General features: G+C 38.4%; 115 protein-coding genes, 1 other RNA gene, 1 pseudogene and 2 riboswitches (1 of these 119 cut by a window edge). Of the genes and pseudogenes, 91 read left to right on the top strand and 26 right to left on the bottom strand.

Translation table 11 applies throughout. The features are described from left to right. Positions 1-121 precede the first annotated feature (121 nt). From LJC66_RS06535 to pyc, 3 genes are all read left to right on the top strand, one after another. Positions 122-388: an Fpa/YlaN family protein gene (locus LJC66_RS06535; RefSeq protein ID WP_370506486.1), complete on the top strand. Its 267-nt coding sequence runs from the start codon at positions 122-124 to the stop codon at positions 386-388. 143 nt (positions 389-531) lie between these two features. Next, positions 532-1,722 (top strand): FtsW/RodA/SpoVE family cell cycle protein, encoded by a 1,191-nt coding sequence (locus LJC66_RS06540; protein ID WP_014460986.1) that lies wholly within the window; start codon positions 532-534, stop codon positions 1,720-1,722. A gap of 134 nt (positions 1,723-1,856) precedes the next feature. Next, entirely contained in the window at positions 1,857-5,306 is a 3,450-nt protein-coding gene (pyc, locus tag LJC66_RS06545; RefSeq protein ID WP_230932079.1) for a pyruvate carboxylase, read from the top strand. 39 nt (positions 5,307-5,345) lie between these two features. Here the strand turns inward: pyc and LJC66_RS06550 are convergent, their stop codons facing one another. After that, the gene (locus tag LJC66_RS06550; RefSeq protein ID WP_230932080.1) at positions 5,346-6,248 is read right to left on the bottom strand and encodes a COX15/CtaA family protein; all 903 of its coding nucleotides are present in this window, start codon (positions 6,246-6,248) and stop codon (positions 5,346-5,348) included. A 504-nt stretch (positions 6,249-6,752) separates the two neighbouring features. On the opposite strand from LJC66_RS06550, the gene cyoE reads away from it, so the two are divergent. The 6 genes from cyoE to ctaG all read left to right on the top strand — a co-directional run bounded on the left by cyoE (position 6,753) and on the right by ctaG (position 12,737). After that, positions 6,753-7,691: a heme o synthase gene (gene cyoE, locus LJC66_RS06555; RefSeq protein ID WP_230932081.1), complete on the top strand. Its 939-nt coding sequence runs from the start codon at positions 6,753-6,755 to the stop codon at positions 7,689-7,691. A gap of 137 nt (positions 7,692-7,828) precedes the next feature. Beyond that, positions 7,829-8,884 carry a cytochrome c oxidase subunit II gene (gene coxB / locus LJC66_RS06560; RefSeq protein ID WP_013056079.1) on the top strand — a complete coding sequence of 352 codons (1,056 nt, stop codon included), beginning with the start codon at positions 7,829-7,831 and terminating at the stop codon, positions 8,882-8,884. A gap of 34 nt (positions 8,885-8,918) precedes the next feature. Beyond that, positions 8,919-10,784, top strand: coding sequence for a cytochrome c oxidase subunit I (gene ctaD / locus LJC66_RS06565; RefSeq protein WP_045293824.1), 1,866 nt, complete (start codon positions 8,919-8,921; stop codon positions 10,782-10,784). Then, positions 10,784-11,404 (top strand): cytochrome c oxidase subunit III, encoded by a 621-nt coding sequence (gene ctaE, locus LJC66_RS06570; protein ID WP_013056081.1) that lies wholly within the window; start codon positions 10,784-10,786, stop codon positions 11,402-11,404. Before ctaD ends, ctaE begins: the two co-directional genes overlap by 1 nt. A 4-nt stretch (positions 11,405-11,408) precedes the next feature. Beyond that, positions 11,409-11,741 carry a cytochrome c oxidase subunit IVB gene (ctaF, locus tag LJC66_RS06575; protein ID WP_013082313.1) on the top strand — a complete coding sequence of 111 codons (333 nt, stop codon included), beginning with the start codon at positions 11,409-11,411 and terminating at the stop codon, positions 11,739-11,741. A 57-nt stretch (positions 11,742-11,798) separates the two neighbouring features. Continuing rightward, positions 11,799-12,737: a cytochrome c oxidase assembly factor CtaG gene (gene ctaG / locus LJC66_RS06580; RefSeq protein ID WP_230932082.1), complete on the top strand. Its 939-nt coding sequence runs from the start codon at positions 11,799-11,801 to the stop codon at positions 12,735-12,737. Between the two features lie 36 nt (positions 12,738-12,773). On the opposite strand, the gene LJC66_RS06585 is transcribed toward ctaG, so the two are convergent. Further along, positions 12,774-13,133: a YugN family protein gene (locus LJC66_RS06585; protein ID WP_230932083.1), complete on the bottom strand. Its 360-nt coding sequence runs from the start codon at positions 13,131-13,133 to the stop codon at positions 12,774-12,776. 185 nt (positions 13,134-13,318) lie between these two features. Here LJC66_RS06585 and LJC66_RS06590 point away from each other — a divergent pair, with 185 nt between their 5' ends. From LJC66_RS06590 to LJC66_RS06605, 4 genes are all read left to right on the top strand, one after another. Then, positions 13,319-13,738: a CBS domain-containing protein gene (locus LJC66_RS06590; protein WP_230932084.1), complete on the top strand. Its 420-nt coding sequence runs from the start codon at positions 13,319-13,321 to the stop codon at positions 13,736-13,738. Positions 13,739-13,928: 190 nt separating this feature from the next. Next, complete coding sequence (locus LJC66_RS06595) at positions 13,929-14,945, top strand: CAP domain-containing protein (RefSeq protein WP_230932085.1); 1,017 nt, start codon at positions 13,929-13,931, stop codon at positions 14,943-14,945. Between the two features lie 84 nt (positions 14,946-15,029). After that, positions 15,030-15,806: a sporulation protein YpjB gene (locus LJC66_RS06600; RefSeq protein WP_050690679.1), complete on the top strand. Its 777-nt coding sequence runs from the start codon at positions 15,030-15,032 to the stop codon at positions 15,804-15,806. 64 nt (positions 15,807-15,870) lie between these two features. After that, complete coding sequence (locus LJC66_RS06605) at positions 15,871-16,548, top strand: zinc metallopeptidase (RefSeq protein ID WP_013056088.1); 678 nt, start codon at positions 15,871-15,873, stop codon at positions 16,546-16,548. 29 nt (positions 16,549-16,577) lie between these two features. On the opposite strand, the gene LJC66_RS06610 is transcribed toward LJC66_RS06605, so the two are convergent. Further along, complete coding sequence (locus LJC66_RS06610) at positions 16,578-17,444, bottom strand: YitT family protein (protein ID WP_013056089.1); 867 nt, start codon at positions 17,442-17,444, stop codon at positions 16,578-16,580. A gap of 312 nt (positions 17,445-17,756) precedes the next feature. Between LJC66_RS06610 and LJC66_RS06615 the strand changes: the two genes are divergently transcribed. The 19 genes from LJC66_RS06615 (at position 17,757) to LJC66_RS06705 (ending at position 35,550) form a co-directional block, all read left to right on the top strand. Further along, positions 17,757-18,086, top strand: coding sequence for a nucleotide pyrophosphohydrolase (locus LJC66_RS06615; protein WP_013056090.1), 330 nt, complete (start codon positions 17,757-17,759; stop codon positions 18,084-18,086). Between the two features lie 13 nt (positions 18,087-18,099). Beyond that, positions 18,100-18,900, top strand: a complete 801-nt coding sequence (dapB, locus tag LJC66_RS06620) for a 4-hydroxy-tetrahydrodipicolinate reductase (protein WP_050690680.1) — start codon at positions 18,100-18,102, stop codon at positions 18,898-18,900. A 12-nt stretch (positions 18,901-18,912) separates the two neighbouring features. Then, positions 18,913-19,311, top strand: a complete 399-nt coding sequence (mgsA, locus tag LJC66_RS06625) for a methylglyoxal synthase (RefSeq protein ID WP_013056092.1) — start codon at positions 18,913-18,915, stop codon at positions 19,309-19,311. Positions 19,312-19,321: 10 nt separating this feature from the next. Continuing rightward, the gene (gene bshB1 / locus LJC66_RS06630) at positions 19,322-20,032 is read left to right on the top strand and encodes a bacillithiol biosynthesis deacetylase BshB1 (protein ID WP_230932086.1); all 711 of its coding nucleotides are present in this window, start codon (positions 19,322-19,324) and stop codon (positions 20,030-20,032) included. After that, entirely contained in the window at positions 20,033-21,160 is a 1,128-nt protein-coding gene (gene bshA, locus LJC66_RS06635; RefSeq protein ID WP_028407960.1) for an N-acetyl-alpha-D-glucosaminyl L-malate synthase BshA, read from the top strand. Between the two features lie 15 nt (positions 21,161-21,175). After that, a complete protein-coding gene (locus tag LJC66_RS06640; RefSeq protein WP_028407961.1) occupies positions 21,176-22,369 on the top strand; it encodes a CCA tRNA nucleotidyltransferase in 1,194 nt (397 codons plus the stop codon). After that, complete coding sequence (locus tag LJC66_RS06645) at positions 22,354-23,343, top strand: biotin--[acetyl-CoA-carboxylase] ligase (RefSeq protein ID WP_082178525.1); 990 nt, start codon at positions 22,354-22,356, stop codon at positions 23,341-23,343. The genes LJC66_RS06640 and LJC66_RS06645 overlap by 16 nt, the downstream gene beginning before the upstream one ends. Positions 23,344-23,614: 271 nt before the next feature. Next, positions 23,615-24,448 (top strand): 3-methyl-2-oxobutanoate hydroxymethyltransferase, encoded by an 834-nt coding sequence (gene panB / locus LJC66_RS06650; protein WP_230932087.1) that lies wholly within the window; start codon positions 23,615-23,617, stop codon positions 24,446-24,448. Position 24,449: 1 nt separating this feature from the next. Continuing rightward, complete coding sequence (panC, locus tag LJC66_RS06655) at positions 24,450-25,307, top strand: pantoate--beta-alanine ligase (protein ID WP_195695014.1); 858 nt, start codon at positions 24,450-24,452, stop codon at positions 25,305-25,307. Next, entirely contained in the window at positions 25,308-25,691 is a 384-nt protein-coding gene (gene panD, locus LJC66_RS06660) for an aspartate 1-decarboxylase (protein WP_050690683.1), read from the top strand. Between the two features lie 202 nt (positions 25,692-25,893). Next, positions 25,894-28,695, top strand: a complete 2,802-nt coding sequence (dinG, locus tag LJC66_RS06665) for an ATP-dependent DNA helicase DinG (protein WP_230932088.1) — start codon at positions 25,894-25,896, stop codon at positions 28,693-28,695. Positions 28,696-28,784: 89 nt separating this feature from the next. Continuing rightward, positions 28,785-29,582 (top strand): ComEC/Rec2 family competence protein, encoded by a 798-nt coding sequence (locus LJC66_RS06670; protein WP_195695013.1) that lies wholly within the window; start codon positions 28,785-28,787, stop codon positions 29,580-29,582. Between the two features lie 188 nt (positions 29,583-29,770). Next, positions 29,771-29,941, top strand: a complete 171-nt coding sequence (locus LJC66_RS06675; protein WP_013056102.1) for a YpmA family protein — start codon at positions 29,771-29,773, stop codon at positions 29,939-29,941. Between the two features lie 11 nt (positions 29,942-29,952). Continuing rightward, positions 29,953-30,441 (top strand): cell wall elongation regulator TseB-like domain-containing protein, encoded by a 489-nt coding sequence (locus tag LJC66_RS06680; protein ID WP_050690686.1) that lies wholly within the window; start codon positions 29,953-29,955, stop codon positions 30,439-30,441. 133 nt (positions 30,442-30,574) lie between these two features. Continuing rightward, the gene (locus LJC66_RS06685) at positions 30,575-31,759 is read left to right on the top strand and encodes a pyridoxal phosphate-dependent aminotransferase (RefSeq protein WP_013082327.1); all 1,185 of its coding nucleotides are present in this window, start codon (positions 30,575-30,577) and stop codon (positions 31,757-31,759) included. Positions 31,760-31,916: 157 nt separating this feature from the next. Then, positions 31,917-33,209, top strand: a complete 1,293-nt coding sequence (asnS, locus tag LJC66_RS06690) for an asparagine--tRNA ligase (protein WP_028407969.1) — start codon at positions 31,917-31,919, stop codon at positions 33,207-33,209. A 334-nt stretch (positions 33,210-33,543) separates the two neighbouring features. Beyond that, positions 33,544-34,251: a DnaD domain-containing protein gene (locus LJC66_RS06695; RefSeq protein WP_028407970.1), complete on the top strand. Its 708-nt coding sequence runs from the start codon at positions 33,544-33,546 to the stop codon at positions 34,249-34,251. Between the two features lie 140 nt (positions 34,252-34,391). After that, positions 34,392-35,063, top strand: coding sequence for an endonuclease III (gene nth / locus LJC66_RS06700; RefSeq protein WP_230932089.1), 672 nt, complete (start codon positions 34,392-34,394; stop codon positions 35,061-35,063). Continuing rightward, positions 35,050-35,550 carry a YpoC family protein gene (locus LJC66_RS06705; RefSeq protein ID WP_230932090.1) on the top strand — a complete coding sequence of 167 codons (501 nt, stop codon included), beginning with the start codon at positions 35,050-35,052 and terminating at the stop codon, positions 35,548-35,550. The genes nth and LJC66_RS06705 overlap by 14 nt, the downstream gene beginning before the upstream one ends. A 35-nt stretch (positions 35,551-35,585) precedes the next feature. On the opposite strand, the gene LJC66_RS06710 is transcribed toward LJC66_RS06705, so the two are convergent. Beyond that, positions 35,586-38,414 carry a PBP1A family penicillin-binding protein gene (locus LJC66_RS06710; protein WP_230932091.1) on the bottom strand — a complete coding sequence of 943 codons (2,829 nt, stop codon included), beginning with the start codon at positions 38,412-38,414 and terminating at the stop codon, positions 35,586-35,588. Between the two features lie 63 nt (positions 38,415-38,477). Beyond that, entirely contained in the window at positions 38,478-39,077 is a 600-nt protein-coding gene (gene recU, locus LJC66_RS06715; RefSeq protein ID WP_014460963.1) for a Holliday junction resolvase RecU, read from the bottom strand. 73 nt (positions 39,078-39,150) lie between these two features. On the opposite strand from recU, the gene LJC66_RS06720 reads away from it, so the two are divergent. Continuing rightward, positions 39,151-40,146 carry a DUF2515 family protein gene (locus LJC66_RS06720; protein ID WP_230932092.1) on the top strand — a complete coding sequence of 332 codons (996 nt, stop codon included), beginning with the start codon at positions 39,151-39,153 and terminating at the stop codon, positions 40,144-40,146. Between the two features lie 11 nt (positions 40,147-40,157). On the opposite strand, the gene LJC66_RS28015 is transcribed toward LJC66_RS06720, so the two are convergent. Further along, the gene (locus tag LJC66_RS28015; protein WP_016763465.1) at positions 40,158-40,259 is read right to left on the bottom strand and encodes a hypothetical protein; all 102 of its coding nucleotides are present in this window, start codon (positions 40,257-40,259) and stop codon (positions 40,158-40,160) included. 227 nt (positions 40,260-40,486) lie between these two features. On the opposite strand from LJC66_RS28015, the gene LJC66_RS06725 reads away from it, so the two are divergent. After that, positions 40,487-40,741 (top strand): hypothetical protein, encoded by a 255-nt coding sequence (locus LJC66_RS06725; protein ID WP_050690691.1) that lies wholly within the window; start codon positions 40,487-40,489, stop codon positions 40,739-40,741. 45 nt (positions 40,742-40,786) lie between these two features. Then, positions 40,787-41,137: a YppE family protein gene (locus tag LJC66_RS06730; protein WP_013056113.1), complete on the top strand. Its 351-nt coding sequence runs from the start codon at positions 40,787-40,789 to the stop codon at positions 41,135-41,137. 390 nt (positions 41,138-41,527) lie between these two features. Here the strand turns inward: LJC66_RS06730 and LJC66_RS06735 are convergent, their stop codons facing one another. Both LJC66_RS06735 and LJC66_RS06740 read right to left on the bottom strand, forming a co-directional pair. Continuing rightward, complete coding sequence (locus LJC66_RS06735; protein WP_013056114.1) at positions 41,528-41,698, bottom strand: hypothetical protein; 171 nt, start codon at positions 41,696-41,698, stop codon at positions 41,528-41,530. A 125-nt stretch (positions 41,699-41,823) separates the two neighbouring features. Next, the gene (locus tag LJC66_RS06740) at positions 41,824-42,018 is read right to left on the bottom strand and encodes a YppF family protein (protein ID WP_013056115.1); all 195 of its coding nucleotides are present in this window, start codon (positions 42,016-42,018) and stop codon (positions 41,824-41,826) included. A gap of 229 nt (positions 42,019-42,247) precedes the next feature. On the opposite strand from LJC66_RS06740, the gene LJC66_RS06745 reads away from it, so the two are divergent. Next, positions 42,248-42,661 carry a YppG family protein gene (locus tag LJC66_RS06745; RefSeq protein ID WP_013056116.1) on the top strand — a complete coding sequence of 138 codons (414 nt, stop codon included), beginning with the start codon at positions 42,248-42,250 and terminating at the stop codon, positions 42,659-42,661. A 31-nt stretch (positions 42,662-42,692) separates the two neighbouring features. Here the strand turns inward: LJC66_RS06745 and LJC66_RS06750 are convergent, their stop codons facing one another. Both LJC66_RS06750 and LJC66_RS06755 read right to left on the bottom strand, forming a co-directional pair. Next, positions 42,693-42,839: a hypothetical protein gene (locus LJC66_RS06750; protein ID WP_195695005.1), complete on the bottom strand. Its 147-nt coding sequence runs from the start codon at positions 42,837-42,839 to the stop codon at positions 42,693-42,695. Between the two features lie 145 nt (positions 42,840-42,984). Continuing rightward, on the bottom strand, positions 42,985-43,461 hold the full coding sequence (locus LJC66_RS06755) for a CotG/ExsB N-terminal domain-containing protein (RefSeq protein ID WP_230932093.1): 477 nt from the start codon (positions 43,459-43,461) through the stop codon (positions 42,985-42,987). A 171-nt stretch (positions 43,462-43,632) separates the two neighbouring features. Here LJC66_RS06755 and LJC66_RS06760 point away from each other — a divergent pair, with 171 nt between their 5' ends. The 5 genes from LJC66_RS06760 to LJC66_RS06780 all read left to right on the top strand — a co-directional run bounded on the left by LJC66_RS06760 (position 43,633) and on the right by LJC66_RS06780 (position 49,374). Beyond that, a complete protein-coding gene (locus LJC66_RS06760) occupies positions 43,633-44,718 on the top strand; it encodes a CotH kinase family protein (protein WP_195695003.1) in 1,086 nt (361 codons plus the stop codon). 229 nt (positions 44,719-44,947) lie between these two features. Then, on the top strand, positions 44,948-45,976 hold the full coding sequence (locus LJC66_RS06765) for a spore coat protein (RefSeq protein ID WP_407819228.1): 1,029 nt from the start codon (positions 44,948-44,950) through the stop codon (positions 45,974-45,976). Positions 45,977-46,045: 69 nt separating this feature from the next. Next, the gene (locus tag LJC66_RS06770) at positions 46,046-46,708 is read left to right on the top strand and encodes a hypothetical protein (protein ID WP_028407978.1); all 663 of its coding nucleotides are present in this window, start codon (positions 46,046-46,048) and stop codon (positions 46,706-46,708) included. Positions 46,709-46,874: 166 nt separating this feature from the next. Beyond that, positions 46,875-46,992: riboswitch (SAM riboswitch) on the top strand. A 71-nt stretch (positions 46,993-47,063) separates the two neighbouring features. Further along, positions 47,064-48,209: a trans-sulfuration enzyme family protein gene (locus LJC66_RS06775; protein ID WP_230932095.1), complete on the top strand. Its 1,146-nt coding sequence runs from the start codon at positions 47,064-47,066 to the stop codon at positions 48,207-48,209. Then, positions 48,193-49,374, top strand: coding sequence for a trans-sulfuration enzyme family protein (locus LJC66_RS06780; RefSeq protein WP_014460952.1), 1,182 nt, complete (start codon positions 48,193-48,195; stop codon positions 49,372-49,374). Before LJC66_RS06775 ends, LJC66_RS06780 begins: the two co-directional genes overlap by 17 nt. A gap of 324 nt (positions 49,375-49,698) precedes the next feature. Here the strand turns inward: LJC66_RS06780 and LJC66_RS06785 are convergent, their stop codons facing one another. From LJC66_RS06785 to LJC66_RS06800, 4 genes are all read right to left on the bottom strand, one after another. Further along, positions 49,699-49,965 carry a hypothetical protein gene (locus LJC66_RS06785; protein ID WP_230932096.1) on the bottom strand — a complete coding sequence of 89 codons (267 nt, stop codon included), beginning with the start codon at positions 49,963-49,965 and terminating at the stop codon, positions 49,699-49,701. A gap of 62 nt (positions 49,966-50,027) precedes the next feature. Continuing rightward, on the bottom strand, positions 50,028-50,687 hold the full coding sequence (locus LJC66_RS06790) for an SIMPL domain-containing protein (protein ID WP_230932097.1): 660 nt from the start codon (positions 50,685-50,687) through the stop codon (positions 50,028-50,030). A 228-nt stretch (positions 50,688-50,915) separates the two neighbouring features. Continuing rightward, positions 50,916-52,394, bottom strand: coding sequence for a sodium/proline symporter PutP (gene putP, locus LJC66_RS06795; RefSeq protein ID WP_230932098.1), 1,479 nt, complete (start codon positions 52,392-52,394; stop codon positions 50,916-50,918). Positions 52,395-52,686: 292 nt separating this feature from the next. After that, the gene (locus LJC66_RS06800; protein WP_016763474.1) at positions 52,687-53,232 is read right to left on the bottom strand and encodes a YhcN/YlaJ family sporulation lipoprotein; all 546 of its coding nucleotides are present in this window, start codon (positions 53,230-53,232) and stop codon (positions 52,687-52,689) included. A 111-nt stretch (positions 53,233-53,343) separates the two neighbouring features. On the opposite strand from LJC66_RS06800, the gene LJC66_RS06805 reads away from it, so the two are divergent. The 3 genes from LJC66_RS06805 (at position 53,344) to LJC66_RS06815 (ending at position 54,283) form a co-directional block, all read left to right on the top strand. Then, entirely contained in the window at positions 53,344-53,511 is a 168-nt protein-coding gene (locus LJC66_RS06805; protein ID WP_013056129.1) for a hypothetical protein, read from the top strand. A 287-nt stretch (positions 53,512-53,798) separates the two neighbouring features. Continuing rightward, complete coding sequence (locus LJC66_RS06810; protein WP_013056130.1) at positions 53,799-54,002, top strand: cold-shock protein; 204 nt, start codon at positions 53,799-53,801, stop codon at positions 54,000-54,002. 104 nt (positions 54,003-54,106) lie between these two features. Next, positions 54,107-54,283, top strand: a complete 177-nt coding sequence (locus tag LJC66_RS06815) for a hypothetical protein (protein ID WP_165575379.1) — start codon at positions 54,107-54,109, stop codon at positions 54,281-54,283. 215 nt (positions 54,284-54,498) lie between these two features. On the opposite strand, the gene LJC66_RS06820 is transcribed toward LJC66_RS06815, so the two are convergent. The 3 genes from LJC66_RS06820 to LJC66_RS06830 all read right to left on the bottom strand — a co-directional run bounded on the left by LJC66_RS06820 (position 54,499) and on the right by LJC66_RS06830 (position 56,886). Next, entirely contained in the window at positions 54,499-54,810 is a 312-nt protein-coding gene (locus LJC66_RS06820) for a DUF6509 family protein (RefSeq protein WP_050691214.1), read from the bottom strand. 160 nt (positions 54,811-54,970) lie between these two features. Next, positions 54,971-56,485 (bottom strand): sensor domain-containing diguanylate cyclase, encoded by a 1,515-nt coding sequence (locus LJC66_RS06825; RefSeq protein ID WP_230932099.1) that lies wholly within the window; start codon positions 56,483-56,485, stop codon positions 54,971-54,973. 149 nt (positions 56,486-56,634) lie between these two features. Next, complete coding sequence (locus LJC66_RS06830) at positions 56,635-56,886, bottom strand: hypothetical protein (protein ID WP_013056134.1); 252 nt, start codon at positions 56,884-56,886, stop codon at positions 56,635-56,637. Between the two features lie 121 nt (positions 56,887-57,007). On the opposite strand from LJC66_RS06830, the gene LJC66_RS06835 reads away from it, so the two are divergent. The 13 genes from LJC66_RS06835 (at position 57,008) to LJC66_RS06895 (ending at position 69,784) form a co-directional block, all read left to right on the top strand. Then, on the top strand, positions 57,008-59,278 hold the full coding sequence (locus LJC66_RS06835; protein WP_285852691.1) for a DEAD/DEAH box helicase: 2,271 nt from the start codon (positions 57,008-57,010) through the stop codon (positions 59,276-59,278). 4 nt (positions 59,279-59,282) lie between these two features. Then, complete coding sequence (locus tag LJC66_RS06840) at positions 59,283-60,533, top strand: ribonuclease H-like domain-containing protein (RefSeq protein ID WP_230932101.1); 1,251 nt, start codon at positions 59,283-59,285, stop codon at positions 60,531-60,533. Positions 60,534-60,879: 346 nt separating this feature from the next. Beyond that, positions 60,880-61,344, top strand: a complete 465-nt coding sequence (locus tag LJC66_RS06845; RefSeq protein WP_176583848.1) for a spore coat protein — start codon at positions 60,880-60,882, stop codon at positions 61,342-61,344. Between the two features lie 63 nt (positions 61,345-61,407). Further along, complete coding sequence (locus tag LJC66_RS06850) at positions 61,408-61,959, top strand: SLOG family protein (protein ID WP_025749350.1); 552 nt, start codon at positions 61,408-61,410, stop codon at positions 61,957-61,959. Positions 61,960-62,063: 104 nt separating this feature from the next. Beyond that, a complete protein-coding gene (gpsB, locus tag LJC66_RS06855) occupies positions 62,064-62,396 on the top strand; it encodes a cell division regulator GpsB (RefSeq protein WP_013056140.1) in 333 nt (110 codons plus the stop codon). A 63-nt stretch (positions 62,397-62,459) separates the two neighbouring features. Continuing rightward, positions 62,460-62,848, top strand: an RNA gene (gene rnpB, locus LJC66_RS06860) — RNase P RNA component class B. Positions 62,849-63,095: 247 nt separating this feature from the next. Then, positions 63,096-63,440, top strand: a complete 345-nt coding sequence (locus LJC66_RS06865) for a lmo0954 family membrane protein (protein WP_230932102.1) — start codon at positions 63,096-63,098, stop codon at positions 63,438-63,440. A gap of 36 nt (positions 63,441-63,476) precedes the next feature. Then, on the top strand, positions 63,477-64,103 hold the full coding sequence (locus tag LJC66_RS06870) for a PspA/IM30 family protein (RefSeq protein WP_013056142.1): 627 nt from the start codon (positions 63,477-63,479) through the stop codon (positions 64,101-64,103). 135 nt (positions 64,104-64,238) lie between these two features. Next, on the top strand, positions 64,239-64,967 hold the full coding sequence (gene liaF / locus LJC66_RS06875; protein ID WP_195694992.1) for a cell wall-active antibiotics response protein LiaF: 729 nt from the start codon (positions 64,239-64,241) through the stop codon (positions 64,965-64,967). After that, the gene (locus LJC66_RS06880) at positions 64,964-66,010 is read left to right on the top strand and encodes a sensor histidine kinase (RefSeq protein ID WP_230932103.1); all 1,047 of its coding nucleotides are present in this window, start codon (positions 64,964-64,966) and stop codon (positions 66,008-66,010) included. The genes liaF and LJC66_RS06880 overlap by 4 nt, the downstream gene beginning before the upstream one ends. Next, positions 66,003-66,629, top strand: a complete 627-nt coding sequence (locus LJC66_RS06885) for a response regulator (RefSeq protein ID WP_013082360.1) — start codon at positions 66,003-66,005, stop codon at positions 66,627-66,629. The genes LJC66_RS06880 and LJC66_RS06885 overlap by 8 nt, the downstream gene beginning before the upstream one ends. A gap of 132 nt (positions 66,630-66,761) precedes the next feature. After that, positions 66,762-68,429, top strand: coding sequence for a glycoside hydrolase family 13 protein (locus LJC66_RS06890; RefSeq protein ID WP_230932104.1), 1,668 nt, complete (start codon positions 66,762-66,764; stop codon positions 68,427-68,429). A gap of 209 nt (positions 68,430-68,638) precedes the next feature. Continuing rightward, a complete protein-coding gene (locus tag LJC66_RS06895; RefSeq protein ID WP_014460934.1) occupies positions 68,639-69,784 on the top strand; it encodes a THUMP domain-containing class I SAM-dependent RNA methyltransferase in 1,146 nt (381 codons plus the stop codon). Positions 69,785-69,825: 41 nt separating this feature from the next. Here the strand turns inward: LJC66_RS06895 and LJC66_RS27670 are convergent, their stop codons facing one another. Then, positions 69,826-69,954, bottom strand: coding sequence for a hypothetical protein (locus tag LJC66_RS27670; protein WP_013056148.1), 129 nt, complete (start codon positions 69,952-69,954; stop codon positions 69,826-69,828). A 159-nt stretch (positions 69,955-70,113) separates the two neighbouring features. On the opposite strand from LJC66_RS27670, the gene LJC66_RS06900 reads away from it, so the two are divergent. Next, on the top strand, positions 70,114-70,608 hold the full coding sequence (locus LJC66_RS06900) for a hypothetical protein (protein ID WP_230932105.1): 495 nt from the start codon (positions 70,114-70,116) through the stop codon (positions 70,606-70,608). 34 nt (positions 70,609-70,642) lie between these two features. On the opposite strand, the gene LJC66_RS06905 is transcribed toward LJC66_RS06900, so the two are convergent. From LJC66_RS06905 to LJC66_RS06920, 4 genes are read right to left on the bottom strand one after another with little or no spacing between them, the layout of a single operon-like run. Then, positions 70,643-71,455, bottom strand: coding sequence for a carbohydrate ABC transporter permease (locus tag LJC66_RS06905; protein WP_013056150.1), 813 nt, complete (start codon positions 71,453-71,455; stop codon positions 70,643-70,645). Positions 71,456-71,469: 14 nt separating this feature from the next. Continuing rightward, a complete protein-coding gene (locus tag LJC66_RS06910; RefSeq protein ID WP_230932106.1) occupies positions 71,470-72,423 on the bottom strand; it encodes a carbohydrate ABC transporter permease in 954 nt (317 codons plus the stop codon). Continuing rightward, positions 72,407-73,654, bottom strand: coding sequence for an ABC transporter substrate-binding protein (locus LJC66_RS06915; RefSeq protein WP_230932107.1), 1,248 nt, complete (start codon positions 73,652-73,654; stop codon positions 72,407-72,409). The genes LJC66_RS06910 and LJC66_RS06915 overlap by 17 nt, the downstream gene beginning before the upstream one ends. 36 nt (positions 73,655-73,690) lie before the next feature. Then, on the bottom strand, positions 73,691-74,782 hold the full coding sequence (locus LJC66_RS06920; protein ID WP_230932108.1) for an ABC transporter ATP-binding protein: 1,092 nt from the start codon (positions 74,780-74,782) through the stop codon (positions 73,691-73,693). Between the two features lie 332 nt (positions 74,783-75,114). Between LJC66_RS06920 and LJC66_RS06925 the strand changes: the two genes are divergently transcribed. The 5 genes from LJC66_RS06925 to LJC66_RS06945 all read left to right on the top strand — a co-directional run bounded on the left by LJC66_RS06925 (position 75,115) and on the right by LJC66_RS06945 (position 81,306). Next, positions 75,115-75,294 (top strand): hypothetical protein, encoded by a 180-nt coding sequence (locus LJC66_RS06925; RefSeq protein ID WP_013056154.1) that lies wholly within the window; start codon positions 75,115-75,117, stop codon positions 75,292-75,294. Positions 75,295-75,518: 224 nt separating this feature from the next. Then, positions 75,519-77,456 (top strand): ATP-dependent DNA helicase, encoded by a 1,938-nt coding sequence (locus tag LJC66_RS06930; RefSeq protein WP_013056155.1) that lies wholly within the window; start codon positions 75,519-75,521, stop codon positions 77,454-77,456. Between the two features lie 124 nt (positions 77,457-77,580). After that, positions 77,581-79,098: a carboxypeptidase M32 gene (locus LJC66_RS06935; protein ID WP_230932109.1), complete on the top strand. Its 1,518-nt coding sequence runs from the start codon at positions 77,581-77,583 to the stop codon at positions 79,096-79,098. Between the two features lie 97 nt (positions 79,099-79,195). Next, positions 79,196-79,297, top strand: a riboswitch (purine riboswitch). Positions 79,298-79,400: 103 nt separating this feature from the next. After that, complete coding sequence (locus tag LJC66_RS06940) at positions 79,401-79,994, top strand: xanthine phosphoribosyltransferase (RefSeq protein WP_230932110.1); 594 nt, start codon at positions 79,401-79,403, stop codon at positions 79,992-79,994. Between the two features lies 1 nt (position 79,995). After that, positions 79,996-81,306, top strand: coding sequence for a nucleobase:cation symporter-2 family protein (locus tag LJC66_RS06945; RefSeq protein WP_050691213.1), 1,311 nt, complete (start codon positions 79,996-79,998; stop codon positions 81,304-81,306). A gap of 107 nt (positions 81,307-81,413) precedes the next feature. On the opposite strand, the gene LJC66_RS06950 is transcribed toward LJC66_RS06945, so the two are convergent. After that, a complete protein-coding gene (locus LJC66_RS06950; RefSeq protein WP_050690760.1) occupies positions 81,414-82,274 on the bottom strand; it encodes a LysR family transcriptional regulator in 861 nt (286 codons plus the stop codon). Positions 82,275-82,404: 130 nt separating this feature from the next. Between LJC66_RS06950 and LJC66_RS06955 the strand changes: the two genes are divergently transcribed. The 10 genes and pseudogenes from LJC66_RS06955 (at position 82,405) to LJC66_RS07000 (ending at position 93,020) form a co-directional block, all read left to right on the top strand. Then, positions 82,405-83,829 carry an NAD-dependent succinate-semialdehyde dehydrogenase gene (locus LJC66_RS06955; protein WP_195697101.1) on the top strand — a complete coding sequence of 475 codons (1,425 nt, stop codon included), beginning with the start codon at positions 82,405-82,407 and terminating at the stop codon, positions 83,827-83,829. A 391-nt stretch (positions 83,830-84,220) separates the two neighbouring features. Next, positions 84,221-84,763, top strand: coding sequence for a GNAT family N-acetyltransferase (locus LJC66_RS06960; RefSeq protein ID WP_013056162.1), 543 nt, complete (start codon positions 84,221-84,223; stop codon positions 84,761-84,763). 224 nt (positions 84,764-84,987) lie between these two features. After that, entirely contained in the window at positions 84,988-86,073 is a 1,086-nt protein-coding gene (locus tag LJC66_RS06965) for a type III polyketide synthase (RefSeq protein WP_098248333.1), read from the top strand. Between the two features lie 5 nt (positions 86,074-86,078). Next, positions 86,079-86,636, top strand: coding sequence for an isoprenylcysteine carboxyl methyltransferase family protein (locus LJC66_RS06970; protein WP_013082378.1), 558 nt, complete (start codon positions 86,079-86,081; stop codon positions 86,634-86,636). Between the two features lie 384 nt (positions 86,637-87,020). Then, positions 87,021-90,638, top strand: a complete 3,618-nt coding sequence (locus tag LJC66_RS06975) for a dynamin family protein (protein ID WP_230932111.1) — start codon at positions 87,021-87,023, stop codon at positions 90,636-90,638. A gap of 5 nt (positions 90,639-90,643) precedes the next feature. Beyond that, entirely contained in the window at positions 90,644-91,417 is a 774-nt protein-coding gene (locus tag LJC66_RS06980) for a nucleotidyltransferase domain-containing protein (RefSeq protein WP_230932112.1), read from the top strand. Next, positions 91,414-91,671, top strand: a complete 258-nt coding sequence (locus LJC66_RS06985) for a DUF2533 family protein (RefSeq protein ID WP_050690753.1) — start codon at positions 91,414-91,416, stop codon at positions 91,669-91,671. The genes LJC66_RS06980 and LJC66_RS06985 overlap by 4 nt, the downstream gene beginning before the upstream one ends. Before the next feature lie 105 nt (positions 91,672-91,776). Then, complete coding sequence (locus tag LJC66_RS06990) at positions 91,777-92,091, top strand: hypothetical protein (protein WP_013056168.1); 315 nt, start codon at positions 91,777-91,779, stop codon at positions 92,089-92,091. A gap of 130 nt (positions 92,092-92,221) precedes the next feature. After that, positions 92,222-92,683: a divergent PAP2 family protein gene (locus LJC66_RS06995; RefSeq protein ID WP_013056169.1), complete on the top strand. Its 462-nt coding sequence runs from the start codon at positions 92,222-92,224 to the stop codon at positions 92,681-92,683. Between the two features lie 61 nt (positions 92,684-92,744). After that, positions 92,745-93,020: pseudogene (locus tag LJC66_RS07000) on the top strand (DUF6123 family protein). A gap of 6 nt (positions 93,021-93,026) precedes the next feature. Here the strand turns inward: LJC66_RS07000 and LJC66_RS07005 are convergent. Beyond that, positions 93,027-93,425, bottom strand: a complete 399-nt coding sequence (locus LJC66_RS07005; RefSeq protein ID WP_230932173.1) for a reverse transcriptase-like protein — start codon at positions 93,423-93,425, stop codon at positions 93,027-93,029. A 219-nt stretch (positions 93,426-93,644) separates the two neighbouring features. Between LJC66_RS07005 and LJC66_RS07010 the strand changes: the two genes are divergently transcribed. From LJC66_RS07010 to LJC66_RS07020, 3 genes are read left to right on the top strand one after another with little or no spacing between them, the layout of a single operon-like run. Beyond that, complete coding sequence (locus LJC66_RS07010; protein ID WP_016763503.1) at positions 93,645-94,298, top strand: ribonuclease H family protein; 654 nt, start codon at positions 93,645-93,647, stop codon at positions 94,296-94,298. 29 nt (positions 94,299-94,327) lie between these two features. Further along, positions 94,328-94,510, top strand: a complete 183-nt coding sequence (locus tag LJC66_RS07015; RefSeq protein WP_013056173.1) for a zinc-finger domain-containing protein — start codon at positions 94,328-94,330, stop codon at positions 94,508-94,510. Between the two features lie 56 nt (positions 94,511-94,566). After that, entirely contained in the window at positions 94,567-94,839 is a 273-nt protein-coding gene (locus LJC66_RS07020) for a DUF2564 family protein (RefSeq protein ID WP_013056174.1), read from the top strand. A gap of 59 nt (positions 94,840-94,898) precedes the next feature. Here the strand turns inward: LJC66_RS07020 and cspD are convergent, their stop codons facing one another. Then, positions 94,899-95,102, bottom strand: a complete 204-nt coding sequence (cspD, locus tag LJC66_RS07025) for a cold-shock protein CspD (RefSeq protein ID WP_013056175.1) — start codon at positions 95,100-95,102, stop codon at positions 94,899-94,901. Positions 95,103-95,379: 277 nt separating this feature from the next. Here cspD and LJC66_RS07030 point away from each other — a divergent pair, with 277 nt between their 5' ends. From LJC66_RS07030 to LJC66_RS07040, 3 genes are all read left to right on the top strand, one after another. Then, positions 95,380-95,667 (top strand): hypothetical protein, encoded by a 288-nt coding sequence (locus LJC66_RS07030; RefSeq protein WP_013056176.1) that lies wholly within the window; start codon positions 95,380-95,382, stop codon positions 95,665-95,667. A 302-nt stretch (positions 95,668-95,969) separates the two neighbouring features. Beyond that, positions 95,970-97,211: a bacillibactin exporter BcbE gene (bcbE, locus tag LJC66_RS07035; protein ID WP_230932113.1), complete on the top strand. Its 1,242-nt coding sequence runs from the start codon at positions 95,970-95,972 to the stop codon at positions 97,209-97,211. Between the two features lie 167 nt (positions 97,212-97,378). Further along, on the top strand, positions 97,379-101,584 hold the full coding sequence (locus tag LJC66_RS07040; RefSeq protein ID WP_230932114.1) for a tetratricopeptide repeat protein: 4,206 nt from the start codon (positions 97,379-97,381) through the stop codon (positions 101,582-101,584). 30 nt (positions 101,585-101,614) lie between these two features. On the opposite strand, the gene LJC66_RS07045 is transcribed toward LJC66_RS07040, so the two are convergent. Further along, positions 101,615-102,910, bottom strand: a complete 1,296-nt coding sequence (locus LJC66_RS07045; protein ID WP_230932115.1) for a purine/pyrimidine permease — start codon at positions 102,908-102,910, stop codon at positions 101,615-101,617. A gap of 252 nt (positions 102,911-103,162) precedes the next feature. Between LJC66_RS07045 and LJC66_RS07050 the strand changes: the two genes are divergently transcribed. The 12 genes from LJC66_RS07050 to LJC66_RS07105 all read left to right on the top strand — a co-directional run. Beyond that, complete coding sequence (locus tag LJC66_RS07050; RefSeq protein ID WP_230932116.1) at positions 103,163-103,987, top strand: M55 family metallopeptidase; 825 nt, start codon at positions 103,163-103,165, stop codon at positions 103,985-103,987. A gap of 14 nt (positions 103,988-104,001) precedes the next feature. After that, positions 104,002-104,931, top strand: a complete 930-nt coding sequence (locus LJC66_RS07055; RefSeq protein ID WP_013056182.1) for an ABC transporter permease — start codon at positions 104,002-104,004, stop codon at positions 104,929-104,931. Next, complete coding sequence (locus tag LJC66_RS07060; protein WP_170959573.1) at positions 104,915-105,871, top strand: ABC transporter permease; 957 nt, start codon at positions 104,915-104,917, stop codon at positions 105,869-105,871. Before LJC66_RS07055 ends, LJC66_RS07060 begins: the two co-directional genes overlap by 17 nt. Before the next feature lie 4 nt (positions 105,872-105,875). Beyond that, positions 105,876-106,874 carry an ABC transporter ATP-binding protein gene (locus tag LJC66_RS07065; RefSeq protein ID WP_153253500.1) on the top strand — a complete coding sequence of 333 codons (999 nt, stop codon included), beginning with the start codon at positions 105,876-105,878 and terminating at the stop codon, positions 106,872-106,874. Positions 106,875-106,897: 23 nt separating this feature from the next. Further along, positions 106,898-108,541, top strand: coding sequence for a peptide ABC transporter substrate-binding protein (locus tag LJC66_RS07070; RefSeq protein ID WP_230932174.1), 1,644 nt, complete (start codon positions 106,898-106,900; stop codon positions 108,539-108,541). 88 nt (positions 108,542-108,629) lie between these two features. Next, positions 108,630-109,574 carry a S66 peptidase family protein gene (locus LJC66_RS07075; protein WP_230932117.1) on the top strand — a complete coding sequence of 315 codons (945 nt, stop codon included), beginning with the start codon at positions 108,630-108,632 and terminating at the stop codon, positions 109,572-109,574. A 31-nt stretch (positions 109,575-109,605) separates the two neighbouring features. Then, positions 109,606-110,511, top strand: a complete 906-nt coding sequence (locus tag LJC66_RS07080) for a C40 family peptidase (protein WP_230932175.1) — start codon at positions 109,606-109,608, stop codon at positions 110,509-110,511. A gap of 12 nt (positions 110,512-110,523) precedes the next feature. Next, positions 110,524-111,531 (top strand): ABC transporter ATP-binding protein, encoded by a 1,008-nt coding sequence (locus tag LJC66_RS07085; RefSeq protein WP_102813280.1) that lies wholly within the window; start codon positions 110,524-110,526, stop codon positions 111,529-111,531. Positions 111,532-111,545: 14 nt separating this feature from the next. After that, on the top strand, positions 111,546-112,307 hold the full coding sequence (locus tag LJC66_RS07090) for a serine hydrolase (protein WP_230932118.1): 762 nt from the start codon (positions 111,546-111,548) through the stop codon (positions 112,305-112,307). A 341-nt stretch (positions 112,308-112,648) separates the two neighbouring features. Beyond that, positions 112,649-113,200, top strand: coding sequence for a hypothetical protein (locus LJC66_RS07095; RefSeq protein ID WP_013056190.1), 552 nt, complete (start codon positions 112,649-112,651; stop codon positions 113,198-113,200). 109 nt (positions 113,201-113,309) lie between these two features. Then, positions 113,310-113,837 carry a GNAT family N-acetyltransferase gene (locus LJC66_RS07100; protein ID WP_230932176.1) on the top strand — a complete coding sequence of 176 codons (528 nt, stop codon included), beginning with the start codon at positions 113,310-113,312 and terminating at the stop codon, positions 113,835-113,837. 86 nt (positions 113,838-113,923) lie between these two features. Next, positions 113,924-115,343, top strand: partial view of a bifunctional diguanylate cyclase/phosphodiesterase gene (locus LJC66_RS07105; protein ID WP_230932119.1) — the 5' portion only. It continues 1,349 nt past the right edge of the window; the window shows 1,420 of its 2,769 coding nt (coding positions 1-1,420); it begins with the start codon at positions 113,924-113,926; its stop codon lies off the right edge, out of view.

Genomic DNA, 115,343 nt, shown 5'->3' on the forward strand with positions numbered 1-115,343 from the left:
AAAAGACGGCCAGCCTCACGGACATGTTTATCCTTGCTTTTTTGGAGCATAGCCTTTAAAATTGAGAGATAGATTAGGTAATCGCTCGCGAACGGAGGGATTGAGTTTGACGCCTGAGACAATGATAGATCATCGTGAAAAAGCGTATGCGTTGTTAAAAGCTGATGCAGATAAGATTTTGCAATTAATTCAAGTTCAAATGGATAACTTAACAATGCCACAATGTCCTCTTTATGAAGAGGTTTTAGATACACAAATGTTTGGTTTATCAAGAGAAATTGATTTTGCAGTTCGTCTTGGTTTAATTGATGAACGTGTTGGAAAAACATTGCTAGACCGCCTCGAGCGTGAACTTTCTGCACTGCATGAAGCGTTTACAAAAAAATAAAAATCACGCGATCGAAACTCAAACTATATACAAACGTAGTTTGAGTTTTTTATTACAGGTGGTTGAAATTTCCTGATTTACTCAAATTTGTACATAAAAGATGAAACGAAACAGAAACACGTCATTTTTAAAGGAAGAGGGTTATGGTAAAAAAAATATTTAGGCATTTTGACTATTCGATTGTAATTCCAGTGCTGCTTCTTTGTGCGGTTGGACTAGTTATGGTTTACAGTTCAAGTATGATTGTAAGTATTACAAGATATCATACGTCAAGCGATTTCTTTTACAACAGACAAAAAATGTGGCTTGCTTTTACGCTTGTATTGTTCATTTTAACAATGCTAACACCTTACAAGCTGTATCCTAAAATACTGCCTTATGCGATTCTAGGCATTTTTGTACTGCTTTTGCTTGTGTTTGTAATGGGTCATACGAGTAACAATGCGCAAAGTTGGCTGCAGCTTGGCGGGGCAAACATGCAGCCGGCTGAGTATGCCAAGCTTGTTGTCATTTTATACTTATCGTATGTTTTGTCTAAAAGGCAAGAGTATATTGACAACATCAAAAAAGCTTTTTTTGGACCTATGGGTCTTGTATTTTTAATATTAGGCTTTGTAGCTATTCAGCCTGACCTTGGAACGGGATCAATTATTTTTGCTATTGCCGTGACAATTATGCTATGTTCGGGAATCTCTAAAAAAACCTTTTTCCGCATGCTAGCACTAGGTATCATTTTGCTTACGGTAATTATTACAATTGGTTTTTTTACAGGTCAGTTTACTGCCAATCGAATTGGCCGTTTTACCGGTGCATCAGATCCGTTTGCCAATGCTCAAGGAACTGGTTATCAGCTGGTTAATTCATATTTAGCAATAGGTACAGGAGGCTTAAAAGGCCTTGGTTTAGGAGAAAGTGTACAAAAGTATGGTTATCTTCCGGAGCCCCATACCGATTTCATTATGGCTATTATTGCAGAAGAATTAGGGTTCTTTGGAGTTATGCTCGTGCTGGGTCTTTTAGGCTTCTTAATTTTCAGGATTTTAATGCTGGCTAAAAAATCTCAGGATCCGTTTGCTAGCATGATTTGTATTGGAGTAGCCAGTATGATAGGTATTCAAACAGGCATTAACCTTGGAGGGCTTACGGGACTCATTCCGATTACCGGCGTCACGCTTCCGTTTATCAGTTACGGAGGGTCTTCGCTGCTAACGCTGATGGTATCTATGGGAATTATTGTAAATATTTCGTTTTTCGTAAATTATCAAAATAAAAAACAGAAAAATACGGAAAATATTGTGCTACATCCGAACAATACATCAACAACAAGCGATTGATTTTCGTGAAAAAAATTGTGTAAAAAAAGCAAAAATTTATTGGAGTTTTATCATTTTCCATTGATTTTTGCTTTTCTTTTATCTAATTTTGCTATATATTGAAGTTTATACGAAATTGAGAGGAGATTAGCAACATGAGTTTTGTAACTAAAAAAATCAAAAAAGTATTAGTAGCAAACCGAGGAGAAATTGCGATTCGTGTATTTCGAGCATGTACTGAACTGAATATTCGGACTGTTGCAATTTATTCTAAGGAAGACGCAGGTTCTTATCACCGTTACAAAGCGGATGAAGCCTATTTAGTAGGAGCGGAGAAAAAACCGATTGATGCTTATTTGGATATAGAAGGCATCATCGACATTGCTAAGTCTCATGATGTAGATGCTATTCACCCTGGCTATGGTTTTTTGTCAGAAAATATCCAATTTGCGAAACGTTGCGAAGAAGAAGGCATTATTTTTATTGGCCCAAAATCCAAGCATCTTGATATGTTTGGCGATAAAGTAAAAGCACGTCACCAGGCTATTCATGCAGATATTCCCGTTATTCCTGGTACGGATGGTCCTATTGATTCAATTGACGAAGCAAAAGAATTTGCTAATCAGCATGGATATCCTCTAATGATCAAAGCGGCTTTGGGCGGAGGCGGTCGAGGCATGCGTATCGTTCGCGATGCAGACAGCCTGAATGAAGCTTATGACCGTGCCAAATCAGAAGCAAAAGCGGCTTTTGGTAATGATGAAGTGTATGTCGAGAAATTAGTTGAAAATCCAAAACATATTGAAGTGCAAATTTTAGGTGATGAACAAGGAAATGTTGTGCATCTTTATGAGCGCGACTGTTCTGTGCAGCGTCGTCACCAAAAAGTAGTAGAAGTAGCACCAAGTGTTTCTATAGATGAAGACTTACGTCTCCGCATTTGTGAAGCAGCTGTGCAGCTGATGGAAAAAGTGCAGTACATAAATGCTGGTACAGTAGAATTTTTAGTATCAGGAAATGATTTTTATTTTATTGAAGTAAATCCACGTGTTCAAGTAGAGCACACAATTACTGAAATGATTACAGGTATTGATATCGTTCAATCGCAAATTTTAATTGCAGACGGCTATGCACTTCACAGCAAGGAAGTATCCATTCCTGCACAAGATCAAATTCACGTACATGGATATGCGATTCAATCTCGTGTAACGACAGAAGATCCGTTAAACAATTTTATGCCGGATACGGGTAAGATTATGGCTTATCGTTCTGGTGGCGGTTTTGGCGTACGCTTAGATACGGGAAACAGCTTCCAAGGTGCTGTAATTACGCCTTATTATGATTCACTGTTAGTAAAAGTAACAACATGGGCATTAACATTCGATCAAGCCGCATCAAAAATGGTACGGAACTTAAAAGAATTTCGTATTCGAGGAATTAAAACAAATATTCCGTTTCTTGAAAATGTAGTGAAGCATGATAAGTTCTTAACAGGTGCTTATGATACATCATTTATTGACACAACGCCTGAACTTTTTGTTTTTCCGAAGCGAAAAGACCGCGGAACTAAAATGCTTACATACATTGGGAATGTTACGGTAAACGGATTCCCAGGTGTATCGGAAAAGAAAAAGCCGATCTTTACGAAACCGCGCGTTCCTAGTGTGGATATAAGCAAACCAATTCAAAACGGAACAAAGCAGATTTTAGATGAAAAAGGCGCTGAAGGGCTAGTAAATTGGGTGAAAGAACGCAAGGAAGTGCTATTAACGGATACAACCTTCCGTGATGGCCATCAGTCTCTTTTAGCAACGCGTATCCGTACAAACGACTTAAAACAAGTAGCTAACCCAACTGCACGCTTGCTTCCAGATTTATTTTCTATGGAAATGTGGGGGGGAGCAACGTTTGATGTCGCTTATCGATTCTTAAAAGAAGATCCGTGGGATCGCTTGCTTACTTTACGTCAACAAGCGCCAAACGTTCTTTTCCAAATGCTTCTTCGCGCGTCAAATGCGGTTGGATATAAAAACTATCCTGATAATGTAATTAAGGAATTTGTTGAAAAATCAGCTTATGCAGGTATTGATGTTTTCCGTATCTTTGACAGCTTAAACTGGGTGCAAGGAATGACTCTTGCAATTGACTCTGTTCGTCAAACAGGAAAGATTGCAGAAGCAGCGATGTGTTATACAGGTGATATTTTAGATCCGACGCGCCGTAAGTATGATTTGGATTACTACAAGAACTTAGCAAAAGAGCTTGAGCAGTCTGGAGCACATATCCTAGGCATTAAAGATATGGCGGGTCTTTTAAAACCACAGGCAGCTTATGATTTAGTATCGGCTCTAAAAGAAACGGTTGATATTCCAATCCACCTTCATACGCATGATACAAGCGGAAACGGTGTATACACGTATGCAAAAGCAATTGAAGCAGGCGTAGACATTGTAGACGTAGCCGTAAGCTCAATGGCAGGCTTAACGTCTCAGCCAAGTGCTAACTCTCTTTATTACGCATTAGAAGGTGCGGACCGCAGACCAAATCTGGATATTAAAAATCTAGAACAGCTTTCGTACTATTGGGAAGACGTGCGAAAATATTACCAAGACTTCGAAAGCGGCATGAACGCTCCTCATACGGAAGTGTACGAGCATGAAATGCCAGGCGGTCAATATAGCAACTTACAGCAACAAGCAAAAGCAGTTGGTTTAGGAAACCGCTGGGATGAAGTAAAAGATATGTATTCACGCGTGAATTTGTTATTTGGTGATATTGTAAAAGTTACGCCATCATCAAAAGTAGTTGGAGATATGGCATTGTTTATGGTCCAAAACAACTTGACAGAAGAAACGCTGTTTGAGCGCGGTGAAACGCTTGACTTCCCGGATTCAGTTATTGAATTGTTTGAAGGGTATTTAGGACAGCCTCACGGGGGATTCCCTAAAGAGCTTCAGCGCATCATTCTAAAAGGCAGAAAACCTATTACAGTTCGTCCTGGAGAACTGTTAGAAGATGTGGATTTTGATGCAGTGAAAGAAAAGCTGTTTAAAGACTTAAATCGTCAAGTAACGAGTTTTGATGCCATTGCTTATGCGCTGTATCCAAAAGTATTTATGGATTATCACAAAGCAGTCGAACAATACGGGGACATTTCTGTTCTTGATACTCCGACTTTCCTATACGGCATGCGTTTAGGAGAAGAGGTTGAAATTGAGATTGAAAAAGGAAAAACCTTAATTGTCCGCCTTGTATCCATTGGAGAACCGCAGGCAGACGGTACGCGAGCGGTATACTTTGAATTGAACGGTCAGCCTCGTGAAGTCGTGATTAAAGACGAAAGTGTCAAAACAACCGTTACGGCAAAACAAAAAGCCGACCAAGCAAATCCAGCCCACATCGGCGCTTCAATGCCTGGAACCGTTATTCGAGTAGTAGTAGAAAAGGGCGATAAAGTCTCAAAAGGTGATCACTTAATGATCACAGAAGCAATGAAAATGGAAACAACCGTGCAAGCACCATTTGACGGCGTGATTAAACAAGTACACGTGTCGAATGGAGATGGCATCCAGCCGGGAGATCTATTAATTGAATTAGAAAGCTAATTAAAAAAGGTACGAGCTCTGAGCTCGTACCTTTTTTGATCAATTATGTGTATGACGCGTTGCAATTAAGGTTAAGTAGCTTAATACACCGAATAGGAAAGAGATAATTAAAGAATGAGCAAGCGCGAGCTCTAGCTGCAGACGTGTGACAACAACAAGCATACCGGAAACCGCCTGAAAAATAACTAGAATGAGAGCGGCTAACCATCCGTAAAAAATATTTTTTTGATGGCGATAATATTTAACTGCATGGATAAAGGCAGCTAATATCCATACAAACGTTAAAACAGCAGCGAATCGATGTCCCATTTGAATCCACTGATTCAAATCAACAGGTAGCCAACCGTTTCCGTTTGAACAAAATGGAACGTCTGGACAAGCCAAGCTAGCTTCTTTATGGCGAACAAGCGCGCCCGTGTACACAACAGCATACGTGTATAAGATAACCCCGTAAATGTGTTTTTTCATTTTAGAGCCTAGCTGTATATTAGTTGAGTCGAGCTTTTGATCCACTTCAAAGATAATAAGTGTTAACAGCAGCACAGAAGCAAACGAAATAAGGGAAATACCAAAATGAAGAGCAAGCACTGCGTCTGATTGCCCCCACATAACAGCAGCAGCCCCAATTAATGCTTGCAGTACTAGGAAGAAAAAAGAGATAAACGCTAAAGGTCTAACTTCTTTTATATGTCCTAGTGAAATCCATGCCCATATGCATAAAGCGAGCACAAGAAAGCCCGACACGCCAGAAACTAAGCGGTGGCTTAATTCAACAACGGTTTCAAATGTTAAAGGGTCAGGAATGAGCTGTCCATTACACAGAGGCCAAGAATCTCCGCACCCGTCTGCTGAACCAGTTTTCGTGACAAGGGCACCGCCAAGCAGAATAAGTAACATGGCCATGCTCGTCACAACGGATAAAAACTTTAATCCAAGTCGCACAATAATCACCATCCTAAAAGCAAAGTAAGTAATATAACGAGCTAAACAATTTATCCTAATCTTTTTGTATATTAAACATAAATTTCATTTATTCTCCATAAACTTGATTGAATTTGTTATAATGGTAGAAAGTGTAAGGTTTGTTCATAAGTTTGACTCTGCAGATATGTAAAAGGTACCGTATAGAAAACTATTTTACTTGCACAAATATCTTTTAACAAGTCACAGGGACATGCATTTAGCTCATGACAAAAAAAATCCATATTTTTTTCATGAATTCTTCACAAAGTGACGGCAAAATATGGTTTAATAAACATGAGAAATAGATATTTCTCTACTATTTTATCGTTTACATGTGAAGCTTTTAAGTAGCTTTGGTGAGAGAAATATGACTTCTTTGTGAACAAAGAGGAGATTTTTGTAAAAATATGTTGAAAACGCCTTCATTTATAGACTCTTTATTTACTAGATAAAAGTCTGTGGATGAGTAAAGGAGGAAGCGCCATGGAAGATTCAAAAATGGTGGAAGATTCAACGCTTTCTGCATCGCCTAACACAGCTTATGTAAGCGAAAATAGTTCCGTTTGGTCAGATTTTTTAGCTACGATTAAAATTGGAATAGTCAACTCAAATTTCATCACCACCTTTACTGGTTTTTGGCTAGCTCTTTTCTTCAACGAACAACACTTCTTAGAAAACCTGGATAAAGCATTTTTTACTTTAATAGGTTCTTCACTTATCATCGCCGGTTCATGCAGTTTGAACAATTACATAGATCGTGACATTGACCCTCTAATGGAACGAACAAAGGGACGACCTACAGTGACAGGGAGTTTTGCACCTTTGACGGTCCTTGGGATTGGAATCGGTTTTACGTTAACCGGCTTGCTTATGCTACTAGTTGTTTCTTCCGTAGCCGCTCTCATCGGATTAGCAGGAATACTTACATATGTAGTTCTTTACACCATGTGGTCCAAAAGACTATACACAATTAATACAGTAATCGGAAGTATATCAGGCGCTGTTCCGCCTTTAATTGGATGGGCCGCTATCGATCCCAATTTACATGTAGTAGCTTGGGTATTATTTCTAATCATGTTTATTTGGCAGCCGCCTCATTTTCTAGCTCTTGCTATGCGAAGATGTGAAGAATACCGGGCAGCGGGAATCCCTATGTTGCCTGTTGTACACGGGTTTGAGCTGACAAAACGACAGATTCTCATTTGGATTGCTTGTTTGTTGCCATTACCTCTTTATTTATACGAATTAGGCACTCCATTTCTAATTTTGGCCACTGTTTTAAACATAGGATGGCTATTTTTAGGATTTGCTCAATACAATAAACAAGAAGACACAAAGTGGGCTAGCATGATGTTTGTCTACTCACTAAACTATTTAACTATTTTATTTGTCTCAATGATTGTCGCAACGCTTTTTGCCTAGATAAAATCTTTCACTGAATGCGACACTGCACAAGGGGGATTTCTTCTACATGTAGAATTCATTATAGAAGGAATAAGTTTTATGCTCAAGAGGGCATAGATGAAATCACGTCAATGAAAGAGAGGTTGGGGAATGGTATGAAAAAATGGCGATTGAACTTTCGTGTTTTGTCGTTATTTACGCTGCTTGCATTCGTGTTATCGGCCTGTGGAAAACCGTTTTTGTCAACACTTAAGCCTGCAGGTGAGGTAGCTGAAGAACAATATTCGCTTATGCTGCTTAGTACAGCCATCATGGTTTTAGTTATTATTGTTGTCACCATTATCTTTATATTTGTTATTCTGCGCTTTCGTCGTCGCAAAGGCGAAGAAAATGTGATTCCAAAGCAAGTAGAGGGGAGCAGAAAGTTAGAAATTATATGGACAGTGATTCCTATCTTGCTGCTGATTATTTTGACTGTTCCAACGGTCATCTCCACATTTAAGCTAGCGGATGTAAAAGGAATGAAGGACAAAGATGCTGTCGTAGTAAATGTGCGCGCTAACTTGTACTGGTGGGAATTTGAGTATCCTAATCAAAAAATTATTACATCGCAAGATCTAGTTGTTCCAACGGATAAAAAAGTCTACTTTAATATTAAAGCTTCTGACGTCAAGCACTCATTCTGGATTCCTTCAGTTGGAGGAAAGCTCGATGCTAACACAGAAAATGATAATAAATTCTGGCTAGTGTTCGATTCTAAAAAATCGAAGGAAGCTAACGGGGTTTTCTACGGAAAATGTGCTGAGCTTTGCGGTCCATCTCATTCTCTTATGGACTTTAAAGTACGGGCTGTATCAAGCGGTGAATTTGATACGTGGGCAAAAGATTTGAAAAAAGCAAAGCCTGATGTAGAAACAGCATCCGCAAAAGCTGGTCAAGAGGTCTTTAATGAAAGCTGTATCGGATGTCATGCTGTTGACGTTAAAGATAATCGTCCAGAGCAAGCCCGTCAAGCACCAAACTTAGCCGGTTTTTCTGAACGTGAGCGTGTAGCTGGGGTGCTTCCTCACAACAAGGAAAATATCAAAAAATGGTTAAAAGACCCTGAAAAAGTTAAGCCGGGTAATAAGATGAGTGGTACATATCCTGACTTAACAGATGAACAAGTGAATGAGCTAGCAGACTATTTAATGAGTTTAAAAGAAAAATAAACGTCCAGTCGTTTTTAAAAGGGGAGGTTTAGCGATGAGTACACTCAGTCAAAAGAAGGGTGTAGGTGGAACAATTTGGGACTTTATGACAACCGTTGACCATAAGAAAATCGCCATTCTTTATTTAATTGCCGGCGGTATCTTTTTTCTAGTCGGAGGAGTGGAAGCGCTATTTATACGTATTCAGCTGGCTATACCAAGCAATGACTTTGTCAGTGCAGGAACGTATAACGAAATTTTAACAATGCATGGAACAACAATGATTTTCTTAGCCGCAATGCCGCTTCTTTTTGCCATGATGAATGCAGTTGTTCCGCTGCAAATTGGAGCTCGAGATGTAGCATTTCCGTTTTTAAATTTGTTAGGTTTTTGGTTGTTTGCCTTTGGGGGACTCTTTTTAAATCTAAGCTGGTTTTTAGGAGGAGCACCTGATGCAGGTTGGACATCATATGCTTCGCTGTCTATTGCATCACCTGGTCACGGAATTGATTTTTATGCGATAGGTTTGCAGATTTCCGGAGCCGGGACATTGATTTCAGGTATCAACTTTCTCGTAACAATCATTAACATGAGGGCGCCAGGTATGACTTATATGCGTATGCCGCTGTTTACGTGGACGACGTTTGTTGCATCAGCTCTTATTTTGTTTGCGTTTCCAGCACTAACGGTTGGATTGTTTTTAATGATTTTTGACCGCTTATTCGGGGGAAACTTTTTTGACGCCACAATGGGTGGGAACACCATTATCTGGGAACATCTTTTCTGGATATTCGGTCATCCGGAAGTATATATTTTGATTCTTCCAGCGTTTGGTGTTTTCTCTGAAATTTTACCTACTTTTTCAAGAAAGAGATTATTCGGGTACTCGTCGATGGTTTTTGCTACCGTATTAATCGGATTTTTAGGGTTCATGGTGTGGGCTCACCACATGTTCACAACCGGACTTGGTCCAATTGCAAATGCCATTTTTGCTGTCGCTACGATGGCTATCGCCGTTCCAACTGGAATTAAAATTTTCAACTGGCTGTTTACGCTTTGGGGAGGAAGTATTGAGTTTACTTCTCCAATGCTGTATGCTGTCGCCTTTATTCCATCATTTGTTATCGGGGGAGTAACAGGAGTTATGGCAGCTGTAGCACCTGCAGATTATCAATTTCAAGATTCTTATTTTATCGTTGCTCACTTCCATTACGTTATCGTAGGCGGTGTCGTATACGCTATATTAGCAGGTGTCACATACTGGTGGCCAAAAATGTTTGGGAAGATGTTAGATGAAAAGTTAAGCAAAGCAACGTTCTGGCTCTTTTTGATTGGTTTCCATTTAACGTTCTTTATTCAGCATTTCTTAGGCCTAATGGGGATGCCTCGCCGCGTATGGACGTTCTTACCTAATCAAGGTCTCGACCTTGGGAATGCAATCAGTTCATCAGGAGCTGCTTTCATGGCGGTTGCTACGCTCATTTTACTGGTTAATATTATAAAAACAACTGCCAAAGGACAAAGGGTAGGAGGAGACCCTTGGGGAGACGGACGTACATTAGAATGGGCTATTTCATCTCCGCCTCCAGAGTATAACTTTAAACAAACGCCGCTTGTACGGGGGTTAGATGCATATTGGATTGAAAAAATGGCAGGAAATAAAGAAATGACGCCAGCCGAACCCCTTGGTGATATTCATATGCCAAACTCGTCGTTTATTCCATTTATGATATCGCTTGGAATGTTTATTGCAGGGATTGGCTTTTTGTATCGAAATGATCATGCATGGGGAGATGTTGTAGGGATTATCGGAATGATCGTCATGTTTTTATCAATGTTCTTCCGTTCATGGATTGATGATCACGGCTTCCATATTCACAAAGAAGACTTAGTTGATGATGACAAGGAGGCGAAGATGTAATGGAGACTGAACAAAAGCTAACTGCTGAAACTTTCCCTGCTTCGCCTGAAAAAGCAACGCTTGAAGGGAAAAATAAATTTACTGGCTTTTGGCTCTTTTTAGGCGGAGAGACGGTTTTGTTTGCTTCACTTTTTGCTACTTATTTAGCTTTGCGTAATTCAACGATGTCAGGACCTAAGCCAGAAGAATTGTTTGATATTAAGCTTGTTTTTGCAGCCACCATGATTTTATTAACAAGTTCACTAACAAGCGTATATGCTATGTATCATATGAAAAATTTTGAATTTAAAAAGATGCAGCTATGGTTAGGCGTTACGTGGCTTTTAGGTTTAGCGTTTTTAGGGCTAGAAATTTATGAGTTCAGGCATTATGTTCATGAAGGACATACGTTTACAAGCAGCGCATTCGGTTCTTCTTTCTACGCGCTGGTTGGGACACACGGAGCTCACGTAACGTTCGGATTGCTTTGGATTGGTTCTTTGATGATTCGAAATGCGAAGCGAGGGTTAAACTTATATAACGCTCCTAAATATTATGTCGCAAGTTTATACTGGCACTTTATCGATGTTGTGTGGGTCTTTATTTTCACGGTTGTATATTTAATGGGAATGGTGGGATAAGCTGATGACGACAAATCAATCAAACTCAGATAACCCAAGGCTCAATTTAGATTATCGTAAAAAAAGAAACGCAGAAGATATGAAGATGCAAGTTATCTCTTTTGGGATGATGTTGTTTCTAACGCTAATTGCTTTTTTTGCGGTTTATCAAGAGTTTAGCGGATGGTACATTATGCCGGTGATTGTGCTCTTGGCCGTTGTTCAAGTCATCTTTCAACTTTATTATTTCATGCATATGAACCACAAAGGACATACCATACCAGCATTTTTCTTGTATTCAGGCGTATTGGTAGCTCTTTTAACCATTTTAGCTTTTGTAACCATTATTTGGTGGTAAAGAAAAGGGCTGGCATGCGCCAGTCCTTTTCATCATCTGTAGAAGGAGGAATAGACGTTGATTAACAATTTGCAGATGTTTGGTTTTGAAGCACTTTGGAGTCCTTACTATTTTTTAACCATTTGTCTGGTAACCGTCTTATATTTTTTTATTGTTGGTAGATGGAGAGGGAATTTTACAGGAGCGGTGGCCGTAAACAGAAAAACAAAATCGTATTTTGTTATTAGCATGGTTCTTTTATATATATGTAAAGGAGGACCTGTAGATTTACTGGGGCATTTTATGTTTAGTGCTCATATGACGCAAATGGCAATCGTTTACTTGGTGATTCCTCCGCTTTTTATTTTAGGAATTCCGCCGTGGTTAGCTCGTTCTGTTATTTATGTAAGAGGGGTTAAACCTATTTTTAAATTCTTTACAAAGCCCTTAATTGCGCTACTGTTATTCAATGGGTTATTTTCTTTGTATCATATTCCGCTGCTTTTTGATGTTATTAAAACGGATATGATGCTCCACGGAATTGTGAGTGTTGTATTATTTATCGCTGCATTTTGCATGTGGTGGCCACTCGTTAATCAGCTAGAAGAAGAACAAACGCTAAGTTCTCTAAAAAAGCTTGGCTACATTTTTGCAGATGGCGTACTCCTTACTCCAGCGTGCGCGTTAATTATTTTTGCAAATCATTCTTTATATGCGACGTATACAGACTCAAGCGCTTGGGTACAAGCTCTTTCCCTTTGTGTACCGCCTTCTATGATTGCCAGTTTAGGACAGCTTGCTCCCGAGATGTTTAATACGCTGCCGCCCGTGGAAGATCAGCAGCTAGGCGGCGTTATTATGAAGATCATTCAAGAAATTGTATATGGAACGGTTTTAGGCTTTATTTTTTTTCAGTGGGCTCGAAAAGAACGAGAGAAAGATACGTACATGCCCGATTTTACCGAGCCTCAAGATATAAAACCAAAGGAATTTCCGTCTACTCCTCCTTTGAATTAAAAAAAGCGCAGTCTAATTACTGCGCTTTTTCTAATTCTATAGCTGAACGGTTTCAAGCTGTGATTTGATTTGTGTTAATATCTTTTCACACTGTTCTACAAGGGATGGCGGAAAATATTCGCCGTCTCCATATTCTAAACCGTGAGGATAATAATGTTTGCCTAGTAGAGGTGTCATAAGATGAATAACAGCATGCCTGCCCCCTACGTCGCCTGAAATAGCATGTCCTTGGACTCGCAAATAGAAGGTATCTCGCTGAAACTCGAATTTTCGATCGTACGTGACGCGTTCATAATCCCATTGTCCGGCGCGGACCAGACCAAATTGATGCATAATCTCATCTAATAAATCTAAATCAACCTTTAATGAATCAAATTTTGCATATTCAAATTTCATATGAACTCCCTCCCAAAACAGATATACCCCAATTAAATCATAAGCCGAATGGATAAAACTTGCAATATCTAATAAGGAAAAATGTAAACGTTATCTATTTTTATTTAAACGTTTTAAATACGAAAGTTTACTAAAAAGTTGGTCACACTATAAAACGAGCACACGATGTAAAGGAGGATAAAACAATGAAAACTGTACAAGAGGTAATGACAGCTGATACGGAAACATGCACCACGCTTGATAACGTATATGAAGTAGCAGTGAAAATGAAGGAATGGAATGTAGGAGCAATTCCAATTGTCGATAGAGATCAGCTAGTAGGAATGATTACAGATCGAGACTTAGTTATAAAAGGCATTGCAGAAAAGAAGCCGAATTCAAGTAAAGTAACGGATGTTATGAGTGAAGAGCTTATAACTATTACAGCGGAAGCCTCTGTAGAAGAAGCTTCTAAGCTTATGGCTCAACATCAAATCCGTCGTCTTCCCGTTGTGGACAATCAAAAGCTAGTAGGGATTGTATCGCTAGGTGATTTATCAACGTTTCGCTATGCAAATGAACGTGCAGGAGAAGCGCTCTCAGACATTTCACAACAAACGCATTAAAAAGTGAAAGCCAACTGTTTGCAGTATATTCGTAAATAGTTGGCTTTTTCTTTTGTTTCCTCCATACCGATAGCTATTTTTTTTTGAATGCATGTATAATAGAGATAAAAATAAGTTAAACAGGTAAAGAAAACAGGTGTAAGGAGAGGAAGAAAAGCTGAAAAAAGTTATTTTTATTCTCGTATTAATAGTGGCATTTGTATACGCTGAGGATTATTTACCTCAGCTAGAAAAATATCTAACGGGTCAAAATATTGAGCAAAACCAAACGGATTCCAAAAGTCAGCCCACACAAGAAGTGGCTTCTTATGAAAAACAAAGTGAAAATATGATGAGACTCATTGGAGATCATTCAGAACAGTTAATTGGAATGCTTGGAGAGCCGGATCGTATTGATTCTTCTGCATATGGCTATGACTGGTGGATTTACAAAAAGAATCGTCAAACGTATGTGCAGGTAGGAGTAGAAAATAATCAAGTCGTATCTGTATACGTCATTGGCTCAAAAACAAATACAGATCCTTTTGAGATTGGTGAGAAGCGAGAGGAAGTAGAAAAAAGAGTTTCACTTTCATCCGAACTCACGCTTCAAAAAGACGGAAATGAATACCGATTTCGTCTGAGTGAAGAGGATATGAAAATGCGTCCCATTATTAAATATGGAGATGTATACGTCCAACTATATTTTGATCAGTTCCTTAATACAATCTCAAGTATTCGAATTATGGACATGGACACGCTATTAAAACAGCGTCCGTACGAAATTGTTTATCGCGGCGAGCTTCCCACAGCTCCGTCATTGACATCGGAGGAGTGGAAAAGTGTCCAAGAAGGAGAAGAGCAGCAAATTATCGATATTACAAATGTAATTCGAGACCGGTTTCAGCTGTCACCTTTAGCTTGGGACGAAGCCACTGCCGGAGTAGCTTATTTACACAGCAAAGAAATGAGCGACTTAAACTATTTCTCTCACGTTTCACCAGCACAAGGTGATTTAGGCAACCGTCTGCAAAAAGGTGATGTAGTATACCGTATCGCGGGCGAAAATATTGCCTCGAATTATCAGGATGGAATCGCTGCGGTTGAAGGGTGGCTTAATAGTGAGGGACATCGTAAGGCTTTACTCAATAAAGAGTTTACGCGTCTTGGTGTAGGTGTATATGAAAAATATTATACGCAAAACTTTATCACTCCGATGAATGAATAGTAAGTTTAAAACTTCCTTTTGAAAATAGGTCTACTCTTGTCCTCTTTCTCATAAGTTTTAGTAGAGGTTAGAGGAGGGACGAGAATGAAAGGAAGAATAGTAGGAATATTGCTCGTACTTTTCTTTGCATATACGACTACTGTACATGCAGCTGAAGGGCAGTGGGAAAAGCTTGATAACTTATCTGATCAAACGCTATCGCTTGTAGAGCAAAAGGAGTATAAAGCAGCCCAACATTTGTTCAGAAACTTTTCGAATGAATTTACCAGTCTCAATACAGCTTCTTTGGGCGTATCGGCCGAAGATATACGTATTTTAACTCTTTGTTATGAACAGGTAGAAAGGTCTCTTTTATCTTCTGATTCCAGTGATGAAGAACGTCTTCAAAAAGCTACTCAATTTCGATTATTAGTCGATGCGCTTCACAGCAAGCATCAGCCTATGTGGACTGAGCTCGAAGGCAGTATGCTAGCAACATTTAAAGAGATGCGAAATGAAGCGGTAAAAGGAGAACAAGCGGCTTACGAAGCGCAGCTTAAGCAATTTTTGAAGGAGTATGATATGATCTTACCGAGCGCGCAGGTAGACGTGTCGTCTCCCTACGTACAGCGTGTGAGCGCGGATGTTCACTTTTTACAAACTGAAGGAACGCTAAGTGAAATTAACGATAAGCAGTTTAACCAAATGGAACAAAACTTGAAAGATTTTTTTGAACAAGTAAAGGAAAATCGCACAGACCCGTCTTTTATTTGGGTTACAATTACCACCGGAAGTATTATTATTGCTACACTTTTTTATGTAGGAGCGCGAAAATACTTCGCTGACCAGAAAAGAAAGTCAGCTAGAGGGCGTAATGATTGACGTAAAAGCGCAGAATTGTCTAAAATAAAAGAGTAGTCAAACACATAATGAAAGGTGTGGGTAAATGAGCTTTTTGATTTATTTTCTCATTATTATCCTTGTGCCAATTTGGGCACAGTTTAAGGTGAGAAGTGCTTACAAAAAATATTCACAAGTAAGCAACTCATCAGGAATGACAGGCGCAGAAGTAGCAAGAAAAATTTTGGATGAGAACGGGTTGTACAACGTTCACGTAGAGCCTGTAGGCGGATTTTTATCAGATCACTATGATCCTCGTTCAAAAGTCATTCGTTTGTCAGAAGACAACTATTACGGAACCTCTGTCGCAGGCGCTGCCGTTGCGGCTCACGAAGTGGGACACGCGATTCAAGACAAAGAAAACTATTCGTTTTTACGTCTTCGCCACTCGCTTGTGCCGGTGGCAAGCCTTGGATCAAACGCTTCTTGGATTTTAATTATGATTGGAATTATCGCGTCGATTAAGCCGTTGCTATTGTTAGGTATTATCTTCATGGCAGCAGCGGTCGTATTCCAAGTTGTAACACTGCCTGTTGAATTTAACGCTTCAAGCCGAGCAATGACGCAAATCGTCTCAGTCGGAGCAATTCGAAATGATGAAGAGCGCGAGACGCGCAAAGTGCTTAACGCAGCGGCTTTAACATACGTAGCAGCCGCCGCAGTAGCAGTTCTTGAATTGGTTCGTTTAATCATGATTTATACAGGAATGAATAACGACGACTAATAAAAAAATACCGCATTAGCGGTATTTTTTTATCTTTCAAGCGGTTTTTTATTTTCATCAAGGGTAAAGCCTTCGCCTAAGACATCATGAACATCCGTAACTGCAACGAATGCGTGTGGATCTACAGAAGTAATAACTTGCTTTAAACGGAAAATTTCATTTTTACTAACCACGCAGTATAGCACGTTAGTATCTTGCTTAGAAAAAGAACCTTGGCCTTTTAAAATCGTCACGCCTCGATCCATTTCTTTCATAATTTTATCCGATATGGCTTCGTTATGATTTGAAATGATCGTTGCTCCTTTAGCGGCATACGCGCCGTCTTGCATAAAGTCAATAACCCGTGCAGCGACAAAGACTGCAACAAGTGTGTACATAGCTTCTCGGTAGGATAAATAAATGAGAGACGCACTAATCACAATAAAGTCAAAAAGAAACATCGTTTTCCCCATATTCCACCCGATATATTTTTGAACAACACGTGCGATGATATCGACTCCTCCAGTTGTTCCTCCAAACCTGAAAATAATGCCAAGGCCCACTCCAATAAAAACACCGGCAAAAAGAGCTGCTAGAGTCATATCATGACGCAGGGGCATATTCACCGGGAAGCGCTGGAATATCCATAAAAATAGCGATAAGCTGACGACTCCGAGCATGGTATAAATAAAGGCTGTTCTCCCTAATAGTTTCCACCCTACAAAAAACAAAGGAATATTTAACACTAAGTTAGAATAAGAGGGATCAATGTTAAATAAGAAAAATAAAAGCAGGGTAATGCCTGTGAATCCACCTTCAGCTAAATTGTTTTGCATGTTAAAATTAACAAGTCCAAACGCAAATATGGCAGCACCAAGCAGTATAAAAATAATATTTTTAAATCTGAGACCTTTCATACTTACAAACCTCCTATGACCGTTTTTGCACTACCTTATCATAAAGGAATATATTTCATTTCGTAAATAACTATCGAAAAGATTTTTGAAAATAGTAAAAAGTGATGATGTTTCTTCTAGTGCTATGTATTAGTAGTATCCTCAATTCGTAAAATATAGACAGATTTTTGAGAATTAAGGGAAACGTGAGGAATATTGTGAAAGAGCATCTGACAAAGGCTTGGTAAGAAGAAGTAATTACACTAAATAATTTGAAGTAAAGATGTTATAATAGTAAGCTGAGTGTACTTCTAAAAGAGGTGAAATAAAAAGATGTCAAAAAAAACGATGGAGCAAATGCAGCAAGAAGTTGATGCATATATTAGCCAATTTAAAGAAGGATATTTTAGTCCTCTTGCTATGCTTGCGCGAATGTCGGAAGAAGTGGGCGAATTATCGCGCGAAATTAACCACTATTATGGTGAAAAGCCGAAGAAAACGACTGAAGCAGAACGTACGGTCGAAGAAGAAATGGGCGACATTTTATTTGTATTAATTTGCTTTGCAAATTCATTAAATATCGATTTACAAGAAGCGCATGATCGCGTTATGAATAAATTTAATACGCGTGACAAAGATCGCTGGACGAAAAAAGAAGACTAAGGAGAGAAAAAGAATGGACAAAATTCGAATTGTACTTGCAGGACCAAGAGGTCGTATGGGAAAAGAAGCTGTATTATTAATAGAAGAAACAGAGCATTTTGAATTAGTAGCAGCGGTAGATCGTATCAATGAAGGAAAATACATAAGTGATATTGAAGGAATGCCAAATGTACAAGCGCCAATCTACACGGATATTGAAAAATGTTTTGAAGACGTTAAGGCAGATGTTTTAGTTGATTTGACAACACCTGAAATTGGGCGCGCTCATACTAAAACAGCCCTAACATATGGAGTAAGACCTGTTGTAGGAACAACTGGCTTTTCAGAAGAAGATTTAAAAGAATTAAAGCAGCTTGCTGAAGAGAAGGAACTTGGCTGTATCATTGCACCTAATTTTGCGATTGGCGCTATTTTAATGATGAAGTTTTCACAAATGGCAGCTAAATACTTTGATGATGTTGAAATTATTGAAATGCATCACGATCAAAAGTTAGATGCACCATCAGGAACAGGCTTAAAAACAGCGGAGCTTATCAGTGAAGTTCGTGAAGCAAAAAAACAAGGTCATCCTGAGGAAAAAGAATTGCTAGAGGGCGCACGCGGTGCAGATTATGAAGGAATCCGCCTACATAGCGTACGTTTGCCGGGACTGATTGCTCACCAAGAAGTGATGTTCGGAGGATTTGGACAAACATTAAAAATCCGTCATGATTCATACAACCGTGCTTCTTTTATGTCAGGTGTGAAGCTAGCTGTTGACACAGTTATGAACGTAGACACACTTGTATATGGGTTAGAAAATATTATTGACTAAGGAGCGAGAAAAATGAAAATCGCCTTAATTGCACATGATAAAAAGAAAAATGATATGGTACAATTCACAACAGCCTATCAAGCGATTTTACAGGAACATTCGCTGTTCGCAACAGGAACAACAGGAACGCGTATTTCAGAAGCAACAGGTTTGAAGGTTCACCGCTTTCAATCAGGACCCCTTGGGGGAGATCAGGAGATAGGAGCTTTAATTGCTCAAAATGAAATGGATATGGTTATTTTTTTCCGCGATCCGTTAACAGCTCAGCCTCATGAACCTGATATTTCAGCTCTGATGCGTCTCTGTGACGTCTATGCGGTTCCTCTTGCAACGAATATGGGAACAGCAGAGATTTTAATTCATGGACTTGAACGAGGCGATTTGCATTGGCGTTCAATTATAAAAAAATAGGGTGAAGATAATGAAAGAAACAATAGATATCCTTGCCTTTGGTGCTCATGCCGATGATGTAGAAATCGGCATGGGTGGAACCATTGCAAGAATGAGTGAACAAGGTTTGAAGGTAGTTATTTGCGATTTGACGCAAGCTGAACTTTCTTCAAATGGAACGGTTGAAATTCGAAAACAAGAAGCGTCCAAAGCTGCTGGTGTCTTAGGTGTTCATGAGCGAATTCATCTGCATTTGCCAGACAGAGGTTTGGTTTTAAAGGCAGAGTATATAGCTGAAATTGCATCAGTCATTCGCACGTATCAACCAAGGATTATATTTGCTCCTTACTTTGAAGATCGTCATCCTGATCATGGAAATTGTGCAAAGCTTGTAGAAGAGGCCATGTTTTCCGCTGGCGTTAAAAATTATATCGATTATAAAAAGCAAAAAGCTCATCGTACGGAGTCTCTTTATTTCTATATGATAAATGGATTTCATAAGCCAGATTTTATCGTAGATGTATCAAGCACGTTTCAAAAGAAAGTAGCTAGTCTAGAGGCTTATGAAAGTCAATTTATAAAAACAGCAGATACGTTTGATACGCCGCTGGTAAACGGATATATTGAAACGGTAGAGAGCAGAGAGCGATTATTTGGCAAAGAAGTCGGGGTAGCATACGGTGAAGGTTTTTTATCTAAAAAACCGATTTTGATGTACGACGATTTAGTAGGTGGAAAATAAATGAAGTTAAAAATTGGTATTACATGTTATGCTTCGGTTGGAGGTTCAGGAGTGGTAGCAACGGAGCTAGGGAAGCTGCTGGCTGAAAAGGGGCACGAAATTCATTTTATTTCCTCTAGCATGCCTTTTAGATTGACGAAAGTATATCCAAATATTTATTTTCACGAAGTAGATGTAAATCAGTACTCCGTCTTTAAATACCCTCCGTATGATCTTGCTTTATCCAGTAAAATGGCTGAAGTGGCTAAAAGAGAAAAGCTTGACATTATTCATACGCACTATGCGATCCCCCATGCCGTTTGCGGGATTTTAGCTAAACAAATGGTGGAGCACGAAGTGAAAATTGTGACGACTCTTCATGGGACAGATATTACGGTTCTAGGAGAGGATCCATCGTTAAAAGATTTAATTAAATTTGGAATTGAGAAATCAGATGCAGTGACGGCTGTATCTCAGTCACTTGTTGATCAAACTCACCATTTAATTAGTCCAGATAAAGAAATTGAAACGATGTATAATTTTATTGATGAACGAGTTTATCATAAAAAAGAAGTTCAGTATTTAAAAGCAGAGTATGGCATATTAGAAAATGAAAAAGTCGTTATTCATATTTCAAACTTTCGTCAAGTCAAACGAGTTACAGATATAGTCAAAACATTTGCTATTATTAATAAAAAGCTTCAGTCTAAGCTGCTGCTTGTAGGAGACGGCCCTGAAATGACGGTTGTGTCTCAATTAGTAAGAGAGCTAAATCTTCAAGATTCTGTGTTATTTCTTGGGAAACAAGAAAATGTAGCAGAATTATATTCGATTAGCGATTTAAAATTGTTATTATCTGAAAAAGAAAGCTTTGGGCTTGTACTTTTAGAAGCTATGGCTTGTGGTGTTCCATGCATCGGAACAAATACAGGCGGAATTCCTGAAGTAATTGAACACGAAAAAACAGGATATATTTGCGAAGTGGGAGACGTCGAAGAGGCAGCGAGCAAAGCAATTCAGCTACTTGAAAATGAACAGCTGCATCACCAAATGAGGGAAGCGTCTCTAAGCGCAGTTAATCATAAATTTCATTCAACAGAGATTGTGAGTCAATATGAAAAACTTTATTATAAATTGGTACAGGGTTGAAGAATGGAGGACGTTATGAAAGAACCGTTCATTCATCCGCTTTATATTATTGAAAAACTGGAGACAGCCGGTTACGAAGCGTATTTTGTTGGAGGAGCGGTCCGGGATCTCATTTTAAATCGGACGATTGGAGATATTGATATCGCTACGTCAGCTAGGCCTGAACAAGTGATGGAACTCTTTCCTAAGACGATTCATGTAGGAATCGAGCATGGTACGGTTGTCGTTGTCCATGAGAACGAGACCTATGAGGTAACCACTTTTCGCTCTGAGGGAGAATATGATGATTTTCGTCGTCCCTCGTCCGTTACGTTTATTTCGTCTCTTATAGAAGATTTGCAGCGTCGCGATTTTACAATCAATGCAATGGCTATGAATGCAAAAGGAGAAATCATTGATCCATTTAATGGAAGAGAAGATTTACGAAACCAGTTAATTCGCACTGTCGGAAATGCTAAAGAACGCTTTCATGAAGATGCTCTTCGTATGATGAGAGCCGTTCGCTTTGTCAGTCAGCTGGCTTTTTCGCTGTCTGATCAAACTAAAAGAGCCATTCAGCAATACGGTGAACTGCTGAGGCATGTTTCTATTGAACGCATTACAGTTGAATTCGAAAAAATGCTGAGCGGAAAGCGTCCGTCTTTAGCATTAGCACTTGTAGCAGATACGGAGCTGTATCGCTACTTGCCCCAATTGAATGTAGATCCGCAAAAATTCCGATCTGTTTGTGCACATGATTGGATGATGCTTCAGCGAGTATCGGAGTCATGGACACTTCTGGTACATCTACTCGACATTCAAGACAAGCAGGCATTTTTTAAAAGCTGGAAATTATCTAATAAGCAAATTAAAGATATTCAGCTTCAGTCTATTGGTCTTCGAGACGTTTTGGAAAATGGATGGTCAAAACGCATCATGTATACAATTGGAGAGCAGGCCAGCGTAAGCGTGAATCGTATTTTACAACTTCTTCGAAGCAATGAGCATATGAATGAACATGAGCTTCTTTACATCTATAGCGAGCTGCCTATTCATTCTTTAAAAGATTTAGATATAAATGGTCAAGATCTTTTAGTGTGGACAGGTAAAAAGGGTGGTCCATGGGTGTCTCAACTGTTAAAAGAAATTGAGGAGAAAGTTCTATACAATGAGTTAATGAACACGAAATCTTCAATAAGAAAGTGGGTGCAGTCTTGCAGTCAGATATAAGAAGAACGCTGCTCGAAATGTTTACGAACGCAGATGGGGACTATGTGTCCGGCCAAAAGATCAGCGATTTATTAGGCTGTTCAAGAACAGCTGTATGGAAGCATATCGAAGAGCTGCGAAAAGACGGCTATGAACTTGAAGCTGTTCGTAAAAAAGGCTATCGCATTGTTGAGAAGCCGAACAAAGTAAGCAGCAACGAGCTTTTATTAGGGCTCCAAACAACAAAAATCGGTCAGTATATTCATTATGAGGAAAGCGTACATTCTACTCAAAAAATTGCTCATCGAATTGCTCAAGAAGGAGCAAAAGAAGGAACGGTTGTAGTTGCTGAAGAGCAAACGGCAGGGAGAGGAAGACTTGATAGAGCGTGGTATTCCCCAAAATATACTGGTGCCTGGATGAGTATTATACTGCGTCCTTCTATCCCTCCGCAGCAGGCTCCTCAGCTGACTCTACTATCAGCAGTGGCTGTTGTACAGGCCATTCAAGAAGTGACGAACCTTTCTCCAGACATTAAATGGCCTAATGATGTTTTATTAAATGGGAAGAAGCTAGTTGGGATTTTAACAGAAATGCAGGCTGATTTTGACCGGATTCATTCGGTCATCATTGGAATTGGCATCAATGTGAATCAGCAGGAAACGGATTTTAATGAACAAATCAAACACATTGCCACATCTTTACGTATTGAAAAAGGTGAAGAAATTAATCGTGCAGCTTTGATGCAAGCGTTTTTCTTAAAGTTAGAAACCCTTTACGAAGAATACCTAAAAAATGGCTTTGGCTTAATTAAAGTTCTTTGGGAAACGTATGCGATCAGTATTGGCAAGCGAATTATAGCACGCACGATGACAGCCAACATTGAAGGCTTTGCAAAAGGTATAACAGATGAAGGCGTTCTATTGATTGAAGATGATGAAGGAGTTATACACCGAATTCATTCTGCAGATATTGAGCTCTCTGCTAAAAAATAGTAGAAAAATAAAGAAATTTTTATTATAATACGAGTATCAAGGTAGTATCGCAAGAACTTCACTTGATACTCGTTTTTTATTTTTAATACGACAATAAATCTGCCTTGATCCATTAAGGACTAGGACAGAGGGATGACGCGTAGGTAAGCACATTAGGTAAAGTGTGCTTTTTATAGATGAAGTCTGTCAAAGTCCTTCTTCCTTTTATAGGTAGAAGGACTTTTTGTGTGCAGACGTGCGCTCATCTCCTCTGAGAAGGAGGAGAAAGTTAGTGAAAACAAAATTAGATTTTTTACGTATGAAACAGAACAATGAACCAATTGTAATGCTGACTGCGTACGATTATCCGTCAGCTAAGTACGCTGAGGAAGCAGGCGTAGACATGATTTTAGTAGGCGATTCTCTAGGAATGGTCGTTTTAGGATATGACTCTACGATTCCTGTAACGGTAGATGATATGATTCATCATACAAAAGCGGTTAAAAGAGGAGCTGCTGATACATTTATCGTCACTGACATGCCATTTATGTCCTATCACGTGTCGAAAGAAGACACGATGAAAAATGCTGCTCGTATTATGCAGGAAAGCGGAGCTCATGCTTTAAAAGTAGAAGGTGCAAAGGATGTTCTTTATACAATTTCAGAATTGACGCAAGCTGGTATTCCGGTTGTTGCACATCTCGGGTTAACACCTCAGTCTGTCGGTGTCCTGGGCGGTTATAAAGTGCAGGGAAAAGAAGCAAAAGAAGCCAAACAGCTAATCCAAGACGCGATCAAGTGTGAGCAAGCGGGAGCTATTGCTGTTGTATTAGAATGTGTTCCTAAACAAGTAGCAAAACAAGTAGCTGAACGCTTGAGCATTCCAACAATCGGAATTGGAGCAGGAGCTGATACGGATGGTCAAGTACTTGTATACCACGATGTATTAACGTACGGAGTAGAGCGTGTGCCAAAATTCGTTCAGTCATTTGCGAAAATAAATGAGCCTATTTTACAGGGGATTTCTCAGTATGTAAGTGAAGTGAAAAAAAGAGAGTTTCCGAAAGAAGCCCATACTTTTTCAATGAAAGAAGAGCAGTTAACGGCGCTGTACGGAGGAAAATAAGATGAAAGTCATTACAGCAATTAAAGACATGCAGCAGGAGATGAAAAAAGAAAAGCAGCTTGGACGTTCAATTGGATTTGTCCCCACGATGGGCTATTTGCATGAAGGCCACGCTACTTTGCTTGGAGCGGCTCGCACAGAAAATGAAGTAGTGGTGCTAAGTATTTTTGTGAACCCGACTCAATTTGGACCGAATGAAGATTTTGATACGTATCCAAGAGATTTTGACCGCGATGAGCGCGTGGCAAAAGAAGCTAACGTCGACTATTTATTTTATCCTTCAGTAGAGGAAATGTATAAGTCAAGCCGTTCAGTTGCTATAACCGTGACCGATCGTGTAGACGTATTGTGTGGACAGAAGCGCCCCGGTCATTTTGACGGAGTAGCCACGGTGCTAACAAAGCTTTTTCACATTGTAACACCGGATCGTGCATACTTTGGTAAAAAAGATGCACAGCAAGTTGCTGTGGTAGATGGCTTAATTGAAGACTTTAATTTTCCTGTGGAGCTTAGAGCAGTAGATACGGTGAGAGAAGCAGATGGATTAGCTAAAAGTTCTCGCAACGTATATTTAACAGATAAAGAAAGAGAAGAGGCACCTGTTTTATTTAAGAGTTTACAAAGCGCTCTGCAGCTTCTTGAAAGCGGAGAGAAGCAAGTAGAAATCCTTAAAGAGACCATTCGAAAAGAAATTGAGCAATATACGAGCGGTAAAGTGGATTATATCGAAATTTATACGTATCCAGAGCTAAAAACGATTAAGCAAACCGCTGGAAAAATCATTATTGCTTTAGCTGTTCAATTCTCTAAAGCCCGTTTAATTGATAATGTAATTGTAGACGTACAGGGGGATAACTAAATGTTTCGCACGATGATGAATGCTAAAATACACAGAGCTCATGTAACTGAAGCCAACTTAAATTATGTTGGCAGTATCACCATTGATGAAGATATCATCGACGCAGTAGGAATCGCAGCAAACGAAAAAGTCCAAATTGTAAACAATAATAACGGAGCTCGCTTGGAAACGTACGTGATTCCCGGCGAACGCGGGAGCGGCGTAGTTTGTTTAAATGGAGCTGCTGCAAGACTCGTGCAGCCTGGAGATATTATCATCATTATCTCTTATGCGTTCGTAGCCAATGAAGAAGTAGCTCACCATCATCCAACTGTAGCGATTATGAATGAGCAGAATAAAATCCAACAATTGCTTAAACAAGAACCAGCTGGTACAATTCTATAAGAACAGTCCCCCTTTATGAGGGGGATTTTTATTTGAATACATACGCTAGTAAGTGAACGGTATAAACCTCTATACACACTAAAGTAAAACTTCTATGTATGAAAGCCTCTCTGTTTTTCACGAGAAGGAGTTGCGCTTTTAAAGCATATAGAGCAGGCTTTCACTTTATACTATAAAAAGACAGACTTGCGAGGTGTTGACCGTGAATAAACGCTTTGTTGTGGTAGATCTTGAAACGACGGGACATTCTCCAAAACAAGGAGATAAAATGATTCAATTTGCTGCTGTCATAGTAGAAGACGGCAAAATTGTTGAACGTTTTTCTAGTTTTTTAAATCCTGGTATGGATATTCCGCCTTTTATTACACAACTAACTAACATTCAAAATGATATGGTGAAAGATGCGCCTTTATTTGAAGAAATTTCACCTAAAATTATAGAATTACTAGATGATGCTTATTTTGTTGCACATAATGTGGCATTTGATTTAACTTTTTTACAAGAAGAACTCTATCAGTGCGGAGAGGAGACGCTTTATAATTCAACCGTAGATACCGTCGAACTGGCCCGGATTCTGCTGCCTACAGTTGATGGGTACAAACTTAGCCAATTAGCTGAGTATTTACATATTGAACATGAAAACCCTCATCAAGCAGATAGTGATGCAGAAGTAACGGCACGTATTTTACTGTTACTAATTGAAAAATTAAAGAAGCTGCCTCTAACAACCTTGAAGCAGCTGTATGCGCTAAGCTTGCACTTTAAAAGTGAAATTGGAGAACTGATTCAACAAGTTATAGATGATAAAAGCTATGCCGAGGATGATTCTTATGAATTTATACATGGCATTGCGCTACACAAATATCAGCCGCATTCAGCTAATGAAAAGCAGCACTCTCATACTTATGAAATATTTGAAACTGAAAAGCAAAAGCTGTTCCATCAGGCTCTGCCATTGTTTGAAGAACGAAAAGGGCAGTGGGAGATGATGAACTTTGTACAAGAGTGCTTTGCAGGTAATGAGCATGCTTTAATTGAAGCCGGGACCGGTATTGGGAAAACCTACGCTTACTTAGTCCCCGCCGTGTTTTATGCTTCTGTTCATCATCGCCCAGTTATTATCTCAACTAACACGGTAACGCTTCAGCAGCAAATCATCGAAAAAGATGTGCCTATTCTAGAAAAGATTGTTCCGTTTCCTGTTACAGCAGCTGTTTTAAAAGGAAGAGAACACTACATTAGTATAAGAAAATTTATTCAGCTCTTAAAAGAGCGCAATAATAATTACGATGCGATCCTAACAAAAGCGAAGCTGCTTATCTGGCTGACGGAAACGGAAACGGGCGACAGCGATGAAATAAACTTGCCTTCTGGCGGCAAACTTTTTTGGGAACAGCTAAATGAAAGCAATCCGTCTCCAAGTGACTTTAAGCATCCTTGGAAACTTTATTCTTTTTATGAACGAGCGCAGAACAGAGCGCAAAATGCCCACATAGTAGTGACAAATCATCGCTTGCTGTTGATGGATGTGATGAGTAATCATGAGCTGCTGCCTGAGTATGAACAGATTATTATTGACGAGGCACATCACTTAGAAGACATTGCCGGAGAAGAGCTGGGGGAGCGCTTAGATTATTTTGCGGTTCATGCGCTATTAAACCGAATCGGAACCATTCAAGACAAAGGGCTGTTAAAAAAAGTTCATCATACCTTTGTAAAATATAGCATCGAGCTTAACACTGAACTGCTTCAAAACCTGTTTGTGCAGCTTCATTCTGAGTGCGATGACTTATTTCGTTTGATTCATTCTTTTGTCCAAAAAAGAATCGGCAATCAGCAGGGCGAGATTGGAAGAAGCAGCTATCGATATAAAGTGGAAAAAGAGCATGGGCATTACTGGACGGCTATTCAAGAAGCAGCGTCGCGCATTCGTTTTTTAATTCACGATCTTTTTACATGGAATGATGGGGCAAGACATTCCTTTGACGAACTATATGACAAAGTCACAAAAAATGAACAGTCGTCTCTTCATGAATTTCAAACGGCTGTTAAAGGATTTGAACACATATCTCAGCAAATAGAAAAGCTTCTGTTCAAACAGCAGAGTCATCACGTAACGTGGTTTGAGATTGAACCAAAAGGAGCAGCGAATGCTACGTATATCTATAGTCAGCCTACTTCCATTGCCGATACGCTGGCTGATGAATTTTTCGCTAAGAAACAAAGCGTTATTTTAACATCGGCTACATTGACGGTAAATGGAACATTTGATTATTTAATTCAAGAGCTAGGGTTATATGACTTTCAGCCTGCTCAACTCATTCTCCCTTCCGAGTTTGATTATGAGAAGCAAGCTAAAGTCTATATTCCTCAAGATATGCCTGCTGTTAACGAAGTATCATTATATGAGTATAGCGCTATGATGGCAGAAAGTATTCTTGACGTAGCTAAAGTAACAAATGGTCGTATGCTGGTGCTTTTTACTTCCTATGACATGTTGAAAGCTACGTATGGTTATTTAAAAGAGTTAAACGATCTTGAAGAGTTTGTACTGCTCGGTCAAGGAGTCACAACTAGAAATCGTAATAGACTGCTAAAAGACTTCAGCCAGTTTGAGCATTCTATTCTTTTAGGTACAAACAGCCTGTGGGAAGGAATTGATCTGCCAGGAGATTTATTATCATGTCTCGTAATTGTCAGACTTCCTTTTTCATCGCCTAATCAACCTCTGCTGACAGCTAAATTTGAGCAGATGAAAAAAGAAGGAAAAAGTCCTTTTATGAATTATTCACTTCCTCAGGCCGTTATCCGTTTTAAACAAGGATTTGGACGGTTGATTCGTTCCAAAAGTGACCGAGGAGCTATATTTATTTTTGATAATCGTATTACGCGAACAGCATATGGATACCATTTTCTTCATTCACTTCCAAAAGTCCAGGTTGTGCAAAAAACGTTTTCGAATATCTTACTGGACTACAAAGAATGGTGGAATGAAAAGACTTGAGCATACGCTTAAGTCTTTTTTTTATGCATATAGTTTCTTCACTTGAGAGACGATAGTAATATACTATGATAAGCAAATGAGGACAGTGTATGTTTAAAATATTGCTAAGTGCTGTACTGTTTTTTAGTTTGATGAACTGTTCGGTTTCAGCAGCCGTCATTAAAAACGTAGATTTTGGTTTGCAAGCTGATGAAGTAGTGATTACCTTTCTACCTCTTTCAGCTGGAGAAGCGAGTCTGATTCAAGATGGAAGCGGTGAGACCATTTTGATAAATACCGGCGATACATCTTCCTATCCCGAGCTAAAAAAGTGGTTGAAGCGATATAAAGTGAAAAAAATTAACCAATTAGTGATTACAAAACAGCAAAAGTACTATGATTCAAATGTTCAGCGAGCTGTGAATGATTATCATATAGAGCGTATTATTGTCCCGGCTCAGTACCAGGCGGAATTTCAAACAGAGAAGTGGAAAGAAAATGATTTATTTCAGTTAACAGATAATATACACGTTGATGTCTTGCATGCATCGAAGCAAAAAACAGCGGCTATGGATCTATTATTTACGATCGGAGAACATCGGATTCTATATGCAATGAGCAGCTCAGATGAAGTAGAAGAAAAGTTTTTACGCATTCCTCTTACCCATGTAGATGTATTAAAAATTCCTAATTTTGGAGAGGGAACGTTTTTTTCGAATGCATTTTTGAAGCAATTAGATACACAGCTTGCCGTTATGTTTACGAAACCAGGCCGTTCCTATTCCCCTCGACTGCTTTCAAATTTAACAGCTGAATGGATTGAATTATATGACGTAAGAGAGGGGAGCGCTTACTCTATTAAAATGTCGCTAAAATCCTATGATGTGATGAAATTTTCTGCAAAATAAACAAATTTCCTTTTGCAAAAAGAGGTAAATTCCTTATAATATTATATATGTTTACTTATTTATTCGGTTTTTACGCAAAACGTACAGACGGGATTGATGAGTGAAAAAGATGACGATGGTTTTTGATACCTGTTATAATACGGATATCGTCATTTTTGCGTCGTGATAGACGAGCTAGGAGGTTTACAATGGAAAGTAGGATTGAAGTATTATCAACTGTCCGCGTGGAAAATTCCTCGGATTTATATAAAATTGTTGATAGTTTGAATCGCACGTTGAAAAAGCAAGATTTGATGTTCGGATTAGCGCTAGATGAAGAAGATCAAAGCAAAGCTGTATTTACAATTTATCGTACATAAGTAGGGATTTTATGAAAAAGTTAATTATTGTAGCGGTAGCTGCTGTGCTTTTAATTATCGGGGGCATTTCTTTTAGCATTTATCACTCGTCCGTGAAGGATGTGCAGTCTGCTGAGGAAAAAGCAGCATCTCAAGCAAAAAAAGAATTTAATTTGAAATCTGTCACAAGCACCCAGCCATATTTCGGCAATCATGCATTTTATGTAGTAGAAGGTACAAACCGAAGCAATCAAAAGGTAATTGCTTGGATGCCTAAAAGCAAAAAACAAACAGCAGTTTTAAAGAAAGCAAGCAGCGGGATCACAAAAGAAAAAGCCATTTCCATTGTGAAAAATGATAAAAACCCGCAGGAAATTAAGTCGGTGCGCCTAGGCATTGAAAAGAAAAAGCCGCTGTGGGAAGTAACATATGTGGAGAAAGATAAGAAACATTTAACATACTATTATCTTGATTTCTCTAGCGGTGAATTTATAAAACGATACAGCTTATCTCAATCATAAATCGTTTATACCATATGAAATGCCATATGTGTCATAATATAAGATTTCAGCGCTTTATGAAAATGAAGCCAATTTTTTATCTATAATCAGCCCGCGGGCTGATTATAGCTTTAGTTCATAGGGGGAGATTTTAGTGAAGTTAGCAAAACGTGTATCAGCATTAACGCCATCATCAACATTAGCGATTACAGCAAAAGCGAAAGAATTGAAAGCGGCTGGTCATGATGTGATTGGACTTGGAGCAGGGGAACCTGATTTTAATACGCCGCAGCACATTTTAGAAGCGGCTGTCACAGCAATGAATGATGGTCAGACAAAATATACGCCAGCAGGCGGCCTTGCACCATTAAAAGAAGCGGTAATTGAAAAATTCAAACGCGACCAAGGCCTGACGTATTCACCTTCTGAAATTATTGTTTGTACAGGTGCTAAGCACGCACTGTATACGTTATTTCAAGTTCTGTTAGACGAAGGTGACGAAGTGATTATCCCAACTCCTTACTGGGTAAGTTATCCTGAGCAAGTAAAGTTAGCAGAAGGTACACCAGTATTCGTTGAAGGTTCTGAAAATAACGAATTTAAAATCACACCTGAACAATTAGAAGCGGCTATTACTGCTAAAACCAAAGCTGTTATTATCAATTCACCAAGCAACCCAACAGGTATGATTTACACAAGAGAAGAGCTTCAAGCTTTAGGAGAAGTTTGCTTGAAGCACGATATTTTTATCGTATCAGATGAAATTTATGAAAAGCTTGTATACGGTCAAAATGAACATGTATCGATTGCACAGCTTTCACCAGCGTTAAAAGAAAAAACAATTATCATTAACGGTGTTTCTAAGTCACATTCCATGACGGGCTGGCGCATTGGATATGCAGCTGGTGATGCTACAGTTATTAAAGCGATGACAAACCTAGCGAGTCACAGCACGTCAAATCCAACATCTATTGCTCAATATGCAACAATTGCTGCTTATAACGGCACTCAAGAGCCGGTGGAAATGATGCGACAAGCTTTTGAAGAGCGTCTAAACGTGATTCATGAAAAGCTGATTAACATTCCAGGGTTCTCATGCTTAAAGCCACAGGGTGCTTTCTACTTATTCCCTAACGCAATTGAAGCTGCAAAGTTAACGGGCTTTGATACAGTTGATGCTTGGGTAGAAGCTATTTTAGAAGAAGAGAAGGTAGCCCTAGTTCCTGGATCAGGATTCGGTTCACCTGAAAACGTACGTCTTTCTTATGCTACATCACTAGATTTGCTAGAAAAGGCATTAGAACGAATTCAATCATTCATGACTCGTCACATGAAATAAAAAAGTAACAATAGATAGAAACAAAAGAGCTTTTTAGCACAAATCACACGTGTTAGAAGGCTCTTTTTGTTTGTTACTTGTTATTATGTTTGTCGAAATGTATAATAGGATGGCATACATAATTACGAAATGTAAGTTTTTTGGAGGGATATTAATCGTGAAAATTACGATTTCAGAAGCAAGCAAGCATGTAGGAAAAGAAGTAACAATTGGTGCTTGGTTAGCGAATAAACGTTCAAGTGGTAAAATTGCCTTTTTACAGCTGCGCGATGGATCAGGATTCATGCAAGGGGTAGTTGTAAAAGCTGAAGTAGAAGAAGAAACTTTTAAATTAGCTAAATCTATGACGCAAGAATCATCACTATATGTAACAGGTGTAGTACGTGAAGATGAGCGCTCACCGTTTGGCTATGAGTTAACAGTTACAAGCCTTGAAGTTATTCATGAAGCTGTTGATTATCCAATTACGCCAAAAGAACATGGAACAGAGTTCTTAATGGATAACCGTCATTTATGGCTGCGTTCTAAACGTCAGCATGCTGTTATGAAGGTTCGTAACGAAATTATTCGTGCAACGTATGAATTCTTTAACGAAAACGGGTTTACAAAAGTAGATCCGCCAATCCTAACAGGAAGTGCTCCTGAAGGAACAACAGAATTATTCCACACGAAATATTTTGACGAGGATGCATATCTTTCTCAAAGTGGACAGCTCTATATGGAAGCAGCGGCAATGGCGCTTGGAAAAGTATTTTCATTCGGTCCAACGTTCCGTGCTGAAAAATCTAAAACACGCCGTCATTTAATTGAGTTTTGGATGATTGAACCAGAGATGGCTTTCTACCAATTCGAAGATAACTTGAAAGTACAGGAAGAGTATGTGTCTCATGTCGTACAATCTGTTTTAACAAACTGTAAGTTAGAGTTAAATGTACTAGGCCGTGATACATCTAAGTTAGAACAAATTAAAGCGCCATTCCCTCGTATTTCGTACGATGACGCTCTTAAATTCTTACATGAAAAAGGATTTACAGACATTCAGTGGGGAGATGACTTTGGAGCACCGCATGAAACGGCTATCGCAGAAAGCTATGACAAGCCGGTATTCATTACACACTATCCAACGTCATTAAAACCATTTTATATGCAGCCAGATCCAACAAATGAAGACGTAGTATTATGTGCAGACTTAATCGCACCAGAAGGCTACGGAGAAATCATTGGAGGCTCTGAACGTATTCATGATCAAGAGCTTTTAGCTCAGCGTGTAGAAGAGCATAAATTAGATACTGAAACGTATAAGTGGTATTTAGAGCTTCGTAAGTATGGCTCAGTTCCACATTCAGGATTTGGTTTAGGCCTTGAGCGTACGGTAGCATGGATTAGCGGCGTAGAACACGTTCGTGAAACGATTCCATTCCCACGCTTATTAAACCGTTTATACCCGTAAGGAAGTGAAAAAAGTATTCTGACTCTTGTAGTCAGGATACTTTTTTAGCTTTTTTATGAATCATAAAAAGAAAAGATAAACGAGGCTTTTACTTATATCATAAGGAAACAAAGGCAAACATAGAAAAGAGTCTAACTTAAAAGGGAGTTGCAATTCTCGAAAAAATAAGTTAGTGTAATATTCTTGGAAGGAAGTCATCGTTCGTATATATTTTATATGTGCAGAGCAATGGTACGGTTTCAGCGGAAAGTTTTACATAGAAGCTTTTTAGCTTCGAATAATTATTACTTTGACTATAAACTTCATGATATACTAACTACTGAGGTGTTCGGATATGAAAAAAGAAACGTTAATTGAATGGTTTGAACAAGGCACAGTTTCAATTCCGAAGCTGCTGTTTAATCACTATAGCGATTTGGGAATGAACGAAACGGAATTCATGACGTTAATGCATATTTATGTTTCCATTGAAGGCGGTGAAGGTTTCCCGACACCTAACGAATTGGCGGCAAAAATGAGTATTTCAAGTGCTGTCTGCATGGATACGCTGCGAGCATTAATTCAGCGCGGCTTTTTATCTATTGAGCAAGATCAACAGCAAAACGCCCTTATTTGTGAACGTTATTCATTAAAACCGCTTTGGGAAAAGCTTATTCATCATATGATGCAAGAAACAAGAGAAGTAGAAAAAAACGAAGAAGAACAAGAAGAGCTTAATTTATATACAATGTTTGAAAAAGAGTTCGGCAGAGCATTGTCTCCGTTTGAATGCGAAACGCTAGCGATGTGGATTGATCAAGATCATCATGATCCCATTATTATTAAAGCGGCACTAAGAGAGTCGGTGATGTCTGGAAAATTAAACTTCCGGTATATTGATCGTATTTTATTTGAATGGAAGAAAAATGGTATTCGGACCATTGATCAAGCCCGCAAGCATAGCCAAAAATTTCGTCAAAATCAACAGCCCAAAAAACTATCTTCTGTTAACCCTTCTCAGTCTACATCAGCCATTCCTTTTTTTAATTGGCTAGAGCAATGACAGGATAAAAAGCTGCTTCAAGATCCAAGTAATTGAATCTTGAAGCAGCTTTTTTAAAAGAATACGGACAAGAGTAGCATTTGACAGGAACCCTATTGTAAAATAGGAGGGAACTACCTGTAAGAAGAAGGAGAACTAGTATGTTAACGTTAAAACAAATCAGACAGTGTCTAGATGCTATGGCGGAAATGTTTCCTGACGCTCACTGTGAGTTAAATCATCGGAATCCCTTTGATTTAGTCATTGCTGTAGCGCTATCTGCTCAGTGCACAGATGCTTTAGTCAACCGCGTAACAGCGGAGTTATTCAAGAAATATCAAACGCCTGAAGACTATTTAGCCGTTTCGTTAGAAGAGCTGCAGCAAGATATTAGATCAATCGGCTTATATAGAAATAAAGCTAAAAATATTCAAAAGCTCTGCCGCATGCTCATTGATGAATACGGAGGAGAAGTTCCAACAGATCGTGATGAGCTGACCAATCTTCCAGGAGTAGGGCGTAAGACGGCTAATGTTGTTGTATCCGTAGCTTTTGGAGTACCGTCAATAGCAGTGGATACGCATGTAGAACGTGTAAGTAAACGCCTTGGGATTTGCAGGTGGAAAGATTCCGTTTTGGAAGTAGAAAAAACGCTGATGAGGAAAATTCCGAAAGATGAATGGTCCGTTACGCATCATCGACTTATCTTTTTTGGACGCTATCACTGTAAAGCACAGTCTCCTCAATGTCATGTCTGCCCGCTTCTTGATCTCTGCCGAGAAGGAAAGAAACGAATGAAAGGAAAAGAGAAGAAGACAGATGTTACCGATTGAAGTGCCGTCACATTTCATATGCGAACCATTCTATTCAAAAGAAGATCGGGTTCTTGAAGTAGATAAAAAAAATGGAAGAAATTATTTTGCTTATGATATTTTATACGATGTACATAAAGAAACGAAAACACCTTGGAGGGATGTTCAAAAGAACATACGGCCATTTTTTGAAAAGTGGGAAACTCAAAGGGAAGAACTGTATACGCTTTTTTCTCAGCGAAAAGCAAAAGAAGCAGCCCCTTGTATGAAACAAGCTGCTGCTATGTATATTAGTTTACTGTTTTGGATTAATGGACAGCCCGTTCGGCGTTTAAATCGGCTGCAAGAAGACATAGCGGACCTAACCTATAAGCCTATTAACTGTGCTGAGAGACTTATGTTTTTGCTGCAGCGAGTTTCTTCTTATCAAGCGTATATTCAGCTGACAGAATTATTTAATGAGCTGCGTAAGCAGTATGCAAAAATGCTTATTCTTCACAAGCAATAAAGCCCCTACACGTGTAGGGGCTTTTTACTGCTACGTTAATTTTCAGTTGTTGGCTCTTGCTGCGGTGTAGCAGGTGTTGACGGTGTCGATGGTGTAGCAGGAGTTTGTGGTGTTTGACTTCCTGAGTCACTTCCACCGTTGTCTGCTGGAGGAGGAGTTGTGCCTCCGTTATTATTGTTGTTGTTGTTGCCGCTATTACCATCGTTAGCATTGCCGCTATCATTATTGTTATTATCGGTATTCCCGCTATTGTTACCGCCGCTATTGCTGCCATTATTGCTGTTTTGGTTATCATCCGGCTGAGTAGATGAATCGTCACCTTGATCAGAGCCGTTGTTTTGATCAGTATTGCTATTGTCTTCATTTTGATTATCGTCCGTTGTTCCGTCATCTTCAGGCTTAGTAGAATCATCTTCGGTAGCTTGATTTGATGAATCAGGGACTTTTACAGAAGAACTAGCGCTTTCGCCCGTATTTGTTGTTACGGTGAAACTATACGTTGCGCCTGGTGCTGGGTTGGAAATTGTTTTTCCACCGGCTCCTGCGCCAGATGCGAGTTGTTCAGAACCGTTAGGAGATGACATTGTGACTGTAAAGGTCGTATCACTGGCTGCGTTTGACGCTGACCAGTTAACTGAAATTGCTCCTCCGCTATACGAAGCAGTAATTTTTGGCTTCACATCTTTATTGTCTTTTTTCTCTTTTTTGTCCTCTTTTTTATCTTCTTTCTTTTCTTCTTTTTCTTTCTTCACAAACGTTTGAGATACTTTTGTCGGTGCAGTACCGCGCACAAAGTATTCTTTAGTAATTAAGCTCGAAGGAGTAGAGCCGCTTGGGCGTTTTAAGTCTTTGCCCGTTGGCTTTTCCACGGAACGTTCAACTACGCTGTCCGGCTGCTTGAAACTTCCTTTAGGTTTGCCTTCAGAAATATGAGTAATAACATGCTTAAAGATATTTTTTGCCATGCCTGTTTCATTAGGACTTAAAATATAGCCGTCTTTAGCAGTTTCATAGCCTGTCCATACCGAAATCGTATAGTTTGGCGTAAACCCATTAAACCAAACGTCTTTTTCACCAGCGTCTGGAATGTTGTATCGTTGCTTTTCTGCAGCACTAAAGTTCGAAGTTCCCGTTTTACCCGCAATTTCTAATCCTGGTGTACGAACAGCACGAGCTGTACCATAGGATTCGTTTACAACAGATTTCATCATGTCCGTCATCATAAATGCCGTGTAATCTTGCATTGCGCGTTTTGATTTTGGCGTTAAATCAATTTCTGTTCCATCTGGGAATTTTACCTTTGTCACTGTATGCGGTGCATTGTACATACCTTCATTTGCAAAAGCACTATAGGCTCCAGCCATTTGTAGAGGTGTAACACCTGTACGGAAGCCTCCGATAGAATAAGCCTCAGAGTAAGCTTCGCCGTCTTCTTTATCTAATTTTAGCCCAAGGCCCGTAGCAAACTCTTTAGCTTTGTCTGCACCGGTTGCTTGAAACGCTTTTAAAGCAGGGATGTTCAGTGAGCGTCCTAAAGCTTCACGCGCTGAAACCCATCCTTTATAATTGCGTCCAAAGTTTCGGATTGGCGTGCCGTCTGAATAATGATATTCTTCATCTTTTATCGGTTGTCCAGTGGACCACTTTAAGTTTTCAATCGCTGGACCGTAATCTAAGATCGGCTTAATTGTTGAGCCTGGCTGACGTCTCATATTTGTTGCAAAGTTTAAGCCGCCTGATACGCGATTACGTCCGCCCCCAATTGCTTGAATACCGCCTGTTTCATTATCTACAACGACAAGACCTGCTTGGAATTTATCGTTCGGGAAGTTGACTACTTTGTTATTCATCACATCATCCACATAGTCCTGAGCATTAGTGTCAAGCGTTGTATAAATTTCTAAACCCGCAGAAAATGGATCCGCGTCTGTTTTCTTTTTTACTTCTTCGATTACTTGGTCAATAAATACATCGTACTTAGATGTTGATTCAGTTTGTTTAGCTAAGTGAGCCTGTACATCTACTTGTTTTGCTTTGTCGGCCTCGGCTTGTGTAATGAAGCCGTTTTTAGCCATTAAGTTTAATACTGTGTTACGGCGTTTAGTAGCATTCTCTGGGTTTGTAACTGGGTTATAAGTAGTTGGCGCTTTTGGTAAGCCTGCCAACATAGCAGCTTCATCGAGAGTTAAATCTTTTACGCTTTTAACTCCGTAAAATTTCTCAGCTGCTCGTTCAATACCGTATACTTCACCTGATGCGAAATATATTTTGTTTAAATACATTTCAAGAATTTGTTGCTTCGAATATTTACGCTCAAGCTGGTAAGCTAACCACATTTCTTGTACTTTACGTTTAACCGTCTTCTTTGGTGATAAGAACGAATTCTTTACCACTTGCTGAGTAATCGTACTACCGCCCTCAGCACCGAAACCGTTTTTAAAGTTCGCCATTAATGCTCCGCCAATTCGGTAAAAGTCGACGCCGTGATGTTTATAAAAACGAACGTCTTCCGTAGCGATAAATGCGTTTTTGACGACTTGGGGGATTTCATCGTATTGCACATATGTACGTTTTTGAGCTCCAATTTCTTTTACAACTGTCTTTCCATCGTTTGCATATACTTTAGATGAAAAAGAGTTTTTTAATACCGAGTCATCAACTTTTGGAGCATCGCTTATCATAGCAAAAAAAGTTCCCACTCCGGCAATGAGCCCGATGATTCCTATCAGTAAAACTGCGGCAACAATTTTACGAAATAGGCCTCCTTTTTTCTTCTTTTTCGGTTTTCCTTGAGATTTACCTTCTGGTTTGTTGTCATTCATAGCTCTTCGTCGTTCTTCACGAGAGCGATAATTATCTGACATAAAAACTCCTACCTTTCAACGCATTGTAAGAGAATGATTTCCGTAAACATATATATCATACTCTTAAAAGTATAATTTATCTATAGTTTTTATGTAATCGATTCTCGGATGGTAACCAAGTTCGATGAAATGTCCTTTTTTTTCAATATCTGCCTTAGGGATTGATTTTCGTCCATCTTTTTTCATGGCATCCCAATAAGGAAAAAGGAACTGTGCTTCGAACAAGTATATTTCTTGTAAAGTAGAGAACATTAATATAACGAAACAAATCCCGTTTTGTTTCACAATTTGCTTCATATGTTCAATTTGATGTTCATGAAAATTACGCAGCGGAAATGAGGTTTTATTTCTCGTTTCTTTTGCTTCAAAGTCAAGGTGTTTTCCTTTATAGACTCCATTATAGTCTGTAGTAGAAGCCTGTTTAAAATAAGCTTCTTTGATAACAGCGGCACTTCTCTTCGGGTAGTCTACTTTTACAATTTGAACAGGGGTTGGTTTTTTGTGAACAATGGCTATTCCTTTTGAAACATAGTATTCGTTTGTTTCGTTTAAATCGTCCTCCAGCGTCATACCACGATTGCTATAGCTAGCTTCTAGCTTTTTAGGGGAAGGACTGCTGGTATTCAATGGCTTATAGGCCTTTCCGTTAGGATAGCGAATCATAACCATCACTCCTTTAATGTAAATCTATTAAACAAACAAATTCTATTATACCAAATCCTACAAATAAAAATAGATGAAAGAAGATGAAGAGATGTCACTCAATAGTTCGGAACAAGCGCTGTTGACGGCGATTGAAAAAACCACAGACAAGCTGAATATTGATAATATATCAAGAACCCAGGCTTATGCAACTTTTTATCATAGATATCCTGAAGTAAAGTGGGCATTTCTCGCAAGTATGGTATCACGAAACGCGGGATGGAATATGTGTGATTTGCAAGGGAAAAACATGAAAAAAGCGTTATCAAAGCAAACGCGCGATTTATTATTTTTGACGTATGAAAGAGCCAATTGGCTTATTTTTAAAGATGCCTTCCCGCAATTACTATTGTATGCTGTTTCGCGTAAAAAACATGTCTCTTACGTTCATTTACTTCCCTATTTAAATGTTTCATCTTTTATCGAAGAGAAGTGGAGACAATTTATGCAGAGACCTTGTGAACTGCAGCTTATTCATGCGTTAATTGTGAATGAGCAGCATGTTATTCAACAGCCCGTTATTGAACAGCCTTTTTATCAAGATAGAGTGTTTAAAAGTACGCTGTTTCTTTTTCAAGATGTATTCCACTTTAGTTCCGTCCTTTTTCCTACTACAAAAGGGGAATTATACGGTTGTTCTGTTCATGATTTTACAAAAATAAATAATCGGATTGATTTAGGGAAGAAATTAGCGGCTTTATTATTTCATGAAAAGTATTATCCCTTGTTTTATGAATTTTCTTTGAAAACAATGCATACGGGTTCGAGATACGACTATGAGCAGTATTTTGTGAATGAAACCAGTTGCCGTACACCTGCTCTTCGAATGGTGTATCCGCCTATTAGACATCATGAAAAGAAGAGAGAAGAGTGGTTTTTAACGAAAAAAGAGGAACGAAAGCTCATGAAAAAGCCGTCTTTTCCAAAGAAAGTTCATTTTACAAAGTGGTATCTTCAAAAGCAAAAGCAGCTGTATATATTAATGAAAGTAGCGCAAGTATTTAATGTAAATAAAAACGGTCACAAGTGACCGTTTTGTTCTTAAGTAGAAGGCTGGTTAGGACCGTTTAACTTTTTAGGATCACCGTAGGTTTTTGTTTCAGGCTTATTTTTAGGCTGTGATTTTTGCTGTTTGTTGGCCATATCTAGGCACCTCCTATCATGTTGTAATAAACGTTCAGCAGCGGAATGTATCTGCTTAGCTGAAATGTCTATACTAGTGTTTTCAATATGCTCACTTTCGATTCACCATAAATGAAAATGTCGAAAACATCTTTCTTTGACGAATAGAAACTAGTTTTGTCATGTGTGAAGGGACAATGAAGAAAAGAGAGAATACGTTATGCAAAGGAAAATTTGGAGGGATGGCGATGAAACAAAGTATGGTTAAAACAAGCGAAATGATAACTTTATTAGATAGCTTACTAGAGCAAGTAGATTTAGTCGATAAAACGATGTCTACATCTATAAATGAAGCATTTACACATTGTGAAGAAACATATATGGAACAAGTTCATCGCATTGACCAATCACTGCAAGAAATTGAAGTAGCTGTGTATGAAAGCATGCCTTCCGAAACAGAATGGAATAGAAGCCGAAGAGAAATGGTTCTTCATACAGTATAAAGACTGTTTATGTTACAATAGTCATCGTAGAGGTGACGAATAACGATGAATGAAGATGTGAAAAAAAGTACGGAGATCATGTTTCAATATAATGAAGTAGCTGTAGAGCGATTAGCGTCTATTCAACAGGAAGAAAATTATGAAGTGAAATTTTTTGAAGAAGTAAAGCCTTATGGAGATATTTTCTTCAAAGAACTTGATGAATGGGCTAGTCTCGTAACGGAATGGCTGAAGAAAGAGCGACCAAAATATATTCATGTTAATCAAGTAGAGACGTTAAAAGAAAATTTACAAAACGTTGTACTACAGTCATTTTATCCCGAGACGCGAGAAAAGCGATTTAAAAAGATGTATCACTCAAATAAGTATGTGCTCGAGTCGATATTGAATAATTAATCCCGGCCTTCCGTTAAGATCTACAAGGTGGGGATTTTCTATGTGTGAGATTGTGACAAAAGTATTTTACACGAATTAAAAAACGAACTATCGATCAAAATTTTTGATTCGTAGTTCGTTTTTTTGATAAGAGGCATAGGTTTCATTTGTTTTGTTCTTTCTAGCAGTTGATTGGAGGGCAAGGCGAAGACTCCTGCGGGAAAAGCGGAACAGATGAGACCCCGCATAGCGAAAGCGGCGAGGAGGCTCAGCGGCCGCAGAAAACGAAGCCTTGCACGGAGATCAACTGCGGTGTCATAAGCGGTTCAGCTCATGTATCCCATTTGTTCGTCTCTAGATTGAAATCATTTTGTTACGTCCCAGCCTCTTTTTATCATATCAATTAAAAAGTTAATCAAAATCTTTTTGAGATTGGATAGAAACAGCTGGGTGATCTTGTGAAGCGACTGTATCGATATGATAATCAACTTTTTCAGTATGTTTAGAAGCAACGGCGTTATTTGTTTTAGTTACTGCACTTTGTCCTTGCTTTTTATGATCAAAATGTTTTCCGCGACTCATGAGATAGACCTCCTTTATTGAATACTACGTTAAAGCTTTTATAGTATAAACAAGTCAAAAAAGAAGTATGTGTCCACTTTACAGGAAACAAAGAAACCACCGATTTCTCGGTGGTAGTAAAAAAATTAATCGTCTTGTGCACTAAAATCGGGCTTAGTAGCTCCAATTTGTTCGAGTTCACGTACAGCGGCTTTGTAATTCATAGGAGTTAAAAAACCTTTTAAATACTGCTGCTGAGCAAAATCGAGTAATTCATTACTTGACTGCGGCTCATACTGTTTCACCGCAATAAAAGCTTCTTGAAGTTCGTTCACATACATGTAAATTCCCTCCTAATCCCCGTTTGTGCCACTACGTATTGTAGTATCACTTGTTCTTATCGTACCATATATTTAAATAATCTCGTTTTTTTGAAAAATTTAAACTTTCGACAGAAACCTACATATTTTTGAATGTGTTTTCCAAAAGTACAAGTAGACGAACGTCACCTCTTATTTCTGCATACATACTATATATTATGTAATATTAAAAAGGAGGTATTGATTTTGCATGTATACAAGTAAGCATTATCCGTATTATGAGCAACATCAACCAGAACGTTTTGATTTAAGTCAGGTACATCCATTTCCGCAGTATCATCAGCAGCCATGGACGGAAGCTTATATGCCGCAACATCCGTACGCTCAGCAACAAATGCCTTTTGGTCCTCAGCAAATTCCCTATATGAACGGAATGTACCAGCAGCCCATGTACAATAATGCAGGTGCGCCTTTTAATCCATATCCTAAAGCTCAGCAACAAAAGCCTCAGCCTTCTCAATTTCAGTCATTAATGTCTCAGTTTAAATCGAGTGATGGCAATTACGATATGAACAAGATGATGAATACTGCGGGGCAGATGATGGGAGCCATGAACCAATTAACGTCCCTAGTAAAAGGGTTTTCCGGGATTTTCAAAGTATAAGGACTAGAAGGTATTTTCTAGTCCCTGCTTATTATTTCTTCTTTTGATTTTTAAAATAGGTTTCTCCAAGAAGTGTAAATACTTCATTGTAAGTTAATCCAGACTGAGCATTTAAACGTTTGACTTCTTCGATATCTGTTGTTGATGAAGTTGAAATTTGATGCTTGCTTTTTTTCATAAAACATCTCCTTCTCTATGTAAAATGAAGAACATCCCATCTTAGTATATTTCCCAATGTCCTCCTTTTATAAGTGGAAAAAAACGCCGAAGACACTCATGGTTCTTCGGCTTTTTTTTTGCAATAAAGATGAGTATTTAAAAAATTAAGAACGGCGAGAACGACGAGAGCGGCGAGAAGAACGACGAGAGCGGCGAGAAGAACGACGAGAGCGGCGAGAAGAACGACGAGAGCCGCGAGTAGAACGGCGAGAGCGGCGAGAAGAACGACGTGAACGGCGAGTAGAACGGCGAGAGCGGCGAGAAGAACGACGAGAGCGGCGAGAAGAACGACGTGAACGGCGAGTAGAACGGCGAGAGCGGCGAGAAGAACGACGAGAGCGGCGAGTAGAACGACGAGAGCGGCGAGAAGAACGATGAGAGCGACGAGTAGAACGGCGAGAAGAACGATGAGAGCGGCGAGAAGAACGACGAGAGCCGCGAGTGCTGCGGCCAGTGCTACGAGAAGAGCGACGCGGCTTTGTTAGTGGACCGGCAGTTGGCTCTTGAAACATAAAAGATTTCAGTTCTGTACATTCTAGGGCTTCAGCAGCCTCTTTAATTTTTTCAGGTGTAATATGCAATACAAAAACCTCCTTGTCAATTGGACTAGGTCTTGCATTAATAGAATACGCGCTGATGCTTGTCCTTGATATGAGTCAAAAGTGGAGTTTGCGCAAATAGTTGATGAGGTGGGGTATCATGGAGAATTTACCCTTCATATACTTTAATAATTGAAGAAAGGTGGTCGAATAATGAAGCAAAAAGAAATCCCTCAATACGCTCTGTTTGTGAATGTAAAAGATTTAAAGGAAATACAAAGAGATATTTGGTCAGAAGAAGCGGTTCAGGCAACGATGAAGTTTAACAAAAAACGCTACGATATTGATTTGCTGCTAAGAGGCTCCCACATTCGGAAGATGAAAAAAAAGTCATATTATATTGAATTTTATTCTCCAAAAATATTTCAGCGAGCCAAAGAAATACACCTAAACGCCGAATACAAAGATCCATCGCTTATGCGCAACAAATTGTCCCTCGATTTTTTCTCCTCTTTAGACGTTTTATCTCCTCATTCTCAGTTTGTCACCCTTAAGATTAATGGGAAAAATGAAGGAATATATCTTCAGCTCGAATCGGTAGATGAACTATTTTTGAAAAAAAGAAATTTAGCGGATGGATCCATATTTTATGCAGTGGACGGAGATGCTAATTTTTCTTTGATGAGCGATTTGGATAAAAGGCCGAAAACAACTTTGTTATCTGGATATGAAGATAAAGCAGTGAAAGAAGGGGATGAGGAAAAATTAGAAAAGTTTATATTTAATCTTAATACGTGGACAAATACGGAATTCGAACAGAATATTGAGAAGTATCTGAACGTCGACCGCTACTTATCTTGGTTAGTCGGTATTATTTGTATGCAGAATTACGACGGTTTTGTCCATAACTATGCCCTCTATCTAAATCATGAAAGCGGGCGCTTTGAACTAATTCCATGGGATTATGATGCAACTTGGGGAAGAGATGTAAATGGAAAAGTAATGGAAGGAGACTATGTCCGCGCACAAGGATTTAATACGCTTACAGCTCGCTTACTGGCGGTGAACAGCATTAAAAAGCGATATATTCAAAAAATGAACAATGTTCTAAATAATCAATTTACAATAGAATACATGAAACCAATCATTTATCAACTGCATGAGTATATTGCTCCTTATGTATTAAAAGATCCTTACGTAAAAGATAACTTGGAGCAATTTTATAAAGAACCCGAATTTATGCTGTCTTTTATAAAAGAACGAACAGCGTATATTGAAAATAACCTTTTGACTCTTTAAAAAGAGATAGATTTATAGGAAATTTATAGGCAACAGTGGATTTTGTTAATAATAGGCAAATGCAGGAAATCAATAGCTGTACATGATACGTATATATACAGTATGAATGACCAATAAGGATAACTAATAAGGAGGAAAAACAATGAGTAACTATTACTATGGCCAAGAACAAGGGCAAAATCAAAATCCGCGCCAAAAATCAAGCGAAAAACGCAGCCAAAATATACAAATGCCTGATAAAGGCTATTCTTCTCACTTCAAACCCCTAAAAGGAAGAGTGGTGACCGTTTATCGTGGAGGACCTGAATCTAAAACAGGTTATTTGGTTGACGTGCAATCAGATTATTTAATCTTAGCAGTGGAAAGCAACAATAACAATAATAACAATAATGGTGAAAATGACAACCAAAACAATCAAAACAACCAAAATAATAATCAACAAGAATATACACTTGTATATTATCACTTAGCGCATGTAAAAAGTATCACTGAAGATACTATGTCAAATTCGGCACAAACGTTTACTGGAATTAGCGCAGAATTAGAATTATATCGAGGGAAAACTTTTGCTACAACTTTATCATTGATGAAAACTAAATATGTGCAGGTTAACCAAGGTGGACCGGAGAAAAAAGCAGGTCAGCTTCTTGATGTCTTAGGTTCATTTGAATCTGCTTATATAGTACTACTCACAGAAGACGACGGTGTCATCTATATTAATACTGAACACGTTAAGAGTGTGAGTGAATATCAAAACAACGATGGAGATCAAACTAATCAATCTGCAAATGAACTCTTAGTGAGCCAAGAACCAGAATATATGAAATCCAAAAGCTTTAACGATCTTTTTGCCCACCTTTCTCATAAATGGGTATCAATCAATAATGGAGGACCTGAAGCTGTAGAGGGCGTGTTAGTACAAAGCCGAAATGGTACATTTACACTTGTGCAGAATAATCAAGTATTACGCTTACAGCCAAGACACGTTAAAACCATTTGTGTAGGAGCAAAAGGGGCTTTTAAACAAAACGATAACAATCAAAATAATGAAGAAACAGAAGAAAATGGAGAGACTGAAGCTGCAAAGTCTACAGAAGAACGTACAGGAAGCCGTACGGGAGAACGTACAGGTGGACGTACAGGACGCCGCACGGGTGGACGCACAGACGATCGTTCTCGAGGACGCCGCACGGGTTCACGCTCTTCAACACCGGCTGAGAAAGTTATTAAAACGAAAAATTATCGTTGGAAAGCATGATGAAATGGAACATAAAAGGTGCTTATAAAGCACCTTTTCTATCATATGGGAAAAAGGAGGAGAATGAGAATGAGTATGAATCATTATATCAATAAAATTGTGGAGTTAGATATTTCAGGTAAAACGACATTTGTTGGCAGACTTATTGATCTTGGATTAGATATTATGGTTTTGTATAATGGACATGATTATTTGTATATTCCTCTTTTACACATGCATGGTTTGCGGGAAGTATCTGAAGAAGACTATACGGTTTTACGTGAAATAGAAGAGAACTTAATAGAAGAAAGTCAGCGAATTTCTTACCGTAATATTTTACAGCAGGCAAAAGGGAAATTTATTGAAATTTATGTAACGGGAGGGAAATCATTGCATGGCTATATTACAAGCGTGCTGAATGATTATCTCGTGTTTTATTCTCCAGTGTATAAAAATGTCTTTGTTTCTCTGCATCATTTGAAATGGCTTACCCCTTACAGCAATGAGTTAACCCCTTATTCTTTAAGTGACAAAGAGCTCCCAGTAAGACCTGCCTCTGCACCTTTTGTCAGAAACTTTGAAGAGCAGCTTAAAAAATATGAAAATCAGCTGGTCGTATTAGATTTAGGGGATCAATCAGAAAAAATTGGCGTACTTAAAGAAGTTTCTAATAATATTGTTGAACTAATTACGGCAAATGGAGAAAGTATGTATTGGAAGTTAGCTCACGTGAAATCTGTGCACTTGCCTTAGAAAAAGAGACCTCGCTTTCGTCTCTTTTTTTATGTGCTTATCAGGACAAGTATATTGAATAAACAAATGAGATGATTTAAATTTTTTAGAAAATTATGTTGACAATAAAGAAAATCTTTATTAAAGTTATTAACAACAAACGTTAACCACCAACAATTATATAGAACTCTTATCAAGAGTGGCGGAGGGACTGGCCCTGCGATGCCCGGCAACCATCAAATGAAACATTCATTTGAACGGTGCTAATTCCTGTGGAACATCAGTATTGTTCTAACAGATGAGAGAAATCGTGTATAAACGAACACTCTTCCATCTGTGAAGAGTGTTTTTTATTTTGAGTTAAGGAGAGAAATAGATGAAAATTGAAACTTTATTAGTTCGTTCAGGAGTAGGTCGTGACCCTTCAACAGGTTCTATTACAACACCCATTTACCAAGCATCAACATTTGCTCATCCTGCTTTAGGGCAAAGTACAGGATTTGACTATGCACGTACGGCAAACCCTACTCGTACAGCATTGGAAGAAGCAATTGCTGCTTTGGAAAAAGGAGAAGTAGGAGTAGCATTCGCTTCAGGAATGGCGGGTGTAATGGCAGTTTTAGCACTATTTAAAAACGGAGATCATTTAATTGTATCAGAGGATTTATACGGAGGAACGTACCGATTACTAAATGAAATCTTTTCAGAGCAAGGAATTACTGTTTCGTACGTCAACACAGCCCATCTCGAACAAGTAAAAGATGCGCTTCGTTCTAATACAAAAGCTTTATTTATTGAAACACCTACGAATCCAATGATGCACGTGACTGATTTGCCAGAAGCAATTGCGTTAGCTAAACAGCATGATTTGCTTACTATCGTTGACAATACCTTCATGTCGCCTTATTATCAGCGTCCTTTAGAGCTTGGAGCAGATATTGTGATACATAGCGCAAGCAAATACATTGGGGGTCATAATGATGTAGTTGCTGGTCTTGTAGTGGCTCGATGTAGTAGCTTAGGAGAGAAAATTCGTTTTTATCAAAATGCAGCGGGGGCAATCTTAGGTCCACAGGACAGCTGGTTGTTATTACGCGGTGTTAAAACGCTAGCGCTTCGTATGGAAAAGCATAATGAAAACGCACTGAAAATTGCAAATTGGCTTACTGCTCATGATCTCGTGGAAAAAGTGTATTACCCTGGTCTTGAAACACATCCAGGCTATGAAATCATGAAGAAACAAGCAACTGGATTTGGAGGCATGATTTCTTTTGCTGTCTCACACCCTGATATCGTGTCAGTACTTTTAGAAAATGTCAAAGTTATTACATTTGCAGAAAGCTTAGGAGGCGTGGAAAGTTTAATGACATTCCCAGCTCGTCAAACACATGCTGATATTCCGGAGGAAATTCGAAATCGTGTCGGAGTAACAAACTGTTTACTGCGATTATCAGTTGGAATTGAGCACGCAGATGATTTAATTAAAGATTTGAAGGAGGCATTTGATGCATACCAACAATAATAAACATAGATTTGGAACGAACTTAATTCATGCAAATACAGGAATTGACGGTCATTTTGGAGCGGTTAACGTACCTATTTATCAGGTATCTACATTTAACCAAGAAGATGAGACGAACAACGGCCGCTATGACTATTCTCGTTCAGGGAATCCAACTCGTGAGGCTTTAGAAAACACCATTGCTCAGCTAGAAAATGGATACGCTGGTTTTGCTTTTTCATCAGGTATGGCTGCTATCTCATCGGTGTTATCTATTTTTGAATCAGGGGATGAAATTTTAGTTTCACATGATACGTACGGCGGGACATATCGTGTATTAACACGATTATTTTCAAAGTTTGGTATCAAAACAACTTTTGTTGATACAACGAAGGTTGAGAAAGTAGAAGAAGCTATCACAAAAGATACGAAGGCCATTTATATCGAAAGCCCTTCAAATCCATTTTTACAGGTAACGGATATTAAAGCAGTAGCAAGTTTGGCGAAGGAGCGCAATCTCCTTACAATTGTGGATAACACGTTTTTAACACCTTATCTACAGCAGCCGATTGACCTTGGTGTAAACATTGTGATTCATAGTGCTACAAAATACATCAGCGGCCACAGTGACGTCATTGGCGGTTTAGTTGTAGTAAGCGATGAAAAGCTAGCAGAAGAAGTAAAGTTTGTACAAAATGCTTTTGGTGCTATCTTGGGACCGCAGGATTGTTTTTTACTGCTTCGAGGAATTAAGACATTAAAAGTTCGTTTAGATCAGCAGTTAAAAACAGCGCTACAGTTTGCAAAATGGCTTGAAGAACAATCTCTAGTGAGCCGTGTATACTACCCGGGCTTAAAAAGTCATCCAGACCACAAACTGATTTCAGAACAAGCAAATGGATACGGAGCTATGATTTCTTTCCAAGTACAGGATGAAAAAGTAGCACGACATATTTTACAAGGAGTCAAATTAGCTTCAATTGGCGTTAGTCTAGGTGCAGTTGAATCCATTCTAACGCATCCTGCAACAATGTCTCATGCAAGTATCCCAAAAGAAGTACGTGAAGAAAAAGGAATTACTGATTCACTCCTTCGCCTTTCAGTAGGGTTAGAGGAATTTGAGGATTTGAAGCAAGACTTTAACGCTGTTTTTCAAAGCTTAGAAGAAAAAGCGTTAATTAAATAAAGAAAAGAGACTGGGACAAAAGTATTCTAGTTAAAGTTAAACAAGAACTATTAATCAAAATTACTGATTAATAGTTCTTGTTTTTTGTTGTTACGGTGAACGTAGGTTTCATCTATTTCGTTGCTTCTAGCGGTTGATTGGAGGGCAAGGCGTAGACTCCTGCGGGAAAAACGGAAGGGATGAGACCACGCAGTAGCACAAGCGACGAGGAGGCTCATAGGCAGCCCGCGGAAAGCGAAGCCTTGCACGGAAATCAACCGCGGTGTCACAAGCGGTTCAGCTCCTTTATCCCATTTGTTCGTCTTTACACTGGATTGATATCCGTTATACACAGCTATCTAAAAGGTTTGTGTATAGGGACGCAAGCGCAACTTTTTCATCAGAGGAAAGACTGCTGTTTAGAATTCTTTTTATGCCAAGGTGATATTTTACATACGGTGTTTGCCGGACGCGTGGATGAGTCATTTCATCTTTTAAATCTTTCATAATGGCTTCGTGAAGCTGATCTTCACTTGTCATGGCTTGTTTAGAAGCGAACGAACGGTTCAACCATAGGGTTTGATAAGCTGCTAGTAAATGTTCAGAAGTCATTGTGCAAAGAGCTCCTTTAGATTAGTTTCTTCATTATAATAATCTATAGTTTACCACAAGTATTAATACGTGTACGTAACTTTTACAGAAGCAGATACAATCAAGGACTGAGCTTGAATAGGGGGAGAGGCTGCTAATAACTTAGGCGAGGAGCCAGATGACTGATAGACAGGTCCTTCTTCGATTAAAATAGGAATTTGGTTAATAGGGAGCTGCAGCGTGTTGGCAATGGTAAAGGCCTTTTCTTTAGCGTTAAGCAAAGCTTTGCTTATCGCTTCTTGTTCATATTTATCATCATTTGTAACGTGGAATTGAAGATCTTGCGCTACGTTGGCTCCGCTTGAAAACGTAGCGTTATAAACATCGCCAGCTTGTTTTACATCTTGTACTCTTACTCTAAATAAGTGCTGTACTTCGTATCCTATAAGAATCGATTTTCCATCGCTGTAATCATATTTAGGATTTATAGTGAACGAAGCTGTTTCAATTTGCTGGTCATTGATTCCAAGTTTTTTTATCTCTTGCAGCAGAGTATTTGAAACAGCTGAATTTTCTTTTAAGGCTTCTTGAACATCTCGGTTTTCCGTGCGCGTTCCAATCGTCATGGAAATTTCATTTGGAATGGCTGAAGCACTTCCTTCACCAGTTACTTTAATTTCTCTATTTTGTGTATCTACGCGCAGTTGCTGTGTAGGTTCATAAGGGAAATAAGAATGTTGCATACCAAAAACCTCCTTTATTGATCTTTAGTATATATATGATAAGAAAAGGAGATTAAAAACAAAAAGAGATTGAGACATAACTAAATCAAACGCTAGAAGCACCTACATACATGAAATCTACATTCACCATACCAATAAAAAAATCCGAACGAATTTGATTCTTCATCAAGAATCAAATTCGTTCGGATCTTCCTTCAACTAACGTACTTTTCTTCAGCTTCTTTTTGTTTATTTCGATTCTTTAATTAATATTTCTTTCATTTCAATGAATTGATTTTGAACATCGTTTGACGGTTTCTTTGTTAGTAAACTTACAATAACAACAGCTAATAAGCTTAAAAAGAACCCAGGAATCATTTCGTAAAGGGCATCTTTCAATGGAGTATTTACCCAAATTAATACTGTAGCAGCACCTACAATCATCCCTGCAAGTGCTCCCCATCGAGTCATACGCTTCCAGTAAAGACTTAGTAAAATAGCAGGACCAAAAGCTGAACCAAATCCAGCCCAAGCATATCCAACCAGCCCTAAAATCGTATCACTAGGTTTTAAAGAAAGCAAAATGCCAATAATTGCAACACCTAAAACCGCAGCTCTTCCAACCGTCACAAGCTCTTTGTCAGAGGCCTTGCGTCGGAAAAATGTTTTATAAAAGTCTTCTGTAACAGAGCTTGCCGTTACAAGCAGCTGAGAAGAAATGGTACTCATAATTGCCGCTAGTAAAGCTGCATATAAGAATCCAGTAATTAACGGATTGAAGAGTATATCCGCAAATTTAATAAAAATAGTTTCAGGATCTGCTAGTTTCATACCTGTTTTTTCTACATATGCAATCCCAACAAGTCCTGTCAGCATAGCACCAATAATAGAAATAATCATCCAGCTCATTCCAATACGACGGGCGGGTTTTAACTCCTTAACAGAAGAGATAGCCATAAAGCGAACGATAATATGAGGCTGTCCGAAATAGCCAAGTCCCCAGGCTAAGAAAGATATAATACCTAAAACGGTCGTACCTTTAAAAATGTCAAGATATGCTGGATTAATGTCCTGTACAATATCTATTGTTGTGTTAACGCCTCCAACATTGGTGAAAGCTACAATAGGTACTAAAACTAAGGCAAGAAACATAATAACACCTTGAACAAAATCTGTTAAACTAACGGCTAAAAATCCACCGAAAAGGGTGTAGGCAATAACAACAGATGCTGTTACAAATAAGCCAATTTGATAATTCACACCAAATGCCGATTCGAACAATCGTCCGCCTGATACCATACCAGCTGAAGTGTAAAGAGTGAAGAAAATAAAGATAACAATCGCTGATACTGTTCGAAGAACCTTAGCATGGTCGCCAAAGCGATTTTCAAAAAAGTCCGGAATTGTAATGGAGTCATTCGCTACTTCCGTATAAGTGCGAAGACGCGGAGCGAGGATTAAATAATTTAAATACGCACCAATAGATAAACCTACTGCAAGCCATAAACTTGAAAGACCTGTCACATACATGGATCCCGGAAGACCCATTAACATCCATCCACTCATATCTGAAGCACCTGCTGAAAGCGCAGTAACAGCCGGACCTAGTCCGCGTCCGCCTAGCATGTAACCCGATACGTCTTGAGTTGTTTTTGTGTAGGCATACCATCCTATTCCAAGCATTCCTACAAAATAAATGCCCAGTGAAATATAAACACCAATATCCACGAAATCTCCCCTTTATGCATTTTTTATGCATGAAACGAGTACTACTCGCCATGCAAACATCTTATGGTTCCTAAAACTAACAAACTTTTCCCTTACTATCAACCCACAAAACCGTAAAATACATAAGGCGAAAATCCCCTATCCCTCTATAATAAAGAAATGAAATCGTTTTCAAAATAAAATAAAATAAAAATATTCAGAAACTTATAAGCGCACTTTTTATGCAATATTTTATGCAATAGGTAAAATGAAAAGAGCATTTTATAAAATGCTCTTTTGACATTCATGTATATTAGCGTGAATTCGGGAACACGCGTCGAACAACTTCTGAAAACTCGTCAAACAGTCCAGAAACTGGTTTACCTGTTTGGAGCTTGTCCACATATCCGTTCATACGGTTTACAAAATCAGGGTTTGTTGAAACAAATACTCGATGAACACTACCGTCTGCTTTTCTTACTTCGTGTGCGATTTTATGCTCCATATCTTTTGTAAGATTACCTTCTTTGTTGTCGTCTAATACAGCGGCCACATAAGCTGTATGATCGGTTACGATGACATTAGCATCTTTTACGTTTTTTAACGCTACGATACGATCAGCCGCCACATCGGCTACTCTCATTCCGCCGGACTGATTATACTGTTCTTTTTCGTTACGCTGTACGTCTTGCGTATCGTTTACGTCATTCATTTTCGTTTTATTGTTCCCATTTTCATATGTGACATTGCGGACTGTATCATCATCAATGACGCCATCTTTACCTTGATCTGCTGTGCTGCAGCCGAATAAAGAAAGGGTCGTCATGCAGCCTACAACAAACAAAAACGATTTCTTCATGATAGTATCACTCCTTATAAGTTTTAACCTTTCTTATAATTTGTTAAAAACGTGTGAAGCATACATGAAAAATATAAAAAAGCCTATACTATCGAAAAAGGAGGAATATGTATGAGTGGAATTCAACAAAGCATATTTGTGCTTCATACAAAAGAAGAAAACCATGAAGAAACAACAACATTTGCACTAACTTCAGAAGAAGCTAAGCTATTATTTGAGACCCTGCAAAATAAACGCAAAGAAATTATCGACGCCCACATTGATAACATGTTGACGTAAGGAAGATAAATATTTTGCAAAACGGATGAGCCATATGTTAAGAATGGCCCAATATTTGCATTCTACATATAGGTATAGTATAATGTAAACGCAACCAAATTTAATAAATGTAATGAATACTACTTTTGACCATATACCCGAATTAGATTTAGTGAAAATTCACTTGTTATAAAGGAGATCTACTTCGCGTAGGTCTCTTTTATAATATGTGAATTTTTTATTTACGGTATAAATGTAAATATAGAGTAACATATTAAAATTTTTACATTTTTTGGAGGTTTTTTTACATGGCTACTACAGGTACAGTAAAATGGTTTAACAGTGAAAAAGGCTTCGGTTTTATCGAAGTACCAGGCGAAAATGACGTATTTGTTCATTTTTCAGCTATCCAATCTGAAGGCTTCAAAACATTAGAAGAAGGTCAAAAAGTTGAATTTGAAATCGTTGAAGGCCAACGTGGACCTCAAGCGGAGAATGTTGTAAAATTATAATTCAACGCTACATATGAAAGCTGCCGATAGGCAGCTTTTTTTGTACAAATTTGTTTTATTTATATGATTAAGAAAATAGATTAAAGTAGGGGAGAAGAGAAGGCATGAGTTCATTTCATTGCTGTGCCACATGTCAACATTTTCAAAGTATTAAATTGGATAAGGGAATGAAGTATCGATGCAAAAGACTTGGCTATGAAACCCGTCCTTCGTATCAGTTTACATGCTGGGAGCCAAAAGAAGTAGTTAAAAAGCTAATGGAAAAACGAAATCAAAAATGAGGCTGGGACATAACGAAATCAATTCAATCTACAGACGAACAAATGAGCTGGTAGGGCTCGTTTGTTACACAACAGCTAGAAGCAGTTACATACATAAAACCTACGTTCACTCTACCAATGAAAAAATCCGAACGAGTTTGATTCTCCACTAAGAACCTCGATTCATCGTTCGGATTTTCCTTCAACTAAAATACGTTTGTCCCAGTCTCTTTTAATTATTCCTCGTTATTTGTACCTTCCTCTGAAGGTAAATGCTTCCCGCAAAATTCTTTTACAACTTCTTCTTCCTCTTCTTCAAGGTCGAAGTCTAATACTTTATTTGTTGAAACTTCGTAGAAATGAGTTTGGGCAATAGAAGTGTTATCTTCGCTTTTAATATATACTACGCGTAGTGCTAGGTCGTTGCCCGTATATAATTCATCATCTTCTTCTACCTCAATGTATAAATGAAATTCATAGCGTTCACCTAGAAGGAGACCAAATGGATCCTGCAATTGTTCAGCTGTATATTCTTTAATTGTAAACATATGTACGTCCTTTCCATATATCAGTAAAATACTTGCATCATCTATTATAGTTTTTCTTTGCAAAGAAAGAAAGTGCATGCGTAATTCATGCACGGATTTATTCCTTGAACGTTCTATTTAGCGAATCTACCTGATGCGATGGCGCAAGGACTTCGATGATTTACTTAAATGTGGAAGAAACGCGCGTATGTTTTTGCTTATACATGGAAGCATCTGCTTTTTGAATTAATGTATCTAGGTTGGTGTCGTCTGAAGGAGGTGCACATATAATAAATCCGTAACTCGCAGACAGTGCATACGGCTTATTAAATTCTTTCTTTTTATCTTCTAGCTGTTCATTAATATTTTGCCACAGCTCTTGTACGTATTCTTCCGTTTGTTCAGGAGCAATTAATAAAAACTCATCTCCTCCGTAGCGAAAGAGCGTATCATCGTTACCAATATAACCACTAATTGATTCTGCTATTGTTTTAATAAGCCAGTCGCCTTCTCTATGACCATATTGATCATTTACTAGTTTTAAAGAATTAATATCGATAAAGCATAATAGGAAAGATGTATGATTGGTTTTAGCTCTCAGCAGTTCCAGCTGCAGTTTTTCCATTCCGCTTCTTCGATTTAAAATTCCGGTTAGCATATCAGTTGAAGCGTGCAAGCTCAATTCATGCTCAACCGCTTTTAAATCGGTTATGTCGGTAATACCTGCGAGTATGCAGCTTTCGCTTTGATACTCTAGTAATTCATAATTGATCATAACCCACTTAGAATCTCCATGTTCACGTGCTTCTAGGATGTAGTTTTTTACATATTTCTCTTGTTGAAGACGTTTTAAAATCTCCTCTCGATCTTCATCAGTAGGATAGATTATAAATCCGTCTATTTGATCAAGATCTTGAGAAGCAAGATTGTAAAAATGAATAGCTTTATTGTTAATGAGCAGCACTTTGTGGTCGGATAATCTCGTTAATAGCAAAGGATAGGGATTAATTTTGAACAGCGTAAAAAAATTACGTTCGCTTTCTTTTAGCTGTAAATGATTCATATATTCTCTGTGACGGTATGTATAAAGAATGTATGAAATAAGTAAAGCGATAGCAACTGCTGCAGTTGTATTGATCTGCTTTGAAATAAGTGAAAAAGAATCCGGTACATATCGTGATAAGCCGTATAGTAAAAAAAGATGGTTAGGAATAAAAATGATGCACAGATGTTTTAATTTCATAGGACATAAAACAGCTGTGGAAATCAAAAGCATCATATACACGTCTACGCGACCTGTGAAAAGCTGACTGTTAATAGTAGAAAGTGCTGCAGCAAATACGTAATAAAATATATAGCCATATACAATGGTACTTAAGTAGTTAGCAAACCGTTCTTTTCTCTTACTAACATAATAGAAAAATAAATAAAGAGAGGAGAGAGCAAAACTAGTGAAATGAATACCAATTAGTGTATGTCTAAACTGAGATGTCCCCGCATGTTGAAGTAAAGAAAACCCTATATAAATATAAATAGGATAGGAAACTACAAGAGCAAGTGAAACTAGCTTGACTCTCTGTTGAAGCATCTCTACATTCGTTTTATCGAACATTTTATTTTCATTAACTTCTCTTCCTGAAGGAAAACGAAATTTCTTCAAAAAGGAGAAAGGTAAAAGCGAAAGAAGAAATGACATGACCATCATCTCCATATCTTTTTTAGGTATTTTAGCATGTTTCTATAAGAAAAGACATGAATTTTTTAGATGAAAATGTCTGCTTTTTGATTAAGAAAAAGCATAAAGATTTATATGATTAAAGGTGAGGCTAAAGAGCCTCACCTTTTTTATTGAAGTTTATTCGATTCAGCATGCCGTACAAACATGGTTTCATCTTCTACTAATCCGCAAGCTCCGCACTGAATGCGTTTTTGCGGTCCGTTATAAGCAGCGTGAAAGGCATCGAGCGTATCGTTTGTGTATTCTTCTACGACGTCTCCGCTTCTTGGATCCATTTTTACAGGTTTTGCATTTTGTTCAATGATATTAAAACGCGTTCGATTTGTTTTGCAGCTAGGGCAAAGATAAGGGCTTCCCATTTTTAACATCTCCTTGAAAAATTTACTGTATTAATACCATGTCCGAATCCACCAAAAACATACAAAAACTTATGGTTTTCTATCGAACGTTCATTCGTTAAAATAGAAGCAGGTGATGAAAATGAGAATACGAAAAAACTTACAAGAAGTAATGGATATCTTGCAAACGAATCCATCGTATCAGAAAAATATTGTTCATTGGCATACAATCGAAGAGAAAGAAGCTAAAACTGCGCCATTTCCGGCTTCTTTGCATACGAAACTGCGTCAAGCACTTGAGAACCGAGGAATTGGTTCGCTTTATACGCATCAAAAAACAGCGTTTGATTTGGCGACAGCTAAGAAGAATGTTGTGGCTGTGACGCCGACAGCATCGGGGAAAACATTGTGTTACAATTTACCGGTACTTCAGAGTATTATGGAGAATGATCAGGCTAGAGCTCTTTATTTGTTTCCAACAAAAGCGCTTGCCCAAGATCAAAAAAGTGAATTAAATGAAATCATTGAAGAAATGGAAGTACCAATCAATAGCTACACGTATGATGGAGATACTCCGGCAAATATCCGTCAAAAGGTAAGAAAAGCAGGTCATATTGTTATTACGAATCCAGATATGCTTCATTCAGCTATTTTACCTCATCATACTAAATGGGTATCACTGTTTGAAAACCTGAAGTACATTGTGATTGATGAACTTCATACGTACCGCGGTGTTTTTGGAAGCCACGTAGCTAACGTTATACGCCGGTTAAAGCGAATTTGCCGCTACTATGGAAGCAATCCTATCTTTATTTGTACATCAGCGACCATCGCTAACCCAAAAGAACTTGCTGAGCATTTAACGGGAGCTCATGTTATGTTAGTAGATAACAACGGAGCGCCTAGCGGCCGCAAGCATTTTATTTTTTATAACCCGCCTATTGTTAATAAACCTTTAAACATTAGAAGAAGTGCTACGCTTGAAGTGCGAAATATTGCAGGAGAGTTTTTGGAAAATAAAATTCAAACGATTGTATTTGCACGAAGCCGAGTACGAGTGGAAATTATTTTAACGTATCTGCAGGAGCTCGTAAAAAACCAGCTTCAAAATAAGTCTATTCAAGGGTACCGCGGAGGATATTTGCCGAAGCAGCGACGCGAAATAGAAAGAGGACTTCGAGAGGGAAGTATTTACGGGGTAGTCAGTACGAATGCTTTAGAGCTAGGAGTGGATATCGGGCAGCTGCAGGTGTGTGTGATGACAGGTTATCCAGGCACGGTTGCAAGCGCTTGGCAGCAAGCAGGACGAGCAGGGAGACGTCACGGAGAAGCCGTCATTGTGATGGTCGCAAGTTCAAGTCCGCTTGATCAGTATATGATTCAGCATCCCGATTACTTTTTTAGCAGAAATCCAGAAACAGCTCGAATTAATCCTGATAATCTTGTTATTTTAGTCGATCATTTAAAATGCGCGTCCTATGAGCTGCCGTTTAAGCAGGGAGAAACATTTGATGGGGTAGAAATTGAAGACGTGCTGGAGTTTTTGCAAGAAGAGCGAGTGATTCATTTTAGCGGAGACAAATGGTACTGGATGAATGATTCGTTTCCAGCTCATAATATCAGTCTGCGCTCTGCATCCCAAGAAAATGTTGTCATCATTGATCAATCGGACGTTGCAAATGTGAAAGTAATTGGAGAAATGGATCGCTTTAGTGCCATGACGCTTCTTCATGATGAGGCGATTTACTTGCATCAAGGCATTCAGTATCAAGTAGAATACTTGGACTGGGATGAGAAAAAAGCGTATGTTCGTGAAGTCGATGTAGACTATTTCACCGATGCAAACTTAGCGGTTAACTTAAAGGTTCTAGAAGCTGATAAAGAACGACTGGAAAGGACATATTCAATCGGTTACGGTGATGTAATGGTCAGCGCTATGGCTACGATATTTAAAAAAATAAAGTTTGAGACGCATGAAAACATAGGGTCAGGTCCCATTTCACTTCCGGAAGAAGAGCTTCATACAAATGCCGTGTGGCTAAGCTTTGAAAAAGAACAGTTTTACGAATCTGAAGAACGATTGGAACAAGCGCTCATTTCCGTGGCAAATGCCATTCAGTCAATTGCACCGCTTATGGTGATGTGCGACCCGGCTGATTTACATGTAGTGCCTCAGATAAAAGCGGTGCACAACGAACAGCCGACTATCTTCTTATATGATCGATACCCGGGAGGCATTGGACTAAGTGATAAAGTATACGAACAAATGAATGATGTGCTAAATCAAACCAATCAATTAATTGTAAATTGTTCTTGCCAAAGCGGCTGTCCGTCTTGTATCGGTATGGAAGCACAGGGAGAACACGCAAAAAGCGATGCGCTCGTGCTGCTACAACAACTGCAAAGTAGGTGAACTCTTGTCTTTTAAAAATAAATTAAACCGTATGAAAAAGCATCTTCATGTTACAGAAGCAAAGCCGCCGGTTGAAAGTAACCCGCAGCGACCTAAGAGCGCATCTATTCCCTATGAGCAGGAATGGAAGGGAAATCATGCTGTGCCTTACTTTGCGGAAGACAGCTACTGTATGATCAGAGAAGTGGTGTACCCGCTCGACTACAAACATGGACATTATGAATTTAATGAGCTGAAAAAAGTAGTGCAAGTATGGAATCGGTCTACAGTTGCTCATCCGCTCTCATCAAAAGGCCACACATATTCAGATTTATTTTTCTTTGATACGGAAACGACGGGGCTTAGTACAGGTACGGGAACAACTATCTTTTTGCTAGGATATGCAAGGGTGCTAAAAGATTCCGTCGTTTTTCGTCAGCATATATTAACGGAGCCAAGTGGAGAAGTAGCATTTTACGAAAGTTTTTTAAAAGAAGTAGACTATACGACGCTTGTGACTTATAATGGGAAATCTTTCGATTGGCCTCACGTGAAGACTCGCCATACGCTATTGAGAGATCATTTGCCCAAGCTGCCTAAGTTCGGTCACTTTGATTTGCTGCATGCGTCAAGAAGGCTGTGGAAACACAAAATGAGTTCGGTGAAGCTTGCGAATGTCGAAAAAGAAATACTTGGAATTGAACGAGTTGATGATATTCCAGGTTTTTTAGCTCCCATGATTTATTTTGATTTTATTGAAACGAAAAATCCAAGAGGCTTATTCGATATTATGAAACATAATGAATATGATATTTTATCGCTTATTACCTTATACATTCATTTATCAAAGCATCTCCTTACTAGTGAGGAGTTTACAGAAAAAGAAACATACGAAGTAGCAAGATGGTACGAGCAGTTAGGGGAGAACAAGCACGCTTTCTCTCTTTATCAGGGCGTAGCGGAAAAAGAAAAAGAGGAGCATGAAAAAGCTCAGCTAGCGATGGCTTATCATTATAAAAAAGAGAAGAGTTGGAAAGAGGCAGTGGACATGTTTGAACCCTTGGTTCAAACATGTGAAGGTGACGTCGCTATAGAAGCATTGGTTGAGCTAGCTAAAATTTATGAGCATCGTCTCAAAGATGTGCATCAAGCACTTCTATATACTGAGCTGGCCTTGGAAAAGTGGAATCAACTCAGAGAAATGACTAAAAAAACGTCGAAGGAAGCGCTTGAAAAAAGACTTCTTAGACTAAAAAATAAATCAGCTAAAGCATAGACTTCAGCTGATTTATTTTAAAATATTCAGAATTATTATTCTTTTGTTTTTGTGGATGTTTTATATTGTTCTATTTTTCAGTCATTGATAAAATTAGTCAATGTAAGACTTATTCTTACAGCTTAAAAACAGAACTTTGGTGAGATGGAGAGAGGCCTCATGAAAAATGTGATTTTAGTATCATTTTTCGCATTAATTTGTTTAACAGTAATTGTCTTAAGCAGTTTGAAAAATTCGTATAACTCCTTTATGTAGGCCAAAAATAGGTGTTTGTCTTAGTACATGTACACTGCCCTTCACATATTGTAATAGTGTAATAACTAAACAGTGAAAGGGGAAAAAGGATATGTATCCAAGACCAACAAAATGTATGCCACCAATCGTGCATCCAACAAAATGCTGCACGCAGTTTACTTCTCAGGAGGTAGTTGTACCTCACATTCATCCAAGTCATAATACATTGGTGAATCATACAAATGTGAAGCACGTACATTACTTCCCGCAAACGCAATCTGTTGTAAATGAAACTTCAAATCAACAGTTTTTTGGCGGTGCGCAGCAATATCCAACTCAAGTAGGGGGAGCAGGCTATCCAGGTCAAATGGGAGGCTACCCAGGTCAAGTAGCAGGTGCTGGTTACCCAGGTCAAGGAGGTTACCCAGGTCAAGTAGCAGGTGCTAGTTACCCAGGTCAAGGAGGCTACCCAGGTCAAGTAGCAGGTGCTAGTTATCCGGGACACAAAGGTTGCGGCCAAGGAAGCTGTCATACAAAAGGCGCGCATCAAGGACCTAATTCAGGGTATTTTAGATAATGTACGTTAATAGGAGCTGATTACATCAGTTCCTATTCTATTTTGTTACAAAGGAGTTATATAATGAAGGTGCTAACGGTTACTGGTTATAAGCCATTCGAACTTGGGATTTTTAATGAAAAACATCAAGGCATTACATACATAAAAAAAGCGCTCTATAAAAAATTACAGGAATTAGTAGAAGATGGATTAGAATGGGTATTGATTAGTGGCCAGCTAGGAGTAGAGATTTGGGCAGCAGAAGTGGTATTTGATCTACAGCTCGATTATCCCCAGCTTCAGTTAGCTGTTTTAACACCATTTTTGGAGCAAGAAGAAAAATGGAATGAAGCCAATAAAGAATTGTATGAATTCGTCTTAAGTCAAGCAGATTATGTAGATAGCATCACAAAAAAGAAATATGAAAGTCCAGCACAGTTTCGGTTAAAAAATCAGTTTTTAGTAGAAAAAAGTGAAGGTATTTGTTTAGTTTACGACGAAGAGCACGAAGGAAGTCCTAAATATATGTTAGAAACGGCTAAAAAACGTGCTGAACGAGAAGAATACCCTATTATAATGGTGACGTCTCACGACTTACAGGATATCGTGGATGAAGAAAAATTTTCGTCTTTTTAACGCCACTTGGCGAAACATTTTAAAAGATAAATTGACATTTGAAGCTATTTTTGAAAAAATGAATTATAATAAAGATAAGGTTTATCGTATTCGAGGTGATAGAGATGTTAGCTGATAAGATTCGTTTAACGGCCAAAGAAATTTTAGAAAAAGAATTTAAAACAGGCATGAGAGGCTATAATCAAGAAGAAGTAGATAAGTATCTAGATTCTGTTATTAAAGATTATGAAGCATTTCATGAAGAAATTGAAGCATTACAAACTGAAAATTTACGCTTAAAAAAGCAAGTAGAAGAGTTATCTAAAAAGCCGCAACAACCTTCGTTTACCCCGCCGCCGGCTCAACAGCAGCAGCAAGCGGGTACGACAAACTTTGATATTTTAAAACGTTTGTCGAACTTAGAAAAACATGTGTTTGGAAGTAAATTATACGAATAACCTAAAAATAGGAGTTGCATTCAACTCCTATTTTTATTATACTAAGGAAAGTCGTTATCAATAACGTTCGGGTAATTGCTGCATCACATATGAGGATGTAGAGGAAAGTCCATGCTCGCACAGACTGCGATGTCTGTAGTGTTCGTGCCTAGCGAAGTCATAAGCTAGGGTAGCTGTTAAAAGCTAACGGCGGGGAAAAAGCCTAAGTCTTTTTAAGATATGGCTTGACTACTCTGAAAGTGCCACAGTGACGAAGTCTTATCAGAAATGGTAAGAGTGGAACGAGGTAAACCCCTCGAGCGAGAAACCCAAATAATGGTAGGGGAACTTTCTGGAAGGAACTGAACGGAAGGAAGGACAAAATGGTTACATTTTGTAGATAGATAATTGCCACCGGAGTACGAGGTAGCTAGCCGCTTGCAGTACAATGGTACAAAACATGGCTTACAGAACGTTATTGAAAAGCAATCGACACTTGTTGTTACACACTATATTTTAATCCAACCCAGCTCTTCGTATAACGGAAGAGCTTTTTTTATGTCAAAATGACAGCTTATCATAAGCTGTCATTTTTTTGTACAATCAGACTGAGCTTGTTGTCAGCCTTAGGTCTTAGGAGAAAATAAAGCTCTAGCTCGTTTTGAAAAAACGTCATAATCCTTAAACTAAGTATATAGATAAGCGAAAGGAGGAGACAAAATGAAAAAAGTTGGTTTGTTTTTGATTGGAGCGGTAGCTGCTATCGTTCTTTTTACAAATGTCGGTCCGATGGTAGGGCTTGCACTTGGCTTGGTTATTTTGTACGTAGCATTTAAAGGGTTTGTTAAAGCAGAGACCCCCTTTAAAAAATGGCTCTGGGGGTTTATTGGTGTTGTCGTACTCTTAACAACTGTTTCAAACCTTCCGGCCCTTGCTGGTATCATCGCAGCAGTCGTACTTTACATTGTATATAAAAAGTGGAACAGCAGCAGCCCTATAAAAACGGAAAAAGAAGATCCGTTTAAGCATTTTGAACGTCAGTGGGCTGACTTAAATCAAAAATAATAAAAGTTTACTTTATTATCTAAGGAGATGAACACAATGAGAAACTTATTTACTCGAATGAAAGAAACGATTTCTGCAGACCTTCATCAATTGCTTGATCACAAAGAACAAAAAAATCCAATTGCTGCACTAAACCACTATTTGCGTCAATGCGAGCAGGAAACCGAAAAGGTAAGGCAGCTTGTTGAGCGACAGCACACGTTAAAAGAACAGTTTAATCGCGAATATCATCTGGCCCTTGACATGATGAAAAAGCGCCATGAGCAAGCACAAGTAGCACAAGCAGCTGAAGAAGCGGAATTACATGAATTTATTTTAAAAGAACATGCTCACTACGAAGAGCGAGCAAAGCGCGTAAAAGAATCTTATGAAGATGCATCCAAGCAGTTAGAAGAGCTTGAACAAAAGTATGAAGAAATGAAGCATAAGGTAAAAGATATGCATATTCGCCGTATGGAACTAATGGGGCGCGAAAATATTGCTCGTGCGCATCATCGTATGAATTCAGTAATGAAAACAGAAGCATCTTATACGTCTTACAGCCAGTTTGACGAAATGGAAACCTATATTGACCAGCTTGAAAATCAAATTAATACAAATTACTATAGACAAACGGTAGACAGCAAGATTGCTGAATTAGAAAAAAGAGTAAAATCATCGTAAAAAATCAGTGTTTCTGCATAAAACATGGTATTCTAAAAAAGGCGTAGGTTTCTGCGTCTTTTTAAGGTGAGAGAATAGATACCTGCAGCATCCAAAGAACGCTATGTCATCTACGAGGAGAAGGGAGAGAGAGCTGTGCAAAGCGTAAACAAAACAGAATCTCTTATGTTCATTTTTATTTGCAGTTTATTTGTCCTGTTTATTGAAATTATGTTTTTTCACAGCGGCTTGATCTTTTCTGTATTAATTGCCGGTGCGTTCATGTATATTGGGCGAAAAAAAATGAGAAGAAAACTAGGGCGTATTTTATTTTGGATTGGCGTTATTGGGCTTGTGTTGAATATATTTAATACGGTTGCCTTTAAGTTTTTAGTTATTGCTCTTTTTCTGTATTTTTTACTTAGATTTATTCAATCAAGAAAGCATCCGATTGAATTCAGACCAACTGACGAATTTACCCAGCAGCCAAACCAAAGTTTGGTGCAGGTCCGACCGGTTTTGACGAATAAACTTCTTGGCAGTCAAAGAACCGAAGACTCCGTATACGAATGGGATGATATTAATATTCAAAGCGTATGGGGAGACATTGTGGTTGATTTAAGCAATACCGTTCTGCCAAAAGGCGATGCGGTTATTTTTATTCGTCAAGTGTTTGGAAATATTAAAGTGCTCATTCCTTACGAAACGGAAGTATCTGTGAATCATTCTAAACTAGCAGGAAACGTAACGGTTTTTGGACATCAGCGCGGCTTTTCGTTCAATGAAAATTTGTCTATCAAAACAGAGGAATTTGATCAATCTGCTCATAGGGTGAAGATTGTTACAACTGTTGTGATTGGAGATATAGAGGTGCAAAGGATATGAGTATTCTTCAACGGCAGTTATTATGGGGGATTTTCCTAAGTTTTTTTGTATTTGTATCCGTGCTCCTTACCGTGTTTTTTGCATATCCTGTTTTTCAACTTAGCGACTTATGGAAAACAAGCGTATTTGGCATGCCTTTTGTGCTGTTTTCCTTCAGTTTGAGCCTGACGATCGGAAGCGTGATTGGAGGAATCATGGGGTTTATGTGGAGACAGCAGTGGACATATGTTGAAAACCGATTATATGAAATAGAAAATGGCCACCGGCATATGTCGGCAAATGAACCGCTTATTCAAGAAACGTCTCGAATTATAAGCCGTTTAAATAAAGTAGATCATAAAATGATTCTTCAAGCACAGAAATCCCAAAAGATGGCAACGGAAAAAGTGGAAAATCAGCAAAAGCAAGTGCAAGAAATTGTTTCTCAGGAACGAAATCGGCTTGCTAGAGAACTGCATGACTCCGTTAGTCAGCAGCTATTTGCCGCTTCGATGCTTATGTCTGCTATTACGGAATCCAATCTTACGCTACAAGATTCTGAAGCTAAGCAATTAAAGATGGTTGAAAAAATGATTAATCAATCACAGCTTGAAATGAGGGCTTTGCTTCTTCATCTTCGTCCTGCAGCATTAAAAGGAAAATCGCTGCAGGCTGGAATGAAAGAACTGATGAATGAGCTTGCTCAAAAAGTACCGCTTGAATTAAATTGGAAAATAGAAGGTTTTGAACTTGATAAAGGCATTGAAGACCACTTGTTTAGGATTTTGCAAGAATCCGTATCAAATACGCTGCGTCATGCCAATGCAACAGCTTTAGATGTGCTGCTGATTAAACGTGACTTTTCCATTATTTTACGTATCGTTGATAACGGAGTCGGTTTTGATGTAGAAAAGGAAAAAGTCGGATCGTACGGCCTGCAAAATATGTACGAACGTGCAGTTGAAATTGGAGGCTTGTTAAAAATTATTAGTTTGCCCGACAAAGGAACAAAGCTAGAAGTGAAAGTACCGTTAGTAGAAAGAGAGGAGAAGCAAAATGATTAATGTACTGTTAGTGGATGATCATGAAATGGTTCGTATTGGCGTAGGAGCGTATTTGTCTGCTCAAGCAGACATTCATGTGATAGCTGAAGCAGCAAATGGCCAACAGGCCGTTGAATTAGGGCTTCAGCTGCGTCCGGATATTATTTTAATGGATTTAGTCATGGAAGAAATGGACGGGATTGAAGCAACAAAACAACTGATTAAGCAGTGGCCAGAAGCGAAAGTGATCATTGTCACTAGCTTTCTAGATGACGAAAAAGTATATCCCGCTCTAGAGGCAGGGGCAACAAGCTACTTATTAAAAACGTCTAAAGCAGGAGAAATTGCAGCTGCTATTCGCCGTACATATGAGGGGCAATCTGTATTAGAGCCCGAAGTAACCGGTAAAATGATGTCTAAAATGAGAAAACCGTCGTTACCTCATGAAGAACTGACAGCTCGTGAAATGGAAATTTTACTGCTAATGACACAAGGCAAAACAAATCAAGAAATTGCAGACGAATTATTTATTGCGCTAAAGACGGTAAAAACACATGTGAGCAATTTATTAAGTAAGCTGGATGTACAGGACCGGACTCAAGCCGTCATCTATGCCTTTAAACACAAATTAGCGCAGTGAGAATCGTTATTCAAAACAGAATAACGATTTTTTTTGTGAAAAACCTATTTTTTTGCATGTATTCATTATAAAATAGCGATATGCGTAAAGGCGAACGCTTACGTAAAAGCACTATTTTGAGGGGTTGAGCACATGGAAAAGAAATGGTGGAAAGAAGCTGTTGCGTATCAAATCTATCCGCGAAGCTTCATGGATTCAAACGGCGATGGAATTGGTGACATTCAAGGGGTTATTTCAAAATTAGACTATTTATCTGATCTTGGAATTGATGTCATTTGGATTTGCCCGATTTATCAGTCTCCTAACGACGATAATGGCTACGATATCAGTGATTATAAAGATATTATGAAAGATTTTGGAACAATGGAAGACTTTGATGAGCTGCTAGATGAAGTTCACCATCGCGGAATGAAGCTGATTATGGATTTAGTTATTAATCATACTTCAGATGAACACCCTTGGTTTGTAGAATCCAGGTCTTCTAAAGAGAATCCATATCGTGATTATTATATTTGGCACGAAGGTAAAGATGGCAAAGAGCCAAACAACTGGGAATCTATTTTTAGCGGATCAGCTTGGGAGTTCGAAGAAAAGACAAAAGAATATTACATGCACGTATTTTCTAAAAAACAGCCCGATTTAAACTGGGAAAACGAAAAAGTACGTCATGAGCTTTATGAAATGGTTAACTGGTGGTTAGATAAAGGAATTGACGGCTTTCGTGTAGATGCTATTTCGCATATTAAGAAAGTGGCCGGCTTCCCAGATCTACCGAACCCTGAAAAGCTAGATTATGTGCCATCGTTTGAAGGCCATATGAATCGACCGGGAATTCAAGAACATTTAAAAGAGCTAAAAGAAAATACGTTTGCCAAATACGATATTATGACGGTTGGAGAGGCAAATGGTGTAACATCGAACAGCGCGGATGAATGGGTAGCTGAAGATGGCGGAAACTTCAATATGATTTTTCAGTTCGAGCATATGGGACTGTGGGATAAAGGAGAAGAAAAACCGCTTGATTTAATCGAGTTAAAAACGATTTTAACTAATTGGCAAAATGGTTTAGAAAAAATCAACGGCTGGAACGCTTTATATTTAGAAAATCATGACCAAATTCGTTCTGTAAATAAATTCGGCAGCGTAGCTTACCGAGTGGAAAGTGCAAAGTGCTTAGCTGCACTATACTTTTTAATGAAAGGAACACCGTTTATTTATCAAGGACAAGAACTTGGAATGACCAATGTTAAGTTCGATTCTATTGACGATTATGATGATGTTGGTATGATTAACTACTACCGTATTCAGCGTGAAAAAGGCGATTCACATGACGAGATTATGAAAGTGATTTGGGAAACAGGCCGCGATAATTCAAGAACGCCAATGCAGTGGAATACAGAAAGAAATGCAGGATTTTCTACTGGTACACCTTGGATGAAGGTGAATCCAAATTACGTAGATATTAACGTAGAAGAGCAGAAAAGTGATAAGAATTCGATACTGAATTTTTACAAACAGCTCATTAAAATTAGAAAACAGCATGATGTGCTGGTGTATGGAACTTATAAGCTGTTGGCAGAAGAAGATCCCGCTATTTACGCGTATACGCGAACATTAGAAGGTAAAACCGCTGTTGTTATTTGTAATATGTCACCGAAAAATCAAACGTTCGAGTTTCCTTCAGAGAGCGCATTTGCAAACAGAGAAGTGCTGATTCATAATTATCCGTTGGATACAAACGAAACGCTTGAAAAATGTACGCTGCATCCATATGAAACACGTGTATACTTACTTTCATAAACAAGTTGAGCAACCGATTGCGCAATTGTAAAATGAAAATCTTTTAAAAACACATTTATATGCGACATAGGTGAAGAAACTGCTGGCTCTATCAAGAGCCAGCAGTTTTTGCATTTTAATAAAAAGACGGAGAAAGCTTTGACTACGGCGCATGTATATGGTACTTTTACACTTAGTGTAGATAATTAGAAACAAAATGAGGTTGAAAAATGGCGAAATATAAAATTATTGCAACAGCAGCAATGGGAATTGAAGCACTGGTCGCTAAAGAAGTGCGTGCTTTAGGATATGAATGTGAAGTAGACAATGGCAAGGTTATCTTTGAAGGAGACGAGCTCGCAATTGCTCGCTGCAATTTATGGCTTCGTACAGCAGATCGAATTAAAGTGCAGGTTGGACAGTTCAAAGCTCGTACGTTTGATGAGCTTTTTGAACAAACAAAAGCATTAAACTGGGGTGATTATTTACCGGTCGATGCACAGTTTCCTGTGTCGGGAAAATCGGTTAAATCTAAATTGTTCAGCGTATCAGATTGTCAAAGCATCGTGAAAAAAGCTATTGTTGACAGCATGAAAAAACATTATAACAAAACAACAGGCTGGCTCGAAGAAACGGGCTCAACGTTTAAAATTGAAGTAGCGCTATTAAAAGATGTTGCTACATTAACAATTGACGCAAGCGGTGCAGGACTTCATAAGCGCGGTTACCGCGTAGGACAAGGGGAAGCTCCTTTAAAAGAAACGCTGGCAGCGGCTCTAATTATGCTAACGCCGTGGAATGCGAATCGTCCGTTTGTCGATGTTTTTTGCGGTTCTGGTACAATTGCTATCGAAGCAGCGCTTATAGGTCAAAATATTGCACCAGGATTTAATCGTGACTTCTTATCAGAAGAATGGCCATGGATGTCAGCAAATATTTGGGACAAAGCGCGCGAAGAAGCAGAAGACTTAGCGAACTACGACCAAGTGCTAGATATTGCTGGTCATGATATTGACCATCGTATGGTAAAAGTAGCGGAGCAAAATGCATTTGAAGCTGGACTTGGAGATTTAATTCAATTTAAACAAATGCAAGTGCGCGATTTTACGACGCCGAAAGAATATGGAATCATTATTGGTAACCCTCCGTACGGCGAACGTTTAAGCGATCGTCCTTCTGTTGAAAAAATGTATGCTGAAATGGGCGAAGCGTTTTCTAAGCTTGATACGTGGTCGATTTATATGCTTACATCTCATGAACAGTTTGAACAGTACTACGGTAAAAAAGCGACGAAAAAACGCAAATTATTTAACGGATTTATTAAAACAGACTACTATCAGTACTGGGGACCTCGTCCTCCACGCAACGACCAATAATAAAAAGCCGAGCGGTGTAAAAACCGCTTGGCTTTTTTACGTTATTTCTTTTTTAAACCGCGATAAGCTAGCATTCCAAACATGCCTATACCGAGCACGACAATTAATAAAATAAACCAAAACGTGGCATTAAGCAGGTATTTATATAGTCCGTCATAATAATCATGCATGTACTCACCCCATTGTGTTTTTTTATAGTATGGGCGAGTAGCAGGGCAATATATGTATTCATTTCTTTTCAATAGCCGGCTTAAAACGAGAAATGATTAGCTTATTTCTAACATATTTACGAAAGGGAAATCTCATACTAAAACCTAAGAGGTGATAAAATGAGAAAAAATCAATCAGCACGGGTTTTTGGCGGGATGATACTTCTTTCATGGTTAACCATCCCTTTTATAGGACGACAGCATATTAAACGCTATTTATCATCTACTATGTTTATTTCCTTTTTAATTATGGTTGAAAGCTATATTGCTGAAAAAAAGAAGTGGTGGATATTCCCTAATCCTCCTCATCCATATCTAACAGGTGAAGCTGCTTTACTTTTAGGTCCATTTTTAGCAGGTTCTTTATGGATTAAAAAGTTCACATATGGCCATTTTGGAAGGTATATGTTATTAAATGCAATCGTAGATACATTTTTTGTTTATCCTTTTCAACGAGCTATGAGCCGTGCAAAGCTTTTTAGGGTAGGCACATTTAAAGAGTACCATTTGCTGGGCATCTTTCTGTTGAAAGCTGCTTTAATGTACGTTTACCAACATCTAGTAGTAGAGAAACCAAAACCTCAGCGTGCTTTAAAAAATAATCCTATAGAATAAAGGAGCAGGCAGGGAAGCGTGATTTTCTTGCCTGCTATTTTAATGCTCCAGATGTCATTCCTGAAATGAAATGCTTTTGCAAAAACACGTACGCAATCAATAATGGAATAGAAGAAAGAACGACTGCTGAAAACAGCATAGGATAATTAGTCAGAAATTCCCCTTGAAAGTCCAATAGTGCAATAGGCAGCGTTTTTACTTCTTTAGATTTTAACAAGAGCAAAGGGAATAACAGATCATTCCACACAATCACAAACGAAAAAATTCCTACTGTAGCCATTGATGGTATTGAAAGTCGAAGAGCGATTTTTGAATATATTTTCCACTCTGACGCTCCGTCCATGCGAGCAGCTTCGAATAGTTCCCTTGGCAAAGTTTTCATAAACCCCGTGATAATAAAGACACCGATGGGAAGCAAAAAACTTATGGAGACAATAATGACGCCTGTTAGCGTATTGACGAGCCCAAGCTTATTCATCAGCAAAAAGACAGGAATCATATTGACTTGAGTAGGGACAATCATTCCGCAAACAAAAAAGCCGTATACAATCCATCCAAGCTTTTGAGGTAGCTGAATAATAGCATAAGCAATCATGCTTGAAAACCATAGAATAAAAAACGTGCTAAAGACGGTAACAATCACGCTGTTTTTAATATAGCCAAAGATGGGTTCATTGACGAGCAGCTGTTTATAATTTTCAATATTCCAGCCTGCTGGTAATCCGATTGGGTTGCTGTAAAGTTCAGGCGTTGTTTTAAAGGTTGTTAATAAAACCAAGCTTAAGGGCAACAGAATGATTAAACCGTATATCCCTAAAATCAGTTGTCTGAATGGGTTTTGTTTCATAAAAGAATCTCCTTTTACATTTTGGTTAAGCGAAGTACGCGAAATTGAAGAAACGTTAAAAGAGCAATCACAATCATAAATATAACTGAAATGGCAGAGGCATAGCCGAAACGAAAATTAATAAAAGCTTCGTGATAAAGCAGTGTCGAAAGAATTTCAGTTGAGTTGGAGGGACCTCCATTTGTCATTGCAATGATTAAATCAAATGCTTTAAAACTTTGTATGGTCGTATAAGCTACAACCATTGTCGTAGCTGGAGCTAAAAGAGGCCACGTAATGCGCTTGAATTTTTGCCATCTTGTTGCTCCATCAATACTAGCAGCTTCATATAACTCGCTGGGAATAGCTTGAATTCCAGCTACAAAAATAATAAGCATTTGACCAGTATGTGCCCAAAATTGTACAAAAGCCAAGCTGTAAATGGCGATATGTCCATTTCCAATCCAAGACTGGGTCCAATGCTCAAGGCCTATTTTACTTAAAAATAGGTTCACTCCTCCAATGTTGGGGTCATACATAAAGTTCCACGTGAAGGCAATCGACACGGACGAAATAATCGTCGGTACAAAAAAGAGTGAACGATAAAATGTATTCCATGCAGAATTTTTATAAAGTAAAAGTGCAAAGCCTAAGCTCAATAATGTTTGAAAGATCAGCACGCCAATTGTAAACTTTAAGTTGTTTGTAAGAGACTGTGTAAAAATAGCATCGTTTGTTAAAATTTCTTTGAAGTTTTGAAACCCTACAAATGAGAACTGAGAAGACAATCCATTCCAATCAGTTGTGCTTAAAAATAAAGCAGAAAGCGTTGGCAATGCAAAGAAAACAGTATATATGATAAAACCGGGAAGTAAAAACAACCATAGATGTCTGTTTTTAGAGATACTTTTAAATGAAAAGAGAGGAAAAGAGAACGAAGGGGTTCTCTTTTCTTCTTCTTGAATAGACGTATTAGTTTTTAGCGACACGTTCTACCTCTCCTTGTGCTTTTTCAGCAGCTTTTTTCGCTGACATACCGGATAGTACGTCCTGTACAGATGTTTCAACAGCTTTTGATACGCGCTCATTTAAAATGGTGAATCGAGGTTGGAAGACCGTTTTTTTGTCTTTCCACTTTGCGCTTTCTTTGAGTTCAGGTGAATCATATTTCACGTCTTTGACCGTTAATAACTGGCCAGTAGCATTTGCGTACTCAGAAGAAACCTTTGGATCTGCAAGGAAAGTCAAAAATTTCTTAGCAGCTTCTTTGTGTTTTGATTTTTCAGCAACACCTAATAAGAATGTCGTGGTATGAACACCTTCGTATTTTGCTTTATCTTGATCCACTGTAATCGGGGCAAGCAAACCTTGATCAATCTTCGGATTTTGCTGTTTGACTGTAGCCATCATATAAGAACCTTGAGCAAGCATTGCGCCTTTTTCCTGAGCAAAAAGTGCTGCAGCACTTTCTTTTTTCGTACCAAGAGCATCTTTTTGGAAGTAACCTTTGTCATTTAATTCTTTAATTTGAGATAGGGTTTTGATAAACCATTCATCAGTTAGCTTGCGCTTGCCCGTTTCTACTTCGTGAAGGGCGTTGTTTGTAGGTTCGTTATTCATAATCATTGGATTAATAAATTGAGAAGGACTTACGTCTCCTGAAAATAAAATCGGAGTGTATCCATTTTTCTTTAATGCTTCAGATGTTTTTAAAAAGCTATTCCAATCTTTAGGAACATCTAAATTTAGTTTTTCAAAAATGCCTTTGTTATAGACAGGGATGTTATAGACCAGCTGATAAGGAAGAGCATATTGCGTATCATCCGCTTTGCCCGCTTGGATTAGCTTTTCGTCAAATTTCCTGAGTAAGCTTTGGTTGTCCAGCTTGGCAAAACCGTTTGCTTTGCGAATCGTTTCAAATTGACTTCCTGGAAAACTAGCAAATAAATCGATACCTTCTCCAGATAATAGAGATCCTTGAATTTGTGATTGATAGGAATCAGAAGGAAAGACGGTCATTTCTACATGAATATTTGGATTTTTCTTTTCGAATTGCTCAATGATAGAATCAAAAGCTTTCGAATCTTCTCCTCGCCAATGCGTAAAGTTAATGGTTACTTTTTTAGAAGAGTCACTGCTGTCGCCGCTTGTTGAACTGTTTTTGCCGCAGCCCGCGATGATCACGGTGAGCATTGCTAACAGAATTAATAATTTTTTCATTTTAGTTCCCCCATTTATAGAATTCTTTTTAGATAGTTATTGGTCAATTTTGATACGGTTGGTAGATGCTTGGTCAAAGAAATGAGCATGATTCATTTGAAAATGAAATGGAAAGTGCTGATGAACTTGAATATGTTCATCCCCAGGGATTTTAGCTACAAAGAGCTGGTCTCCTAAACTACTGTATAGTATGTACTCTGCTCCTAATAACTCAGACACCTCTACCGGTAATGAAATATGAGAAGCATCAGAATAGGCGCGCGTAATATGCTCTGGTCGAATTCCTACAGTAATGAACTGATTGTTGTAGCCTTTTTCATGTAACGAATGCATTTGATTTTCTGTCAGCTGAAACTCATGTTCACTGATGTACAGTATGTTGTTCACTACTTTTCCTGTGAAAAAGTTCATTCCCGGCGATCCTATAAAACTGGCTACAAACGTATTCTCTGGAGCATTATACACTTGCATAGGTGAACCTATTTGCTGAATTTTTCCGTCTCTCATAACTACAATTCTGCTTGCCATCGTCATCGCTTCTGTTTGGTCGTGGGTTACATAAATAATGGTCGTCTGCAGCCTCTGATGAAGCTTACTGATTTCAGCACGCATTTGTACGCGAAGCTTCGCATCAAGATTAGATAAAGGTTCATCCATTAAAAAAATTTGGGCATTCCGTACAATGGCTCTTCCTAAAGCCACTCGCTGACGCTGGCCTCCTGATAACGCTTTTGGCTTGCGTTTTAAATAGGGTTCTAAGTCCAAAATACGAGCCGCTTCACGAACGCGATCATCAATTTCTTGTTTTGGGACTTTGCGGAGCTGCAAGCCAAATGCCATGTTGTCGTAAACTGTTAAATGAGGGTAAAGCGCGTAGTTTTGAAATACCATTGCAATATCCCGGTCCTTAGAAGGCAAATCGTTTGCACGATCTCCATTAATAAGCAATTCTCCTTCTGTTATCGATTCAAGGCCGGCGATCATTCGAAGGGTAGTGGATTTGCCGCACCCTGAAGGTCCTACAAACACAATAAATTCTTTGTCTTGAATATGAAGATTGAAATTATCAACTGCAAGACTATCTTTTCCGTATTTTTTATACACATGCTGTAACTGCAGTTCTGCCATTTTTTCTCCTTTCAGCAGGCTTTTAAAAAAATAAAAGCCTCTAATTGCACAGATGGATGGTACGTGGATCTGGCAATTAGAGGCTATCGGTTGACCGGTAAGCCTGTATTATGTAGTTTTGAGTGATTGAATCTGTAAGTAATTTTAAAATATATTATTCCTATATGTCAAGTGAGAATTAAAATATTTTAATAAGTTCGATTATTTTCTTAAATGAAAGAAGCCATTTATTAAGCCAGAGATGCTGGTTTTGAGAATAAAATAAACAGCTGGTGTATAGAATGATAGTATTCACTTTTATAGTAAGCACTACAGAGAGAGGATGTTTATAAATGGATAGAAACACGCAGTTCACTATGATTCGTCAAGCGTTGGAAAACAGCTATCATTTAATGCAGCAGGGAATAGAAGTGAGCGGAGAGACGCTTACTCAGCTGGAACAAGCAAAAGCCGAGTATGAAGCGGCCTTTTTATTGTCTCAGTCCACGGACTCAAAATTCCGCTGCAATTAATTTTTTAATAGCACTTATTCCGTTTGCGTTCTATACACTCAGCTTTTATACAAAAAGGTTCTGTCCTTACAGGCAGAACTTTTTTATGTTCAGCTCTTTTTATTGACATTTTAGATAAAGTAGTCAATAATTAAGTTTTGCTTACATGAGAAATTTACTAGATAAAAAGAAGTGAAGCTAATTTTTATTGATAGATATTTACATAAATAAAGGAGTCAGTATCGATGATGAGAGAGCGGTTGCCTTTTACAATTGAGCGGGATGAAAACTTTTTTGACAAATTAAATGAATGGATAGGTGATGTTTTTTATGATCATCTTCCAGACGCAGGGTTAGAACTTCGAGACGAACAAATTTTTATGGCTTTTCAAATCGAACGAGCTTTTAAAGAAAAAAATGTAATCTTTGCAGAAGCAGGTGTAGGAACAGGAAAAACCATTGTGTATTTACTGTATGCTATTTGTTATGCAAGGTATATTGGCAAGCCAGCTATTATTGCCTGTGCGGATGAAACATTAATTGAACAGTTAGTAAAAGCCGAAGGAGACATTGCCAAGCTCTCTGGTATTTTAGATATTAACATGGATGTTCGCCTAGCAAAATCTCAAGATCAGTATCTGTGTTTAAAGAAATTAGATGCTGTGACAGCACGAACAGATAATGAAAACATTGAAGAAATTTACGATACGCTTCCTGATTTTGTTCATGATCATAGCGGTATGCAGTCGTTCTATCACTACGGAGACCGTAAAGAATATCCTCATTTAACGGATGAGGAATGGAATCAAATTAACTGGGATACGTTTCAAGACTGCTCTTCCTGTGAGCAGCGTCATAGATGCGGCTTAACGCTTTCACGTGAGCACTATAGAAAAGCACATGACTTAATTATTTGCTCTCACGATTTTTACATGGAGCACATTTGGACATATGAAGCCCGCAAGCGTGAAGGACAGCTTCCCCTTCTTCCTGAAAGCAGCTGTGTTGTATTTGATGAAGGTCACCTGCTGGAATTTGCTGCACAAAAGGCTTTAACATATCGCATTCAAGAAGATACGTTAGAAAACTTGTTAACGCGTCTATTAGAAAATGACGTGCGAGAAGAATTTGCTGTGAAGATCGAGCACGCTATCGATGTGTACGCAATGTTCTTTGACCGTTTAAGTGAAGCAAGCACAGAAATCGTTGGTTCTAGCCGTAAAGAAGTAGCCCGTACAAACGGATTACAAAGTGTAGGAAAAGAACTTTTATCGCTGCTTGAGCATATCGGAAACGAGCTTGTGTTTGAGAGTGAGACCTATACAGTAGACGAATATACGCTGCGAATTGTAGATGAGTACCTAGATCAAATTGACTATTCGCTGCGCTTATTCATGGACAATGAAAATGCCATCTACTGGGTGGAAGAAAACAACTGGCAGCTGACGTTGGTTATTATGCCGCAAGCAGTAAAAGACGTCTTAAAAGAACGAGTATTTGCAAAGAAAATACCATACATTTTCACGTCTGCCACTCTTTCAGATAACCAATCGTTCGATTATTTAGCATATAGCTTAGGAATTGCAAAGCCGCTTTCTTTTTCCGTTGAATCGCCATTTGATTATGATGAGCAAATGAAAATTGCGGTAAAAAATGTTTCAGATGATCAAGAAGAAGCGTTTGCTGAAAAATTCGCCTTTGCTGTTGCGCAGCTCGAAAAAACGAACGGACGAGCACTTTTACTGTTTAACAGCAAAGAAGAACTAGAGATGTTCAAAGAAGTTTCCAAAGAGTTAAATCAGTACACATTCTTATTTGAAGGCGATCAAGAAATCAGTAAATTAGTATCTCAGTTCCAAAGGGAAGAAGAAACGATTTTATGCGCTGTTCATTTGTGGGAAGGATTGGATATTCCTGGACCTTCGCTATCTAATGTAATTATTTGGTCTCTGCCGTATCCACCAAATGATCCGGTCTTTGAAGCAAAGCGCAATCAAGTAGTCGATCCATTTTGGGATGCAGATATGCCGTATATGCTTCTTCGCTTAAAGCAAGGAGTTGGAAGGCTGATTCGCTCTCATAACGATAAGGGTCTAATCACGATCTTTATGCCAAAAAGCACAGATTCAAAAGTGCGTTCAATCATTGAACAAAATGTCCCAACAAAAATAGAAAACGTATAAAAAAGCGCGGTTGTAGCCGCGTTTTTTTATACGTATAATAGATTGAATATTCAGTTATATACACGCCGTTACTATTATGATAAAATAATTTATGGTGAAATAAGGAAAGTAAGGAGGAAAAACAATGAGAGAAGACATACAGAAAATTGAGAAACAGTTTTATGAATACATGAATAAAATCAAAAGTTATCACGAGGCAATCGGAGTGATGTACTGGGATTTGAGGACGGGTGCTCCAAAAAAAGGGGCGGACCAGCGTTCTGAAGTTATTGGCATGATGTCATCAGAAGCGTTCAATCTTTCGGTTTCTGATGAAATGGCAGGTTTTATTGAGAAATTAACGAACCCTGAGTCACAGCCTTACATAAACGATATTACGAAAAAAGCAGTGGAAGAATGTAAAAAAGAATATAACTTAAATAAAAAGATTCCTCCGCACGAATATAAAGAATACGTTACATTAACTTCAAAAGCTGAGTCGGTTTGGGAAGACGCAAAAGAAAAAGCAGATTTTGCTTTATTTCAACCGTATCTCGAAAAAATTGTAGCGTTCAATCAGAAGTTTGTGGAGTATTGGGGGTATGAAGGAAACAAATATAACCGTTTATTAGACCTTTTTGAACCGGGGATGACGGTTGAAATCTTAGACGAGGTATTTGGAAAGCTGCGGGAGCATATTGTGCCTCTTGTTCAGCGAATCGCCGGGTCGAATACAAAGCCAAATACGGAATTTTTATTCCGTACTTTCCCAAAAGAAGCGCAAAAGCAATTTAGTCTAGACGTGTTAAAAACGCTTGGCTATGATTTTGAAGCGGGGCGACTTGATGAAACAGTCCATCCTTTTGCTACTGGCTTAAACCCGGGAGATGTGCGCATCACGACTAAATATGCCGAAAACGATTTTCGAACGGCTATTTTTGGAACAATTCACGAATGCGGCCATGCATTATATGAACAGAATATTTCAAAGAATCTTGTCGGTACAGTTCTATGTGAAGGTACTTCAATGGGAATTCATGAATCACAGTCGCTGTTTTTTGAGCAGTTTGTCGGTAAAAATAAGGCATTTTGGCAGCATCATTACGACGTACTAAAAAAGCATGCGCCGGGACAATTTGACGATGTAGATTTAGAAGATTTTTACCGAGGAGTAAATGAGGCGAAACCGTCTCTTATTCGTATTGAAGCAGATGAGTTAACGTATCCTCTTCATATTATGATTCGCTATGAGATTGAAAAAGGATTAATAAACGGAGAATATAAAGTTGCAGATTTACCGGAAATTTGGAATGAGAAATACGAAGAATATTTAGGAGTTCGTCCAAGTCACGATGGAGAAGGCGTGCTTCAGGATGTACACTGGGCCGGAGGAAGCTTTGGGTACTTCCCTTCCTATGCTCTTGGCTATATGTACGCAGCGCAGTTTAAGCATACCATGTTAAAAGACTTGCCCAATTATGATGAACTTCTTGAAAAAGGAGAAATTTCGCCGATTACAAATTGGCTAACAGAACATATTCATCAGTACGGAAAAATGAAAAAGCCTCTTGAAATTTTAAACGATGTAACGGGAGAAGGCTTAAATGTAGATTATTTAATTCAGTATCTAGAAAAGAAATATGGAGAAATTTATCGCGTATAAAAAGCGCTATAACCGAATATTGTGTTTTGTATCGCAAGTAAATGTTCGAAAATATCGCTTTTAGATATTTTCAAATAAAAGATTTGCTGATATAATACAATTAACTCAATAACGCACTCATATAATGACGAGAATAAGGCTCGTAAGTATCTACCAAACTACCGTAAATAGTTTGACTATGGGTGAGCGATGAAGTTTGTTTTTCACTTTTGTGCGTAACAGCTCAAGGACATTGCTCTACTCATATACGAGTGCAGCTATGTTTTTGAGCTTTTTTAATACAAACGTTGGAGGAACGAACTATGAAAGCTTTGCAAAACAAAATTTTAACAGATGGTATCGTATTATCGGACACGGTTTTAAAAGTAGACACATTTTTAAACCACCAAATGGATCCTGTATTAATGAAAGAAATTGGAGAAGAATTCGCTTCGCGTTTTGAAGATGCAGGAATTACGAAGACTTTAACGATTGAATCATCAGGAATTGCTCCAGCGATTATGACCGCATTGAAGCTAAACGTTGAGATGGTGTTTGCCAGAAAAAGAAAATCTTTAACACTTCAAGACGGACTCATTACATCAAAAGTATATTCATTTACAAAAAAAGAAGAAAATGAAATTTCAGTTGCTGATAAATTTATTCGAGAAGATGACGTGATTTTAATTATTGATGACTTTTTAGCAAACGGCCAAGCTGCATTCGGCTTGATGGATATCGTACAAAAAGCAGGTGCTAAAGTAGGCGGCATTGGGATTGTTATTGAAAAAGCGTTCCAAGATGGAGGAAAACAAATTCGTAAATCAGGCGTTAAAGTAGAATCATTAGCACGCATTCAGTCTTTATCAAATGGTAAAGTTACATTTGCTGAAGATAAACCAACAGTGGAGGTTTAATATGAATAAAGGAAAAGTCTTTTCACTTGGTTTACAGCATGTTTTAGCTATGTACGGAGGTGCGATTGTTGTTCCGCTTATTGTTGGAGGAGCCATTGGCTTGACTCAGCAGCAGCTTACGTATTTAGTGGCGATTGACTTATTTATGTGTGGTGTGGCAACTCTACTGCAAGTATGGAAAAATCGTTTTTTTGGAATTGGTCTTCCAGTTGTATTAGGGTGTACGTTTACTGCAGTAGGACCTATGATTTCAATTGGAGGTTCTTACGGCGTTTCTTCCATATATGGTTCTATTATCGTCGCTGGTTTACTCATTGTCCTTCTTTCTGCTTTTTTAGGTAAATTGGTGAAGTTTTTCCCTCCTTTAGTTACGGGCTCGGTTGTAACGATTATTGGAATTACGTTAATTCCTGTAGCGATTAAAGATTTAGCCGGAGGAGAAGGAAGTAAAGATTTTGGCAGCTTGAGCAATTTAGGTTTAGGTTTTGGCGTTTTGCTATTAATTATTGTTCTGTATCGATTTACAAAAGGATTTATGCGTTCCGTCTCTGTGTTATTAGGATTAGTTGTTGGAACAATCGCAGCTTCTTTTATGGGAAAAGTAGATTTTTCCGGCGTAAAAGAAGAAGCGTGGGTTCATATGCCACATGTTTTGTACTTTGGGATGCCAACTTTTAATATTATGGCCATTCTGACAATGTTCCTTGTTTTACTTGTTGGTATTGTCGAGTCAACAGGCGTTTATTTTGCTGTTAGTGATATTTGTAAAAAAGAAGTGGATGAAAAAGATTTATCTAAAGGCTATCGTGCAGAAGGACTGGCGATTTTATTAGGCGGATTTTTTAACGCATTTCCTTATACAGCGTATTCTCAAAATGTAGGACTTTTACAATTGTCAGGTGTTCGCACAAGAAATGTTATATTTGCAGCGAGTGGAATTTTAATCGTTTTGGGTTTTCTACCTAAAATCGCAGCCGTGACGACGGTTATCCCGAGCTCTGTCCTTGGTGGAGCAATGGTAGCTATGTTTGGAATGGTAATCTCTTCAGGTATTAAAATCCTTAGTCAAGTTGATTTAGCCAAACAAGAAAACCTTCTTGTGATTGCATGTTCGGTTGGCATGGGTCTAGGGGTGACGGTTGTACCTGAACTCTTCAAAAACTTACCAGAGAGTCTTCAAGTTCTTACTGGAAGCGGTATTGTAATGGGGAGTTTTACAGCAATCTTTTTAAATATTGTCTTTAATATGATGAAATCACCACGTACGCAAGTTGCAGAAACAAAGTTAACAAATGAAGTCGTATCGAAATAAAAAGAGGCTAGGACAAAAATATTTTAGTTGAGAAGATCCGAACGGTTAATCGTTCGGATCTTTTCATTGTTATGGGGAACATAGGCCTAATTTGTTCGTTTTTCCTATTAAGACCGTGTTTTGAAAAACAGTGTATAAAGCATTTTCCCCACATCAGGGTTTTTTGCCACTAATGAAATTTCTCTTTTGAATTTGAAGTCTGTAATGGGTAACGCTTTAATGTTTGAGCTTTGTAAATGACGCATAAAAATTTCAGGCAGAATTGAAATACCTAAATTAGCTGAAATAAATCCCATAATACTTTGAGCAAATTCAATTTCATTAGCAATGGAAATTTTTAAGTTATGACGATTGTACGCTTTTTCTACTAATGTCCGAACATCGCACCCTGGCGGGAGAACTACAATGGGTTCTTCTTTAAAATCTTTAAATGATACGCTTTCTTTTTCGGCTAACCGGTGCTGATCATTCACAAATAAATAAAAGTCTTCTTTGAATAATAGTTTTGACCAGTAAGTATGTTGAACCTCTCGATCATCAAATAAAGCCCCGTCAATTTGATTGCTTTCTAACTGCTCTAACAAATCATAATAGTGATGCGAGGTTTTTATATCAATATGGCGATTGTGATCTTTAGCAGAAGCCAGTTGATAAGGTAAGTAAAAAGCAGCCATACTCTGCCACGTTCCGATAGTTAAATCACAAGCTTCTTGCGTAGACACTAATTTTTTTTGAAGAGCATGAACGCTTGATAGTATGGATTCACCTTCTTGTAAAAGAATTTCACCTGCTGAGGTTAATTCTACTCCTGTAGCGGAGCGAATAAATAATGTGACTCCTAAATCTTCTTCTAGTTTTCTCATTTGCTTACTGAGCGCGGGCTGCGTCATATGCAGCTGTTCGCTTGCTTTGCTTAAGCTTTTTGTTTTGGCTGTTTCAATAAAAGACTCAAGCCATTCTGTTTTCATATTTATCACCTATAACCTTTTGTTATACCCATAGTATAGAAGGGAAGTTCTCATAAATCAATGAAGATGCTAGTGTATATAGTGTAGTTAACACAGCACAAAGAAATTCACACAACTAGGAGGATGAATGATGTATCCAAACAAACTATATATTAACGGTGAATGGACAACAACGGAAGAGAAAATTGATGTAGTCAATCCAGCAACAAAAGAAGTAATAGGACAAATTCCAAAGGCAGGCGCAAAGGAAGCAGCACTTGCCGCTGATGCAGCGGCTGCAGCTTTTAAAACATGGTCGAAAAGAACCGCTCAAGAGCGCAGTGCTATTTTAATGAGATGGCATCAACTAATTGAAAATCATAAAGATGAACTAGCAGAAATTATGACAACGGAACAAGGCAAACCATTTGCAGAAGCAAAAGGTGAAGTGCAGTATGGCAATGATTATATTGCTTGGTTTGCTGAAGAAGGAAAGCGTGTATACGGTGAAACGATTCCAGCTCATCATACGCATAAACGTATTACGGTTAAAAAACAGCCTGTCGGCGTTGTAGCAGCTATTACACCATGGAACTTCCCTGCAGCAATGATTACGCGTAAAGTGGCCCCAGCTCTTGCAGCAGGATGTACAATTGTTCTAAAACCATCTGAAGAAACACCATTTACAGCATATCGTTTAGTAGAGCTCGCAGAAGAAGCTGGAGTTCCAAAAGGTGTAATCAATGTTGTTACTGGAGATGCAGCAGCTATTGGTGACACATGGCAAAAAGACGGACGTATCCGAAAATTAACATTTACTGGTTCAACAGCGGTTGGCAAACATTTAATGCGCGGTGCTGCTGATACTGTGAAAAAATTATCGCTGGAATTAGGCGGTCACGCACCGTTTATCATAACAGAAAATGCAGATTTAGACGCTGCTGTAAACGGCGTAATTGCTTCTAAGTTCGTAAACGCAGGTCAAACGTGCATCTGCACAAACCGCGTATATGTACAAGAATCCATTGCAGATGCTTTTGTTGAAAAATTTGCAGCAAAAGCGGCGGAATTAACAGTAGGAAATGGATTAGAAGAAGGTACACAAGTTGGACCGTTAATTAACGATAAAGCGGTTGAGAAAGTAAAAGCACAAATTGCAGATGCAAAAAGTAAAGGAGCTAAAGTTGTGGTTGGCGGACAAGCTATAACAACTAAAAACGGTTTCTTTATGGAGCCGACAATTATTACAAATGTAACTGATGACATGAATTGCATGTTTGAAGAAACGTTTGGACCATTGGCACCTGTAGCAACATTCAAAACAGTAGAAGAAGCCGTAGAACGAGCAAACAATAGCCCTTATGGTTTAGCCGCTTACGTATTTACAGAAAACATTAAAGAAGCAACGTTTGTATCTGAAGAGTTAGAATACGGCATTGTAGGAGTAAATGATGGCTCTCCATCTGCAGCTCAAGCTCCATTCGGCGGCTTTAAAGAAAGTGGTCTTGGACGCGAAGGAAGTCATTACGGCATTGAAGATTATTTAGAAGTAAAATATATCTCAATGGGACTTTAATCAAAAGCAGAGGGACAAAAATATTTTAGTCGAAGTGAAATACGAACTAGCAACTAATAATCAAAATTATTGGTTGTTAGTTCGTATTTTTTTGTTGGTAAGGTGGACGTAGCTTTCAGGTGTTTTGTTGTGTCCTAGCTTTTTTATGCACTTTTGTAAAGAAAATTTGGAATAATAGTTCTTTAGCACAATTAATTGCATTTCTAGGGTGTCTGTGCAAGAATAAATATTTCAAAAATGGTTTAGCTTTGTTTAAAGCGTGGGTAATACAACAAATGCACATGATTGCTTGTTAGATGAAATGAAAAGCAGAACTTTACCACTGATAAATTACGCAAGCTAGAACCAAAATAGTAGTACTGAATGGTGAAAAATATAGGAGTTGATATAGATGATTACAGCAGAGAAAAACATAGTGAAATTTAAAGCAAAAGACGGACGTGAAGTCACTATTCGCCCTGCACAGGCAAGTGATGCAGAGCATATTACAACAGCGGTAAGAGAAATTATTGAAGCCGGGGAATTTATTCAAAAAGATGAGCCGCGCACAGTCCAAGAAGAGCAAGATTTTATTGCATCAGTAGAAAAGAACAATCACATGTACGTTGTAGCTGAAGTCGAAGGTGAAGTGCTTGGAATTGCACGTGTTCTTAGAGGCGAAATTAAAATGAAGCGCCACACGGGGCTCTTCCGTACATGGCTTATTTCAAAAGCACAGGGAATGGGAATAGGCAAACAATTTATGAATTATACGCTAAACTGGTGCAAAGAAAATAATCTTCATAAACTTTCTTTAACTGTGTTTGCTTCGAATAAAGTGGCATACGAATTGTATAAAAAGGTAGGATTTGAACAAGAAGGCGTTATGAAAGAACAAGCTTATTTCAACAATGAATATGTAGATGAAATCTATATGTCCATTTTCTTTTCATAAAAAATAAGCACTTATTTTCGTCAATCCATAAATTGTATCTGTACATTCAGATTATTTGCGCTATAATAAAAGTGCACAACAAACATACACTTCTTCAAAACGTAGACTTTCCTGAGTTACAGGAAAGTTTTTTTATGTTTCGCCTCCATTCCACTAAAAAAGAATTGAATAAATCCCCAGCTATTACAAATGTTAAATGTAACGCAATCAAAGAGGTGAAGTGTATGCCAAAGATTATCTCAGTTGGATTTGGAGTTCCCCCCTATGAATTAACTCAGCAAGACACGCTGCTATTTGCAAAAGAACTTTTTTCCGAATCGTTTAAAGATATTAATCGTCTGCTAACCGTTTTTCAAAATGGTCAAATTGAGAAACGTAATTTTGCCAAAGACTTATCTTGGTTTCAAGAAGACCATACATTTGAAGAAAAAAATGATGCTTTTATAGAATCTGCTGTTGAATTAGGTACAAAAGCAATTGAAGACTGCTTAACAAATAAGAACTATGTAAGTACTCCTTTGCCATGTGGAGAAATTGAGGCAATTTTTTATGTTTCAACAAGCGGTTTAGCTACGCCTAGCATTGAAGCACGAATTATGAATAAGCTTGCGTTCTCAGACCACACAAAACGAATTCCTATTTGGGGATTAGGGTGTGCTGGAGGAGCGTCTGGGCTTTCAAGAGCTTATGAGTATTGCAAAGCCTTTCCGCGTGCTAAAGTCCTTGTTTTATCCATTGAGCTTTGCAGTTTAACTTTTCAGAGAAATGATCGTTCAAAAAGCAACTTAATCGGTACGTCTTTATTTGCAGATGGAGTAGCGGCTGCTTTAGTCGCAGGTGACGAAGCTGATACCACTTTTGCCCTTGCAAAAAGCTACCCTTACATTTTACATACACAATCGACGCTCATGCCCAATTCAGAAGATGTAATGGGGTGGGAGATCAAAAATGATGGACTATTTGTTGTCTTTTCAAAAGATATTCCCACGATTATCGATTCGTGGTTAGGCGGAGAAGTTGAGTCATTTTTACAAACACAGCATTTGACCAGTCGGGATTTAAAGCATTTTGTTGCTCATCCTGGAGGGAAAAAAGTGCTTGAAGCATATGTATCAACGCTGTCGCTAAACGAAAATATGATTGCTGATTCCCTAGATGTACTTAAAAACCATGGAAACATGTCTTCCGCAACCGTTTTGTATGTATTAGACCGCTTTATGAAGAAAGAAATTTCGAGTGAAGAATACGGTTTATTAACAGCTCTTGGCCCTGGATTTAGTTCTGAAATGCTTCTATTAGAGTGGAGGTAAAGCGATTGTTTTTTTATAGCTTTTTTGTATTTATTATCTTACAGCGTCTATGTGAATTGGTTATTGCCAAAAGAAATGAAGCTTGGATGAAGAAGCAGGGAGCATACGAAGCTGGTCAAAGTCACTACAAATGGATGGTAAGCATGCATGCCGCTTTTTTTGCTGCTCTTTTTACGGAAGTGTATGTATTAAACGATGGAATGTATCACTTTTCTTTTTTGTTGTTTAGTTTTTTTGTGCTTGTGCAACTTGCAAGAATATGGGCTATTTCTTCGTTAGGAAAGTATTGGAATACAAAAATTATCGTTTTGCCTAATGCGAAGGTTGTGCTAAGAGGTCCTTATCGTTTTATGAAGCACCCTAACTATACGGTAGTAGCGGCAGAATTGGTGTTAGTTCCGCTTATGTTTCAGGCATACTGGACGTTAGCTATTTTTTCTGTTTTCAATTTGTGTATATTAGCTGTTAGAATTCCCTTAGAAGAGCAAGCGTTAACGAATGAAACAAATTACGGCGAAGTGATGCAAAACAGGGGCCGTTTCTTTCCTGTAAAAAAATCTTAAAACTAATTGAAAATGATTATCTTTCATGATAAGATGAAACAAATGATAAAGATTATCAATTTCATCAAGTAGAAACGGTGGTGGACGTAATGGTTAGTCTTTTTGTGATCGGAGCTCTTGCTACATATGTTGGCGTCACAACGTATGTAATGAAAAATATTGAAAAAGCCCAAAAGGCGTAACATACATGCGATGAATAAAAAATACGATACAAAGCTGTCAAATTATTGACAGCTTTTTTTATTGTTTTTGTAACTAAAAATTCAGTTTTTTATGGGAAAACGCATGCGAATCAAGTAAAATAGAGAAAGAATAAGCAGAAATAAAGCTGGATAAAGAACATTTAAATACAGTCTTGAATGAGGCAAAAGGGGTAGAGTAATAATGGGTAAAGTGAGTGTGAAACATCAAGAAAATCTCCGATTGGAAGCATCTCTTTTTCATTTACATAAGCAATTTCAAGCAGCTGGAGATGAACAGCAGGCAGCAAAAGCAATACAGCTGTTAAAAAAGTGGGTGAACGGTGAATTTGTTGTAGCATTTTGCGGACATTTTTCGGCTGGAAAATCGAGCATGATTAACGAATTAATGGGGCAAGCAATTTTGCCTGCAAGTCCTATTCCAACAAGCGCAAACTTAGTATCAGTAAAAGCTGGAGATGAGCATGCAACCGTTTATTACCGCAAACAGCCGCCGGTGCGTTATGAAGCGCCTTATGAGTATGAGCAAATTAAGCAGTTTGCTGTTGATGGAGATGAAGTAGAGTCCATTCATTTATCGATAGATACAGATGCTATTCCTAAAAATGTTGTGGTGATGGACACACCGGGAATTGATTCAACAGATGATGCGCATCGTGTATCGACCGAGTCAGCTCTTCACTTAGCGGACGTTATTTTCTACGTGATGGATTATAATCATGTGCAGGCAGAATTAAATCTTCAATTTGCAAAACAGCTGCAAGAAGCTAATAAAACGCTTTATTTAATTGTAAATCAAATTGATAAACACCAAGAAGATCAGCTAACATTTCAAGCATTTAAAGAGTCTGTCGAAACGTCATTTTTAAAGTGGAATGTGAGACCAGAAGGAATCTTCTATACGTCGTTAAAAGAGCCAACCAACCGTCATAACGACCTTTCGTACGTAAAATCTCTATTACTTGCTATGATGACGGAAAAAGAAAACCGACATCAGCATATTCAACATGCGATGCAAATGGTAATTGACGATCACCTTGCCTTTATTGAAGACCAAGAAGAAGAAAAGTTAACGATTCATGACGATCTGCGCCATAAGCTGACGCTTGAGAACCATGAAATCAATAAGCAGCAAAAAGAGCAGCTTCTCGAAAAAGAAGCGGAAATGAGGCGGGCTGAAAAGCAGCTGGCAGAAACGTACCAACAAGAAACAGGTAAGATACTAAGCAACGCCAATTTAACACCATATGAAATGAGAGAAAAAGCTAGGCTGTTTTTAGAAACGACAAAGCCTGATTTTAAAGTGGGTCTTTTATTTGCTAAGAAAAAGACCGAGGAAGTAAAAAAAGAGCGGCTGACGTTATTTTTTGATGATATGAAAGAACGTGCAGCTTCTCAGCTGCAGTGGCACTTGCAGCAATATGTGCAAGAGCTGGTGAAAAATCAAAATCTTACCGATCCGGATCTTATACGCCAGGTTCAGCAGTTTGAAATTCCGTTAGAGCCGCATGATTTAATTGAAACGGTAAAGGCAGGAGCTACGATTAATGGTGATTATGTTTTAACGTACGCAAAAGATGTAGCCGATCATATTAAGAAAAAAGCGACGCGATTATTATATGAGCTTTATGCGCAAATTGAACAGAGCAAAATCGAGCAAGATGAAGTAAAGCGTGAAAAAATTTATCAGCACTTGCAGGAATGTGAAGCATTTGAAGAAGCGTATACATCTCTTCAGGAAATGAAAGCAAAATTGGCACGTACAAAAGCTTTGCTTCAATCTTTACAGCAAACTGATGACTACCTAACGGCAGAAGATGCGAACGAGTTGTCATATATGTTACAAGAAGAATATGAAAAGGGCATCATGAAAGCTGAAGAAAAACATGAAGCCGTGAGTGAGCAGCAGTTAGTTTCAGAGCCTGAGGAAGCTGCGCATGAAACAGGAACAGAAAAGGTTCTTCAAGATGTATCAGCTGTTCTCGAACAGCTCCGTTCATTTGGAAAATTAGACCGCTTTATTAACAGGCTTCAAGAAAAGCGTAAAAAGCTATCAAATCAAACGTTTACCGTAGCTTTATTTGGAGCGTTCAGTGCCGGTAAATCATCTTTTGCCAATGCGTTGATTGGAGAAAGATTACTTCCTGTATCTCCGAACCCAACAACAGCAACCATCAATAAAATTATGCCTCCAACGGAAAAACGGCCGCATAAAACAGCTGTTGTACAAATGAAAACAAACGAGCAAATGATCCAAGATTTAAATGGTGCACTTAAGCTGTTTCATCATGAAGTAGAATCAATTGACGAAGCGCTAACAATTATTCCAACCCTGCAGGCAACAGAAGAGCTGCAGCTGCATTTGTCGTTTTTACAGGCAGTAGAAAAAGGCTACGGCGAAGTCAAGCAGCATATCGGTTCAGAAGTAGTAGTGGATACAGAAGGATTTCATGATTATGTAGCCAAAGAAGAAAAAGCGTGTTTTGTTCAATTTATTAACCTGTATTATGACTGTGAATTTACTCGCTTAGGCATTACGCTCGTTGATACACCCGGAGCTGATTCAATCAATGCGAGACACACTGGAGTAGCGTTTGAATATATCAAAAATGCAGATGCCATTTTATTTGTAACGTATTATAATCATGCGTTTTCAAAAGCTGACCGCGAATTTCTTATTCAGCTTGGCCGTGTAAAAGATGTATTTGCGCTTGATAAAATGTTTTTCTTAGTAAATGCAGCGGACCTAGCCAGCTCGGATACAGAGCTGCAGTTAGTTCAGACGTACGTAAAAGAGCAGCTTGAACAGTATGGTATACGCTTTCCGCGCTTATACCCGGTATCAAGCTTGCAGGCTTTGCAAAACCACGAGGATAAAATGTTTCTGCCATTCAAAAATGCGTTTTACCGCTTCATAAACTATGAATTACCAGAGCTTGCTATCCAAAGTGTTTATGCAGATTTCGAACAAATTTTAGCAGTTGCCAATGAAATGAAACAGGTGCAAACAAAATCAGAAGTGGATAAAAAGCGATACATTCAATCTCTTCACATAAAAAATGAGCAGGTAGCAGCAAAACTGCATGAAATTCATTTTGAATATGAACAACAGCAGTTTGACCGAGAATTAGAAGAGCTCTTATTTTATGTAAAAAAACGTCTGTTTGTGAGGTACGATGACTTCTTTAAAGAAGCCTTCAGTCCGGCAAACTTAAGGGATGATCGAGGTGAAAAGCAAAAGCAGCTGCGCCTGTGTTTGCAGGAGTTGTTAACGTCTATTTCCTTCGATGCAACGCAAGAAGTGCGTGCGACCACTTTGCGAATCGAAAAATACATCGTAAAATTAATCGAAGACTGGCATCGAATGATCATTACAAAGCTACAGCGCTATGAACCGACGTTTACTCCAACGTTGAACTCGTTAGAGCCTCCAAATGGCAGTGAAGTTGTGACAAGTCATCAGTTTGATGAGAATGAATCGTATCAAAAAGAGCTCTCACTGTATAAAAACAATAAAAGCTTTTTTGAAAAAAATGAGAAAGCAAAGCTTCACGCTGCTTTACTAGAACGTATTAAGCCGGATGTTAATCATTACATTGCGAAAGAAGAAGCCGCTCTTCATTCACACTATACTCATTTAGTGAATCAGTACGTTTTAGCGCATAAACAGTCTGTATCTGAAGAATGGTATGATTATTACAAACAGCTGCAAGCGGCCGTGTCTGAAGAATTTCCGATTCAAGAATTGGTAAGTACAATGAGGGTGCTAGAACATGTATTGGAGGAAAGAAAGGGTCATTAATTTTTATGTCTACACACATAAATCAACGTTTACAGGAAATTGAAAAAGAATATAATGTGGAAATTTTGTTTGCATGTGAATCAGGCAGCCGTGCTTACGGACTCGACACGTCAGCGAGTGATTTTGACGTTCGCTTTATATACAAATATAAAGCGTCACGCTATCTTCATCTCAATAGACCTCAGGAGGTCATTAATGTAGCAGAAGGAAATTATGATATGCAAGGGTGGGATTTGTACAAAACCATTTATTTGTTTACAAAATCAAACCCTTCGCTTTATGAGTGGCTATGGTCGCCTCTTGTTTATTATCAGAAGCCATCGTTTGCTGAGCCACTGCGGCAAATGATGGCTCAATCATATTCCTTAAAAGCATTGGGATATCATTATTTTAAAATTTTAACGATAAATAGTAAAAGAAATCTGACATCTTCTGTTACAATAGAGGATATAAAAGTGATGCTTCAACTGATTCGTGCATTTTTATCACTGAAAGTAGTAATAAAGCAGCGCAGTTTCCCTGTCATTTTATTTGCCGATTTATGTAAGCAGGCAAATCTCGACGATAGGCAGCAATCCATCATTGAGCAATTTGTACAGTGCAAGATAAGCGGGAAAGTTGCTTTTAATGAAAAGATGAAAAACTTTTTGGACAGCATTAAGAAAGAAGCTGCAGCGATAGAAAAAAGCTTAAAAGAATTACCGGAAAAGCAAATCAGTTATGAGGACATTAACTTATTTTTACTAACTCAGCATAATATAATGGAGGAACGAACATGAGTGTACATAAAGAAATTTCAGCCCATTCTAAAAAACAGCACGAATTAGTACGTGCTTTTGCCAGCTTAGAAGCTCGACGCGAGCAAGCTATTGAGGCAGCTGTGCTTCTTTGCAAAGAAGGGAAACCCTTTTCTGTAGACGGCATTAATGCTGCAACAGCAGAAATTAATGAGCTGTCTCAAAAATATACCATCATTCCAGGCCGTAAAGTAGTGACAGAAGAAATGGTTAAAGAGTACGTGGCAAGAATATAAACGTGCTAAGCTCTGGTGTTTTTACCTTAATTTGAACAGGATATGACGTGCTGCTTGATCCATACTAATAGTGTACCAACGAGGTACAAATAGGAGGAGATAGCGATGGGTCGTCAAAAATTAGGTAATAAAAATGCGCAAGCGAATAACAATGCAAAGCATAATTATAACCAAGAGTTCTCTTCTGAGTTTAAAGCAAATCAAGCTCAAAAAGCAAAACGTGCAAAAAGTGCAAATGACACTTATGCTGGGGAGTTTGCTTCTGAGTTCAACGTGCAACAAAACCAAAACAATTCTGTTAACAAGAAGTTAGAAGCTAATAAAAGTGCAAATAATCAATATGGACAAGAATTCGGCTCTTATGCTGAAGTTGAATCTGCCAAAATGAATAATGCTGCACAAAAAAAGCGTAAAAAATAACAGAACTGTTTCCAAAAGCGCCGGGATTAGTCTGCTCTGTCAGCAGATTAGCCCGGCGTTTTTTGTTGGGCAATATTTGCTTGGGTACGAGATGTCAATCCATCGCAAACTATAGATGAGGTGAAGCAATATGAATAAAGGAATTGTCATTGCTCTTTCATCAATCGGTTTAGCCCAAGCGTTAAAAATCCCCATTAAAAAGTATCAAACAGGAAAGTGGGATATGCGGATGATTGCTGCGTCGGGTGGAATGCCAAGCTCTCATTCAGCAGGCGTATCTTCTTTGGCTACCTATGTAGCATTAAAAAGAGGTGTTTCTACGATTGACTTTGCGTTAGCATCTGTTTTTGGAATTATTGTGATGTACGATGCACAAGGAATTCGAAGGCAGACTGGCGAAATTACTATTAAAGTGAATACGTTAGATGAAGAAATTGAAAAGCTTGCGGGTCTTCCAGACGGAGGCTTTCACGATTTGACGGAACAGCGCTTGAAAGAAATGCTTGGGCATCAGCCCGAAGAAGTGATTGGCGGAGCCATTTTAGGAGTAGCACTTGGAGCAATTGGCTATTTTTTAGAAGGGAAATCATAGTCAAACAGCCAAAAGTAAGCTAAGATAAAGAAGAACCTTTGCAAAAGGATGGGACGAAAAAGTGACAAAAACAGCTCAAACCGTTGAAGAGTATCTTCTTTATCTTGAAGAAAAAGGCTTTCATTTAGCAGAAGATGCACGTGGATTTATTTCATTTGGTCAGCAGTATACGCGTGCAGCTGACGAGATGGTCATATTTACAATTGAATAGACACTAAAAGTACAAAAAGAATTTGACGGCAGTTTTTTTGTATCGCTCCTCGAGAATTTGACATCAAATCGTATTAGCAATCAAAAACAAGCCATTCAATATTTAAAGTCATCAGGTATGATTTAAGCAGGATTACATTCCTGCTTCTTTTTGATTAATGGCTTGTCTGGCCAGCTGATCAGCACCTGCATTTTGAGAGCTAGGGATCCACTTTATAAAAAATAACTCAAATTGACTGGACAGTTTGAGGGCTTCTTCCAGTAAAGGAGCAAACGCTTTATTTTTAACGTATTCCTGGTTCATTGCGCGGTCTACTAGCTGAGAGTCCGTTCGAAAAGATACGCTCGTATACTTTTTTTCTAAACAAATTTTTAATGCATGAAGAAGTGCATGGTACTCTGCTTCATGATTCGTCATTGTCCCAAGAGCAATAGAGTAACGATGATGTTCACCGTTTCCTTTAATTAAAATACCAGCTCCAGAAGGACCAGGGTTGCCAGCAGTGGCTCCGTCTATATAAACTTCAATCATCATACAGCCTCCTTGTTAAAACAATATAAGCTTAAACCATGTTTTTTTATCAATAGTATTGTATCATAAGTACTTCAGCTATTTTATATTAGCACGTATAAACGCTAAAATCCGCTTATTAGGTAAGAAAACTGTCATGAAAAGACATAATAGAAGATAAAATACAAAAAAGCAGAAAAAGTGTTGAATTCAAAATTGCTGATGAAAGGAATGCTCGTTATGAATTTCCAAATTGAATGGCATTATAAATCCTCGAAACATAAACAGTTAATTTTCACATCCGATTTCACAGATGCGAATGAGGCGCTAATGATTGTGGGTGATTTAGAAAAAACAGGTCGAACGAAGGAAATTTTTCTACTTGATGAGCAGCAGCAAAAATGGACTGTAAAAGAAGCGAAAAAGCTCTTACAGGAAGTACAGACAGAGCCTCACGATATTGTGGCATATTTTGACGGAGGCTATGAGCATGATACCCTCTTAGCGGGGCTTGGGGTTGTGATTTATTTTAAACAGAACAACAACTCTTACCGAATACGACGCAACTCAAGGCTGCAAGAGATTGAATCAAATAATGAGGCAGAGTATGCTGCTTTTTATTATTTAATACAAGAGCTTGAGGAACTTGGTGTTCATCATATACCGGTAACGTTTAGAGGTGACTCTCAGGTTGTATTAAATCAGCTGGCTGGGGAGTGGCCCTGTTTCGAAGAAGAGTTTAATCGGTACTTAGATCGAATAGAAGATAAAATGCAGGAACTTGGTATCCGACCCGTATATGAGCCTATTTCAAGGAAGGAAAATGAAGAGGCCGACCAGCTTGCTACTCAAGCTCTTCAAGGGATACCAATTGCTAGCAGGAAGCAAGTGTAACACACAGAACGAAATGGAGATGAACGAGAGTGGAACGTAAACAATTATTAGAAGAAGTAACGGAGTTATTGGATTACTACTGTAGTGATTGTTTTGTAAAAAAAACGTTTAATAAAGAAAAGGGCAAAACATACGCTCAGACGTTTTGTATTAAAGAGTGTACCGTAGGAGAAAAAATTAAGCAGTATGGAGATTTGCTGACTAAAAAGTAAGCGTGTATAATTTGCCGGCAGCAGCTTCATTCTATCCATATGGAGGTGTTCTTTCAATGGATAAGTTTTCAAATGAAGAAGTAACAACAGGATATAATGATTTAAAGCAAGTAGAAGTGTCTATTCAATCTGCTCAAAAGATGATTGGGACAGCTACGATGAGTATGAGTCCTCAGCAGCTTGAAGAGGCAACGAATGCGCTTAATGATGCAAAAGCACAGCTTCAATCTGCCAAAGCTCATGGCACAGGAGTAGACGAGCAATTTCTTCAGCAGTGCATGCAGTCTATTCAAACATGTGAACAGCAGCTTACTGAGGCCAAACGCTAGGTATAACAAAAAAGAGACTCGGAAAAGAGTCTCTTTTACTATAAAATAAAAAGATCTATTTATGATAGCTTAGTGACATTAGCGGCTTGCGGGCCTCTATTGCCTTCTACAATTTCAAAAGATACCTCTTGTCCTTCTTCTAAGGATTTATAACCTTCGCTTTGGATGGCAGAAAAATGTACAAATACGTCGCTGCCGCCTTCAACTTCAATAAAGCCATAGCCTTTTTCATTGTTGAACCATTTTACTTTACCATTTTGCATAACTTGAATCCCCCTAGTACTGTGCAGCCTCATGCTGCTGAAACTGGAATTATCATTTCCAATAGAGGTAAATGATTGTTTATATTATATAATAAGAAGAAATAAAATTTCAATATTAAAATTTAACTTTTCTGAAAATTAAATTTTTATTTAACGTGGACGTAATACACGTTAAGTAAAAAAAATTTCTTATGAGATGAAAAATAACTGAAAATTTAGTTTATAATAAAAGTATAGTCAGCATAATTTTAACGCGGTGATAAGGAGTGGGTCGTGTATGTATCGTACACAAGTAAATGGAAAAGAAATCATTTTGTTATTTTCAACGCTCGAAGCAGCAAAGAGCCGCAGCAACCTAGAGAAAGAGCAAATTTATAAGCGCGTATTGCATTTAAATGAGCAGCTGCTAATGTTTCAAAATGGAACAAGCTTCACCATTGGCGATCCGTTAGGATTAATTGTAGCTCAAGTGAAAAAAAGTGATTTGACAACCATATATATCGAACATATCATTGATAAACAGTTTATGTATGATGGAGATGGTCATCGAGGTGAAGTAGTGTAACAAGATGACACCTATATATGAAGAAGCGTACGTAGATACTCGTACGCTTCTTCATATATAGGATTAAAAATATGTGATTTTACAAGTATTAACAGGGATAAATAACAAAGTTCAATAAATTGAAGAAGAACAGTGAAACCATGAATAGCAATCACCTTTTTAGCTAAAAAATATAGATATAAATCATCTTATGTAATGAGATAGTTAAGCTTTAAAATCAATGAACGCGAGAGGTTTTATAAAGCTTAAATTGAAAAACGTGTGATTGTGACGTTAATTAGAAGTAAGGTTTGGAGGACGCTATGGAAAGTAGAAAAAAATTGGATTTACTTGCTCTTGCTTCTGTGCCACTTATCATGACCCTCGGAAATTCAATGTTAATTCCGGTGTTGCCGGTGATTGAAAAACGTCTACAGATAAGCTCGCTGCAGGTATCCATGATTATCACGGTCTACTCAATTTTCGCTATTTTTTTAATCCCGATTGCTGGTTATTTATCAGATCGATTTGGCCGCAAGAAAATTATTATTCCTAGTTTGCTGCTTGCTGCAGTAGGAGGGGCTTTAACAGGCTGGGCTTCATGGCAAATGGCCAATCCATTCTGGGTTATTTTAATTGGCCGCGCGATTCAAGGAATAGGTTCAGCAGGAGCTATGCCTGTTGTGATGCCTTGTGTAGGAGATATGTTCAAAGACGAGCAAGAAATTACAAAAGGACTAGGTTTAATTGAAACAGCTAATACGTTTGGGAAAGTACTAAGCCCAATACTGGGAGCTTTTTTAGCGGCTATGATTTGGTTTCTTCCTTTTTGGTTCATTCCTATTCTTTGCCTTATTTCGATTCTTTTAGTTATCTTTTTAGTAAAAGTTCCGAAACATGATAGTTCTTCTGAATCTGAACAAAAAAAGAAAAGTATTACGCAGTTTTTAAAGGATTTGAAGAAGACGCTCAAAGAAAATATGGGATGGCTTATGGCTATTTTTATTTTAGGCGCCATTATTATGCTTGTATTATTCGGGGTTTTATTTTATCTATCGACCATACTAGAGGAGCGTTATCATATTGTGAATACGAGAAAAGGTTTAGTAATGGCTATTCCCTTGCTCGCTTTATCTATTTCTTCTTTTGTGGCGGGGAAAAAAGTTGGCAACAATAAAATCGTTATGAAGTGGTCTGCTTTTTTTGGCTTTTTATTGTTAACATGTTCTTTCATCATTTTATTTTTTAATACGTCTCTTTTTAGTATTTTACTCACTTTAGTGCTTGGTGGAATTGGAATTGGAGCAGCTCTTCCCAGTCTTGATGCGCTTATTACAGAAGGAATTGAAAAGGAAGAGAGAGGAACCATTACGTCTCTTTACAGTTCGATGCGCTTTGTCGGAGTAGCAGCTGGACCTCCTCTTTATACATTGCTTATGAAGTGGTCGGACATGGCTGTGTTCCAAACGTCTCTAGGGGTTAGTGCAGTAGGTGCCATTTTAGTTTTAAAAGCTATCAAACCAAAACCTGAAGGCGGCGTAAAACTGAAGAAAGCTGAAGTGTGATTTTATGGAGCTGTCTTATGATAAAAGACAGCTCTTCGCTATTTAAAGACCCGTCAATATGCTTAAATTTATATTGTGTCTAGAAAAAATCCTTGAAATTTCTTATACTTCAATTTATAGACAGCAGATGCAATAGTTCTTATTTTATTGAATAAGGTGGTTTTGAATTGAGTATAAATTATCAGAAATTAAAAAGCATGGTGGATCATTATCAAATATTTGATCTTGTAGCGTATATAACAGAAGAAGTACAAAGCCTTCAACCAAAGAGCCTCGCGGGGATTATGAAAGAATGGTTAACAAACTTACAAACGGAAGAAGAGCTGTACGAGCTTATCCGCTTTTGTGATGAAGCTTTATTAAATCGTTTAAGTCGAATGTTAACGACATATGGCTATCGTCGATTTGGCTCGATTCGAATGGTGACTCTTTATTGTGATGATCTCCTACGAGAAGGCAAGATACTCGACGCTGATGATAGACTTTCTTTATTAATTTCTCAGCTGGATACGGAATCAGTTAAAGAGGAACAGCTTGAGAAAATCTATTTTTTAAAGGTAAGAATTCTTTTAGAAATGAAACAAGTGGATGAAGCTTCTAAGTGGATGAAACAAGTAACGTCACATAATCAAAAGGGTATGGCTGACCGATGGGGCTATTTTTATTTGCAGCTCAACGACAGAATGAAAGCTGAAGCCTGCCTAAAAGAAGGAACAGCATATAAGGAGAATGGAGATTTTTGCTATGCAATGCTCGCAGATCTATATGCGTATGAAGGGAAGCATAAACAATCGCTTGAAACAATTAACGAGGCTATTGTCCGCTATCCACAGCTTCCGTCTTTATATATGGATAAAGTGATGCGGTTAAAAGATTTAAAAGAGTATTCTCTTTTGCTTGAAACGATTGAATTTATCGATTCAAAGTTACCCTATCATGATTATCAAGATTTTTTTACGCTGCTGCGCGCGGACATTTATTTTGAACAGCAGCAGCAATCTCAGCTTACGCATCTGCTCTCGACCAAGCGATGCTTAAAAGATTCACCTTATCAAAAATTAATTGGAAAGAATACAGACGATAAATGCAGTACAATCAATCTTCCTATTGTACCAATTGTTCAAAAAGATAATTATTGCGTGCCAGCTAGTATGAGTATGATGTTAAGGCTTTTACATACCGAAAAAACACAGGATGAGATTGGAACGCATATTTACGGAGGGTTAGGCTCCAAATTATCAACTGCGGTGAGCTACTTTGAATCTCTTGGCTTTGCAGCGATGTTTTTTACCGGCACAGTTGAACAGTTTAGAGAACTATTAGACAAAGGGCTGCCTATTTTGGTCAGTCTGGAATTTGAACAAGCTTCCCACGTTCAAGTTGTATTTGGCTATGATGATGAACTTGAACTTTTTCATGTACAAGATGCCAATTTTCTAAGTCCAACGTATGTAGAATATAAAAATTTTGATCAGCATTACGCTAATTCGGGGTTTTTATCAATTGTTGCTTCTAAAGCGGCAGCGGATCTTGCTTCACTTTCTAAAGAGCAAGATGTGTTTATTCGTCAGCTGTATGACTTAATCGAACTAGTTGAAGCGGATGAAGAGGCACACATTAATGATCTCGTTTCTTTACTAAAAGCAAATGAGCATGTTCCATTTGCCGCTATTTACAGTATGAAGCATTTGTATAGAAAAGAGCATGAAGCCTACATTCGTACGTGTATTAACCATGTGTTAGAGAAATATAGCAATCATGATTATCTTAAGCTTCACGCTGCATATGCCTTTTTTAAACTTGACGACAGTAAGGGAGCATCTTCCTTGTTACACCACATAGATAACAAAAAGCATAGCTCTTTTTATCACTATCTTAAAGGAAGAATTGCGCTGGATGAAGAGAAGTATGATGAGGCTGTTGAAGCACTGCGCAGCTCCCTGCAATTAGACGTAGAGCAGCATTTGAACTGGAGCTATTTAGCACTTGCATATATGTACAAAGGAAACCTCGAAAAGGCTTTTGAATGCTCGACTATTTCCTTAAATATGTATGGCGATGAATCTTATACACAAATCAATCACGGACTTATTTTAATGGAGAAAGAAAGATATGCAGAAGCCAGAAATCTTTTCGACGCGTTATTAAAAGAAAACCCAAAAGATGCGCACAGCTGGTTTGAAAGAGCCCGTTGTGATGAACATTTAAAAAAGTTTCGTAAAGCTTACCGGGGATTTCAAGTAGCTAAACAGCTTTTGCCGACTGTTCCTTATCCATATCTTTCGATAGCTGATTTGCTACAATATCAACTAGAAAAAACAGACGAAGCTGAAAGCTATCTCAAAGAAGGCATGAAGCATCTCCCAAGCGACATGACAATTCGAGGAAGACTAGGCGATTTATACGTCGCGAATCAAAGGTACGAAGAAGCTATTGCTCTGTATAAAGAAGGCTTAAAAATAGAAGAAGATGCCCTTATGTATTTGGGCTTATCTTATGCGTATCTAGAAACAGGTGAACATTTAACGGCCGTTGATACGCTCACGCTTATTGCGCAGAAGTTTTCATCGAACAGCGATGTCCTGTTGGATGCAGGCAGCATGCTTTTGGATGCAGCAAAAGAGAAGAATCTAGACGACCAAACGATAGAGTTTGGATTTGCTCTTTATGAAGAAGGAATTCATTTTGCTCAAACAGCACTAGATGAAGTGTTAGAAGCATATACGAGTTATTTAGAAGACACGGCTTTACTGACTCGTGGAATTAAGTTTTTAACCGCAGAACATCAAGAGCACCCTGATGAGATTTTGTACATGTGCTACTTAGGCATATTATACGAACAAGCCAAGCAGCTAACAAAAAGTGAGAAACTTTATCAACAAGCGCTTCGTATCAAGCAAGATGCTTTGCCATATTATCGGTTAGGTGAAATATATCAATCAATGAATCGCATCACTGAAGCAAAAGAGGCCTTCCAAAAATGCTTAACTCTTGATAAAACATTTGAAGCCGCTTGTATGAAGCTTGCCGAAACGGCTTGTGAAGAACAAAATCGAACGGCTGAAAGGAATTGGCTCCTTCAATGGATACAGCTGAATCCTATGGAAATAAAAGTTGAGCACGCAGCTTCACTTTGTGAAACAGAGAAAGAGTATGAAGAGCTGTTAGAGGTATTAAAAAGCGTAGAGGAAATTGTGCTTCCCCAATGGCTGGCTGACAGCCAGGCTCATGTGTATCGCCTAAAAGGAGACATTTCACAGGCTGAAACGTATTTAGAGAAGGCGCTTGAACTAGATCCACAGAATCCTGCTATTCGCCATCATCAGGCAAAATGGCTCATCATGGAGAAGAGATATGAAGAAGCTAGAAAAATTCTTACAGAGTTACTAAGTGAGGATCCGGAAGATTACGCTCTATTTCAAACGTTCATGTCTAGCTTTCCAAATGGAAAAAAACTGTCCGGGCTTACGGCAGATTTAAAAAAGATAAAAATGGAAAAACAAAGCAAAAGCTTGTTATTTAAAAACGCAGCCGAGGCTTTAAATGAGTATGCCGATTCGATCGTAGAAGAGCAGAAAGGATCTATTTTCAAACGAAGCTTAGCAAAGTTCAAAGCAAAAGCAAAAACGGTTACGCTGCTTGGCTTAACGATTGAACTGTATGAACTTGCTATAAAAACGGATCGGAATAATAAAGAGGCTGTGCATGCATTTGCGGCTTTTTACGAGGAGAAAGGATTAATTGAAGATAGCATCACCGTGCTGAAAAAATCGCTGCATCAAAGCTGGGATTTTGATGTTGCCTATCATTTAGCCAATATACTCGTTAACATCCATGAAAATGAACAGGCTGCACATGAAGCGCTAAACTTAGTTCAAAAACTTCTTGAACAGCAGCCATATCATATAGATTTGCAGATATACCGAGCATTTATTTTGAGTAGCCTTGAAGAGGTAGAAAAATCGGAGGCAGCTTTTCAAGAATTACTTCAGCAGGAGATTTATCAGCCTGACATATATGCAGGACTAGCAAAACTGTATAATAAAACGGAACGTTATCATGAAACTGTTCAGCTTCTTCAAAAAGCAATTGAACAGCGTCAAGAGTATGAAGGGATGTATGCCGATTTAGGTATCGCGTATCATTTAGAAGGTGAAACGGAAGCAGCAGCTTCGCTTATGATAACCAGAGTAGAAAGTGGAGACGAAGATCTTTTTATTCGCTATAACTTGGCATGCTATCTAGCTGTTCTTGGAAAAACTGCTTCTGCTCAGGAAGAGTTGGATTATGTTTTAGCGCACGATGAAACGGGAGAATTTTATGAAATGGCTATGGAAGACGATGAACTGAAAGGATTAACGGTAAGAAGGTAAAAAAAAGAAGCTGGGTTTCAGCTTCTTTTTTTATCCCTCTTTTGCACCTTGTCTGTTCAAAGAAATGGATTCGGAAATTTCCAGTGCAAGAATGATAATGGTACCAAGAACTAATCCGTTGCTTAAAAACGTAGTAACTAAAGGAGGCAGTGTTGAAAAAGCTTGAGAAGGCAAAAACATAACCCCTATCCCCGACAGCAACGCAATACCGGCTTTTTTCATTGCTTTTTCGGGCTGTTTGGCATGCTTGAATTCTCCAATTCCAAGAGCCATCATACCTGTAAAAACAGGAAAGATTGCCGCGTATCCGACGGCAGGAGGAAGAGCGGACATAATGGACGTTAAAGGAGTAAAGATACTCAGAAAAAGCAAAAGACACGATGCTACAATAAAAGGAACTCGGCTATAAAGATTTGTAGCTGAAATAAATCCACCGGAACCTGAAATAGGAACGGCACCGACACCTGAAAACAATCCTCCAAGCAGCTGACTTATACCCGAAACCATCCCGGAACGCTTAATATTGTCTTTTTCAATTTTTTCTCCTTTTTGTTTATAAACAGACTCAACAACACGAATAGAAGCGAGCATGTTTGTAATTAAAATGAGCGTCACAAAAAAAGCAGTAACAACCATATTCCATTCAACGCGAGGAGCCCCAAATACGAACACTTTAGGTATGTAAAATAACTGCGCCTGAAACTCGATAGGTTTAGCTAACCCTAGCATTGCAAATACTCCCCAGCCTACACCAATACTAATAATAATGCTGAGCTTATTTAACGTCCGGTGCGATAATAAATAAAAAGTCAGCAGCAAAATCGCAGCTGAAGCCAGCGCAATTGGAAGTTTAATAGCTGAATTCGTTTCTGTAATGCCAAACATTCCTTTTAAAAAGGAACCGCTGAGCTGCGTCACTAATAAAATTAAATATGTACCGGTAACTGTCGGGGTAAAGTATTTTGCTAGTTTATCAATGAGACCAAGCAGGCTCATTAAAATAGCAATTATCCCGCTTATAAGGAGGGTAAACTGCAGCAAGCGGAGCGTTTCAGAGTGAGAACCAAACAGAACGGTTCCAAGACTCGCATACAGAGAAAAGACGCCCCACCAAACGCCAGCTGGCCCTTCCATGATTGGGTATTTATGCCCTATAAATACCTGTAAGAGCCCGGATAAAGCTAAAATAAATAACGTTCGCTGTAAAAATTGAATAGAATCCGCTGCGTTTAAATGAAACTGAGAAGCAATTACAATAGGAACAATCATACTATTAGAAATCATAAATAAAAACCATTGTAGTGAAGCAATGGAAACTCGAAACATTCTTAACACCTCAATTAATGCCGACGAGCGGCTGAATGAACCAACAGGCTGCTCTATTATTTTACCATGGGATTTCCAATTTGTAAGCGATATCTTGTTAAAAGGAAGATGAGTAAAGTGTCAAAAAATTCAATATATTGTTGTAAAAAGAAGAAAGATAATTTATAATTTTCTTACAATTATAAATTATAAACATAAGAATAATTTATAATGAACTGACTAACAGTCAAGAAAGGAGGAGGAATAAGACAAATGAAACTATACCTGTCGATTGATATGGAAGGAATTACGGGACTCGTCGATCACACAAATGTTCTGCGACAGAAAGAAAATTATGAAAGAAGCCGCAAAATAATGACGGATGAAGCAAATGCAGTAATTTATGCAGGATTTAGAGAAAAGTGCTCAGAAGTTGTGGCAAATGACAGCCATTCGAGTATGAATAATCTCCTTGTTGAACGGCTTCATCCAGAAACTCAGCTTATTTCAGGGAGCGTAAAACCATATTCAATGGTACAGGGATTAGATCAGACTTTTGATGGTGCTATGTTTCTAGGGTATCATGCTAAAGCATCCATGCCTGGTGTCATGTCTCATTCGATGATATTTGGTGCTCGCAATATGTACATAGACGATACGAATATTGGAGAGTTAGGCTTCAACGCATACGTCGCAGGCTATTACGGCGTGCCAGTTTTAATGGTAGCCGGTGATGACCAAACGGCGCTGGAAGCACAGCAGCTTATTCCAAACGTGACGACTGCTATCGTCAAACAGGCCATTTCACGTTCTGCAGCCAAAACATTAACCCCTAAGAAAGCAGAACAATTACTTCAAGAAAAAACAGCCGCAGCTATTCAAAACAAACACCTTGTTAAACCTTTAATTCCACCTAAACATCCAACCTTACGAATAGAATTTGCAAATTACGGTCAAGCAGAGTGGGCACATTTAATGCCGGGAACAGAAATTGAGCCTGGAACGACGACCGTTCGGTTTCAAGCAAAAGATATTTTAGAAGCTTATCAGGCCATGCTTGTGATGACTGAATTAGCTACGCGCACAACATTCTGTTAGAAGGTGGGATAAAGGTGAAAAGTTATATTTTGAAACGATTTTTATCCATGCTCGTTACGCTGTGGGTAATTGTGACCTTAACCTTCTTTTTAATGCACTCGATTCCTGGATCTCCATTTAATGAAGAACGAGCGACAAGCGATGCAGTTCAAAAAAACCTGGAATCATTTTATCACTTAGATGAGCCGCTAGCTGTGCAATATATTCTTTATTTAAAATCCATTGTTACTTTTGACTTTGGTCCTTCCATTAAACAGCCGTCTCAAACGGTTAACGACCTTTTAGGAAGAGGGTTTCCCGTGTCATTTGAACTTGGAATGGTGACGTTAATTCTTGCGGTGATTTCAGGTATTACACTAGGCATTATCGCTGCTCTTAGAAGGAATGGAATAATTGATTACATGGCGATGAGCATAGCAGTTATCGGATTGTCGGTTCCAAATTTTGTTATGGCCACGTTGTTAATTCAACAGCTTTCTGTTAATTTGAAAATTTTACCTGCTGCTACGTGGACGAGCCCTTTACATATGATTCTTCCGACTCTAGCTCTTGCCACAGGTCCTATGGCTATTATTGCACGTTTGACTCGCTCAAGCATGATAGAAGTACTAACGCAAGATTATATTCGAACAGCGCGTGCAAAAGGGCTTTCGCCAGTAAAAATTGTATTTAAGCATGCGCTTAGAAATGCTTTAATGCCCGTTATAACAGTCCTTGGAACGATTGCAGCCAGCGTATTAACCGGCACATTTGTTATTGAACAAATCTTTGCTATTCCTGGCATGGGAAAATATTTTGTGGACAGTATTAATACGAGAGACTACCCGGTAATTATGGGCACGACGGTCTTTTACAGTTCGATTCTCATCATTATGCTTTTTTTGGTAGACATTGCTTACGGAATACTTGATCCACGAATCAAACTGTATAAGAAGGAGGGATAATGTGCTGGAAAAACAGGAGTATAAGCAAATTCCTGATGAGTGGTTTGTGCCAAAGAAAAAAAAGAAGTCTGAAGCTGAAGCAGTTGTAAGGCCGAGTCTTTCTTATTGGCATGATGCTTGGCGCAGGCTTGTAAAAAACAAGTTAGCCATGCTGGGCCTCTTTTTTTTAGTCATTCTCGTTGTGATGGCTATATTCGGCCCTATGTTTTCACCCTACAGTGTAACGAAAGCTTCTTTTACAGAGCAAAACCTTCCTCCTTCGGCTAGTCATTGGTTTGGAACGGATGACTTAGGAAGAGATATGTACACTCGAACATGGTACGGGGCTAGAATTTCTTTATTTGTAGGGCTGATGGCAGCGCTTATTGATTTTATCATCGGTGTCATTTACGGGGGATTCTCAGGCTATAAAGGCGGAAAAACAGATAATGTCATGATGCGCGTAATTGAAATTTTATATGGTCTTCCTTATTTATTAGTCGTGATTTTACTAATGGTAGTCATGGGCCCCGGGCTTTCTACGATTATTGTGGCACTTTCCGTTACAGGTTGGATTGGGATGGCGAGAATTGTACGGGGGCAAGTATTGCAAATAAAAAACTATGAATACGTGCTTGCATCCAAAACGTTTGGAACAAAAACTAGTCGTATCATTAAGCGAAACCTGCTTCCAAATACGATGGGGCCAATTATCGTTCAAATGACACTAACCGTGCCAACTGCCATTTTTGCTGAAGCTTTTTTAAGCTTTTTAGGGCTGGGTGTACAGGCTCCTTATGCCAGCTGGGGAGTAATGGCAAACGATGGTTTATCAACGATTCTATCAGGCTATTGGTGGCGTTTATTTTTTCCCGCTTTTTTTATTTCTCTTACTATGTTTGCTTTTAATGTCCTTGGAGACGGACTGCAAGATGCACTTGATCCGAAATTAAGGAGGTAAGCAAATGGAAAAAATGATCCAAATCAAAAACTTACACGTACAGTTTTCAACTTACGGAGGGCGAGTTCAAGCTGTAAGAGGCGTTAGTTTTGATTTACATAAAGGAGAAACACTAGCGATTGTCGGAGAGTCAGGGTGCGGAAAAAGCGTAACATCTCAAAGTATTATGAGGTTAATTCCGACACCTCCGGGCAGGATCACAAGCGGATCTATTTTATTTAAAGGCCAGGATTTAACGAAACTATCAGAAAAGAAAATGCGAGACATTCGAGGCGCTGATATTTCGATGATTTTTCAGGATCCTATGACTGCGCTTAATCCAACTCTTCGCGTAGGTGAGCAAATTTCAGAAAATATTATGCAACATGAAAACATCTCGAAAGAAAAAGCCAAACAAAAAGCATTTGAAATGCTGGAGCTAGTCGGAATTCCAAATCCTAAAGAACGCCTAAAGCAATATCCTCATGAATTTAGCGGGGGAATGAGACAGCGTATTGTCATTGCAATGGCTCTTGTGTGCAATCCCGAAGTGCTAATTGCTGATGAACCTACCACAGCCCTTGACGTCACGATACAAGCGCAGATTTTAGAATTGTTTAAGGATATTCAGCAGAAAACGGATGTCTCCATTGTTTTAATTACCCATGATTTAGGAGTAGTTGCTCAGGTAGCTGACCGTGTTGCCGTAATGTATGCAGGGAAAATTGTAGAAATTGGAACAAGAAGAGACATCTTTTATACGCCGCAGCATCCGTATACAAAAGGATTGCTGCGTTCAGTTCCTCGGTTAGATTTATATGAAAGTGAGCTTGTGCCTATTGCAGGATCACCTCCCGATTTATTTGCACCTCCATCCGGATGTTCGTTCGCACCTCGCTGTCCTTACGTAATGGAAGTGTGTGATCGCATGTATCCTGTATCGACAAAGCTGAAAGAGAGTCACCAAGTGCACTGCTGGCTTCAAGATGAGAGAGCCCAAAAATTTGTAACAACTATAAGCTAGATTTATAGATGAATAGAGAACTTATGAAAGAGGGGGAAATGATGAAAAAAATAGGGTCTTTACTAATGATGTGTGTACTTATATTTGCACTTGCTGCCTGTACGGCCACAAAAGATTCCGGCGCGGAGCCAGAAAAGAAGAGCAGTACAGCAAAAGATGAGGGTAAGGTCCTTTATATGAATAATGGCGCAGAACCTACGTCTTTTGATCCACCTATTGGATTTGATTCATATTCATGGAATATGCTTAATAACTTAATGGAAGGGCTGACTCGTTTAGGAAAAAGCGATGAGCCTGAAGGAGCAATGGCCGAGAAATGGGATATCTCTGAGGACAAAAAGGTCTATACGTTTCATTTACGAAAAAATGCTAAATGGTCAAATGGAGATGACGTGAAAGCAAGTGATTTTGTATTTGCTTGGAAGAGGCTGCTAGACCCTAAGACTGGTTCACCAGCGGCATTTTTAGGTTACTTCATCCAAGGTGGAGAAGAATTTAATACGGGTAAAGGCAGTGCTGATCAAGTAGGGGTAAAAGCGCTAGATGACAAAACCTTTGAAGTTACGCTTAAAAGTCCTCAAGCCTATTTCTTAAGCGTAGTTTCCAATCCAGCGTTCTTCCCAATTAATGAAAAAGTAGCAACAAAAAATCCGAAATGGTTTGCAGAAGCAGATTCGTTTGTTGCTAATGGTCCCTTCAAATTAACTCAATGGAAGCATAACAGTAATCTAGTCATGGAAAGAAACGATCAGTACTGGGATGCTGAAAATGTAAAGCTCGACAAGGTAAAATGGGCAATTGTTGAAAATACAAACACAGAATATCAAATGTATCAAAATGGAGAACTAGATGTTTCTGAAATTCCATCGGATTTAAGTGAAAAGCTGTTGAAAGATGGAGATGTTCATATCGAAGACCAAGCGGGAACTTACTTCTACCGCTTTAACTTAGATAAAGAGCCCTTTCAAAACAAAAATATCCGTAAAGCATTTGCAATGGCTGTAGATCAAGATCAAATTGTTAATTTTGTTACAAAGAATAAAGAAAAACCAGCTCGCGGGTTCGTATCTTACGGATTTAAAGATGTAGATGGAAAAGATTTCCGTAAAACGGGCGGCGACTTATTAAAAACAGATGACAAAGAAGCAAAAGCACTTCTGAAAAAAGGAATGAAAGAAGAAGGATATAAAAAGCTGCCAGCTATTACGCTAACATATAGTACAGACGATACGCATAAAAAAATAGCAGAAGCACTGCAGCAAATGTTCAAAGAAAATCTAGGCGTAGATGTGAAGCTTGCCAATATGGAATGGAATGTTTTCCAAGAAGAACAAAAAGCGTTAAAGTTTCAGCTGTCACGAAGTTCATTTTTAGCTGATTATGCAGATCCAATTAACTTTTTAGAGAGCTTCCAGACGGGTCATTCAATGAACCGTACAGCTTGGAGCAATAAAGAATATGATGAGTTAATTAAACAAGCTATGAACGAAACGGATAATAAAAAACGTTTTGAGCTTATATATAAAGCAGAAGGTATTTTATTTGATGAGGTGCCGATCATTCCTATCCATTTCTACAACTATGTGTTTTTAATAAAAGATAACGTATCTGGAATTGTTCGTCATCCTGTTGGCTATTTAGATTTGAAGTGGGCAGATAAACAGTAAAGTGGAACTTTTCGTCAGAGGGGATTTCAATTCCCTTCTGACCCAAGTTTCACTTTCTTCATTTCTTTACAGAAAAGGAGTGTAACAAATGATCAAACCAAAACGATTAAAAAAAGGTGATACAGTAGCTGTTATTGCACCGGCTAGTCCGCCTAATCAGCATAATCTAAAACAAGGAATAGAATATTTAAAGGAAATAGGATTAAACGTCGTAACGGGTGCGCATTTATATAAAAAAAACGGGTACTTGGCAGGGACTGATGAACAGCGAGCAGCAGATATACATGCGATGTTTGCCAATAAGGCAGTAAAGGCAATTATCTGTGCATGCGGCGGGTACGGGACTGCTAGGCTTGCCTCGCAATTAAACTACGATTTAATTAAGCGAAACCCAAAGATTTTTTGGGGATATAGCGATATTACATTTTTACATACGGCTATTCATCAGCGCACAGGTTTGGTTACCTTTCATGGGCCAATGCTTTCGTCGGATATCGGAAAAGAAGGTGTTCATATAGAGACGAAGCAAGCTTTTTATCAATTATTTTCTCACCGTTCTTTTTGCTATACGGATCAAATTAGTTCGCTCGACACTATTTGTGAAGGAGAAGCAACTGGTCAGCTGATAGGAGGAAATCTTACTTTACTGGTAAGCACGCTTGGCACACCATTTGAACTAGATACAAAAAATCGAATTTTATTTATTGAGGATATTGATGAAGAGCCGTATGAAATTGACCGTATGATGACACAGCTGTATATGGCCAATAAACTGCAGGATGCAGCGGGAATTATTATCGGGGATTTTCATAACTGCTATCCTAAAAAACGTACGGAGTCGCTTTCATTAGAAATGGCATTAACAAGTTACCTGACTTCTTTAAAAAAGCCTGTTATGAAAGGGTTTCGCATCGGGCATTGCTCTCCTCAAACAGCTGTGGCGATTGGAAGCTATGCTACAATGTCGACTTATGAACGAATGGTGGAATTTGAATCCGGTATTACATTACCAAAAGATAAAGTCGAACGCTGAAGGTTAAACCTGGAGGGAGGATAAATAAGTGATGGATAAAAAAGCGTATTACGTTTGTGTGGCTGTAGCGACTGTTTGGACTTCTTATGAATCTAGCAGAGAAATAGATGACAATGCAACAAGTTTCCCAGTAAAACTGGATAAATGGCTAGAACAATTAACGTATACACGCCGGTTGGAGCTTTGTGAGAAAAATTTAGTTCAAACGCAGCTGTTACTAGGAGAAGAAGTATATGTAACGGAAATAAAAGGTAAATGGGCAAAAATCGTTATTCCTTCTCAGTTTTCTTCTAAAGATGAAAGAGGATATCCCGGGTGGGTTCCTTTCCACCAACTGATTTCTCAAGCTGAATATTTTCCATTGAATAAACCAACGGCAGTGGTATCAGCAACGATTGCGACCCTGCACCTAGCGGAAGAAGCCTTGCAAATTAGTTATCAAACGCAGCTGCCTCTTTTAAAAGAAGATAAAGAATGGCTAGAAGTTCAAACGCCGATTGGCAGTGGGAGAATAAAACGTCAAGATGCTGTTGTAATAGAGGATAGAAACCGTAAAGTAAAAGGAACTGGGGATATGATTATTGCAGCGGGAGAACAGTTTTTGAATCTTCCATATTTATGGGGGGGCATGAGTGCCTGGGGATATGATTGTTCCGGGTTTGCCTATGCTACTCATAAAGCAAACGGATATCTTATTCCAAGAGATGCAACCGATCAAGCAAGGCAAGGAAAAGAAGTAGGATTAGCCTCTATTCAACCTGGAGATTTGCTGTTTTTCGCTCATGAAAAAGGTGAAGGATCTATCCACCATGTTGGTATTTATTATGGTAAAGGAAAAATGCTTCATTCACCTAAAACAGGTAAAACCGTTGAACTGATCGAATTAAAAGGAACGCTTTATGAAGAAGAGCTGTGCGCAGCCCGGCGCTATTATTAGGAGGTGGCAGTTATGACAACGAAGCATTTGTTAGAAGTAAAGCAGCTGAGCAAATATTTTTCGATTACGAATAAGCAGGTTTTGAAAGCAGTAGACGGCGTGTCTTTTCATATTTCAAAAGGAGAAACCTTTGGACTTGTTGGTGAATCCGGCTGCGGAAAATCAACTGCCGGACGAACAATCATTGGGTTGTATAACCGTACATCAGGAGAGGTGCTTTATAAAGGGAAAAACGTGCATGAGCTATCAGAGAAAGAAAAATTTGCTTTTCATCGTAATATGCAAATGATTTTTCAAGATCCATATGCTTCACTAAACCCTCGTTCTACCGTGAAGGAGATTATCTCAGAACCAATGGAGGTTCACGGACTTTATTCGAATAAAAAAGAGATGCTGAACCGCGTGTATGAGCTGCTAGAAGATGTCGGGCTAAACCGTGATCATGCCAATCGCTATCCACATGAATTCAGCGGCGGACAGCGCCAGCGTATAGGGATTGCGAGAGCTTTAGCACTAAATCCAGAATGCATTATTGCAGACGAGCCTATTTCTGCTTTAGATGTGTCTGTACAGGCTCAAGTAGTTAATTTATTAAAAAAACTCCAAAAAGAAAAAGGGTTAACTTATTTATTTATTGCACATGACTTGTCGATGGTAAAGCATATAAGCAATCGTATTGGAGTTATGTATTTAGGGCATTTAGTAGAATTAACAACAAGTTCGGAGCTGTATCAAAAACCGCTTCACCCTTACACTCAAGCTCTACTGTCAGCTATTCCTATCCCTGATCCTGACGTTGAGGATAATCGGAAGCGGATTGTTCTTAAAGGAGAATTACCGAGTCCAATTAATCCGCCCTCTGGCTGCGTGTTTAATACGCGCTGTCCTCTTGCAGTAGCAGCCTGTAAGACTCAAAAGCCAGAGTGGCAGGAAGTTGAAGACAATCACTTTGTAGCCTGTCACTTATACAATCAAAAGATAATGAGTAACAACTATATGGAAACAGCTGCGACAAAATGATGGAAAGAGCGAGAATGAAAATCGAAGATGCAGTTACTACATGGAAGCGGAGTAATAATGGACTTATACGTATTCATATTGAAGGAAAAGAATCCATACAGATTAATTCTTTTATCCAACAACGAGCAGCAAGTACAATCAAGCTGCTGCTTGCAATAGAAGCGTTTCGTCAAATTGATGCGGGCATCTTGGCTTTAACATCTGTCATTCAAAGAACGGAAAAAAACACGGTTGGCGGAGCAGGCGTACTTAGAGCTCTTCCGCGGTTAACATATATTAGAGTGGAAGAGCTGCTTACCCTTATGATAGTTGTTTCTGACAACATAGCTACAAATGAGCTCATTTCTTTAGTAGGATTTGAAAAAATTAACGAATGTGCTAAAAATCTAGGATTAAAGAAAACCGTTTTAAACCGCTATATGATGGACGAAATCGCTGTTGAAAAAGGGATTGATAATTATACGTGTGCCTCTGACGTAGTAAAGTGTCTAAGGGAAATATATGAAGGAAACCTTTTGCAAAAATCTAGTCGCGAAAAAATAATGAGAATGTTAAAAATACAGCAGTTTCAGCATAAGCTTCCAGCACGTATAGGGTCAGCGTTTCAAGCTGCGAATAAGACTGGAGAACTACAGGGAGCAGAACATGATAGTGCTATTCTCATGCGAGGTAACGAAACGTATTATGCCGTTGTTTTGATAGATGGACTAAGTGACAATGAACAGGGAAGGAGATTGATTGCTGATATTGGATACCTTCTGTCATCTAACATCTAAAAATCTTTTGACCATATACTTCAATAAGCGGGATTGGTTTGGTCTCTTTTATTTAATGTCTTCTATTAAAGAAAAACTCACATTTACTAATAATAAATGCTTGTCTTCTCAGATTTTAGCGAGACCGTTATTTGCTGTGCTGGATTTATGCTAGTAATAGATAAACATGTTCTTTTTCATAAAATCTTATGAAAAAATAATGATAAATCATTCATCCTATACCAACTTATTCATATTTTTTATATAATAGAATAATAGTATATATTTTAAACGAATAGTGAATGTCTATGCAAAGCAGCAAGGAGCATGAAATTATTCGATTCATAAATGGTGGTGTATGTATGGCAAACGAACATGTAATGATAGATATTATAAAAGCATTTAAACGCAATTCAACTGAATCCATTGCCATGGATTTAATTAAGGAAGTGCGAGGGACATTTAGTCCATTACCTAAATATATAGCGGATTTAATTGATGAGCTGAGAAAATTAAATTTAAAAGACGAAGTGATCAGTGTAATCTTGTATCAATCTGTATATGTGGCAGATCATCAATTTAATATTAAAGATACCATTACCAATCGTCAGTTTGTAAAAGATACGATTGAAATGGGCAGAAGATGGGTGCATCAGTACGGCCGAATTGAAACAGTAGAAGAAGCAATTCATATTGCAGAGCAAGTATCTACAAAAGAGGACTTGCCTCATCATTTGCAAACAGCAACAATTGACGAAAAAATTACGCTTGAGGTGCAGCTTGATCATCAAACGTATGAAATGTTAAAAAATATAGCAGTTTATTATGATCATCATTCCTATGAACAGTCAATGACTGTAGCAATTAATCGTTTATATACGCAGCTGCGCGATGCACAATCAAAAAATAGTTAAATGTCAAATCTCACATGTTCCGTGCACCATGTGAGATTTTTTAAGAGGTGAAAAAGGAGCAGATGAAAATGTCTTGCTCCATCATTCATCAAAAGGAGGGAGAACATTGATGAGGGTATATTTATCTCCTCTTCAGAAAAAAGATGCTTCTAAAGTTTTTGAATATTGGTCGGATGAAGAGGTTACTAGATATATGAACATTGAGCCCTTTACGACTCTTTATCAGGCGGAAAGCATGATTGCACTTCTCCAAAGTTTGACGAAAGAAGGGAAAGCAACACGCTATGCTATTCGATTAAAGACTTCCGATGAGATCATTGGAACCTGCGGTCTAAACCGTATTGATTATGTTAAAAAGCAAGGAGAGATAGGGTATGATTTAGGCAGACCTTTTTGGAAAAAAGGCCTCATGACAGAAGCACTCTGCCTTTTGCTAGAAAAAGCTTTTGAAGAGTTTCATATACAAGAAGTTGAAGCAAAAGTTGATCCTAATAATAAAGATTCAATTACTCTTTTAAAAACATTTTCGTTTCAACTAGAAGAGGCGTATGAGTCAGATGATTGTACTTGTTTATACACCGTCAACAAGGAAAAAGTGAGCGCAATGTTGTCAGGACGTTCAAAAGGTAAGAAGTAAATCAAGCATAAGTTCTTTTGAAATAGTAAATATTTTTAGGCCTTAACCGATAACAAAGAAAAGAACGAATTGAAGGAAGGTCATGAATGAATCATCATACACATTTACTAGAAGGGACGTACAATGAGTTACTCGTTACACTCTCTTTCCTTATCGCTATTACTGCGGCGTACGCTTCTTTTGGGTTAGCTAATCGTGTGAAAATTTCCCGGGCAAAATTTATTCAGTTTTGGTTAATCAGTGGGGCATTTACATTGGGAATAGGCATTTGGTCAATGCATTTTATCGCCATGCTTGCTTTTCACTTGCCCGTAGATGTTTCATATAATTTATGGTTTGTTCTTCTCTCAATCTTGGGAGCGATAACGGGATGTTATATAGGCCTCTACCTCATTCACAAACAAAAGAAAAGCATGAAGGCACTGACCATTGCAGGGAGCTTTATGGGAGCTGGAATTGTTTTTATGCACTATTTGGGCATGATGGCTATGGAGCCAATTATGATTTCATATGATCCGTTTATCGTTTTTCTCTCTATTCTTATTGCTGTTGCTGCTTCTAATACAGCTTTGTGGCTTGGTTTTTATTCAAAGCTAAATGAAGGGAAGCTTACCGTTTTTGCTAAGGTTATTTGTTCTACTATTATGGGCATTGCTATTGCAGGTATGCACTATACGGGCATGCAGGCAGCTTCTTTTTCAGGAATGTCAATGTCTGAACACTCAAACGGTTTTGCCTTAAATCCAATATATTTATCCGTCGTTATTGTTTTTTTTATTGTCTGCCTATTTACGGCTGTGTTTTTAACCATTTTTATGGATCGACGCGTACAAAAACAAGAAGTTTTAAAATGGGCTTTTTTTGAATCCGCCCTGGATGCTATTTTGGTGATCGATGAAAAAAGACATGTTTTATCGCTCAATTATGCAGCGGAAACGCTTTTCTCTCTTAAAGCATCAGATATAATCGGGAGTAATGTTGTTAAGCTGCTGCCCTTCTATAAATTTTCTTCTCTACAAGATGGACGAACTGAGCACTCCCTTTTGATAAGTAATAGAGAAGTTACGGTTGAGATAACGGTGATGGCGGTAGGAATTGAAGAGGCGGTTGAGTATATGCTGTATATCCGCAATATGACGCAAGAGCGCGAAGCGGAAAAAACGTTGATTGAAGCAAAAAATCGCTATGAAAACTTGTTTTATTCCTCTCCATTGGCGATTATGGTCCATCGAGAAGAAGAGGTCGTGTCTGTGAATGATGCTATGATTCAGCTTTTAGGAGTAACGGAAGACCAGCTCGTTGGTAAATCGTTATATGATTTCTTTTCATCTGAACAAGTTCCTGATATTAAAAAAGGATTGAAGGCAGTAAAGGATAGAAAAGATGAGCCAAGATCTCCATTAGCTCAGTTGAAAATGTTTAATGCGTTAGGTAAGGAACTCTTCTTAGAAGTAAAATCTACGCTCATTCAAATTAATGGAGAGACGCTTTTTCAGACAGTAACTA

The sequence above is a fragment of the Priestia sp. TSO9 genome (assembly GCF_021029645.1).
GTDB classification, from domain to species: Bacteria; Bacillota; Bacilli; order Bacillales; family Bacillaceae_H; genus Priestia; species Priestia megaterium_E.

What these genes read in the sequence shown, in the direction of transcription:
- LJC66_RS06535 (WP_370506486.1), top strand. Translation starts at nt 122, where the DNA reads ATGATAGATCATCGTGAAAAAGCGTATGCGTTGTTAAAAGCTGATGCA.
- LJC66_RS06540 (WP_014460986.1), top strand. Translation starts at nt 532, where the DNA reads ATGGTAAAAAAAATATTTAGGCATTTTGACTATTCGATTGTAATTCCA.
- pyc (WP_230932079.1), top strand. Translation starts at nt 1,857, where the DNA reads ATGAGTTTTGTAACTAAAAAAATCAAAAAAGTATTAGTAGCAAACCGA.
- cyoE (WP_230932081.1), top strand. Translation starts at nt 6,753, where the DNA reads ATGGAAGATTCAAAAATGGTGGAAGATTCAACGCTTTCTGCATCGCCT.
- coxB (WP_013056079.1), top strand. Translation starts at nt 7,829, where the DNA reads ATGAAAAAATGGCGATTGAACTTTCGTGTTTTGTCGTTATTTACGCTG.
- ctaD (WP_045293824.1), top strand. Translation starts at nt 8,919, where the DNA reads ATGAGTACACTCAGTCAAAAGAAGGGTGTAGGTGGAACAATTTGGGAC.
- ctaE (WP_013056081.1), top strand. Translation starts at nt 10,784, where the DNA reads ATGGAGACTGAACAAAAGCTAACTGCTGAAACTTTCCCTGCTTCGCCT.
- ctaF (WP_013082313.1), top strand. Translation starts at nt 11,409, where the DNA reads ATGACGACAAATCAATCAAACTCAGATAACCCAAGGCTCAATTTAGAT.
- LJC66_RS06585 (WP_230932083.1), bottom strand. Translation starts at nt 13,133, where the DNA reads ATGAAATTTGAATATGCAAAATTTGATTCATTAAAGGTTGATTTAGAT.
- LJC66_RS06590 (WP_230932084.1), top strand. Translation starts at nt 13,319, where the DNA reads ATGAAAACTGTACAAGAGGTAATGACAGCTGATACGGAAACATGCACC.
- LJC66_RS06600 (WP_050690679.1), top strand. Translation starts at nt 15,030, where the DNA reads ATGAAAGGAAGAATAGTAGGAATATTGCTCGTACTTTTCTTTGCATAT.
- LJC66_RS06605 (WP_013056088.1), top strand. Translation starts at nt 15,871, where the DNA reads ATGAGCTTTTTGATTTATTTTCTCATTATTATCCTTGTGCCAATTTGG.
- LJC66_RS06610 (WP_013056089.1), bottom strand. Translation starts at nt 17,444, where the DNA reads ATGAAAGGTCTCAGATTTAAAAATATTATTTTTATACTGCTTGGTGCT.
- LJC66_RS06615 (WP_013056090.1), top strand. Translation starts at nt 17,757, where the DNA reads ATGTCAAAAAAAACGATGGAGCAAATGCAGCAAGAAGTTGATGCATAT.
- dapB (WP_050690680.1), top strand. Translation starts at nt 18,100, where the DNA reads ATGGACAAAATTCGAATTGTACTTGCAGGACCAAGAGGTCGTATGGGA.
- mgsA (WP_013056092.1), top strand. Translation starts at nt 18,913, where the DNA reads ATGAAAATCGCCTTAATTGCACATGATAAAAAGAAAAATGATATGGTA.
- bshB1 (WP_230932086.1), top strand. Translation starts at nt 19,322, where the DNA reads ATGAAAGAAACAATAGATATCCTTGCCTTTGGTGCTCATGCCGATGAT.
- bshA (WP_028407960.1), top strand. Translation starts at nt 20,033, where the DNA reads ATGAAGTTAAAAATTGGTATTACATGTTATGCTTCGGTTGGAGGTTCA.
- LJC66_RS06640 (WP_028407961.1), top strand. Translation starts at nt 21,176, where the DNA reads ATGAAAGAACCGTTCATTCATCCGCTTTATATTATTGAAAAACTGGAG.
- panC (WP_195695014.1), top strand. Translation starts at nt 24,450, where the DNA reads ATGAAAGTCATTACAGCAATTAAAGACATGCAGCAGGAGATGAAAAAA.
- panD (WP_050690683.1), top strand. Translation starts at nt 25,308, where the DNA reads ATGTTTCGCACGATGATGAATGCTAAAATACACAGAGCTCATGTAACT.
- LJC66_RS06670 (WP_195695013.1), top strand. Translation starts at nt 28,785, where the DNA reads ATGTTTAAAATATTGCTAAGTGCTGTACTGTTTTTTAGTTTGATGAAC.
- LJC66_RS06675 (WP_013056102.1), top strand. Translation starts at nt 29,771, where the DNA reads ATGGAAAGTAGGATTGAAGTATTATCAACTGTCCGCGTGGAAAATTCC.
- LJC66_RS06680 (WP_050690686.1), top strand. Translation starts at nt 29,953, where the DNA reads ATGAAAAAGTTAATTATTGTAGCGGTAGCTGCTGTGCTTTTAATTATC.
- LJC66_RS06695 (WP_028407970.1), top strand. Translation starts at nt 33,544, where the DNA reads ATGAAAAAAGAAACGTTAATTGAATGGTTTGAACAAGGCACAGTTTCA.
- nth (WP_230932089.1), top strand. Translation starts at nt 34,392, where the DNA reads ATGTTAACGTTAAAACAAATCAGACAGTGTCTAGATGCTATGGCGGAA.
- LJC66_RS06705 (WP_230932090.1), top strand. Translation starts at nt 35,050, where the DNA reads ATGTTACCGATTGAAGTGCCGTCACATTTCATATGCGAACCATTCTAT.
- LJC66_RS06710 (WP_230932091.1), bottom strand. Translation starts at nt 38,414, where the DNA reads ATGTCAGATAATTATCGCTCTCGTGAAGAACGACGAAGAGCTATGAAT.
- recU (WP_014460963.1), bottom strand. Translation starts at nt 39,077, where the DNA reads ATGATTCGCTATCCTAACGGAAAGGCCTATAAGCCATTGAATACCAGC.
- LJC66_RS06720 (WP_230932092.1), top strand. Translation starts at nt 39,151, where the DNA reads ATGAAAGAAGATGAAGAGATGTCACTCAATAGTTCGGAACAAGCGCTG.
- LJC66_RS28015 (WP_016763465.1), bottom strand. Translation starts at nt 40,259, where the DNA reads ATGGCCAACAAACAGCAAAAATCACAGCCTAAAAATAAGCCTGAAACA.
- LJC66_RS06725 (WP_050690691.1), top strand. Translation starts at nt 40,487, where the DNA reads ATGAAACAAAGTATGGTTAAAACAAGCGAAATGATAACTTTATTAGAT.
- LJC66_RS06730 (WP_013056113.1), top strand. Translation starts at nt 40,787, where the DNA reads ATGAATGAAGATGTGAAAAAAAGTACGGAGATCATGTTTCAATATAAT.
- LJC66_RS06735 (WP_013056114.1), bottom strand. Translation starts at nt 41,698, where the DNA reads ATGAGTCGCGGAAAACATTTTGATCATAAAAAGCAAGGACAAAGTGCA.
- LJC66_RS06740 (WP_013056115.1), bottom strand. Translation starts at nt 42,018, where the DNA reads ATGTATGTGAACGAACTTCAAGAAGCTTTTATTGCGGTGAAACAGTAT.
- LJC66_RS06745 (WP_013056116.1), top strand. Translation starts at nt 42,248, where the DNA reads ATGTATACAAGTAAGCATTATCCGTATTATGAGCAACATCAACCAGAA.
- LJC66_RS06750 (WP_195695005.1), bottom strand. Translation starts at nt 42,839, where the DNA reads ATGAAAAAAAGCAAGCATCAAATTTCAACTTCATCAACAACAGATATC.
- LJC66_RS06760 (WP_195695003.1), top strand. Translation starts at nt 43,633, where the DNA reads ATGAAGCAAAAAGAAATCCCTCAATACGCTCTGTTTGTGAATGTAAAA.
- LJC66_RS06765 (WP_407819228.1), top strand. Translation starts at nt 44,948, where the DNA reads ATGCCTGATAAAGGCTATTCTTCTCACTTCAAACCCCTAAAAGGAAGA.
- LJC66_RS06770 (WP_028407978.1), top strand. Translation starts at nt 46,046, where the DNA reads ATGAGTATGAATCATTATATCAATAAAATTGTGGAGTTAGATATTTCA.
- LJC66_RS06775 (WP_230932095.1), top strand. Translation starts at nt 47,064, where the DNA reads ATGAAAATTGAAACTTTATTAGTTCGTTCAGGAGTAGGTCGTGACCCT.
- LJC66_RS06780 (WP_014460952.1), top strand. Translation starts at nt 48,193, where the DNA reads ATGCATACCAACAATAATAAACATAGATTTGGAACGAACTTAATTCAT.
- LJC66_RS06785 (WP_230932096.1), bottom strand. Translation starts at nt 49,965, where the DNA reads ATGACTTCTGAACATTTACTAGCAGCTTATCAAACCCTATGGTTGAAC.
- LJC66_RS06790 (WP_230932097.1), bottom strand. Translation starts at nt 50,687, where the DNA reads ATGCAACATTCTTATTTCCCTTATGAACCTACACAGCAACTGCGCGTA.
- LJC66_RS06800 (WP_016763474.1), bottom strand. Translation starts at nt 53,232, where the DNA reads ATGAAGAAATCGTTTTTGTTTGTTGTAGGCTGCATGACGACCCTTTCT.
- LJC66_RS06805 (WP_013056129.1), top strand. Translation starts at nt 53,344, where the DNA reads ATGAGTGGAATTCAACAAAGCATATTTGTGCTTCATACAAAAGAAGAA.
- LJC66_RS06810 (WP_013056130.1), top strand. Translation starts at nt 53,799, where the DNA reads ATGGCTACTACAGGTACAGTAAAATGGTTTAACAGTGAAAAAGGCTTC.
- LJC66_RS06815 (WP_165575379.1), top strand. Translation starts at nt 54,107, where the DNA reads ATGAGTTCATTTCATTGCTGTGCCACATGTCAACATTTTCAAAGTATT.
- LJC66_RS06820 (WP_050691214.1), bottom strand. Translation starts at nt 54,810, where the DNA reads ATGTTTACAATTAAAGAATATACAGCTGAACAATTGCAGGATCCATTT.
- LJC66_RS06825 (WP_230932099.1), bottom strand. Translation starts at nt 56,485, where the DNA reads ATGTCATTTCTTCTTTCGCTTTTACCTTTCTCCTTTTTGAAGAAATTT.
- LJC66_RS06830 (WP_013056134.1), bottom strand. Translation starts at nt 56,886, where the DNA reads ATGGGAAGCCCTTATCTTTGCCCTAGCTGCAAAACAAATCGAACGCGT.
- LJC66_RS06835 (WP_285852691.1), top strand. Translation starts at nt 57,008, where the DNA reads ATGAGAATACGAAAAAACTTACAAGAAGTAATGGATATCTTGCAAACG.
- LJC66_RS06845 (WP_176583848.1), top strand. Translation starts at nt 60,880, where the DNA reads ATGTATCCAAGACCAACAAAATGTATGCCACCAATCGTGCATCCAACA.
- LJC66_RS06850 (WP_025749350.1), top strand. Translation starts at nt 61,408, where the DNA reads ATGAAGGTGCTAACGGTTACTGGTTATAAGCCATTCGAACTTGGGATT.
- gpsB (WP_013056140.1), top strand. Translation starts at nt 62,064, where the DNA reads ATGTTAGCTGATAAGATTCGTTTAACGGCCAAAGAAATTTTAGAAAAA.
- LJC66_RS06865 (WP_230932102.1), top strand. Translation starts at nt 63,096, where the DNA reads ATGAAAAAAGTTGGTTTGTTTTTGATTGGAGCGGTAGCTGCTATCGTT.
- LJC66_RS06870 (WP_013056142.1), top strand. Translation starts at nt 63,477, where the DNA reads ATGAGAAACTTATTTACTCGAATGAAAGAAACGATTTCTGCAGACCTT.
- LJC66_RS06880 (WP_230932103.1), top strand. Translation starts at nt 64,964, where the DNA reads ATGAGTATTCTTCAACGGCAGTTATTATGGGGGATTTTCCTAAGTTTT.
- LJC66_RS06885 (WP_013082360.1), top strand. Translation starts at nt 66,003, where the DNA reads ATGATTAATGTACTGTTAGTGGATGATCATGAAATGGTTCGTATTGGC.
- LJC66_RS06890 (WP_230932104.1), top strand. Translation starts at nt 66,762, where the DNA reads ATGGAAAAGAAATGGTGGAAAGAAGCTGTTGCGTATCAAATCTATCCG.
- LJC66_RS06895 (WP_014460934.1), top strand. Translation starts at nt 68,639, where the DNA reads ATGGCGAAATATAAAATTATTGCAACAGCAGCAATGGGAATTGAAGCA.
- LJC66_RS27670 (WP_013056148.1), bottom strand. Translation starts at nt 69,954, where the DNA reads ATGCATGATTATTATGACGGACTATATAAATACCTGCTTAATGCCACG.
- LJC66_RS06900 (WP_230932105.1), top strand. Translation starts at nt 70,114, where the DNA reads ATGAGAAAAAATCAATCAGCACGGGTTTTTGGCGGGATGATACTTCTT.
- LJC66_RS06905 (WP_013056150.1), bottom strand. Translation starts at nt 71,455, where the DNA reads ATGAAACAAAACCCATTCAGACAACTGATTTTAGGGATATACGGTTTA.
- LJC66_RS06915 (WP_230932107.1), bottom strand. Translation starts at nt 73,654, where the DNA reads ATGAAAAAATTATTAATTCTGTTAGCAATGCTCACCGTGATCATCGCG.
- LJC66_RS06920 (WP_230932108.1), bottom strand. Translation starts at nt 74,782, where the DNA reads ATGGCAGAACTGCAGTTACAGCATGTGTATAAAAAATACGGAAAAGAT.
- LJC66_RS06925 (WP_013056154.1), top strand. Translation starts at nt 75,115, where the DNA reads ATGGATAGAAACACGCAGTTCACTATGATTCGTCAAGCGTTGGAAAAC.
- LJC66_RS06930 (WP_013056155.1), top strand. Translation starts at nt 75,519, where the DNA reads ATGATGAGAGAGCGGTTGCCTTTTACAATTGAGCGGGATGAAAACTTT.
- LJC66_RS06935 (WP_230932109.1), top strand. Translation starts at nt 77,581, where the DNA reads ATGAGAGAAGACATACAGAAAATTGAGAAACAGTTTTATGAATACATG.
- LJC66_RS06940 (WP_230932110.1), top strand. Translation starts at nt 79,401, where the DNA reads ATGAAAGCTTTGCAAAACAAAATTTTAACAGATGGTATCGTATTATCG.
- LJC66_RS06945 (WP_050691213.1), top strand. Translation starts at nt 79,996, where the DNA reads ATGAATAAAGGAAAAGTCTTTTCACTTGGTTTACAGCATGTTTTAGCT.
- LJC66_RS06950 (WP_050690760.1), bottom strand. Translation starts at nt 82,274, where the DNA reads ATGAAAACAGAATGGCTTGAGTCTTTTATTGAAACAGCCAAAACAAAA.
- LJC66_RS06955 (WP_195697101.1), top strand. Translation starts at nt 82,405, where the DNA reads ATGTATCCAAACAAACTATATATTAACGGTGAATGGACAACAACGGAA.
- LJC66_RS06960 (WP_013056162.1), top strand. Translation starts at nt 84,221, where the DNA reads ATGATTACAGCAGAGAAAAACATAGTGAAATTTAAAGCAAAAGACGGA.
- LJC66_RS06965 (WP_098248333.1), top strand. Translation starts at nt 84,988, where the DNA reads ATGCCAAAGATTATCTCAGTTGGATTTGGAGTTCCCCCCTATGAATTA.
- LJC66_RS06975 (WP_230932111.1), top strand. Translation starts at nt 87,021, where the DNA reads ATGGGTAAAGTGAGTGTGAAACATCAAGAAAATCTCCGATTGGAAGCA.
- LJC66_RS06980 (WP_230932112.1), top strand. Translation starts at nt 90,644, where the DNA reads ATGTCTACACACATAAATCAACGTTTACAGGAAATTGAAAAAGAATAT.
- LJC66_RS06985 (WP_050690753.1), top strand. Translation starts at nt 91,414, where the DNA reads ATGAGTGTACATAAAGAAATTTCAGCCCATTCTAAAAAACAGCACGAA.
- LJC66_RS06990 (WP_013056168.1), top strand. Translation starts at nt 91,777, where the DNA reads ATGGGTCGTCAAAAATTAGGTAATAAAAATGCGCAAGCGAATAACAAT.
- LJC66_RS06995 (WP_013056169.1), top strand. Translation starts at nt 92,222, where the DNA reads ATGAATAAAGGAATTGTCATTGCTCTTTCATCAATCGGTTTAGCCCAA.
- LJC66_RS07005 (WP_230932173.1), bottom strand. Translation starts at nt 93,425, where the DNA reads ATGATTGAAGTTTATATAGACGGAGCCACTGCTGGCAACCCTGGTCCT.
- LJC66_RS07010 (WP_016763503.1), top strand. Translation starts at nt 93,645, where the DNA reads ATGAATTTCCAAATTGAATGGCATTATAAATCCTCGAAACATAAACAG.
- LJC66_RS07020 (WP_013056174.1), top strand. Translation starts at nt 94,567, where the DNA reads ATGGATAAGTTTTCAAATGAAGAAGTAACAACAGGATATAATGATTTA.
- cspD (WP_013056175.1), bottom strand. Translation starts at nt 95,102, where the DNA reads ATGCAAAATGGTAAAGTAAAATGGTTCAACAATGAAAAAGGCTATGGC.
- LJC66_RS07030 (WP_013056176.1), top strand. Translation starts at nt 95,380, where the DNA reads ATGTATCGTACACAAGTAAATGGAAAAGAAATCATTTTGTTATTTTCA.
- bcbE (WP_230932113.1), top strand. Translation starts at nt 95,970, where the DNA reads ATGGAAAGTAGAAAAAAATTGGATTTACTTGCTCTTGCTTCTGTGCCA.
- LJC66_RS07045 (WP_230932115.1), bottom strand. Translation starts at nt 102,910, where the DNA reads ATGTTTCGAGTTTCCATTGCTTCACTACAATGGTTTTTATTTATGATT.
- LJC66_RS07050 (WP_230932116.1), top strand. Translation starts at nt 103,163, where the DNA reads ATGAAACTATACCTGTCGATTGATATGGAAGGAATTACGGGACTCGTC.
- LJC66_RS07065 (WP_153253500.1), top strand. Translation starts at nt 105,876, where the DNA reads ATGGAAAAAATGATCCAAATCAAAAACTTACACGTACAGTTTTCAACT.
- LJC66_RS07070 (WP_230932174.1), top strand. Translation starts at nt 106,898, where the DNA reads ATGAAAGAGGGGGAAATGATGAAAAAAATAGGGTCTTTACTAATGATG.
- LJC66_RS07075 (WP_230932117.1), top strand. Translation starts at nt 108,630, where the DNA reads ATGATCAAACCAAAACGATTAAAAAAAGGTGATACAGTAGCTGTTATT.
- LJC66_RS07080 (WP_230932175.1), top strand. Translation starts at nt 109,606, where the DNA reads ATGGATAAAAAAGCGTATTACGTTTGTGTGGCTGTAGCGACTGTTTGG.
- LJC66_RS07085 (WP_102813280.1), top strand. Translation starts at nt 110,524, where the DNA reads ATGACAACGAAGCATTTGTTAGAAGTAAAGCAGCTGAGCAAATATTTT.
- LJC66_RS07090 (WP_230932118.1), top strand. Translation starts at nt 111,546, where the DNA reads ATGAAAATCGAAGATGCAGTTACTACATGGAAGCGGAGTAATAATGGA.
- LJC66_RS07095 (WP_013056190.1), top strand. Translation starts at nt 112,649, where the DNA reads ATGGCAAACGAACATGTAATGATAGATATTATAAAAGCATTTAAACGC.
- LJC66_RS07100 (WP_230932176.1), top strand. Translation starts at nt 113,310, where the DNA reads ATGAGGGTATATTTATCTCCTCTTCAGAAAAAAGATGCTTCTAAAGTT.